Origin of the sequence: Sporosarcina sp. P25 (assembly GCF_002743235.1) — a bacterium.
Taxonomy (GTDB): Bacteria; Bacillota; Bacilli; order Bacillales_A; family Planococcaceae; genus Sporosarcina; species Sporosarcina ureae_B.
This window is the reverse complement of the sequence record NZ_PDYV01000010.1, coordinates 1-114922: the sequence shown is the minus strand read 5'-3', so window position 1 is coordinate 114922 and position 114922 is coordinate 1. Positions and strand designations below refer to the sequence as shown.

The following is a 114922-nucleotide window of genomic DNA, read 5'->3' as shown; positions in this document are numbered from 1 at the left end:
GTATCCTTTTTTTCTTCCTAAAACATAAAAATCCAATACAAAAAAAGAACGGACCCGACAAGTTTCATAGGGTTCGTTCTTTTTCAATTAGAGGAGGGTTTTGTCCCAGCCTCTATTTTTTTATGAAACGAGGAATGATTATGGTCGGCTTGCTACTAGATGTCATCATTCTACTTGCATTTATTGTGTACGGTATCGCACTTTGGCAAGGTAAAGGCGCATCTATGCTTTCGGGATACAATACGATGTCCATGAAGAAAAAGATGCAGATTAATGAACGTGCGTTATGCAAATTTATGGCGAAAATTATGTTCGCTTTAAGTTTTTGTGTCGGACTGTTCGCAGTAAGTGAACTGCTGGAGGAAGATATATATTTCATAGTGGGACTATCACTTTTCGTGGCCGTACTCGGTTTTGCATTGATCTATGCGAATACAGGAAATCGATTTAAAAAATGAGGTAGGTGTTGAATACTGGTAGAAGACGTGGCATTTACGAGATTGAAGTTATAGGCATACCGCTTCTTTGTATGCTCTGCGGTGGTACCGCGTCATCTAAGCGATAATAGTTTAGTTTATATTTGGGCTTTTAAACAAACAATAGTATCACAGTATTTGAAAACGCTCCGTAACAGGATGCGTTTTTTCTTTCATTACGAAACTTCTCCAATTTGCTCCATCATGTCCAGTACACTATTTAGGAATGCACCGATTTCTCCCATATGATCTTCAGTTAATTTCGGTTTGAAATGAATGTGGATCCGATTCATGAACCCTTGCTCTGTTTGCTCATGACGGAAGCTGAGTGTTTGCGTGTAACTAATATCGTTTTCCCATACAGCACGAAGGATACTCGCGATTTCTTCACATTCGCTATCTACATCTTGAATGAAAGTGCGAACGAGTAATGTGAGCGTACAGCCCGGCTCTGCATTTTCAACTTCCAGTATTTCATTCGCCAACTCCTTAAGTGATGAATTCAGCGTAAGATCCACGATGACTGACGGATAGCCAACTTTTGCAAAACGAATTGTAAATTCCCTTGCCATCACCGCTAAATCCAATTGATCTTTACGATTTAAGATATGTACTGCTTGTTCCAAGTTATCCAAATCATACACATGGTTCTCAAATGCAACTTTTAAGTTTTCGAATACAGTTGGATCGTACATGGCCTGGCCTCCTTATATCTCGTATGTATATTTTAAAACAATCTAGCCACCATATGTGCAAACTGGGAGAGGAAGTTATGTATATGACAAACAAAGATGCGTCGATTGCAGAATTAAGCACCGAGGATTTACATGCACTGAATCACTTGGAGGAAAAATTAGGTGTGACACTTGTTGCGTATGAGAATAGTACATCACCCAAAAGGAAATAGTGGTAAAGTGGTACTTTCACGGAAAGTACCACTTCCTTATTTAAGATGTAAATTAAACACAAACCGTTGCTAATATTTTTTGAATATCATAAATAGCTTTATCTTTTCTAAACTGTTTTTCAATCTGCGGAGTCTGTGAACTTGATATCCAGATTTTTAATTCTGCATCCATATCAAATGTACCTGCAGTTTCTACACTATAATGAGAGATGCTTTTAAAAGGCACTGAATGGTAATCCACTTTCTTTCCTGTCATGCCTTGCTTATCAACTAGAATTAATCGCGTTTTCGTAAATACGATTAAATCGCGTACGAGCTTAAAAGCCGCTTCCACTTCTTCGCCATCTGCTAAAATCAAGTGCAGTTCTTTCTTCACGTCTTCATTGTTTACGACGGAAGCATTTCCTAAAAGCGCATCAAATAGTCCCATGCATGTATTCCCCTTTTCGATATAGTTTTGCCCTCAACATTACCACACACTTAGAAATCCCTTCATACTTTGTGATAGTAATTACTTCTACATCATGCGAATGTATGCAGTCTGAATAGTTTACCATGTCACAGTGGAATTGGATAGAATAAGTAAAAAGCTATTTCATTGAAAATCAAACAGGCTTTTTCTATGAAAAGTTTTGAAGAATTAGGTAGAACTTTTTTCACTGTCTTCCGCTGATGAAGTCATGCAATTTATCAAGAGATTGGATCGCTAATTATATGTAATGGACCACTCTTTGGATCTAGATGATTCAATGAGTGGTTTTAAATTTTCCAACTTCGTTTCGCTAATTAAATATCATGCGAACTCGCTCCTCGTTTGGTACACTTAGATATGTAGTAATTTTAAAAAGGGAAGTGTTTTAATGGTTGGACGTAATGACCCATGCCCATGTGGCAGTGGTAAGAAATATAAAAAGTGCTGTGAACGAAAAGATGCGGTGACTGTTGAAGATTTGTTGACAGATGAAATGGAGCACTTATTGCAAACATTTTATGATATTCATCCTCAGCGACCAGATATACCGGCGTTCGTGGAATTTGCTAATACATGGAAGTCTTCCTTGAATAGTTATTTACCACAAGAAATGATTGAAACGATTGCGCTTGATGAATTTTTCTTCCATCAGCGGAGAGATATTTGGGATGACTATGTTGCAAAACAGAAGAAAAAACACGTTCGCCCATCTATTCTTGAGTTACTTGATAGATGGTCAGAGCCACGTGTATTTATCGGTGAAGTAACAGCTGTCGGGGATACATATTTAACAGCTACAAGTATCCTAGGTGATGAGACGATTGAATTGTGGAAAGAAAGTGATAAACCTGTTCCAGTAGGTGTGCACTTCTATTGCTTCATACTTTCCGATGGTACGTCTGAAGGGAATTATCTAGCAGTATCCAGTTTGATCTTCTTCCCGACTGATCATACGGAAGCAATCAAACAGTTTGCTAAAACACTTGCGGATACAGAAAACCCTTCACTAAAAGAATCCATCATGAAATTCTGGATCGCGCTTGGTGAGAGTGGCTATACCGGAGATGAGTTTACCGAATTTGAAGCAGGCGTTATAGAGTCAGCTAATGCATTTTTACAGCAACATGACCGAGAATCGAAGGCTTTGCTTGAAGTGCTTGAAGATTTCTTAGTAGATGAACAGCCAAAGGCACGTAAGAAACTAGCGATTGCGGCAGGCGCAATCCGTTATGGTCAAGACCATAATTATTTCACGCCGCTTGAAATGACACTAAAAGAGATCGCAGAAGCATTCGATGTTTCTACTTCTTCGATGAGTAAATACGCGAAGGATTTAGCAGAATATGCTAGCGACAAAAATTAATTGAAATAAGGAGTTACGACCATGGTAATATCACATTCCCGTCTATCAGATGCATGGGAAGCGTATCAAGATGTAGATCTACACGGTAAACAGGTCCTATCAAGCATAGAATTCACGACGACATATTTATGCAATATGCGTTGTGAACATTGCGCGGTTGGATATATGCTACAACCGAAAGATCCACAAGCACTACCAATCGAACTGTTGCTGCAAAGATTGGATGAAATTCCGCAGTTGCGAACGATTAGTTTAACAGGTGGCGAGCCGATGTTCTCGAAGAAATCCGTCGAGCAGTATGTCGTACCGCTACTGCAGTATGCGCATGCGCGCGGCATTCAGACGCAGATGAATTCAAACCTTACTATGCCTTTTGAAAGATATGAATTAATTGCACCGTATCTGAATGTCCTGCATATTTCACATAATTGGGGTACAGTCGATGATTTCATCGATGGTGGATTCGCCCGGATGGAACGCAAGCCACCACGTGAACGTCGTGCAGCACAATTCGTACGTATGATTGAAAACAGCCGAGCATTGTCTGAAATGGGTGTTATGGTATCAGCGGAGACTATGCTGAATCGCCGAACATTGCCTCATTTACAGACGATTCACGAACAAATCGTCCATGAAATGAAATGTGGACGCCATGAAATACATCCTATGTACCCTAGCGATTTCGCTTCTTCATTGGATGTGCTCACATTGGACGAAACACGTAACGCGATGTTCGATTTGCTAACCTACCGTGATCCGCAAACTTGGATGCTATTTGGAACATTGCCATTTTATAATTGCAGTAGCGATGCAAGAGACCAAGAATTATTTACGAAACTTGCGGCAAGTGAAAATGTCACTGTACGAAATGATCCAGATGGGCGTTCCCGGTTGAATGTCAATATGTTTACTGGAGATGTAATCGTGACCGATTTCGGAGATGTTCCGCCACTTGGAAATATTCAAACCGATCATTTGGTCGATTTATACGATAAATGGCAACAGCATCCATTAGCGAAAAGTGTCAACTGTCACTGTCCTGCTGTGCGTTGTCTTGGACCGAATTTACTTGTGAAAGATGCCTATTACCCAGATGTAGACTTTTTGAAGCGACAGCAACAATAATATAGATGAGAAAAACCACGTATGGCTCATAGTTGAGTCCATACGTGGTTTTTATTTTCCGAAGCCTTGGAAATGTTCATCAATAGCTTCTTGGAATTTTTCTGATGCTACTGCTTCTTTAATTGCTAGTGCAAAATCCTTCTCACGGTCTTCGTCTCTGACCGCAACGATATATTGCAACTCTTCACCTAGCTGTTCGTGCGCAAGAGCATCGTCCAATTCCATTTCATTGACCATAATATAATTGTCCGGAATAATTGCCAAATCACCGCTTGCCATTGATGGGATCAGCTGAGCAATCAAGATGGGCTGGATGTTCAGGTTTTTCGGATTACTGTCAATTTGTTTTTCTGTAACCGCATAAGTTGGTGCTTTTGGATCTAATGAAATTAACCCCTGCTGTTCAAGGAAACGAAGGGCTCTTGCCGTGCCTAGTTCATCATTTGGAATAGTAACCCATGAACCATTTGGAATATCATCCATCGACGTCAACGAGTTGGAGTATAAGCCAAGACCCACACTCGGAACTTCCGTCAATGCTACTATCGGCAAATCATATTCTTCGTTAAACTGTTGAAGATTAATTTGTTGTTGGTTGATGTTGGCATCTATTTCGCCATCAGCCAACGCTTTATTCGGTTCAATTAAATCTACGTACGATTCGACTTCAACTTTGTAACCTTGCTCTTCAAGTGCCGGTTTTAGTGCCTGGTCGATGACTTTTGCATAAATTCCTGCTGTCGTGCCAATCTTTATTGTTTCATTGCCGCTGGTTGGACTGCACGCTGTCAATAGCAACCCAAAGATCGTCATCAGACCGAGTACTTTCATTTTCATCTTCAAATCGTTCCTTTCAAAAAACTGCTATCTTCATCATATTCGCTGTGATTTTTACTGTCAAATCAAATCTTGCAATTAAAAAGATGTGCAACAGTGTACACATCTTTTTGCTCGCTATGTAATTTTACCAGACTGCCGGTTTTTGTACCATAAGCCAAAGCATCACCATCAGCAATCCAATATAGATCCAGGCAGTGCGTTGCAATTTATTGACTACTGCTTCTCTGTCATTGCTTGGTTCATGGAATCTTTTCAATACAGAGGAGAAACCAGTTGCCAAGAAGAATCCAGACAGCAACATGACGCCTATTGTGAGAATAACCCACGATGTGTGCCATGGCCATGGACCAAATAGAATTAATAAGATCCCGGACACAACAAGCACATGACCTGCATGCATAACGAGTCGGATAATGACTCGGATAAACGCCAGATAGATGTCTTCTGCTTCTGCTTTAGCAGTGCGCAGCCGGCGTATTAATGGCAGCAGGAGAAATAATGGTCCTACTGAAATTATAGCGGATACTACGTGTGCAAAGACAATCGCTCCGTAATAAAAGTTCATTTAAAAGATTATTTCTGAATTGGGCTATATTCGTGCACCCAAACTTTCATTTTAGGAAGCCAAGGCATTTTGTCGTGGATCGACAACATCGCCTGTTTATATTCTTCAACTGTTTCATGACCTTCAGATTTGGCATCTTCTTCTGTTAGTTCTCCGAGTGTTTGTTCATACAACTTCTCAATCTTGTACTCTTTGCCTTCTAACGTCATAATTTCGCCGGGGTATGCATAGACACCATTACGTCTAGTAGCCCACTTTTCACCGTTAAGTACTTTTTGTACGTCTTCTGGAATGGTTACAAGTCTTTCAATCGAACAAGTTTTTTTTGGATAATTTGTCATGCTAACACTCCTCTTGGTTGGTTAATCTTTCACTTACCCTAGTGTAACCTTTTTCAACAATGAATTACAGCTTTTACTTCCCATTAAAATACCCTCCTCACCGAAGTGACGAGGGAGGGCAGTTATTTTACTTCTACAGTATGTTCTTCATGCTCGTGTATTTCTTCATTTTCGATATGGATAATTACTTGATAGTTGCCTGCTTTAGGGAATTGATAGTTCGCTGTATATTCACCCGGCTTGGATTCATCCGTATCTACCCATGTGGTTTCTTTCTCTGCAGAAATGATTTCATAGCGGACTTGTGCCTTTATTGCTTCGCCATCAAGCTGCGCATGTGTCATCAACTCTGTATCTGTCGCTGCTTTTGCTGACTCAGGTTGCATGAAGTGAAGAGAAAGTCCTTCTACTTCAGCGCCATGTTCATGGGATGGATCTTCTTGCGCACTTTCGTGTCCATCTGATTGATCACTAGCATCTCCGATTTGAATTTGCTTTTCAGGCATGACATGCATTCCGCGCGCAGTCACGTGAACCTGTACGTGATATATACCATCTGACTCAAATGTATTTTCCGCTGAATAAATACCTTCTTTATCATTAGTTGTTTCTACGTGAATGCTGTCTTCTTTCTTACCTTCTTCCCAGATTTCATACTCCACTTCTGATGCGTCATCTACGTTTTCTTCACCTTGTGTTACGTGTGTAGTAATGGTCACCGGTTCATTGACATTTCCCTTTTCAGGTACTGTAAGTTCTACTTCAATTGGGTCAGGTAAAACAGCTTCCGTCGGTACCTTATCATCTTGACCACATCCAGCGAGTATACCAATCAAAGCCGTGCTCATTGCAAACATTCCAAAACGTTTCATCTTTTCATTCTCCTATCTATTCGTTTAGCTGTTATGATTATAAAATATGATTACGAAATTTCAATGAAGTTTCGACAACTTATTGAAACTTCATGTGGATTTCACATCTTTTCTGGAAAATTAGATTGTAGAGATTTTATGAAATGAGGCGTATTGAATTGGGTTACCAATTATTAGTCATTGATGATGAACCGCAAATGCGTGAGTTAATTCGTGTGATTCTGGAAGATGCAGGATATACCGTAATAGAAGCCAGTGACGGTTTACAAGCTTTGTCGATCGTTAAGCAACATTCTATAGATTTATGCATAGTCGATGTGATGATGCCCTATATGGATGGGTTTACATTTGCAGAAGAGATGAAACGTACTTCCACAATTCCTCTGATTTTCCTATCTGCACGGGGCGAGGAATGGGATAAAGTACAAGGTTTGAAGCTTGGTGGTGACGACTATATCGTCAAGCCTTTCTTACCAAGAGAACTTGTGGCGCGAATCGAAGCCGTCTTACGCAGAACATACCGCCATAATCCCGATCCTTTAGTATTACAAGCAGGTCCACTTACCATTAATGAAGACTCGTATACCGCACAGCTCAACGGAGAAACTTTAAGTCTAACTTTGAAGGAATTTGGCTTGCTTTTGTTGCTAGTCAAACATAAAGGACGTGCATATTCCCGTGAACAATTACTTGAATTGGTCTGGGGTGACGATCACCAGAGTAGCGAGCGTACAATCGATACACATATCAAAACACTTCGTCTAAAACTAGGAGACGCAGGTAAAATGATTGAAACGGTATGGGGGATCGGCTACAAGTTAGAGGACACTGAATGAATAATTTGAATCTAAGCAAAAAAATGATGATTGTTTTTCTAGGCAGCATCACCTGTACCATATTGTTTTCATTCTTCTTCATTCATTACTTGTATACCGACTTATATAAAGAACAGATTAAAGAGTCGATCATGTATCAAGGGAATCGAACAGCTTCTCATTATCATTATGGTGAGCTAAGTGATTCGATCATCGAAAAAATTCAATGGTATAACATCGTGTCGGAGTATGAAATCATCGTCGTAGATCGTCTTGATGATTTAACGTCCTATTTCCCTTATCAAATCGATTATCAATCACTCGTCAATGAAAGCGACGAGAAAATACTAGAAACGGGTAAGCCTGTTATGAAAGAAGGCTACGTGGATGAACTGAAACGTGAAATCTTCGGTGGGATTTTCCCTATTAAAGGAGAAAACGGACTGATCGGCTTCATTTATATATATGTTCCGCTCGCTGCAATCCAAGATGTGTTCCATGACAGTCTTCCGATTATGTTACTTGTAGGCAGTATTTTCTTCATTGTTCTATTTTTGTTTTTGCAACGTGTATGGCGTTCGTTATTCGAACCGTTACAAACATTGCAGACCTATTCGGAAGAAGTATCTAAAGGTGATTATTCGAATCGACTCAATACAGGACGGACAGATGAAATAGGAAAACTAGCGACTGCATTCGATTCAATGAGCCGTTCTCTTGAAGAACAAGATCAGCGTAAGAAAGATTTCACATCAAATATTGTACATGAGCTTAGGACACCTTTGACGTATATTAGTGGCTACGCGCAGCTTTCTCGCGATAAAATCGACTCGTCTCCTGATGATGTAAAACAATACTTATCAACCATCGAGAAAGAAACTGAACGCCTGAAGAAGCTCATACATGATTTAGTCGAGCTGAATCATTTAGAGCAGGATGTGTACACATTGGAAACTGAACCGATTGCGATCGCGCAATTACTGTTGGATACATTGGAATTATTTGTGATCCGGTTACAGGATAAAGATATTCAGTTGCGCACATCAATTGATGAGGAATTGATTTTGGAAGGCGATCCTAAACGATTACAACAAGTTTTTTATAATACGATCGATAATGCTGTAAAATACGCTGAACAATCTATATCTATTCATCTTATGGCTAGTAAACACGGTGTACAATACCGCATCGCGAATGACGGCGTGACCATCGGAGACGAAGACGTAGATCAGATTGGAGAACGTTTTTTCCGTACCGATAAAGCAAGAACTCGCACAACAGGTGGCACTGGGCTTGGCCTGTCGATTGTCAAAGAAATTGTGCGGTTACATGAAGGGACATTCACGATTTCCAATGAAACAACCGAAACCATTGTGGTGATTGAATTGCCAGAGCAAATGCGAAAGGAGTGAAAGAAGTTGAAACGTTTGATTCCTTTTATGTTGTTGCTCATAGTATTCGTCAGTGGTTGCAGTGAACCACTTGAACGTGGGAAACAAGTCCGGGAATTCACCTTTACGGATCAGCATAATCAACCATTTAGTTCCAAGGAGCTTTCTGGTTCACCCTGGATTGCAGACTTCATCTTCACGAATTGTACAACCGTATGTCCGACATTGACGAGTGAGATGGCAAAACTACAAGCTGAATTGAAAGCTCGGGATATCGAAATGAACTTCATTTCGTTTTCTGTAGATCCTGAAAGCGATACACCTGCAGTATTGAAAGACTATATCTCAAACTTCACTGATGATGAATCCAACTGGCATTTGCTGACGGGCTACACGCAATTAGAGTTCGAAGCATTTGCGCGTGAAGAGTTCCAGACTTTTGTACTGAAGCATGAATCATCTACTCAAGTTGTCCATGGCACGAATTTTTATTTACTGGATTCGGAAGGCTATATTCTTAAAGAATATAATTTCTCAAATGAATCTTATAAAGAAGAATTATTGGCCGATTTAAAACGCATGAAAAAATAGCCGGGGTGCGTGACGGATTTCGTCCATTCCGTTATACTAGGATAGGAAAGCAGGTGTACGTGTTGGATTCTCGTTATTGGAAAGCCGGTTTTTTTACTGCATTGAGTTCATTTGTTCTACTCATTTTAGGCGTACGGACAGTCCTTGGACATGACTTAGTTGTCAATAACTATTTGACGTTTGCAGTGTTCGGCCTAATGGTCGGCATTGTCAGCTCCCTTTTATTATTCTATGAGCTATCCATTGCATTCAAAATGTTCATGGTCGTTCTTGTTCTAGCATTTGCCGAGATGTTCCGCAGCTTCCTGATGATGGATAATGAATTCTCGGAGGCAATCGGGATTTTATCTTTGTTCATTATTTCATCTTTCGGACTAGCCATCTCCATTATTGTACAGTTTATTGTAAAGTTAGCTCGCAAAAACTAAAAACCGGTTGGAGAATTATTCTCCGACCGGTTGTTTTTTTGTTTTTTTGATTTGTTTGCTTCGTAGTTGACCGCATGCAGCATCGATATCGGTACCATTCTCAAGACGTACTCCACCGTTTATACCTTTGCGTCTAAGCGCTTCGTAGAACGACTTAATCGCTTCCGGTTCACTCCGCTGATACTGGCCATGTTCATCTACTGGATTGTACGGAATCAGGTTGACGTATGAAAGGTGACGCTTATCCGCAAGCAATCGACCCAACTCTTCCGCTTCTTTTACGTGGTCATTCACGTCACGCAATAAAATATATTCAAATGTGATGCGACGATTCGTTTTTTCCAAATAATAGTTGATTGAATCCATCAATTTTTCAATAGGAAAAGCTTTGTTGATCTTCATGATAGATGAACGTAACTCATTATTCGGCGCATGTAATGAAACCGCCAAGTTCACTTGTAGTTTTTCATCTGCGAAGTCTTTGATTTTCTCCGTCAAACCACTTGTTGAAACCGTAATATGACGCGCGCCAATTGATAAACCTTTTTGATCGTTTACGACATGAAGGAAATTCATCAGATTCGTATAGTTGTCGAATGGTTCGCCTATTCCCATGACTACAATATGACTTACTCGCTCATCTTCGCCCTTACCATCAAGATGCTCTTGCACTTTCATGATTTGACCCACGATTTCTCCTGCATCGAGATCGCGATTTTTGCGCAAAAGTCCGCTTGCACAGAAACTGCAACCGATATTACATCCGACTTGTGTTGTGACACAAACAGAATGGCCATAAGGGAATTTCATCAAAACCGTTTCAATCAAGTTGCCGTCATGCATTTTAAACAGGAATTTCACTGTGCCATCTTGTGAAACTTGCTTAACGTTTTGCTCAAGTGTCTGAATCGAGAAGTTTTCATTCAATAAATCAATTGTCTCTTGATTAATATTATTCATTTCATCAAATGATAAGACACGTTTTTTATAGAGCCAATCCCAAACTTGTGCTGCACGATACTTTTTTTGTCCGTTTTCTATAAGAAAGTCTGTCAATTGTTCGATTGTCAAACCATATATCGATTTTTTCATGTGATTTCTAGCCTCATTTCAAAAATTACAATCTTTTTATTATACTACAAGATTGTAGTAAAAGGAACAACTGATTAGATTTATAATTGTTTTTGCTGGACATCTTTGTCCGTTCTGAGCTTCATGAAAAACGCCAAAAGATTCAATGCTGCGAGTACGGCAAAAAAGATCCCCATACCGGTATGCCCTGTAGCGATTCGGTCATATGCAAAGTATGCCATCACTACACCTATGATAAGATCGATAATTTTTGAATTAAACAAGTTACTACCCCCTTACTTTCCTATACATAGTATATCAGAAAAAAGCACCTGCAACCGAATTTCCATCCGGGGCAAGTGCTCGATAAGTTATCTATTCTTACACATTTGTTGTAGTCAGTTTATGCTTTTTGATGAAATCTGCTAGCACTGTTTCAAGATTTGGCGTGCCGATTTCATCCAAATCATAATAGACACGCGTGCATGGCTTATTGATATTAATCACACGTGAAAGATCCATAGGTGTACCAATAATGACTGCATCTACATCAGCTGCATTGATCGTTGCTTCCAAATCTTTTAACTGCTCTTCGCCGTAGCCCATTGCCGGTAAGATATTTTCGATGTGCTGATACTTATCGAATGTAGTGATCAAGCTACCTACTGCAAATGGACGCGGGTCAACAATTTCAGCTGCGCCAAGACGTTGTGCTGCAATCACACCAGCACCCAGTTTCATTTCACCGTGAGTCAGTGTCGGACCATCTTCAACAATTAGCACGCGTTTGCCTTTGATGATTTCAGGATTATCTACAGAGATTTTTGATTCTGCTTTAATAATTGTACTGTTCGGTGCCGCAAATTTAATATTATTTTCGACCGTTTGAATTGCTTCTTCTGACGCACTATCAATTTTGTTAATAATGGATACATCTGTTGTACGCAAGCACACTTCACCTGGATAATATTTCAACTCATGTCCTGGGCGGTGTGGATCAAGAACTGTGATCGCCAAGTCCGGCTCATAGAATGAAAAGTCGTTGTTTCCACCATCCCAGAGGATTACGTCACAGCCGTCTGGATCATTTTCAGCAGCGTCTAGAATATCCTGGTAATCTACACCTGCATAGATGATATTTCCACGATCAACGTGTGGCTCGTATTCTTCCATTTCTTCAATTGTACATTTATGTTTTTTGAAATCTTCTACAGTTGCGTAACGCTGTACACGTTGTTCAGCTAAGTCGCCATAAGGCATTGGATGACGAATAGCTACTACTTTCAAATCATGCTCGAGCAATGTTTCGATAATTTTACGTGATGTCTGACTCTTCCCTGTTCCCGTTCTAACTGCACAAACAGAAATAACTGGTTTATTACTTTTGATCATCGTAGCTTTTGATCCAAGTAAAGTAAAGTTAGCACCTGCTGAGTTTACAATCGCACCAATTCCCATGACTTTTTCGTAACTAAGGTCACTATAAGAGAATACACATTCATCTACTTCTAGTTCTTTGATCAACTCAGGTAACTGATCTTGAGAATAGATAGGGATTCCTTCGGGATACAATTCACCCGCTAATTCAGTCGGATATTTACGTCCATCGATATCTGGGATTTGCGTTGCTGTAAATGCCACGACATTGTATTCCTCTTTACCACGGTAGTATGTATTGAAATTGTGGAAGTCTCTTCCTGCTGCACCAATAATAATTATATTTTTAGTTTTCATAAATTTATCTCTCCAATCAAGCTTCTTTTTATTATTATAAGTCAACGTGTATAAAAATACAATAGAAAAACTTAAAAATACATGAATTTGTATACATATACATCTTTCATGCGCCATATATTGTCTAAAAAGCTACTATAGCAACGATCTATACTTCTTTCTATACATTTATGAAACAAAAAAGCCATTCAGTATCGAATGGCTTTTGAGTAATTTATTCATTTAGTAAGTTGCTTCAGCACTTCAAATAGTATGTTCATCTGTTCTTCAGTACCGATCGATATACGTAAATAATCACGAATATCCGCTTGATCAAAGTGACGGACTAAAATTCCGCGGTCTTTTAATTGTTGATATAAGACTTTTGCATCCTTGTGTAAAGGCTTTACAAAGACGAAGTTTGCATCGGAAGGCAGAACTTCAAATCCTAATTCTATTAATGTATGGACTGTAGATTCACGTGTGCGAATGATTTTATTCGTACTTTCCGAAAAGTATGCATGATCGACAAATGCGGCAGTAGCTCCCGCCATAGCTAAACGATCAATCGTGTATGAGTTGAAGGAGTCTTTAATGCGCGTCAATCCTGCAATCAATTCTGGTTGTCCAAGGGCGAATCCGACACGTAATCCAGCGAGCGCACGAGATTTAGACGTGGTTTGAATCACAAGTAAATTTGGATAGCGATCAATCAGTTTCATCGCAGATGGACCTGCAAAATCGATATATGCTTCATCGATAATAACTACTTGATCTTGGTTGTTACGCAAAATATCTTCAATGACATCCAACTCAGCATAAATACTTGTCGGCGCATTCGGATTTGGTAGAATGACGCCGCCTGGTGAGTTATAGAACTGCTTTTTGGGTAATGTGAAATCAGCATTTAATGGGACTTTTTCGAATGCAATATTAAATAGCTTGGAATAGACCGGATAAAAGCTATAGCTGATTTCAGGAAATTTAATGGTCTTTCCCGGCTCGAAAAATGCCATGAATGAAAATGCTAGCACTTCGTCAGAGCCATTACCGACAAAGACATGGTCTTTCGTCAGTCCATATGTCTCCGCTATTGCGTGACGCAACGGATCTACAGTTGGTGAAGGATAGCGTTGCAATGTGTTGCCGTTCAATTCCTCTGAAATGGCTTCTAACACTTTAGGACTTGGTGGATACGGATTTTCATTCGTATTTAACTTAATGATATCTGGCTGATTCAACTGCTCACCTGGTACATATGGTTCTGTACGGCGTGCAACTGTGCTCAGAAACCTACTCATTGCGCGGCACTTCCTTTTTTGGTCGTCTTTCACGTAACACTTGCTGAATATCCGTTAGATCAACATCAAGAATATTCATTAATACAAGCGTATGGTAGACCAGATCTGCAATTTCATTGGACACTTCTTCTTTATCTGCATTTTTTGCGCCGATTACGACTTCCGTAGATTCCTCCCCGACTTTTTTCAATACTTTGTCGATACCTTCTTTGAATAAATACGTTGTGTACGAGCCATCTATCGGATTGGCTTTGCGATCTGCGATTTCATCGATTACTTCATAGACAACTTCACGTAATGATTCTTCTTTTTCGGTTACCGTTGTAAAGAAGCATGTTTTTTCGCCAGTGTGACATGCAGGACCTTGTGGCATAACTTGGACTAACAATGTGTCTTGATCGCAGTCTACTGAAATACGTTGCACTTGCTGTGTATTTCCGGAGGTTGCGCCTTTATTCCAAAGTTCTTGTCTTGAACGGCTATAAAACCACGTTTCATTTGTTTCCAACGTCTTTTCAATTGATTCTTTGTTCATATAGGCAAGCATGAGGACTTCCCCTGTGCGATCGTCTTGTACAACCGCTGGAATTAGACCTTTGTCATCAAATTTTAATGCATGGATATCTAGTGTCATTTTAGTCATTCCTAACTGCAATATTTTCTTCTGCTAAATATTTTTTTAAGTCTCGAATATTGATTTCATTGAAGTGGAATACGGATGCGGCTAGAGCTGCATCTGCTTTTCCTTCTGTTAGTACATCTTTAAAGTGTTCAGGTTTTCCTGCACCACCACTTGCGATGATTGGAATATTGACAGCTTCAGCCATGGCGCGGTTGAGTGCAAGATTATACCCATCTTTCACTCCATCTTCGTCCACACTATTGACGACCAGCTCACCAGCGCCAAGTGCTGCCATTTTCTTCGCCCATTCGATCGCATCAATCCCTGTTTCTTCCATACCACCTTTTGCATAAACCGACCACTTGTTTTCGCCTTCTTGACGAACATCCATCGATAACATTACACGCTCTGATCCGTATTTATCCGCTACTTCTTTGATTAGTTCCGGATTCGTCAAAGCTGCACTATTAATAGATATTTTATTACCACCCAGTTCAAATACTTTGTCCACATCTTCGAGCGTACGAATTCCTCCGCCTACGATGAATGGAATCGGCACTTCTTTTGCAATTTCCTCAATTAAATCGAGGAACATACCACGGTTTTTCGTCGATGCAGAAATATCATAGAATACGAGTTCATCTGCGCCATCAGCAACATACTTTTTTGCTAATGTAAGGGGATCTGCTACTTCCTGAACGTCTAGAAATTTCTTTCCTTTTACAACTCTACGATTATCTACGTCTAAACATGGAATGATCTTTTTAGTTGTTGACATGACTGTCGTCCCCCAATAGTTTTTTTAAGGATAGATTGCCTTCGTATAATGCTTTCCCAATAATAGCACCGTACATATCTTCAGCAGCGAGTTTCTGAATATCCTCTTCTGTCGATACACCACCTGAAGCAATGATATCTATTGAAGATGCGTCATCCATTATTTTCAGTTCTTCAAAGTTTGGTCCCTGGAGCATGCCGTCTTTCATGATGTCCGTATAGACAACTGTTCTAACACCAATTTCCGCTAAGTCCTGCAATAAATCAACTGCCTTGACGTCACTTGTTTCTGTCCAACCGTCAGTTGCAACTAAGCCATTACGCGCGTCGATTGAGACCGCAATTTTGTCACCGTATTTTTCAACGGCCTTTTTTAAGAATTCAGGATCTTGAATAGCTGCAGTACCGATAATGACACGTGCGACACCATTTTCGATATGCGAGTCAACGATATCCATGTTGCGGATTCCGCCACCTACTTGAACGGGTATGCTAACTGCCTTAGCAATAGCTTCGATAGCTTTTTTGTTAGCAGAGTTCCCTGTTTTTGCGCCATCTAAGTCTACGACATGGATGTACTCGGCTCCTTGGTTTTGCCATTCTTGTGCCATGTTTGTTGGTGAGTCGTTATAGATTATTTCTTGTGCGTAGTCACCTTGGATAAGGCGAACACATTTGCCGTCTCTAATGTCGATTGCTGGGAATAAAATCATCAACTAGTCCTCCTAATAAATGAAGTTTGGGTAGTGCATTGGCGCCGTTGATCTGCACTACGGGCAGACGCTTTCCTGCGGGGTCTCAAGACTCATGCTTATCCCGCGGGAGTCGCCGCCCTCCGTTCCGATCAACTAGTATATTCTTATACATAGTATAATTTTCAAGATTCAAAACCGTAAAACTTTATTACAAAGAACCTTTAGTAGAAGGTATGCCTTTTACGTCTGGGTTGATGGTGCTGGCAACACGTAGAGCGCGGCCGAAGCTTTTGAATACGGATTCTATAATGTGATGTGTATTTTTCCCGTAGTTCAAGTTGATATGTAATGTGATTTTGGCGTTGTTTGTGAACGCTAGGAAGAATTCTTCGACTAGTTCTGTGTCGAACTCTCCTACTTTGTCTTTCATTCCGTCCACATTAAAGACCAGGAATGAGCGACCACTGATGTCAATGGATGCTGTGGATAGCGCTTCGTCCATTGGTGTGGAAACTAAAGCGAAACGTTCAATACCTTCTTTTGTGCCAATGCATTGGTGAAATAATTGTCCAAGTACGATACCGATATCTTCCACAGAATGGTGTTGATCTACTTCAATGTCGCCATCGCATGTTACAGATAGATCAAAGCGTCCGTGTTTTGCGAATGCCGTCAGCATATGATCGAAAAATCCAACACCTGTGTTGATATTCGTCTTTCCTGTACCGTCTAACGAAAAGTCCATTTCTATAGATGTTTCGCCTGTCTTACGTGTTAATTGTTGTTTACGCATTAGTATCCTGCCTTTCGTACTTTAATAGACTTGGCATGTCCTGTTAATTGTTCAGCATCTGCTAATGTAATGATGTCATCTGCCACTTCTGCCAAAGCGTTCTCGGAATAGTAGATAATACTCGACTTTTTCATGAAATCATATACACCTAACGGAGAAGAAAATGCTGCCGTTCCACTCGTCGGTAATGTGTGATTCGGTCCAGCCATATAATCACCCAATGCTTCAGGCGAGTGCTGACCTAAGAAAATCGCTCCTGCGTTTCGTATAGCAGCCAAATGCTCCATAGAATTATCAATCATTAGCTCCAAATGTTCGGGTGCTAAACGGTTCACGATATCAAATGCTTCTTGCAGAGAATCGACTACAATGATCCGTCCAAAGTTTTCTATAGATTGTGTTGCAATTTCTTTACGATCGAGTTCCGCTAGCTGACGTTCAACTTCTTTAGAAAGCTTGGTCGCAAATACCTCGCTCGTCGTGATACAAACTGCCGCGGCACGCTCATCGTGCTCTGCTTGGGACAGCAAATCTGCTGCTGCATAAACTGGATTAGTATTGGCATCTGCTACGACACAAATTTCACTTGGTCCAGCAATCATATCGATGGCCACATCACCGAACACCCACTTTTTCGCTCTTGCAACGTAGGCATTCCCAGGACCAGTGATTTTGACGACTTTTTCAATTGTCTTTGTTCCGTATGCTAGAGCAGCTATCGCTTGTGCTCCACCTATTTTATAGATTCGGTCGACTCCCGCTTCTTTCGCTGCCACTAGAACGTGAGGATTAATCTTGCCGTCACGTTGTGGTGGTGTCACCATAGAAATTCGTCCGACACCTGCAATTTTCGCTGGCAATGTATTCATTAAGACCGTCGACGGATAGGCAGCTTTTCCACCCGGGACGTAAATTCCAACACTATCAATGGGTGTTACTTTCTGACCAAGCATGATGCCGTCATTTGGATTCAAGAACCATGATTGTTCTTTTTGCGCTTCATGATAAGTCGTGATACGCTCTTTTGCTGAGCGCAATGCACGGAAGAAATCATTCGTAACTGCTCGTTGTGCTTCATTGATTTCCTCTTCTGTGACAATCAAGCTGTCCAGCTTTACTCCGTCAAAACGTTCAGTGAAATCCAGAACCGCTTTGTCGCCTTCAGAACGAACTTGATCGATAATGGACAGAACGTTGCGATCAAATTCTAAATCCGTTTGATTAGAATCTTCGCGTCTTAGTAGTTCTTCTGTAAATTCAGCTCCACGAATGATCTTCATGAACGCACCTCCAAGCCTTCCTTCATATCTTTGATGAACTGCTGGATATCTTCAGTTTTCGTAGCATAACTTGCTTTGTTTACTATCAAACGGGCACTGACATCCGCCACTTCCTGCAAGACAACGAGTCCATTCTCTTTTAATGTTGTACCCGTTTCGACGATATCGACAATGACATCTGACATGCCGATTAATGGCGCGAGTTCAATCGATCCATTCAATTTGATCATTTCAGTACGGATACCTTTTTTGTCGAAAAACTCTTTCGCAACTAATGGATATTTTGAAGCTACCGTTAGAAATGGAATATTTTCAACTGGTGTAAAGGGGTATCCTGCTACCGCCAATTTACAACGTCCGATTCCTAAGTCCAGTAATTCATAAACATCACGAGGATCTTCCATCATGACATCTTTTCCAACAATCCCTACGTCCGCTGCCCCTTTTTCAACGTAAACTGGAACGTCTACGGCTTTAACAAATATTAGTTTGATCTTTTGTTTGTCATCATAAATGACGAGCTTTCGGCTTTCATCAGTGAATTCCGAAAAATATACATCAGATCTTTCAAGGAATTTCATCGCGCGCTCTGCGGTTCGCCCTTTCGCCATTGCTACTGTTAAATAATCCATTCAGGTACCCCTTTCTTGCTTGCGATTAAATCAAGCAGTTGTTTGAAGTCAGTGAACTCTTTTGTTTCTTCATGGTCTAGTAGTTTATTTTGCTGTTCTGTTAATTGAACTGTATAAAGACTGTCATTCTGTTGTTCCGCATCGATCAAAGGTTTAGATATGACACGATAGTCACGCTCTCTCAACTCATTCGTAATATCAATTGCGTATTTAATACGGCTTTCCTCATACAATACAGTCACATCGATGCTATATCTTTCTTTTTGGCCCTTATTAGATGAAGCTTTAACTAATGATTCGATTTCACATGCAAAACCAATCGCTGGCAATTTCACACCAAATTCTTCACTTAGTGCATCATAACGGCCACCCATCAGTACCGGCTTGCCGAAATTCTCTACATAGCCTTGAAAAATAATTCCCGAGTAATATCCCATGTGGTTAATCAAACCGAGATCAATGACGATATGCTTCTTTAAGCCATACAGTTCGACGATATCGCATGTTCGTTGTAAATAGTTGATTGCATCCTGTGCCAATTCACTAACCTGTAAGTTTTGTAGTCTTTCAAATACCACTTCAGGTGCACCATATAATAGAGGTAACTGTTCGAGTACTTCTTTAATAGAAGGATCAATTGATAATTGTTGTAAGAATGGACCTATTTCCACGACATTTTTTGCTTGAATCAACATCTTGAGTTCAGCCGTTTGCTCTGCAGTAATATCGGAGTCTGCAATTAATTCATTGAAGAATCCCGCATAGCCAATTTCAATTTTCACATCCAAGAAACCAACATCCCGTAATGCGTGACATGCAAGCATAATCGTTTCAGCATCTGATACTGGTGAACTCTCACAATAGAACTCGACTCCAGCCTGTGTTTTGCCGATATTCTCGCTTTCCTGGAACGTCTGTCTAAAGACTTCCTGAACATAATAATAACGCATTTCTTCAGGTAAGTTATCACGTAACAGGACGAGTTGCTGTGTCAATGGGATTGTAACATCCGGTCGCAATACGAGTACTTCACCCGTATAGTCAATCACTTTGATCATTTCGTTTTGATTGATTGAAGTACGTACATTGGAATATAAATCATATTGTTCAAATGCGGATGTTTTAATGCGCTTATAGCCATATGTAGTGAATCGTTTACCTAATATGCCAATGATCTTTTCATGCTGTTCATGTTCATTTTCAAGAATTTCAGAATACAAGATATCTTCTACCGCCTTTCATATAAAAAAACTTCATCGCTTTACTACGCTAAAGTAAATTATTACTATAATGGTTATATAGAGCATTGTCAACTGTTAGTAGCATGGATCATCTGCTACAATATGTACTATAGAAAAGGAGAATGTATACTATGTTTGATTATCATATGCACAGCGCATTTTCAGCGGATTGTGAAATCCCAATGGAAGAAATGGCTAAAGCTTCTATCGCTAAAGGCCTAACCGAAATTTGCTTCACCGATCACGTCGATTATGAATATCCAGATGAAACGATTCATTTCGATTTCGACAAAATTGAATATGCACAAAAGATTCTCCAATTGAATGAACAATTCGATGGCCAACTGACTATTAAAAAAGGTGTCGAAATCGGCTTGCAACCTGACCTATTACATCTCTATGAAGAATTGATGGACGAGCATAAATTTGATTTCGTCATTTGTTCGCTTCACACAGTCGAAAATAAATCCCTTCACTATCGTGAGCTATTTGAAGATCGTTCAACAGAGGCAGCTTTTGAGACATATTACAAGGAATTATTGTATTGTGTGCAGCATTATAAACGTTACAGCGTGCTTGGCCACGCCGATTTGATTAAACGCTATACTGATCAACCACCAACTAATCTATTTCATGATTATTTAGAAAAGATCTTCAATACTATTATACCAGAAGGTAAAGGGATTGAACTGAATACTTCGGGAACTCGCTACGGATTGCCGCATAATATGCCAAGTGAAGATATTTTACGTTTGTATAAACAATGTGGAGGCGAAATTATTACACTTGGTTCAGATGCGCATAGAACGACAGAAATCGCACATGAGTTCAAGGAATCTTTGGAGTTATACCAGTCAATCGGCTTTAATTATTTAGCTACTTTCACAGATGGTCATCCAGAATTCCATAAAATTTCATCTTTATAAACTGGAAAGAAAAGTGACGAAAACTTCTTTGGAATTTCGTCACTTTTTTTTTGAAATACGCTTATTTCCTGAATACCCATGTTTTCAACAAAGCCAAACGCTCCCGAATTGCTACTTTTGCCTTTACAGATTCAGGCGTCTTCGCCACAACGACGTCAGACTCCCATCCAATCTGTCTTGCAAGAAATCTTGCTCTTGCCAAGTGGTAATCACTGCTGATGATAGTCACTCCCACCACTTCTGGAATGATATTCTGACTAAATTGCAAATTTTCATATGTAGAAGTGGATTGATCTTCAATAATTAACCGGTCTTTTTCAATACCATGTTCATGAAGATAGCGATACATCGCTTCAGCTTCGCTAATGTCTTCATCTTTTCCTTGTCCGCCTGAAAGTACAAACTGGACATGCGGATATTGTGTTGCATACTCCACAGCACTTTCCAAACGGTACTGTAATGATAGCGAAGGTTCTTCTCCGTTCACTTTGGCACCTAGGATGATTGCATAGTCATAGTTTCCATTCGCTTTCATCTGTTGTGCTTGTTTTATTCGATCCTCCGGTAACATCCAAAACATCCCCAGTCCCGCAATGGTTAAAACTACTATTATGGCTATACCCCACAACTTCTTCATTCAGTTACCTCCTACTTTGTCCATAAGACGGCTACGAATGAAAAGTAGTTCCAAAAAAGAGCAGCGAAGCTTTTGGCCGCGTTGCTCTTGATATCCATCTTTAAAGCTACTTCACGATTTGCTTTTTATTGACCATACTATGCACTTCAGTAGGTAGTCCCCATAACTTAATGAAACCAACCGCTGCCGCTTGATCAAACTCATCATCAGATGTATAAGTAGCTAGTTTCTCATCATATAGCGAATTGGAAGATTTACGACCTTCTACTATTGCATGACCTTTGAATAATTTTACACGAACTGTACCATTGACATATTGCTGTGTCTCTTTAATGAATGCCTCAAGTGCATTTCGCAAAGGAGAGAACCAAAGTCCGTTATAAATCAATTCTCCAAGTTTTTGTGAAATGATCGGTTTGAAGTGCGCTAATTCTTTTACAAGCGTTAAATCTTCAAGTTCCTTATGCGCTTTCAACAACGTAATAGCTCCTGGTGCTTCATATACTTCACGAGATTTAATACCGACTAAACGATTTTCTACATGATCAATACGACCAATGCCATGTTTTCCAGCCATTTCATTCAATTTTGTAATCAGTTCACTTAATATATACTTTTCCCCATCAATCGTAATCGGAACGCCTTGTTCAAAGCCAATCTCGATTATATCAGCGGTGTCTGGGGCATTTTCAATGGAAACCGTCAAACCAAATGCGTCCTCCGGAGGTGTTGCCCATGGGTCCTCTAAAATCCCGCATTCATTTGCACGCCCCCACAAATTTTGGTCCACCGAGTATGGATTATCCAAGTCAATGGGTATTGGAATATTATGTTCTTGCGCATAATGAATTTCCTCTTCACGTGACCAGCTCCATGAACGCACTGGCGCTACGACTTCAAGCGTTGGATCTAGTGACTTGATTGCCACTTCAAAACGTACCTGGTCATTTCCTTTTCCTGTGCATCCATGAGCCACCGCAGCGGCTTTTTCCTGATGTGCTATTTCCACCAACTTCTTGGAAATAAGCGGACGTGATAACGCAGAGACAAGCGGATATTTATTCTCATAATATGTTTGAGCTTGCAATGAAAGAAGTACAAAGTCCTGTGCGAATTCTTCACGTGCATCAATAACATAGCTGCTAACTGCTCCAACAGTAAGAGCCTTTTCTTTAATGAAATCGAGATCTTTCCCTTCGCCAACATCTAAGCAGACTGCTATTACGCTATATCCTTGATCCGTTAACCATTGAATTGCGACTGATGTGTCTAAACCGCCTGAGTAGGCTAAAACGACTTTCTTCTTTTCCATGGGTGAATCCCCTTTCATGCAAGCGAATGTATGTTTATTCAACTTAACGTATTTTTATAATAACATATTTCATTCGTAACGCAATAAGAATGGATAAAAAAAACAGACACATTATGTAAAAAATGTGTCTGTTTTATATTACTTATCGAATTCCGTGTGCAACCATTGCATCGGCTACCCTTAGGAAGCCTGCTACGTTAGCGCCCATTACTAGATTGCCTGGTTTACCATAGTCTACTGCTGCAGTACTACAGTCTTTATAGATGTTCTGCATAACTTCTTTCAAATGCATATCTACTTGTTCTTCTGACCATGATAGACGCTGACTGTTCTGAGACATTTCCATAGCGGAAACAGCTACACCGCCAGCATTAGCAGCTTTTGCTGGTGCGAATAATACATTATGCTCCTGAAAAATCACAATCGCTTCAATTGTACAAGGCATATTAGCGCCTTCACCCACTGCTTTTACACCATTTGCAATCAGCATATGTGCTGCAATTTCATCGATTTCATTCTGTGTAGCACACGGTAGTGCAATATCACATGGAATAGACCAAATTTCTGTGCAATCAGCATGATACTCTGCATCAGGACGTTCTTTCGTATATTCCCAAATACGTTTATTGCCGTACTCTTTTAATTCCTTCACTAAGTCAAGATCAATTCCGTTCTTGTCATAGATATAGCCATCAGAATCACTACATGCTACAACTTTCGCGCCAAGTTGCATAGCTTTTTCCATTGCATATGTCGAAACATTACCTGAGCCGGAAACTACAACAGTCTGACCTTCCAATGAAAGATTGTTTTCTTTCAGCATTTCATCAACGAAGTATACGGTACCGTAACCAGTTGCTTCTTTCCGACCGAGGCTTCCACCGTGGTCGGGGTTTTTCCCTGTTAAAATACCTGCTTCGTAGCCACCTTTAATGCGATTATATTGACCAAATAGATAGCCGATTTCACGTTTACCTACACCAATATCACCTGCCGGCACGTCAATGTCAGGTCCAATATGTCTGCTAAGCTCTGTCATGAAACTTTGTGTAAAGCGCATGACTTCACGATCAGACTTCCCCTTTGGATCGAAATCAGATCCACCTTTACCTGCCCCGATTGGCTGCCCTGTTAACGCATTTTTAAATATTTGTTCGAATGCGAGGAATTTCATAATGCTATTATTTACAGAAGGGTGGAAACGAAGTCCCCCCTTATAAGGCCCAAGATCACTATTGAACTGAACACGGAACCCTCTATTTACTTGTACTTTACCTTTATCATCTTCCCACGCTACGCGGAAAGAAATAATTCGTTCTGGCTCTGTAATTCGCTCTAGAATTCCGTTCTCCATAAATTCGGGATGCTTAGCAAAGACTGGACGAAGAGAATCAAAAATCTCTCTTGTCGCTTGTAGAAATTCCTTCTCATCTGGATTCCTTTTCTTCACCAGTTCATATACATTATGAACGTAATCATTTGCTTTTTTGCGATTATTATATTCTACCTCACCAATCTTTGTCATTTGCGATCATTCCTTTCCTTAGTTAATAATTAAAAATTGTCGACTGACTAGTCGCTCATTTACTCAGAGGCTATGACTTTATAATACTTATATGATTAAAGAGTAAATTCTACTAGATAAATTGAATTTTAATTGTTCTAAATATTTCTTTGTATTTCAATATTATCACTGAAAAGATAGCAAGTTACAAGATTTTTTTATAATATCTGGGTTTTGACTTAACTTTTGTGTCGATTTTATGTACTATCTTCAACTTTATTATTTACATTCGACTGAATTGAGAGTATTATTAAACTATTCAAACGAGCTATGTGAGGTTATATATGTAAGCGCATACACATACTAGTGAGAACAATACGAAAAGAAAGAGGCGAAGCGCTATGACAAAGAAAACAAGTACAATTCGATCAATCTTAGGAGCGAACTTACTCCTGATCATGACTTTTGCTCTCCTACCTGCTTTACTCGTAAATCCGGATATGGATATGTTCCAAAGCGCTATGAAATTGTTAAATAACGAGTGAGAACTCATATGACAGAGCCTTTCCTTTTACTTAAGGAAAGGCTCTTATACTTATCGCTTCCGGATAGTAAATCGATCTTCTAATAACAGCCAGTTTTGTGGGAATGAAAGGCCGAGTTTCCAGTACATGATTCCCCGCAACTTGAATTTCTTCAGCAAGTTAAACTTCTCGTTAATGCTTCGTGCGTCCTCAAACCACACTTCATGTTCCGTTCCTTGTTCATCGTAATACGTATAATGCGGCGCCTGGGCTAGTGCATCGTATTCAATTGCAACATTCTGCTCGATTGCTAGATTAGTAGCAGTTCGTGGACTTAATGCTCTGGCGGCTTTACTATCCGGTTGACCAAATGGGGCTGTCCAATCATAGCCGTATAGATTCTGACCTAAAAAAATTTTTTCATTTGGCATTTGACTAACGGCATATTCTACTACTCTGGTGACTGGACCTATTGGACTTACAGCTTGTGGTGCACTATACGTATATCCCCATTCATATGTCATCAATACAACGAAGTCTACAATTTCTCCATGCACTTTATAATCATGGGCCCCATAAATACCTGTCGTTACTTCCCCCGCTTTTGGTGCAAGTGCTGTAGAAATCGTAAGGCCAGCTTTATGAATTTGATCGCGTGCATTGCGTAATAGTTGATTATATAATTCCCGATCTTCAGGGAATAATAACTCAAAGTCGAAGTGAATATCATCATATCCGATTTTTTTTGCTACATCAATTGCACTTTGAATCATTTTGTTTTGCGCTGCTTGATCAGTAAAAAGAACATGCGCTAAATCTGCACTGAATGTATAGTCTTCTAAATTCGTCAGAACTAGCATATTTACAACACCTGCGTTTTTTGCGATAGTCGGAATATCTGCTAGAGCAGGTGCTTTGAGTGAGCCGTCACGTTGTACTTCATAACTGAACATGGCGAGATACGTAAGGTCATCGACACGTTCACGAACTTCCGCCAGCATATCTTGACTGACTGGATTACGCGGTTCTACATATAATAATGAATCAATCCTCGTTTTCACTTCTTGTGGTATATACAGACGCTGACCAATCATTAATGGTCTGGTGGGACTGATTGCATTAATTTCTGCCAAGCGCGCAACTGTTAGACCATATCTTTGTGCGATTGTATAGAGACTATCTCCAGGTCGCACCCAATAATAAGAACCTATTATTGGTATGACAAGTGCTTGTCCTACAGCTAATCGGATATCACTTTCTAGTTCATTAACTTCTGCTATTTGTTCGTATGGCACACCGTATATTTTACCGATTTCATACAAACTCTCACCTTGCGAAACTACATGAATCTGCATGTATCTTCACTACCCTTCCTGAGTTCTATCCTTATGATATGATGGCGCGTTAAGAACTATGCTTGAGTCGCCAATACAATTTCATATGAATAAGCTTTCGATTACTTCACATACTATTTTCGATGTACATGACTATTGAAGGAGGAAAAATATTTGACAAATCAATTCGAAACATCTCAAAACATGCAAGGCGGACAAGTTCCCCATCGATGAATCACGGTGGACATGAGTTATTTGATGTCAAAGAAGTACTTAGCGCGACAGTCGGAGCATTGAACCAAGCGATGATTTTACGCCCACACGTCCAAGATCCAGAACTTTTAGATATTCTTGATCGACAGTACCGATTCGCGTTGGATGAGTACAATATTCTCGTCGAAAGTTTCAAAACAGGCAAAGATCCTTCACACCCTACGCAGCGCTATCAAATGAAAGCAAGTAGCGACTTCATTTACGGTATGAAAGAAAAAGCACCCTCTAAGCCCATTCAATCCACAGGTGAAATCAGTGATGAAATCATCTCCGGCTTTTTACTTGGCGCTAAGAAAGAAGGCGCTACAGGCAAAACAGCTGCTTCATTAGAAGTATGTAATCCAGTCGTTCGCCGTGTACTGGCAGATTCCGTGCCTAACTGTATAGAAATGGCGTACGAGTTGTCAATTTACCAAAACAAACATCACTATTATCAAGTACCTCAATTAAATGATCAGGATATGAATATGTTGCTTAATTCATTTGCACCTTCACAAGGTCAACCCGGTATGCCGAACAACCTTCAATAAGTTAATGTTTCAAGCAGATGGAGTTCTTCTTCATCTGCTTTTTTGCTTTTACACTCCCTATATTTGTATACTATGTAGAAGAATACAAATGAAGGAGTGTCTATATGAAAGTTGCGATCTTTGATTTTGATGGTACGTTGTACACTAAAGAAACCTTTAAATTACTCATGGAGCAATTAAAGAATCATCCTACGCACAAGAAGTATTACCGAAACTTTTTTCGATCGATATTACCGCTTTATGTTCGCTATAAACTAAAAATACTACCTGAGTCTATTATGAAAGAACGCTCTATGTTCCTTTATCTACAAGCATTGGATTCATTGACGATGGCAGAACTACATGAGTATTTTAAAGGTATGCATAACGTGATGTTGCCTGACTTCAATGAACAAGTCATTAACCGACTAGTAGAACATCAAAAAGAGGGATACCATATCTTACTAGTTTCTGGAGCTTATACTCCTTTTTTAAAAGCAGTCACAAGTCACTTGACATTTGATCGAATTATCGGCACAGACATCCCTTCAAATGGAGAACAATTAGCGATGGATCAGCCTTTCCTACATATTCAAGGTACACGTAAAAACGAACAAATTTATCAAGCACTACTTGGAGAAATTGTCGATTGGGATAATAGCTTTGCTTATGGTGACAGCATTTCCGACCTTCCAGTCTTAGAGCAAGTTGGGTACCCTGTAGCAGTTCGTCCAGATAAAAAACTTACTGCAGTGGCCAAACAAAGAAATTGGGAAATATTATAAAAAACGCGAAGAGCTCTGATTATGTCAGGGCTCTTCACGTCAAGTCGATTTTAATGTATTGATATACAAACTGCCATCTGACTGAATTTCTGCGTAGAGAACATGCTCTGGTTTGGAAATCCCTTGTTTTTTTAGTTGCTCAGTTAACCAAGTATCAGTCAATTGAAGTTCTCTCATATTTTTCTCTTCTACTTTCCCGTTAGTAATAATTTCGGTCGGAATATATTTTGGCTGTGGTGCTGGGGCTTTGATATCTTTCTTTGTCGCATATTTCTCACTTGCATTCAACATGACACTTAAATTACCATTCGTTTCGAATATCGCGTAATTGACGTCTTTCATAGAAAATACCGACTGCTCTCGTAGCATCATATTTATATCATTGAAACTCAAACGTAATTTACGCATGGAACCTTCTAGGATTTTTCCGTTCTGAATGACAATCATCGGTTTATCATCGAGTAATACACGAAGTTTAATGGATTTGAATGATAAAAAGTTAGCAAGAATTGTTAATACTGCCCATAAGACCATTCCATATAAACCATTCAAGAATGGCGTTTCAGACTCTCCCGCCAAATTGGCCGCAATCGAACCGATTGTTATACCTGTCACATAATGAAAGAAAGTCAATTGTGACACTTGTTTCTTCCCCATAAAACGCGCCAAAATCAACAGCACAACAAATGAGATCACCGTTCGTAAAGTCATTTCCCAAAAAGCCAATTGCCAAAATTCATCTATGTTCACTGCATACACCTCCGGTAATCGGAGTATGTGCAAACTATAGAAATTTATACACTAATTCTTTTAATTCCAGTTATAAGGAGTTTTCTGGTAGACATAGTAATTGAGCCAATTCGAGAACAATAAATGCGTATGGGATCGCCAAGTATTCATAGGTTCTTTGGACGGATCGTCGTTCGGATAATAATTTACAGGAACATCAATGTCAGCACCTTTTTCTATATCGCGAGCGTATTCATCCCCTAATGTGTGTGCATCGTACTCTAAGTGTCCAGTTACCATAATATGTTTTGCATCATTTGAGATCACAATGAATGCGCCGGCATCTTCAGAAGCAGAAAGCAGGGTCAAATCAGGATGATTCTTTATTTCTTCTAATGAAACTCCCGTATGGCGTGAGTGTGGGGCAACATATACATCATTAAACCCTCTTGCCAAGTTCACTGTTGGATCGGTAATATCATGTGAAAATACTCCAAAACACTTTTTCGGCAACTCGAATTTGTCAATTCCGTAGTGATGATATAGAGCCGCTTGTGCCCCCCAACAAATATGAAGAACAGATGTGACGTTCGTTTTTGTCCATTCCATAATTTCTTCTAGCTCCTTCCAATAGACTACATCTTCAAATTGTAGAAGTTCGATTGGAGCACCTGTGATAATCATACCGTCAAAACGACGATTTTTGACATATTCAAAAGTAGTATAGAACGTTTCTAAATGATTCTGACTGACGTTTTTCGAAACATAGGTAGCTGTATTGAGAAATGTGACATTCACTTGTAAAGGTGTATTACCAAGCAATCGCAGCAATTGAAGCTCTGTCTTTTCTTTTTCAGGCATCAAGTTCAAAATTAAAATATTGATCGGGCGGATATCCTGTGTTGTCGCACGTTCTTCATCCATAATAAAGATTTTTTCTTCTTTCAGTAATTCACCTGCTGGTAGATGTTTTGGTATATTAATCGGCATTCTATTTCCCCCTTGACGTTCAGTTATTCTATTTCTATACAAAAAAGCCCTCATTTCTCTTAGATAAGAAAATGAGGGTTGACCATTCACCGTTCTTATCTCTCAAGACAACAATCTTGTTGGAGGTAGCACCTTCCTGTATATACAGAGGTTGCTGAAGCTTCATCAGGCCAAATCCCTCAGCTTCTCTTGATAAGAAATATTTAATTACTGCCTATTATAGCATTAATAAATTAATTGTATAGCGGAATTGTCAAATTGTTCTGCGCATTTAAGTTTTGTAAATTGTAGATAGTATATTTTTGTGTATAATAGAAACTACCAACTACATTTCTTCGAGGAGGAGCTCATGAAGTCTTTAGGTATTGTTCGTAAAGTTGATCATCTCGGCAGAATTGTCATTCCAAAAGAACTTCGAAATTCTTTGTCGATCGATAAGGGCGATCCGATCGAAATTTTCGTAGAAGATGATAGAATCATTTTGAGAAAATTTCAGGCCAACAGAGCGTGTTTTATCACGGGTGATGTGATGGATGAAAACAAACTATTGTCAAACGGTCTATACATCAGTCCACAAGGCGCTAAAATTCTTATAGAGCAACTGAAAGAGTTCACGTAATACAAGAAATAAGATCTTATTGTGGCATCTTTTCTAATATAAAAAGGACCGAAAACAACTTTTATAGTTGCCTTCAGTCCTTTTGTTTAATTGTCTCAATATCTCTTCATGTAGTCCGATTACATTACGTTAAGCTATTAATAAACTCTTCGATTTCTTCTTTCGTTTTACGATTTTTACTGACGAAACGACCTGTTTCTGTTCCTTCACTGAATGCCACGAAGCTAGGAATACCGAATATATCCAACTGACTGCAAAGATCTATAAAATCATCACGATCAATCGAGACAAATTCATACTCCGCAAATTCTGTTTCTAATGTTGGCAAGAATGGTTCAATCACTCTGCAATCTGGACACCAGTCTGCAGTGAATAAGAAAATCACTCTTTCTTCTTGTTTAAGTTGCTCGAATTGCTCTAGTGATTCTAGTTTTTTCAATTCCCAACACTCCTCTAAATGAATAGTATAAGCCCATTATAACACTCTTACCTGCACTTCTTCCCTTCAAACGACTTACGTTATTTACTTCCACTTAGTTAAATTAAAGATGTTTTTTTACAAATAACCTCTCAGACACGAACGTTCACAAATAATTCAATAACTACGTTCGCATTTAACAGTTTTTCATTTTTTCCGGAAAAGCAATTGACAATAGTTTTTGACGTGTTATGATTAGTTCTAAATTAATAGTTGTTAAACAATTTTGACGAAGAGATACCTTCCTAAAAAGAATTTTCTAGAGAGCTGATGCAGTGGTGTAAGTCAGCAAATTCCGAGGTTGGAGGCACTTCCGAATTGATTGGCTGAACATCTTAGTAGGCTAATCCGTCACATGCACGTTACGCATGCTGAATGAAGGCTGCATCTGCAGCAAAACAAGGGTGGTACCGCGTTAGTTTATCGAGCTTTTCGCCCCTTACTTATACGTAAGGGATGGAAGGCTTTTTTATTTTACCTATAAGGGGGGTAGCGTACAACTTACATATACGATCAATCACACATAGTTTTCCAACAAAAATTCTACTACAAACAATCAAAGGAGAGAATGAATATCATGGCTTTTAAAATACTTATTAGTGACCCACTTAGCGAGGACGGAATTTTCCCACTACGACAAGCAGAAGGTTTTGAAATTGTAATGGAGACTGACCTAACACCAGATCAGCTGAAAGAACGTATCAAAGATTTCGATGCATTACTAGTTCGTAGTCAGACAACTGTTACAAAAGAATTGTTGGAAGCAGCTGATCAATTAAAAATCATCGGTCGTGCAGGTGTAGGTGTCGATAATATTGATTTGGACGCGGCTACAGAAAAAGGAATTATCGTTGTGAATGCTCCGGATGGCAACACAAACTCTGCAGCTGAGCACACAGTCGCCATGATGATGTCTATGGCGCGCAAAATCCCTCAAGCCTTCAACTCGTTAAAAAACAATAAATGGGATAGAAAATCATTCCTTGGTGTGGAATTGAAAGACAAAACTTTGGGGATCATCGGGCTTGGTCGCATCGGTGCTGAAGTGGCAAGACGTGCAAGAGGACAACGTATGAATGTAGTCGCATATGATCCGTTTTTAACAGAAGATGTTGCCAAAAAATTAGGCATAGAAATTGGGACAGTAGATGAAGTGCTAGACGTAGCTGACTTCATTACAGTTCATACACCTTTACTAAAAGAAACTCGTAGAATGATCAACAAAGAAGCATTCGAGAAAATGAAAGACGGCGTACAAATTATCAACTGTGCACGCGGTGGAATCATTGACGAAGATGCTTTATACGATGCAATCGTTGCTGGTAAAGTGGCGGGTGCGGCATTGGACGTATTCGAAGAAGAGCCATTCCTAGACCATAAATTGTTGACATTACCTGAAGTAATAGCAACTCCTCACTTGGGCGCAAGTACATTCGAAGCACAAGAATCAGTAGCAGTTGACGTAAGCCGTGACGTAGTGAACTTCTTGACAATTGGATCTGTTCGTAACCCAGTGAACTTGCCATCTGTTTCTCGTGATGTATTGGCGAAAATCGAGCCATTCTTCGATCTTACAGAAAAACTAGGTATGTTCTTATCCCAAATTCAAAACTCGGTTATCCATGAAATCAACATTCAATATGCTGGCGAATTGGCAAACTACGATGTGCGTGCGTTAACGCGTAACACCGTCAAAGGCCTTTTGAAGCGGAATCTTGGGGAAACTGTCAATGATGTGAACGCGAAGTTATTGGCTGATCGTTACGGCATCAAAGTGAACGAGCAAAAAACAACTACTGGTAAAGGCTTCTTGAACTTGATCACAGTAGAAATCGTGACTGAAAAAGGTATTCGCAAAGTAGCGGGTACACTTCTAAATGGCCTTGGAGCGCGCATTGTAAAAGTGGACGATTATGTAGTAGATGTAATTCCAAGCGGTCACTTACTATTTATCCGACACATGGATCAGCCAGGGGCAATCGGTCGTGTAGGTACACTTCTAGCAGAAGAGAATATCAATATTGCAGCGATGCAGGTTGGACGTTCCACTGAAGGCGGCTATGCTATCATGATGTTAGCTGTTGACAACCACGTCGAATCGACTTCTATCAAGCATATTAAAGAAGTCCAAAATATTAATGATGCAAAAGCAATTGATTTATAAGAATATAAAAAATCCAGCTCATAGTAGCTGGATTTTTTATGTGTGATTGACAAAGAAATCAAATCCCATAGCTGTAAGAATTCCGAACACTAAACACCATAGCGCAATACTGACCGCCGACCAAATTGCCGTATTCATTTTCTTCGCCCCTAATACGAGACCAATAAAAGCCGCGATATGTGTTCCGATCAATATAGGACCCGCAAGTGCTAAAACCGGTAATCCATATTTGTTCATAATTTGTTCTGCACGTTGTTGACGTTTTGACTCACTTTTACCTTTACCCTTCTTCTGTTTTCTACGTGCCATCCATTCTTTAATATGTTGGAAACCAACAATTAATAGAAGAACTGTTGCCATATTACCCGCAAATGAAAGAACTATTACCCATATAGGTGATAGACCTCGAATAATACCTAACGGAACGACAATCATAATTTCAATCCACGGTATAGCCGCCCCTAAAAACACCAATATGTATTCCAGCATTAAATCCCTCCTTGCTTTACAATCAATGAAAAATAAGTAGAAAAGAATCACAACCGATGAGAGAATCTCATCGGTTGTCTAATGCGGCAAGTATAGGAAAAAGACCATGTAAGTTATCGATTTCATACGTAGGTTTCACTTCATCATTCGGTAGTTTATTTTCTCGATTAATCCATACATTACGCATACCGACACGACTTGAACCTAAAATGTCTGTCATCAAGTTATCACCAATCATCAACGCTTCTTCTGCTTGGATACCACTTAATGCCAGAACATGCTTGAATATAGATGCATCAGGTTTCCCTTTACCAAATGCACCAGAAACGATAATATGATCAAAGTAACCAGGTATTTCAGGCGAGATCGTTAGCTTAATCTGTTGTAAACTTGGTGAACCGTTTGTTAGAAGAATTAACTGGTAATTACCTTTCAATTTATCCAATACTTCAAACGTCTCTTCATATATATATGGGTTATTCTTGCGCTCTTTTGGAAATACATCAGCTAATTCCCTACCAAATGGTTCATCATCAATCCCCAGTTTCTTCAACCCTTTAACCCATGCTTCCTTTTGATAACTCGGAATAATCTCTTTCATTTTCTGAAATTCTTCTCCCTCATCGTCAAAAACACCCCATAACCCTTCAAAAGGATTAATTCCGATATTTTGAGTATGTGGAAATATTTCATATGTAGCATACAAATCTCTTGCTTCTTGGCGCACCGCATGCTCAAGTTCTACTGGATTGACCCCTGTTTTCTTTGTCGCGTACTCACATGTTTTTTGAAAAGCCATGGAAATACTCTTGGCATCCCATATCAATGTATCATCCAGATCAAAAATCAATGTTTTAATCATCGTGACATCCCCTTTGCAATTGTAATAATTCTGTTATATCCCACTCTTATTATACACATTACTTACGTGATTTGTTAGTACGTTCCCTAAACCGCAGCCCATACACAGATTTTTTACGCTAATATGCATATATTTTAGAGAGTAAGGGAACCTATTGAATAGGAGGTGAGCTGGAATTGGTACAACATTATTTTATCGGCATCTCTATTGCTCATCCTGTCGATGACATAGCCCAGCAATTTCGCACAGAATATCAATTGAATGAGAAATACAAAGTAATTCCACACAATAAGGATTTGCATTTGACCATGCGCTATATAGGAGAGCTTGATGACGCCAAACTTCCCTGGCTGAAATCTTCTCTTCAGAAAATCGCTAAATCGCATACAGAATTCACGGTGTACGTAAAAGGCTTATCATTTTTCGGATCTTCAAGCGGACCGCGTGTTGTTTTTCTAGCAGTTCAAGGTTCCGAAGCTTTATATGAACTACAAAAGCAAATCGCTAGACGTACAGAAAAGATTCTTGAATTGGAAAAAGACACTCGCTTTGTTCCGCACATCACGATAGCTAAAAAACGCAAGACTACAGATAAAATGCAATTAGAAAAAAAGTCTATTGAACCTGTTCCTATTATAATAGAAGGTTTCACCTTATTTAAGATTAATCCTAGGGAAACTCCTTCCTATGAGGCCCTCGCTTATTTCCCATTAAAAAAGAGTTGATTGCAAACAACGCAATCAACTCTTTACTGATTTACTACACTTTAAATCGTGACATATCATTTTGAAGTTGTTCTGCAAGTTCAGCTAATGTTTGTGAACTGGATGTGATTTCCTCATTAGCCGCTAACTGTTCTTCTGTTGCAGCACTAGTAGATTGAGCTTCTGCTGCTGCTTGGATCGCCAATTCTTCTACTCGTTTAGCTCCATCAGTTACTTCATCTGTCATCGCGCGAATCTCTTCAATTGCCGCTGATACTGTAGATACTTTTTCACTAACGTCTGATGTTGCGTGCTCGATGTCCAAGAAGATGGCATTTGTTTTCTCTGTTGACAATAAGCCTTCAGCCACACATTTTCTACCTTCGTCCGTGCTCGTCACCACTGTTTCTACGTCATGAATAATTGTATCAATCATTCGACCAATCTCTTGTGTAGATTGCTTGGATTGTTCCGCCAAATTTCGTACTTCTTCAGCTACGACAGCAAAGCCTTTACCATGTTCTCCAGCACGCGCCGCTTCAATCGCAGCATTAAGTGCAAGTAAATTAGTTTGCTCGGCAATTGCCGCAATCATCGATGTGACGCCACGGATACTTTCAGTGTGTTTGGACATTTTATTGATCGTCACCATGGAATTGCTAATTGTTTCACTGATGTTCGTCATCTGATTGGTCGTTTCTCCCATTAAAGTCGAGCCTTCCTTCACCAATCGCGCTACATCTTCTGATGAATTCAACATTTCTTCATTGTCTTGTGTAATGACATCAATGGCCGTTATCATTTCCTCCATTGAGACAGTGGATTGATTGACGATATTGGTTTGCATTTCACTCGTCTGTAAGTTCTTTTCCGTGATTTCTGCTACCATTTCGGATGCAGCTAAACTCTCTTCCGCGCTTGCAGACAATTCTTCTGATTGTGCTGCTAAATGTAAAGCGGAATTTTTCGCTCGATCGATAATGCCGCGTAAATCAGCAACCATTTTATTTAGCGTTTTAGACATATCGCCAATTTCGTCATGATTTTTTATGTTCACTTCTTCTATAGCAAAGTTTCCGGCTGATACTTCAGCTAGCGCATTTGTCATTCTTCCAACAGGACGGCTAATCAAACGAGTGATGATCGTCGTGATTACTACACTGCCAATAATCCCAAGTGCAATTAAGATGATCATCAACGAAGTAGCACTTTTTGTATATTTCGCCACATCCTTTTCCAGCTTTTCTTGTTGTTGTCTTTGATAATCTGTCATTTTATTGATCGTGTCGGAAATCGTTGTTTGATAACTAGCACCATTCGTTCCAATAGCAAGCGCTTGATCATCATTCCCTGCACGTTTCTCTTCTATAATAGATAGTAGTACTTGATCGTATTCATCACTCGCTTCACGAATAGTTAACAATGCAGACTGCATAGTATTATTTTTTAGGATTTCCTGTAATTCATTTAAGCGGTCTTCTATACGAGATTGAGTTTCTTCTAGTTCCTTTATGTAAGATTCTGAGCCATACAACATATATCCTCTAACACTTTTAGCTAAGTTATTTTGATCGCTTTGCTGTTGCTCTAACAAAATGACTTTGTGCATCCTGTCGTTAATTAAAAATGAATACTTTTCATTAACATTCTTTAGTGCTAGGAACCCTATTAAGCCGATAATAATGATAATAATGACAAGACTCATAAATCCAACCCATAACTTTTTTCCTACTGTAAACTTCATATTCCACATTCTCCCTTATTCAATCATCAATCTATATATACATTTGGTATACACTGCCAATTATACTCCACATTATTCATATTCGTATAGGGATATTTGGTGTTTGCGCTAAAATAAAGCAATTATTGTATATGTGAATTTTTCACCAGTTCATATTTTTAGTTATTAGGATACACGTTGTTACTAATATGTATAATTCGGCTAGCCTTGTGCTGTAAATAGTAAATATAAACTGGTTCCAAAGTCTTGTTTTAACGAATTGTAAATTCGCTAAATAGTTTACTCGTAGAAATTTCGACTAAAACTAAACTTCGTCTTGCAACAGCGAGCAGCTTTATACTTCTCAATTATTCAGTAAATTATTGCATAGTACGACATGAATTTTTTTCTTTCGTCAGAATGGTATTTATTTTGTTTTTCTAGTATACTAGAATTTCATGACCCTTGAGAGGAGTACTCAAGGTAATTTTGCGTTTGTATATAAATTTACAATAAGCTAGCAGTGAATAGTAGTACAAGAATGAAGTGGTTAGGATGTGTTACTCGTGTCAACAGAACTTTTTATCACAACGGACTTTCAACGCCGATGGGTCGATCAATTGACTGAGGCAGGTCCGTTTTTCAGTAGCTTTTCAGAACAATCTGATGAGCTATCAAAATTTCCAAAAGAGAATATAGAAAAACTCGTGAAAATGGGCTATACGACGCTAACCTTACCTAAAGAGTTCGGAGGTGCGGGTATCACAGTGACGGATATGGTGCTCTTCCAGGAGACCATCGCTCGTTTTGATAGTGCTACCGCTCTAGCAATTGGCTGGCATCAAGGAGTTGTTGGTGAACTATATGAGAGTCGTAAGTGGACCGAAGAACAATTAGCTCAATTTAGTGAAGCCATTCAACAAGGTGCTCTAGTCAATCGTTCCGTTACTGAAGCACAAACTGGTAGCCCTACACGTGGTGGTCAACCACAAACAACTGCTTCACGCACCAAGAATGGCTGGGTGATTTCAGGTGAAAAAACATTTACGACTATGGCGCCTGCCCTTACCCATATCCTCGTATCTGTTTGGATTGAAGAAAAACAGAAAACAGGTTTTTTCTTGTTGCCAAGTGACACAGCTGGCCTTTCTATCAGAGATACTTGGCATACGATTTCAATGCGCGGTACGGAAAGCCAGACACTTGTGCTAGATCAAGTGGAAGCAACGGCTGATCAGTTAGTAGAAGTGAATGAAGCATCACGTGGCAACAAACAAAACGGCTGGCTTCTTCATATTCCCGCATGTTACATGGGAATTGCCCAAGCGGCACGTGATTACGCGGTGCACTTTGCAGCAACTTATCAGCCAAACAGCCTTAATGAACCCATTGCTTCCCTTTTCAGTATCCAAACACAAATCGGAAAAATGGACTTAGAGCTGATTAAGGCACGCCATTTACTTTATGATATCGCGAGAATTTACGATGATCCCGCTCGACGAGTTTATCTACAAAATGAACTTGGAGTAGCGAAATCGATTGTAACGAATAGCGCGATAGAAATTGTTAACTTAGCGATGCGCATTGTAGGCGCGAAAAGTTTGGAATTGTCTAATCCCCTTCAGCGTCATTATCGCGATGTGCGGGCCGGTCTTCACAATCCACCTATGGATGATATGACGATTACAAAGCTTGCACAAGCAGCAATTAGTGGACAACAATGATTAAACGTTTACTCGTGAGCGGTTATAAAGCCCATGAATTAGGAATCTTCAATGAAGACCATAAAGGCATACCTATCATCAAAAAAGCGTTGACAGATCGATTGCTAGCTCTCCTAGACCAAGGACTCGAATGGGTTATTGTCAGTGGACAGCTGGGAGTTGAAACGTGGATTATTGAATGTGTGTGGGATCTGCAAGAAGATTACCCAAATTTACAATACGCGGTCATTACACCATTTCTCGATCAACAGTCGAACTGGAATGAATTAAAACAAGAGACATATGAACAAATCATATCACTTGCAGATTACTCAGTGAGTTTGACGAACAAACCTTATGAAGCACCATGGCAATTTGTAGAGAAGAATAAGTTTCTACTTCGAAATTCGGATGCTTTGTTACTTCTATATGATGAAGAAAATGAAGGTTCACCGAAGTTTCTTAAGAAAATGGCAGTACAACTAGCGGAAACTACCTCCTATGAATTATTATCGATTACCGCTGATGATTTACAACTCATTGCCGAAGATTTACAACGAGAACAATGGGAGTAATAAAAAGCGAAATGCCAGAAATCAGGCATTTCGCTTTTTTCTATTTGATGTTTGATCTACTTGATTACTTTTAAAACCCGTTTAAATTCATCCGTCCCCGCCTCACCTAACAACTCATACAAAGCAGTTTCTACACAAGTGCCGGAGACTCCAAGATGTTTCATCTTTTGTAAGCCGATCATTTTATTAGCTTCTGTTCTGGAAGTGACTGCATCTACTACCACTTCTACTTCATAGCCTTGCATCACAAGATCAGCCGCTGTCATATAGACGCAAATATGCGTTTCAATTCCTGCAATTAACACTTGCTTCCTACCTAGCTCATTCAGTTGTTTCACAAATTCTTCGTTGCCCATTGCGCTGAACGTCATTTTTGCTATGGGTTGTTGTTCTCTGAGCAAGTTCGATAACGATTCAGTAGTTGCTCCTAGACCATCAGGGTATTGTTCGAGCCATAGAATTGGGATATCCAATACTTGTAATCCTTTAATCAGTTTTTCTAGGTTATCATGTAGTTCCTTACTTTCATTGACGATTTGTGCCAGCTTTCCTTGTACATCTACTAATACGAAAACCGTTTGATTGGTTTGCAACATAATGTATTTATCCCCTTTCCAACATTCCTGTTAGTATAGCATGTTTACAGATTCATTAGAAAATACCCATCTCAAAGTGATTAAGCAAAAAGCTGTCTCTCTTTCGTCAGTGAAAGAGAGACAGCTTGAACTAATTATTAATTTTGGACTGTTGCTTTTTGTTTCGCTTTTGCTTTCGCTTTAATACGACGAGCGTGCAAGATTGGCTCTGTATATCCACTTGGCTGTTCCGCCCCTTTAAAGATTAGATCGGAGGCTGCCTGGAATGCGATAGAATCTTCATAGTTCGGTGCCATCGGCTGATACAACTCGTCATCGGCGTTCTGCTGATCCACTATTATCGCCATACGCTCCAAAGTTTCTTGTACTTGCTCTTTCGTACAAACACCATGACGTAACCAGTTGGCAATGTGCTGGCTGGAAATACGCAATGTTGCACGATCTTCCATTAATCCGACATCATTGATATCGGGAACAGTTGAACACCCTACTCCTTGGTCGATCCAGCGAACTACATAACCTAAGATACCTTGTGCGTTGTTATCCAGTTCCGATTGTACTTCTTCTGCAGACCAATTTGCGTTAGGTGCCAATGGAATATCAAGGATACCATCGCGATAATCGATTGAACTGTCAATTCCAGCTTGCACTTCTTTAACATTTACTTCATGGTAGTGCAATGCATGTAAAATTGCAGCTGTTGGTGATGGAACCCACGCTGTGCTCGCACCAGCTTTTGGATGAGCAATTTTCTGTTCGAGCATAGCAGCCATTAAGTCAGGCATAGCCCACATTCCTTTACCAATTTGTGCATGTCCAGGGAGACCCGCACCAATTCCTACTGCTACGTTTGCGGCTTCATAAGAAGAAAGCCATTTAGATGCCTTCATATCCGCTTTTCGAATAACCGGACCTGCTTGCATAGACGTATGAATTTCGTCACCTGTGCGGTCAAGGAATCCAGTGTTGATAAATGCAATACGCTCTTTCACTTCATTGATTGCGGATTTCAAATTCAGTGACATTCTGCGTTCTTCATCCATAACTCCGATCTTAATTGTATTGCGCTCAACACCTAGTAAATCTTCAATACGATCAAATAATTTGTTCGCAAATGCCGCCTCAGCTGGACTATGCATTTTCGGTTTTACAATATAAATAGAGTTGTGAAGCGAGTTTTTAAACTCTACGTTTTCTTTAAAGTTATGTGTAGCAATTAAAGATGTAAGAACGCCATCCAAGATTCCTTCAGGTACTTCATTGCCGTTTTCATCAAGAATCGCATTGTTAGTCATTAAATGACCTACGTTACGTACGAACATCAATGAACGACCACGCAATGTCAACTCTTTGTCGTCTCGACCTATATACGTACGATCAGCATTCAATTTCCTTGTAACTGTTTTACTACCTCGCTTGAATGTAGATTCCAAGTCGCCCTTCATTAAACCAAGCCAGTTACGGTATACGCCCACTTTATCTTCAGCATCTACCGCTGCAATAGAGTCTTCACAATCCATCAACGTAGAGAGTGCTGCTTCAATTACAAGATCTTTCACACCCGCTTTATCACTTTTACCGATTGGGTTATTGTGATCAATAGCTATTTCGATATGCAATCCATTATTCACCAACAATACCTCCGTCGGTGCATCTTCAGAACCATTATATCCAACGAACTTGGATTCATCTTGCAAGTGAGTCGTGTTACCGCTTTCAAGCGTCGCTTGAAGTTTTCCTTTTGCAATTTTATAAGCAGTTACATCTGCATGGGAACCTTCAGCTAAAGGCGCTGATTGATCTAACAATTTTTTCGCGAAATCAATTACTTTCTGTCCACGAACTGGATTGTATTGAACACCAGCTTCAGCACCCGCCTCATTACTGATTATATCAGATCCATAAAGCGCATCGTACAGACTTCCCCATCGTGCATTTGCTGCATTTAATGCATAACGAGCATTATCGATCGGCACTACCAATTGAGAACCTGCTTGGTTTGCGACTTCCTGATCAACATTAGCTGTTGTCACTTTAAAATCTTCAGGAACCGGCTCTAAATAGCCAATTTCTTGTAAAAACTCTTTATATTTAGCGAAATCAATTTCGCCTTTATTATTTTGATGCCATTCGCTTATGGTCTTTTGTAATTCATCACGTTTTTCTAATAGCGCTTTGTTTTCAGGAGCAAGTTCATGAATTAGCGAATCAAAGTTTGTCCAAAATTGTTCATTTTGGATCTCTAAGCCTGGAAGAACTTCTTCTTTTACGAAGTTATATAGTTCTGTTGCGACTTGCAATTTACCTACTTTTTCATAGTTTGTCATGGATAAAAGCCACCCCTTAATATTTTTTCGCTACTCTGTTGTATAACATGTAGCGTTGAACACCATCATCGTCTATTATTCGGCAACACCCCATAGCCTATCGATCAAAAATCGATACATAAAAGACGTATGACTTCTTCACTTGAAGACGTGTTAGTACATATCATACCTAAAGTCTAGTTTACTTTCAACTGAATTGTGAAAATTTTCACATCATGGCTATTTGTGTTCGATACGACTATTAACAACAGTTATATAACAGTCGTGGAAATATCGTATTTTATTTTTTCTTATTATATTTCCACTTCGTTGTTTGTTATTTAGGTACTCATCACTAAATTCTGATAGCAAGTTGACACACTATTTTGCATGTGATAGCTTTAGAGTCAATCATCTAAATTGAATAGTTTGAAAAGTAGGTGGAATGAAAATACTTTCATTTCTTAAATGGGAATCCTTTTCTTGGAGCGGTCCCGCCACTGTGAAGACGCGAATGCGTCCAGCCAGATACCTGCCTATTTTTCATGACGCTAATCCTACGGTGAATAGGGGAGTGTTAGACAGACGCAGTAAATAATCGCATGCTTATAAGTAGCATGTTATTTTATATGTACTCGCAATTCTAACATTTCCCCTAGAGATGTTTTTTTTATTGTAAAAATTTAAGGGGGAAATTATCCATGGTAAAAAGCAGTATAACGGGCTATCCCGTAATAGGTGAAAATCGTGAGTGGAAACGTGCACTTGAGGCATTTTGGTCAAAGAAGATCTCAGAAGATGAGCTTCTTCAAACAACGAAAGAGATTCGCTTGGCAAACTTGAAGAAACAACAAAACGCCGGAGTTGATTTGATTGCTGTAGGCGACTTCACATTGTATGACCGCGTACTGGATACGTCAGCCATGTTCGGAATCATTCCGTCACGCTATAACTGGAAAGGCGGACAAGTTTCCACTTCCACATACTTTTCGATGGCACGCGGTAATGATGAGGCAGTTGCCTCTGAAATGACAAAGTGGTTCAATACAAACTATCACTATATCGTGCCCGAGTACGAAGGTCAGCGTTTTCAATTAACGGAAAACAAGCCTCTAACTGCTTATCGTGAAGCCAAGAGCGAACTAGGTATTAAAGGTAAACCTGTACTACTCGGTCCCTATACATTACTGAAGTTATCTAAAGGCTACGAAGATATAGACGTACCATCTATAATTTTACAACTGATTCCGCTTTATCAAAGAGTACTACAAGAGTTACAGGATGAAGGTGTACAATGGGTTCAAATTGATGAGCCGATTCTATGTACATCCATAAGCTCAGATGAAATGAAGACCGTTACAGAAATTTATTCCCAGCTAACTAAAAATGTGAGCGGGCTGAATATTCTACTACAGACATACTTCGATTCAGTAGAACATTATACGGAAACGATCGCGTTACCTGTCGCAGGTATCGGACTCGATTTCGTGCACGGACGCGAAAGAAATTTAGAAAATCTAAAGCAATATGGTTTCCCAGAAGGTAAAGTGCTTGCAGCAGGAATTGTAGATGGACGCAACGTATGGCGATCTAATTTACAGAAAAAACTTGCATTGACTGAAACAATCCAACAGCAAGTTTCAGCTGATAAATTGTGGATTCAGCCTTCTTGTAGCTTGCTACACTCACCTGTTACGACTCGCTCGGAACAGAAACTAGATAAAACGATCTTGAACGCATTAGCATTTGCCGACGAGAAGATTGAAGAAATTAAAGCAATTCAAATAGCTATATTACAAGGTAAAGAAATAACAGCTAAGGAATTTGAAGAATGTGAAGTAGCATTGACTGTATTTAACGCCCTTCCTACTCGCAATAATAAAGAAGTTCGCGAAGCGACTTCGGGAAGTCTACTTTCTGATAGTAAACGAAATCTTCCATTTGCAGAACGTAAAGCGAAGCAACAGGAAAAATTCCAATTGCCACTACTTCCTACTACGACTATAGGTAGCTTCCCACAAACACCGGAAGTACGGGCTACACGTAATAAATGGAGAAAAGGCGAAATTACGAAACAGCAATATAAAGATTTCATTCGTGCTGAAATTAAAGAATGGATCGATATTCAAGAGGATTTAGGCCTTGATGTATTGGTACATGGCGAATTCGAACGTACAGACATGGTGGAATATTTCGGAGAAAAGCTTGATGGATTTGTCTTTACTGAAAAAGCTTGGGTACAATCCTACGGTTCACGTTGCGTTAAGCCCCCTATTATCTTTGGAGACGTGGCGTTCACTAAACCAATGACTGTGGAAGAATCGGTTTATGCGAAATCACTTACAGATCACGAAGTAAAAGGAATGCTCACGGGCCCTGTAACCATTTTAAACTGGTCATTCGTCCGTGATGACTTGTCCAGAGAAGAAGTGACAAACCAAATCGCACTCGCTTTGCGTAAGGAAATTGAAGCGCTTGAAGCAGCGGGTATCCATATGATTCAAGTGGATGAGCCAGCACTTCGTGAAGGTCTTCCATTGAAAAAGACTGAATGGAAACACTATCTGGACTGGGCTGTTAATGCATTCCGCGTATCTACTGCTTCAGTGGAAGATACGACGCAAGTGCATACGCATATGTGCTATTGTGATTTTAACGACTTTATTGAATCGATCAGTGCACTGGATGCAGACGTAATATCCATTGAAACGTCACGCAGTCACGGCGACTTAGTCGAAGCTTTCAATGAGTATCATTATGACAAAGGAATCGGTCTAGGTGTCTATGATATTCATAGTCCACGCGTTCCAGCAGTAGAAGAGATGACAGAGATTATCAACAAAGGTCTTGAAGTACTCGAACCTTCTCAGTTCTGGATTAATCCGGATTGTGGATTGAAGACGAGAAAGCGTGAAGAAACAATTGCAGCATTGAAAAATATGGTCATTGCTACTGTACAGGCACGAGAAAAATTAGGCGTAGTCACGGTACCATAATGAATTTAGGACTGTCTTAGAAATCAGTATGGTTTCTAAGACAGTTTTTTCATAGAGAGTTCGAAATAGAGCAGACCGCAAAAGTGTTCAGAGAGGGGTTGGATGATACATACATTTGCATATTTGAACTTAAACACAATTTAAGCACAGCATACTCCGATGTTAAGATTTGAATAATACATTATAAAAGAGGATATCCTATGAAGTAAAGTAACTTCGAGGACATCCTCTTTTACGTCTATTACGAATCAGTCAAACTGCTTCGTCAAGTTCGCCATCTCAATAGCGGACACCGCTGCGTCCCAGCCTTTGTTCCCGGCTTTAGTCCCTGCACGCTCGATCGATTGCTCAATCGTATCCGTTGTCAGCACACCAAAGATCACTGGAATGCCCGATTGCATGCTTGCTTGAGAAACACCTTTTGCAGTCTCGTTACAAACAAAATCGAAATGAGGTGTCGCGCCACGGATTACCGTTCCTAGCGTAATGACTGCATCATATTTTTTTGAGTCCGCCATTTTCTTTGCGATTAACGGAATTTCAAACGCTCCCGGCACCCATGCTATATCTACATCTGCTTCATCCACACCATGACGTTTGAACGCGTCTTGTGCTCCTGATAGTAACTTCCCTGTGATGAACTCGTTGAACCGCCCAACGACGATACCTACTTTTAACCCCGTACCTACTAAATGTCCTTCGAATAAATTACCCATTTTTCATCTCTCCTCATAAAGTTAGTAAATGACCAAGCTTTTCTGCCTTTGTGTGTAGATACTTTTCGTTCGCTTCATTAAATGGTAGCTGAATTGCAACGCGTTCAACTACTTCCAATTCATATCCTTTTAAACCAGCAATTTTCTTTGGATTATTCGTCAACAAACGCATTTGCGTAATGCCGAGTTCCCGAAGTATTTGTGCGCCAATACCGTAATCACGCAAATCAGCCGCAAACCCAAGTTTTTCATTTGCTTCTACCGTGTCATAGCCTTGTTCTTGCAGTTCATAGGCTTTCAGTTTATTGATTAAACCTATTCCTCTGCCCTCTTGACGCATATACAACAATACACCGCGCCCTTCTTCTTCAATTTGAGAGAGAGCAGCTTGCAGTTGCGGACCACAGTCACAACGGCACGATCCAAAAACGTCGCCTGTTAAGCATTCCGAATGAACCCTTACTAAGACCGGCGCTTCCGTTGTAACGTCCCCTTTTACCAGTGCAACATGTTCTTTTCCTGTCATAGTTTCGGTATAGCCAACCATGCGGAACTCGCCATAACCTGTCGGCAGCTCGATCTCTGCTTCACGAATGACTAATTGCTCTCGTTGCAGACGATAATGAATAAGGTCTTGAATGGTGATTAGTTTTAAATCTAGTTCTTCAGCCATCTGACGTAATTCCGGCACACGCGCCATCGTTCCGTCTTCACTCATGATTTCACAAATGACGCCTGCTGAAGCGCTGCCTGCCAGCCGTGCTAAATCTATCGCAGCTTCAGTATGTCCTGTACGCTCTAGTACACCACCCGACTTCGCTACAAGTGGAAATATATGCCCTGGACGTTTGAATTCGCTTGCTGTTGCATTCGGTTCCATCATTTTAATAATTGTATCCGCACGTTCAAATGCACTGATCCCAGTATGTGTAGAGCGGTGATCGATACTAATCGTAAACGCCGTGCCATGTGAATCGGTATTATCATCGGTCATCATCTGTAACCCTAGTTGCGCTGCTTTTTGCTCTGTTATCGGTACACAAATCAAGCCTCGACCTTTTGTCGCCATGAAGTTGATAATTTCAGGTGTAATCTGGTCGGCTAATGCCACGAAATCCCCTTCATTCTCTCGATCCTCATCATCCACTACGATGACCACTTTACCTTGTCGTAAATCTTCTAATGCTTCTTCGATTGTATGAAACATCCTCATTCACTCCTTCACATAAACCCATGTTGTTGTAAAAAGTCTTTCGACATCGTTTGATCCGTATTTTGTCTTTTCTGCAACATGTTCTCAACATATTTGGCGAGCATATCACATTCGAAATTAACTACATCCCCTATTTGTTTTTTCGCAATGACCGTCATTTCCTGTGAATGTGGAATCAATGAAATCGTAATATCTGTATCTTTTACCTCAAAGATCGTCAATGACGTCCCATCCAATGCGATAGAGCCTTTATGTAACAAATAAGGATGATATCCTTGCGGTAAGGACAAGCGTATATATAATGCATTATCAACCGTTCGCTTCTCACGGATCGTAGCTATTCCGTCTACATGTCCTGTGACAAAATGTCCGCCTAACCTACCATTCGCTGCAAGTGCTCGCTCCAGATTCACAGAACTTCCCACTTCTAATTGTCGTAGTGAAGTAGAAGTGACAGTTTCAGGCATGACGTCCGCAACAAATTGGTCCTTGGTAAAACTCTTTACCGTCAAACAGACACCGTTGACCGCGATGCTATCCCCTACTCTCACATCTGTCAAAACAAGGGATGCAGCTATCGTAACTGTCATAGATTGAGCGCCAGGTTGTATTTGCTTAACTGAACCAATCTCTTCAATTATTCCCGTAAACATGATTCAATCACCCACTTTCGGTACAGCTATGATTTTAATGTCTGGTCCAATCATCTCCACACTGTCAAATCTTAATGGAAGCGCCTCATCCATCAGTTGAGGATCCAGTCCACCTATTGGCGTCAGCGATCCAATTCCGCCAAGTAGTTTGGGTGCAACATAGCAAATGACCTTCTGCACGGCGCGCGCTTTCACAAACGAAGCATTAATGGCCGCTCCACCCTCTACAAGCAATGTCATAACACCACGTCTTCCTAGCTCTAATAGAATATCTTCTACAATCAGCTGGGGTTTTTGCATTCGGATGATCTGGACATGGGGCTTGTTGAGTAACTTTTCACGTGATAACTCTGCATATTTTCCGCAAAAAATCCAAGTAGGCGCTTCTGAGTTTTGAATGATCTGGCTAGATTCTGGTGTTCGTAAAGATGTATCTAAAATAACTCGAATAGGATGTTGTCCACCTAGGGGCAGTCTGGTGGTGAGAAGAGGATTATCATGAAGAAGCGTTTGCACACCTACTAAAATCGCATCTTGCGTATGGCGAAGCTGATGGACATCGAGTCGCGCTTGCTCACTCGTCACCCATTTGCTATCTCCTTTAGAAGTGGCAATCTTACCGTCTATCGTCATAGCTGTTTTCATTGTCACATGAGGTGTTTTGGTTTTAATAAAATGAAAAAATGGTTCATATAGTTTTTTAGCGCGTTCAGAAGAGACAGATTCGGTTACTTCCACTCCTGCACCACGAAGTTTCGCAATGCCTTTACCTGCTACAAGAGGATTAGGATCCGTTGTCGCAACAAAGACTCGTTTGATACCGGCTTGAATAACGGCATCAGCACAAGGGGAAGTTTTACCAGTATGTGAACAAGGTTCAAGCGTTACATACAAATCAGCATCTGTTGCTTCCGCTCCTGCCATATCAAGTGCGATTCGTTCTGCATGGCGTTCTCCTGCTTGTAAATGCGCACCCATTCCAATGATCCGGTTTGTCTTAACTACGATTGCACCTACTGGTGGATTGGGAGAAGTTTGACCTGCCACATTTTCTGCGAGCTGCAAAGCCATTTCCATATAATTCTGATTCATTGAGCAACACTCCAGCTTACAGTATTCCTCTAGTGACAATTCTACATACAAAAAGCCCCGCAAAAGATTATGCGGGGCTTGTATCCATGACTAAATAAACGTTATATACCGTAATGAAAAATCATCACTTATAGTATACACGCGTTGTTCCTTCTCTCATCCAGACTTTAACTGTCGGCTTTGGAGTTTCACCAAATCCACCTTCTGCTTCTATAAAGCATCCGGGTCACGGACTAAGAGCTTGTTAGCTCATCACCGTCGGTAGGGAATTACACCCTGCCCCGAAGGAAACATATTCGATTAACTAAGAGTCTAGCACATATGACAACTAAATAACAATAGCTGAATAATTATTCAGCTATAAAAACCCATTTATCTACTGTAAATCTGTCCAATGCTTCCATGTTGGGAATGTACCCGATTCCATCTTCTGACGGAACTGTAATATAACCTTTTTCAGCAACTACTTCTGGTGTAATAATATCTTGTTCCCAGTAACGTGAAGAACCTGCTGTATCGCCAGGGAGCGTGAAATTAGGTAAAGTTGTCAATGCTACGTTGTGCGCTCGTCCAATACCCGATTCTAACATGCCGCCACACCATACATCGATGCCATTCGCTGCACAATAATCATGAATTTTCTTCGCTTCTGACAGACCGCCAACTCTCCCAATTTTCACGTTGATAATTTTACAACTACCAAGTTCGATAGCTTTTCGTGTATCTTCCAATGAGTGAATACTTTCATCTAGACAAATGGGTGTCTTAATTTGTCTTTGCAATGTTGCGTGATCGATAATATCATCGGAAGCAAGCGGTTGCTCAATCATCATCAAGTTAAACTGGTCGAGTTCTTTCAACACTTCTACATCATCTAACGTATAAGCTGAATTCGCATCCGCCATTAAGGGTACATCAGGATGGGTTTCTCGAATGGCACGTATCACTTCCACGTCATACCCAGGCTTGATTTTCACTTTAATGCGCTTATACCCTTCATTTATAAAGCCTTTAATATTGGCCAATAAATCTTCAACATTTTCTTCAATTCCAATGCTGATCCCCACTTCAATACGGCTACGTTGCCCTCCAAGTGCTTTGGCAAGTGTCATGTGGTGATGCTTTGCATATACATCCCATATCGCACCTTCAATTGTCGCTTTCGCCATATTGTTTTTGCGGATATGTCTAAATAAGTCACTTACTTCATCGGGATGTGTAATAGACTTGCCAAGTACTGCGGGAATCAAGAAATCACGAAGCATGTGAATCGTCGTTTCTGTCGTCTCTTCACTATACCAAGGCGCAGTAAACGCAACAGATTCCCCCCATCCCTCATGACCGTCCGCGTCTGTGACAGTTGCCAACAGAAAGTCTTTCTGCTGAATCGTTCCAAAACTTGTAGTAAACGGATGTTTCATCGTCATATTCATTCTGCGAAGTGTAATCGTGTTAATTTTCATTGGGTCAGCTCCTTTAATCATGCAACGGAATGATGGACCGCTTACAGAAACGATAGTACTGCACAGATTCTTCTGTTCGGCGTACATCGATCATAGCAAATCCTTCCTTACTCAGTTGCTGAAATATCGTTCTCGTCTTCATTCTCCATTCGTAGGCCAATTGCGAGTTTTCTTGCTTGATTAATTGAATTTGTTTGGGCACAGGCACTTCTATCGCTTCCGCCTTCAGCCATTCAGTTGTTTCCGGTAAAAGCAGGATAGGGTGTGAATTATCGCTCAATTGGATTTGAAACGGACGACTATATATAAGATTAGGTTGCCATTTCTCCACTACACGCGGACTGTCAATCCACCAAGCAACTTGAAAACGGTCGGTCGGTAAACCTTTGTTTAATCCATCGTCCATCTCTCCATAACAATCAACTATATAGTCATAGCACACACCGTATAACTTTGAAGTATTCAAATAGCCGTTGCGACTTTCGAGTGGATCGAATGTCCAGACGATTAATCGATAGCCCATTTCCCGTGCAAAACGTAGTTGTTCTTCTTTCAACTGTTTGCCAATGCCCTTCATCTGAAACTCTTCATCTACCGCAAGCATATGAGAGCATAAATATATTTGACCTTCTGAATAGCCGGCAAAGCTATAAGAATATCCGACCATACGCTCTCCTAGAAACGCACCTACAATCAATCCACCGTTTTTGACTGCTGTGATGGTTTGATGGATAGGGATTGGTTCCATTCCCCAAATTTTCTTCTCAAGATTTTGCATAGAACGAATGTCTTCGATAGCCGTCACTTTTCTGACCACTATATCTTTCCTCATACTGTCACCTTCTAGTTTTTAGAGTGGAATGTTAATTCGATGGCAGTAGTTAAAATTTCAACTCCTGTTGCCAGTGCGTCTTGATTAAATGTCATGTGCGGATGGTGAAGTCCTGGGATTAAGCCGCATCCCAAACCTAGCATTGTACTTTTGACAGTGGGTCGTTTTACAGAATAGAAGTGAAAATCTTCTCCTCCCGGCGTGACAACGGTGCGTGTAGTCTTGTCTTCACCCACTACTTTAGCAATCGCCTGATACATTAGATCTTCAGCTTCAGCATTTACTTCCGCTGCGACCATTTCTGCCATTACTTCATAGTTGATTTCTACATCGTATTGTCTAGCTATCGCCTGAATCACACGTTCTACTTCCTCATATAATTCATCCATTATACCATTTTCTTGCGCACGTAAATCCAAACTAAATTTTGCATTTCCCGGAATTATATTGGCAGATTCGCCACCTGCTTGGAACATCGTCATTTTCGCTGTATGAGAAACCATCGGATTACAATGAATGGACTGCAAACCTCCTACTAACGAAGCGCCCACCTCGATCGCATTTTTTCCTTGATGCGGTCTGGCACCATGTGCTTCTGTTCCTTTGATCGTTCCACTGATCATTTTCGCGGCACCGTGACGTAGTGAGGCAGCGGAATAACCGTCAGCCATTTCATCCGCAGCTCTTACATGAACGCCGAATAAGTAATCGATATCATCGATCAATCCCTGATCAAGAACAGCTAGCGCGCCTTTTCCCTTCTCTTCTGCCGGCTGGAAGAATACTTTTAATGTTCCTTTTTGAGGAATTCCGCGTTCTTTAGCCATAAGCAAAGCACCAATTCCCATGGTCATATGTCCATCATGTCCACATGAATGATTTGCTCGATAGACACCGTCCACTTCTTGCCACAACGCATCAATATCTACACGCAACCCGACTACCGGCTTACCTTCACCGATCGTAACGCATAAACCTGTAATTCCATCGAATAATTTCACATTAAATCCTTCTCGTTCAAGAAATCCTTTCAAGTAAGTTGTTGTTTCCGTTTCCTTCCAACTAACTTCCGGATGACTGTGCAAATGCACAAACACTTCATCTAGTTTCGGCTTCAGTAATTGTACTTGCTCCTTCATGCGTGTGCCTCCTAAAAAAACCATTTTCCATTGTACTATTCGAACTGTTTATTCCTAAAATTTCAAACTCCTCAACAATTTTAACATAAAAAAGACTTCTCTATCACGTCGTGTGAAAGGAAGTCTTCTTCGTATTGATTAAAAAGTCCAAAGAATCATCATGCCGAATAATAGCGTCATGTAATTGACCGAGTACAAGAACATGAAGTTAGCCCATTTATAATCATTTTTTGCATAGAACCCATATATACTAGCTGCAATATATCCTAGGTTCATCAATGTCGCGATTGTAATGAATGTAGTGCCAAACATCGTTAATAAAAACGGTAAAGGCAATAGACATAATACATACACAAGCATTTGGCGTTTTGTGAAGTTAAATCCATAAACGACAGGCAACATCGCTACGTTTGCTGCACTATAGTCTTTATATTTCTTCATAGCAATCGCAAATGTATGAGGCATTTGCCAAATGAATAGTATAGCGACCAAAACAATCGGTACAATATGATCCGCTGACATAATAGCTGCCCACCCTATAAGAGGGGTAACCGCTCCCGACACACTGCCAATCACTGTATTCAATGTATATTTACGTTTAGACCACATGGTATAGGGTATTACATACGTAAACCATCCGATAAATGCATAAATTGCCGCTTCTAATGTAGTGAAAAATAATAATACCATACCAATTCCCGATAATATCAAACCTATTTTTAATACGGTTTTCAAAGCAAAGTTACCTGTCACAGTCGGACGGTTTTTTGTTCTTTCCATAACCGTATCAATATCAGAATCAAACCAGTTATTCATTACAAGTGCACCTGCAACAAGCAAGGTACTACCTATCATGGTTAGCAGGAACACACCCCAGTTACCTGTGAGTGTCATGCCCGAAAAATATAGTGCCAACCAAAACCCCGTAAAAACTGGAAATATATTCGCGATGAGTACAGGTCCTTTAACTAATGATTTAATATCCGAGAAGAAGGTAGACGCCGATCGGCTTTGAGTAGTACTCGAAACAATATGGGCTTCTTTCGTCATATGGGTCCGTTCTCCTTTTACGTTACATTTAAATATTTTTTCCATTCGTATATAACTATATCATTTTCTTAAAAGTAAAATCAAAAAATCACGATAATTCCTTAGAAACTGTTACAAAGGTTTGTCAGAAGTTCATAAATAAACATATCGCATGATAAAATACTCTTTTTTTCATATGTACTTATCATACCATATTGTATCATTTTCCCCTATTATTCGATAAAGCATGAGCCTATACCCCTTATAGGCTAGCAACTAAGTTTACCCGCCATGATCAATCAAACCACATTTACTTTTTTCATTATAGAAAACCGTTAAACTTCAATTTAAAAGAGCATAATATCAATAGTTGTCTAAATAATTAAATTGATATTAATTTAATTATCCTGTAAACTCGTGTAATAGTATCGCGAAAAAGTGTTGATTTCCCCTTGATCTTCTCAACTACCTGCATCTTTTTTCTTGCGGGTAATTTTAAGAGATTAAGGCAAAAAACAGCATTCCGTGATGAAAAAATTATAAAGGGAAAGGATTTGATTTTTTGAGAAAGTTTATGTTGTTTTTATCTATCGTAACATTATTACTTTTAACAGCATGCAGTAACAGTGATAGTAAAGATTCAATAAGCAAGATTAAGCTGGCAGATGCAGGATGGGATAGTATTCGGATACACAACAGCATTGCACAAATTATTTTAGAAGAAGGCTATGGCTATGATACGGAAATAGTGAACGGAACTTCTTCCGCAACATTACAAGCGTTGCAACAAGGCGATCTTCAAGTTTATACAGAAGTTTGGTCTGATAACTTAGGTGATGCGTATACAAACGCAATCGACAGCGGAGACATCGAAACCGTCTCGACAAATTTCGACGATAACTCACAAGGTCTGTATGTCCCTACATATGTTATCAAAGGGGATCCAGAGCGTAATATCGAAGCGGTAGCGCCTGATTTGAAAACAGTAAAAGACTTAGAGAAGTATCCTGAACTATTTCAAGATCCTGAGAACAAGGATAAGGGACGTATCATCGGCGCACCATCTAGCTGGTTAGTCAGTAAACATTTAGATGAAAAATTAACTACTTATGGCTTAAATGAAAAGTTTACGTATTTAGCTCCCGGTTCAGATTCATCCATCGTAGCTGACTTAGCTAGTGCATATAAAAAAGGTGAACCATGGGTTGGTTATTACTGGTCCCCTACTTGGGTCACTGCAACGTATGACTTAACGCTTTTAGAAGACGAGCCGTTTGATCAAGAGGCTTGGGATAAAGATAAATCTGGTGAATTCCCTCCTAATGATGTCTACGTCAGTGTCCATAAAGATTTGAAAACACAAGCTCCTGAGGTAGTTGAGTTCCTCAGCCATTACAAAACTAGCAGTGCATTGACAGAAGAAGCATTAGAGTATATGGGTGAAAATGAAGCTAGTCCAGAAGATACTGCAAAATGGTTTATGAAAGAACATGAAGATCTTTGGACTTCATGGGTACCTGAAGATGTTGCTGAGAAAGTAAAAGCAGCTCTGTAATACATTTTAGAATTTCAGGGGTGGACGCTTTCCGCTCCACTCCTTTTCAATTGTACTAACACTAAAAGTAGAGAAAGAGAGGGACAAGCTAGTACGTCCTAGCTTACTGCCTATGAATGAATTTCCTAACGTCAGAATACCTATAGGAGATTATGTGGAAAAGTTTATTGATTTTCTTGCAATGAACTTTGGCTGGCTATTTGATTTCATCTTCACTATTGCATCCACTACAATCCGAACTATTGAAACAGCTTTACTCGCTACACCTTGGTGGGCTATCATGATTGTGGTTTTCCTCCTTGGTTGGTATTTAAATTCCATTTTTAACGGCCTACTGTTTGCCGTCTTTATCTTTTTAATTGGTTCCTTCAATTTATGGGAAGATACGATGACAACAGTGGCGATCATCGTAATATCTGTCGTACTATCCCTTGCAATTGGTATTCCAGTCGGCATATTGATGGCGTTTAGCAAAACATTTTCCATCATCATGCGTCCTCTATTAGATGCCATGCAGACGATGCCTACATTCGTTTACTTGATACCTGTAATATTCTTCTTCCCCCTTGGGAATGTTCCCGCAATTATTGCAACAATCATTTACGCGTTACCACCAGTTATCCGTCTAACAGAACTTGGTATACGAAACGTTGATTCTGAAGTGATTGAGTCAGCGGAATCATTTGGATCTTCTCGAAACCAAATGTTAGTGAAAGTACAATTACCACAAGCATTACCTACTATGATGGCAGGTATTAATCAAACCACGATGATGGCTTTATCAATGGCTGTCGTTGGTTCCATGGTTGGTGCTCACGGATTAGGTGAACGCGTACTATTCTCAATCAACCAAATCAATATATCATTAGGGTTTGAAGCAGGTATCAGTATTGTATTCTTAGCGATTATTATTGACCGTTTAACAAATGGAGTGGCAGACCGCCTACAAAATACAGGGAGGAGATCAGCATGACCGTTAAACTTAAAGTAGAAAATGTCACCAAGATCTTTGGTCCTCGCCCTAAGAAAGTCATTCCTATGATTGAAAAAGGAGCTTCTAAGAGGGAAATCCTCGAAAAAACTGGACATACAGTAGGTGTCTATAACGCCAATATGGAAATCATGGAAGGTGAAACCTTCGTAATTATGGGACTATCCGGAAGTGGTAAATCGACACTTATCCGCTGCTTCAATTTATTGAACAAGCCTACGTCAGGTGCAATTTATGTAGATGGTGAGAATATTGTCAAATATAATAAAGAGCAGTTAAAATTTTTCCGTCAGAAGAAAATCGCAATGGTCTTCCAGCACTTTGGTTTATTTAGTCATAGAACGGTTATTGAGAACATTGAATACGGTCTGGAAATTCGTGGTTTATCGAAAAGTGAACGTCGTAATATCGCACAAAAACATATCGAGACGGTTGGTCTAAAAGGGTATGAAAACCAATATCCCGATGAATTATCAGGAGGGATGCGTCAACGTGTAGGGATTGCCCGTGCGTTGACGAATGATCCAGATATTTTGTTGATGGATGAGCCGTTCAGTGCGCTTGACCCACTCATACGGAGAGAAATGCAAATGGAACTTCTAGATATCCAGACACGCCTTCAAAAAACCATCATCTTCATCACACACGATGTCAACGAGGCATTCCGTATCGGTGATCGTGTGGCAGTTATGAAAGATGGTCACGTAGAGCAAATCGGTACTCCGGAAGAGTTATTAGAAACACCAGCAAACGACTATATTATTGACTTCACTCGTGAAATTGATCGTTCGAAAGTGTTACAAGCAATGAATATCATGTCAAAACCATTAAGTGTCATGAATGGAAAAGATGGTTTGCATGTCGCGATTAAGAATATGGAGGAGCACGGGATTTCCAGTGTCTTCATCACGAATCGAGAACGACAGTTGCTTGGATTGGTAACAATAGATGGTGCGATCGAAGGCGTAAAAAAGAAGAAAACGTTGGAAGAAGTGATGACAACCGATGTATTGACTGCTACTCCGGAGGAATATGTTCAGGATATTATTCCGCGTGTCTTGGATTCTAAATATCCACTTGTTGTCATAGATGAAACGAACCGAATTGAAGGGATTATTTTACGAGTTCATGTACTTTCAAGCATTATTAGCAACTCCGCTAATGATGAAGAGGAAGGCGAAGAAATACTCGATCAATCCATTGAAACAGTTGAAGTAACTGAATAACAAAAAAAGGGAAGAATGAGCACCGCTGCTCACTCTTCCCTTTTTGATTAACTTTTTCCCGAAACACCGGCACTTTCAAAGGTAGCCATTTCATTGACCATCAGAACAGCCGATTGGATGATACTGAATGCAACTGCTGCGCCTGTTCCTTCTCCTAGTCGCATGGACAAAGATAAAATAGGTTCCTTTTCTAAGTATTGAAATGCCTTTTGATGCCCTGGTTCCATCGATTGATGGCCAAGCAACATATATCCAGCCGCACCTTTGCTCATAGTCTCCGCCACGCAAGCTGCCGCAGTCGAGATAAATCCATCTAAGATGATCGGGATACGTTTAGAAGCTGCCGCCAGCATTGCACCTACCATTGCAGCTAATTCTAGACCGCCAACCTTACGTAGCACGTCAAAGCCGTCAGAAGGATTAGGCTCATGAAGAGCTAGCGCCTCTCGAACTACTTTAATTTTATGAAGATGTTGATCAGCCGATATTCCTGTTCCATAACCAACCAACTCTGCCGGATCTAATTCTGTAATGGCCGCCACTACAGCACTGCTTGTCGTAGTATTACCGATTCCTACTTCCCCTACTACTAAGAAGTCAACACCTTTTTCAAATAACGCAAGTGCTTCTTCAAAGCCAATCTCCAACGCTTTTTCCACTTCTAGCTGAGTCATCGCCTCGGTACGTAGAAAATTTTCCGAACCTTGACGAATCTTCCGGTCCTTCACTGGTTCAGAAAAGGATTCTCCGATCACACCTACATCAACCAAAGAAAATTCCGCTTGTTGCTGTCTGCTGAATACATTGATTGCCGCACCGCCTACCGCCATATTCTGTACCATTTGACGTGTGACTAGTTGAGGAAATGCAGAAATCCCTTCTTCCACAATTCCATGATCTGCTGCGAATACCAGTACACCTAATTGATTGATGCTAGGATGTTTCCGACCTTGTATCTCAGCTAATGTAATCACGATATCTTCAAGTTTCCCTAAACTTCCGATAGGTTTCGTCAACGTGTCTACGAATGACTTCGCTTCCACTCCTGCGGATACATCCAAAGCAGGGATAGTATAATCTTTCAAAAGATGACCTTCTTTCTCTTTATAAACAAATATTCATCAAGTTTCTCTTATAAGTATATCAGTAGTCGATAATGAGTATCCAATTAAATATCCAGCATGCAAATAATGTCGTTTAAAGGTATACTATAACTAGCGGACATGTCATACATTACGCTAGTTACATTACTATCAGAAAAGGGGCGATCCACATGATTAGTGAAAAATTAGCACAAGCTTTAAACGTACAAATGAATAATGAATTTGCCGCAGCACAAACCTACTTATCCATGGCTTCTTACTGTGAATATCGCAATTACAGCGGATTCGCGCACTTCTTTCTACAGCAAGTAGAAGAAGAGCGGTATCACGCAATGAAAATCTATTCTTATTTAAATGATCGTGGGATCCGAGCGATTATTACAGAAACACCTGCTCCAGCTACTTCTTTTGATAACTTGGTACACACATTTGAAGTGGCATTATTACAAGAAAAAGAAGTAACAAAATCATTCTATCAAATCATGGATATGGCATGGGAAGAAAAAGAGCACGCAACGATTTCTTTCCTGAATTGGTTCCTTGACGAGCAAGTCGAAGAAGAAGCAACGTTCGATAGACATATCGAGTATTTGAAACGTATCCGTGAAGATAAGAACGCATTGTTCATTTACGAGAAAGAACTTTCCACACGTTCATTCGAAGCCGAATAAAAAAACAGGCAAGCTAGCGGTCCGCAGACCTCTTGCTTGCCTGTTCTATTTCAGTGATACGCTTCAAACACGTTTCACATACACATCGTTTATGCAGTTGGTCTGCTGGTATTTGTCGAAACACTTCTTCAATAAAAATCTTCTTGGTACACCAGCAATGTTCGTCACTCTCCATTGCATTACCGCACAGATTATCCCCTTGGCAAATCGGACATGTGTATTTCATATATTCCCCTCTCTACAATCGATGCTTGTCTAGCTCGGCTGTATTTTTCTTCTCTAATTGCTCTACCCGATCTTCCAATTCTTTATTTCGTTTCATACTTTCCATCGAATACAAACCAGCTAGTAAAGCGACCACAAATGTTGCGTAGTTAAACCACTCCATACATCCCGCCCCTTTTTTACTTTTGTTTTTTTAAAAATATCTCATATACTTTTTTCAATGTGTCTGGTGTGAGTTCCATATTATTTTCATACATGTATTTCACTGCATATCCTAGCGCAACTGTCATAGAACCTGCGACACTTGCAGCGACGACCATTCCTGCACCTGGAATTACTTTAATGATTTGACGGAAAGCTGTTTTTCCGACATTTCCTACGATCGTTGCAATAATCAATTCTTTGGCATGGTCTTTCGTAATCGGCTTGCCATATAATGTCGACAACTTCAACATGAGTCCCACTTGCAATGTTGTCAATGGTATAAAATCAGCTCCCGGAATGGGAACCGCTCCAATAGTAGCGGCTGACGCACCAGCCGCGAGAATCCATCGTTTGGCAATAGACGACTTATCCGCCATATTTGCTGCGAGTAATAGATCTTTATTTGCATCTTTTAATTGCTGTAGGATCTCTCTTTGTAAGAATTCCATTTGCTCTCCTGTCTTCGAAGAGATCGGAATAACCGGGTAAGCAAACCCAGTATGCTCCAAAACATAGTTCACTAAACTCAGAACATCATCCGCTGCATCTATTTTATTGAGCACAAGAATGATTTTCTTGTTGAGCGTGGCAATCTTATTTAATGACTTTAGTTCCGTATCTGACAACACCGTACCCGCTGCATTTAGGAAGAATAGAATCACATCTGCTTGATTATAAAATTTCAGTGTTTCATTTGAATGTTCTTGATAGATATCATCAAGACCCGGTGTATCAACAAAAAGTATATTATCTGTGTAATAAAATTTCTTAACTTCCTTCGTTTCTCCCGGTTGCGCTCCCACTTCCGCTACATCTTTTTGCATTAGACGGTTCAGTGTTGATGACTTTCCTGCATTAACGTCCCCGATCATTGCAATAAGAATTTCTTTTTTTAATTGCTCATTGATGAGATCTGATTCTTCTTTAAAAACTTTATCGAATGATTCATCTGACATAAAATTTGGAGTTTTCATTATAGCACTTCCCTCTGTTAAATTTGATTATTCAGATTACCCTATTGTAAAAAAGAGCATCAGTCATTCATCCTCTTTTGACTGATGCCCTACACTATTTATCTGATTATTTAATAATAAGGTGAAATCAAGATATACACAAGTACCCCGGTGAAACTAACATATAACCAAATAGGCATCGTCCATCGTGCAATTTTGCGGTGACGCGGGATCTCCATATTCCATGCTCTTGCTACACTTGTTAGCGCTAACGGAACGATTGCAGCAGCTAATACGATGTGTGAAAACAGGATGAAGTAATAGAATCCAGCCAAGAAACCACTACCGCCAAATGGTGTAGACTCTGATAAAAAGTGATAGGCGACATACGTCACTAAAAATAAAGCGGTTGTGCCAAATGCTGCATAGATAAAGCGTTCATGTAGTTTGATATTCTTCTTCAAGATTGCGACTAATGCACATACAAGAAAAACAAACGTGAAACTGTTAAAAATGGCATTTAATAAAGGTAAAATCGTAATATCGAATGCTGTGAAATTCTCTACGCCTGGCATACCTGCCAAGATGCCAATCGCACCGATGAGAATGACCGAGATAATGATAATCGCCGGACGGTAATTCCGTTTTTTGAAATTTGCGGGCGGTGTTGTTTGATTTGTATAATTCATCTAGTTACACTCCTAATTCTATATTGATAACTACCCTATATCGTACCATACGTAACACGTTATGCAGGTCAAATTTGTGTCGACTTTTGAAATTGCTCATCTGATTTTTCTCTGAATTCATCAATAACTTTTATAAACTTAGCAATAGTCGGTGTCAAATAGGAATCCGCACGTCGTACAAAAACCGTTTTAATTTGACTGTATTTTGGTGGTAGATGATAGCAATAGACTGATCCTCGATCTAGAAGATGAGTAACAGTTGATCTCGGAACGAATGTAACACCTAATCCTGCTGCCACACTGCCAAGAATCGTCTCCAATGTTCCGAACTCCATCATTTTCGTCGGCTTAAACCGCTCATCTTCGAGCCACAACTCTAAACGTGCCCGATAGCCACACCCCTTTCTGAAACAAAGAATTGGCTCATCTTTAATATCTTCTATAGATTGAAACGGTTTACTTGAAAGTAACACGAGTTCTTCTTCGAGCACATCATGTACAGCTAGGTCGGGATGCGCCGTTCCTTCCGATATAAAAGCTCCGTCGAGTTGATGGTTTAGAACCTTAAACTGCAATCCTTCAGTTACACCTGTCAATAGTGAAATATCGACTTGCTTATATTTATTATTATATCTCGATAGAATAATCGGTAATTTGATGACGGTTTCTACCGACCCTAGCTCAAGCTTTCCTGAAGGCTCTTTGTCATTCTGCACGACTTTTCTCATTTCATTGGTTAGTGATAATATCTTCTCGCTGTAAATCAGAAGTCGTTTCCCCTCTGGTGTCAAGATCATTCCTCGATTATGTCGGTTAAATAATGGTGTCTTTAACTCCGCTTCGAGCTTTTGTATTCGGGACGTAATATTTGACTGTACATAGCGTAATTCTTTAGCAGCCGCTGTGATAGTTCCTTTCTCTGCGACCATCTGAAATATCTCTAAGTCTTTAAATTCCATAGTTACCCTCCTAGTCAAATTCTCTTACTTACATGATATCAATAAAATTGATAGTAGTCATCACTATTATTCGTTTTACGTGATGTCTAATCTAGTGTTTACTAGAGATAGTACTTCTAGGAGGTTAGGTCCGTTGAAAAACAAAATTATCTGGGGAGCGTTTCTGTGCTTTATAGCTAGTGTTTCATGGGGGGCGATGTTCCCAGTTGCCAATAGTGCATTCAAAAATATCGACCCGTTTTATTTCACATTAATTCGTTATGTCTCAGTTACACTTCTGCTTGTCGCAATATTATGGTTTAAAGAAGGCTTGCAAGCTTTTCACTTTGAAAAAAAGGGTTTATCTCTTTGGTTCTTCGGTACGATGGCATTTGTTGTTTATAACCTCTTTATTTTCTGGGGACAAGATCTAATGGGACAACCCGGGACTATGGTAGCGTCTATTTCAGAAGCCATGATGCCAATGATTTCTATTGTCATTGTATGGATGATTAGTAGACATAAACCACATGGTTTCACGCTCACTTGTGTGTTTACTGCATTTGTCGGTGTCATGCTTGTGATCACAAAAGGTGATTTACGTACGTTCTTGACAGCAACAGATGACATTGTCCCTTCATTACTAATCTTCATTGCAGTAATCGGCTGGGTGATTTATACGATGGGTGGAAATCGATTTAGTGAATGGTCAGCATTACGTTATTCTACGTTGAGCTGTTTACTTGGCACATTAACTGCTTGTATAGTGGTATTTTTCGTAACATGGACAGGTTATATTTCTGTCCCCACTATGGAAACATTGCAAGTGGTAACACCACATATGTTGTTTATGATTATTTTTCCAGGTGTGATTGCATTAGTAGGTTGGAATGTTGGCGTACGAATTTTGTCTCCATTGAACGGTTTATTGTTTATTAATTTTGTGCCGGTGACCACATTAGTGATTTCATATATACAAGGATATCAATTAACGATTTTCGATTACATTGGTACGGTATTTATTATTGCAGCGCTGTTAGGAAATAATATATTTCTCCGTATACAACAGAAGCGCAAAGATGAAGCGCGTCAATATAAAAAACATACTATACAGCCTAGTGTTTAATTCAAAGTTAGAGATCCACTATAATTAAATGAACAAAAAAACAAAGACATATTCCAAATTCTTGGATTGTGTCTTTGTTTTTAAATGGCTGATTTTCCATTTGCACTATAGATGAAAGATTAGAATGTGAAGCGGTGGACGATACGACTTAACGCTGTTGCTTCGTCTGTTAGTTTGCTGGCATCACTTGCCAACTGCTGGATTCCCTCTACTTGTTCATCCATACCAGCTACTGTTTGGATGACACTATCTGTAAATTGTTCAGATATCATAGTAATTTGCTCGATAATTTTTTCGATTTGCTCACCGTCTTTAATTAATTCTTCCGCGTGAAGGCTATTGCTTGTGACAGCTGATTTTGTATCAATCACAGCGTCATTCATATAGAGAATGGATTGTCCGGCTATTTTGACGATTTCCACGCCTTCTTCAATAGTATCCGCATTCGATTCTACATGTTGTACGGCAATTTTCACTTCGTTATTTGTTTGTTCTAGTGTTCGCACAACATCATTTGCGAATGCATTCGTTTCTTCTGCCAGTTTACGAACTTCGTTTGCTACGACTGAGAATCCGTTCCCCGCTTCTCCTGCCCGCGCCGCTTCAATAGAGGCATTGAGTGCTAATAAGTTCGTTTGTTCAGCGATTTTTGTAATGAGAGAAACTTTTTGTATGACTTGGTTGATATCCTCTGCGACCTGCATAATTTTTTGTGAAGACATGTGAACTGCTTCATTGATCTGCCGCATCTTTTCTTCTGTTTCTTCAATTGCCTGACTACCTTGTGTTGCAGCAGTCAACGCATGTTCAGATTTGGAAAGTGTTTGTTGTATGCGTAATTCCATTTCTCGAATTCCCGCCATCATCGTCTGGACCATAGCGTTGGCAGATTGTAATGAAGATAATTGTTGCTCTGTTCCACTTTGGAAGTTTTGCATAGTTTCGCCATATGAAGTGAAGACATGTGATAATCGACCCGCTTCGGAAGCCTGCACTTCACTAATTCGATCCACGATTTCAGAGGAGCGATCGAGTTCTGTGACGATATTCTTTGTACCGATAACGATTTTATTAATTTCGAAACCAATTTGATTAAACTCAGATCTGGATCTTTCGGTTACTTCGGCTGTTAGATCACCAGATGAAATTTTCCTCGTGACTTTACGCCAAGACCGTACACCTTTCATGACTATGTTATAGAGACCAGTTGTGAAAATGCCTGAAAGAAGTAAAGACATACTAACGAATGCTACGCTCTGTTGGATAGGTAAATCAAATATATATGCAAGTACTCCCATCGCCAAAGCTGGCAATACAACAGATAAAGTCGCTCCATAAAGAATGTATTTCTGATGATTTATTCGACCTAATCGCAACGTGAATTGCTTGCTTCCAACTTGAATGATTGGCATGGATGCATCAATAAGTCGCTCACCGGATTTTCTTTCATACACTTGCAGTAACGGCTTGGTTGTATTAGCAGCACACAAGCCAATGGCATCGGAAAATACTGTGCCTTCCCATAACCGATTAGTATGGATATAGCTCCGACCCATTTCATCCACAATGACAAAGTATTCATCCTCTTCAAGCTGTTCGTCTAATATTTGATGAAGAACTTGATAATTCAAAGTAAATGATTGTTCATTTTCTATTAATGGCTGAATGCGCTTTGTAACCCGTTCTACTTTTCTAAGAGCATTCCGTGCAGAAGATGTTCTCAAAAGCTTTTCCAATAATTTCACCTCTTTAGGTTCTTTTATACTATATAATTAATATACCATGAAATGTGAGAAAGGTCACAATATTTTCCGCTGAACATTCATCAATCAGAACACTCAGGAATTCAAACTATCAGACATTTAGCTAACGGTAAAACTTACTTACTGATACTGCCAATTGCTACCGCTTTACCGTTTCCTACTGCCAACGCTATATATCGAACTTCTTTATCATTTAATTCTGCGATAATTTCCATGGAAGGCTTGCCGATACGCACTTTCGCAAAGTATTTCACAGCTTTACCTTACAACATATTTTTACTTTTTTTAATCGCTCGTAGACCCACTTCCTGTAGTGTTTGTTGAACATTCAATAATACTATTTCCTCATCGTATAACTTCGCTCATTTAACGAATGATCTATTACTTTGCATCCCGTATTTGATCCATCTACAGGCACGATATTCTTCATAATTGTTCCTCCTGTATTGTTCATAAAGTGCTTAAAAATTCTATGTGGACATCCTACTTTACTCATTCAATTTTTACAGTAGAATCCCTCTTTATCCTGATTATTAAAGTCGAGTCAATTGATTTATCTTTAATTAGCTTTTACACTTTCAACACATTAAATAAAAATATACAGGGAGGAATCTGTATGAAAAAATCGTGGCTTTTACCTGCACTCGCTGTATTTTTGGTTGCATGTAGTACTGATGAGGAAACAAAACCTGTAGCAAACGAGGACAACCCGGTTGATTTAATAGAGCCTGAGGAGGAACTAGCAGATCCTGAAGTTAATGAATCTGCTGGCACTGAAACACCCCCAGAAGATGTGCCTAGTGAAGAACCGAATGCTTCGTACAAACCTTCTAATTCCAACTTGTTAGGACATGAAGAAGCCGAGGTATTGGCAGAGCATATTCCGATGGACGAGTTAACAGCTCAAGTGAAAGTGGATAATCAAAATAAACGCATCATTCTTTTTGAAAATGAAAGCGGACAAAAAGTATACAAGAGTATTTTCATCAAAGACAATCTCCATTTAAAAGTTATTGATTTAAATAGTGATAATGTATTGTATGAAGGAAATTTGTAAAACAGATGAAAAAGCGCACAGACATCATTGTCTGTGCGCTTTTTTCATTTTACATATCTTCTAGCTGAAACATATTCTGATTTATACGGTTCCGCAGTCATCGGGATGATCTCTACAGTACGTTTAGGATTAGGTGCGTGAATCATTTGACCGTTCCCTGCGTACATCGCTACATGATGTATAGTTCCTTTACCTTTATTATAGGCAAAGAACAGTAAGTCACCCGGTTGTAAATCTTTCTTCTGTATCAATGTTCCATTTAGTGCTTGCACGGATGCATCACGTGGTATATCAATACCATGCTGACGATAGACAGAGTAAGTGAATCCAGAACAATCCAAGCCAAATCCCGAAGTTCCTGCCCATAGATACGTTAATCCATCAAAGAGCTTGGCTGTGTCCATGATTTGCTGTGTGGTAGGCTTTGGCATGACTCCGTCCGCCCCTACTATCTTCACTGCACTTCTATCAACGTACTTCACCCCGTCAGCAGGTGTCTGGACAGCAAGTTTATTATCCATGATATCAATAATAGGCAATATCGTGTTGAAACTGATGGAACGAAAAGGTTGCTTGCCATTTTCATCAATTGTAAGTGCGGCTGATTTCGTCGTTACCATGGCTGTGTCGCATGTTGCATAGTTAGGATATACTGTCGTTAAATGATTTTTCAGCATCCATCCCGGGTAACCTGCTGCGTTTTTAGGAGAGCTTTGATCTATTACTGCCACTTGAACCCAGTCACCTTTTGTCTGCAGGACTTTTACTGTTTGACCATATAGTGCTTGAGTTTCTAATTTACCTACTAACCATTGTTTTTCACGCAAACTCATCGCAGCAACCCACTTCGTAATATCAGGCAATTTGTTTGTGGCATAAGCATCCACTGTTCGCGATTTTCCTGGCTCTTTCCAAAGTGTTGTAACAGGAACATTGACAGTTTGCACTGGTGTGTTATTCGGCTTATAACAAGCAGGTTGCTCTCTAAAGTCAGGCTCAAGAATTCGTGCAAGAAATACTGCAAAGTGTCCACGTGTTAATGTTTGATTGGGCTTAAATGTGTTATCTAAATAGCCTGTTGTAATGGCATTTACAGATAACTTTTGTATGTCAGATAAACCCCAGTACGTTGCAGGCACGTCACGGAATCGATACGTGGATTTGCCTGTCAGATCGAATGCGCGAACGAATACCGCTGCCATTTGCCCACGTTTCAAATTGCCATACGGTTGAAATTCATTTTTCTCGTTCCCCATAAAAATACCTTCATCGACCATGGTGGCGATGAGTGCGTAATGCGGATGGGACAGCTTTACGTCTGACAGATTTGCATCAGGTCTATTATCTACAGAGATTTTCAGTGCGCGTTGGATCATTCCTGAAGCTTCGAGGCGTGTGATCGGTTCGTTTACACGGTATTTGGCAGTTGGTTTTTCTATGATAATATCTTTTTCAACTAGATATCGTATTTCATCAGCGGCTGAGTGCTGAGGAAGTACGTCTTGGAAGACGGCGGCAAGTGAGTTAGTCGGTATTGCAAATAGGACTAGCATCGTCGTTAGCACTAATGCACATATCTGTTTCAAGTTTAGGACACTTCCATTCTCTTAGGTTGTTTTGCCTTAACTATACCTGAGCAATAATTCTTTGTATAGAAAGAATTCAAAAAAAGGCGATAGCTTTCTTTTAAAAAACTGTAAGAATAAGTGTAATGGAGAAGTGTAGCCGGTAAGGGGCTGTGAGTTACCATTCCAAGATGACGCTTTCCCAAGAGTGTGGCTTGATCCTTCTCGTCCGCTCTGTTCTACACTCCCTACGAAGCGTGTGGTTATTACGGTTTGTCGTTCATTGAATGTTGGATGGTAATTAATTTAGTACTTGAGTTTACACCCGACCTAAACTCGAACTTAAACCTATGTAAAAAAGAGATCTCCCTTGAAGTTTTTAGACTTCAGGGAGATCTTTTGTTAATTGAATAGCAGTTCGCAGACTACTTTAATTCATATTGTTATTACGTTAATATTTTCTTTAAAATCGCTACCGCTTGGTCGATTTCTTCTTTTGAAACTGTCAGTGGTGGTAACAGACGGATGACATTCGTTCCAGCAGGTACTAGGAGCAAGCCTTGTTTTTCGGCCTCTTGGATGTATGAACCAACCTCATTATTTGAATGAATTCCAACTAGTAATCCATTACCGCGAATTGAATATTTATCTTTAGGTAATTCTGATTGGAGTTGTTGCTTCAGATACGTAGACTTTTCTTGTACATCCTTTAAGAAAGCAGGATCAAACACATGATCAACTACTGTTTGGGCAACTGAGACCGCTAATGGATTTCCGCCAAATGTTGTACCGTGTGTGCCGGGTCCGAATGTATTGAACAACTCTTCGCTAGCTAGCAATGCTCCAATCGGGAACCCGCCACCAAGACCTTTAGCAAGTGATACGATATTTGGTTTTAGTGCAGTCTGCTCGTAGGCATAGCGAGTTCCTGTACGTCCAATGCCTGTCTGTACTTCGTCGATAATGAGGAGAATATTGTATTCATTACATGCAGCCATAACTGCTTCAGCGAAAGCGGGTTCAATGGAGTTGACTCCACCTTCCGCCTGGATGACTTCTAACATGATGGCAGCGACATGATCGTTCGTCGCTTGTTTCAAAGCCTCAACATCATTAAATGGCAAGGCTTCAAAACTTTCTAGCATCGGACCGAACCCTTTTTGGATTTTATCCTGACCGGTAGCGGCCATTGCGCCAAAGGTCCGCCCGTGAAATGACTGTTTGAACGATAAGATATGATGTTTTCCTGTATGTTTACGTGCTAGTTTAATTGCAGCTTCATTCGCTTCGGCTCCACTGTTACAAAATAACGCATACGACAAATCCGTATTTCTTGTCAATGATTCAGCAAGTTTTTCTTGTTCTGGGCTTTCGAATAAATTTGAAATATGCCATAGCTTTTCGCTTTGTTCTTGCAATGCTTTAACGATCGCGGGATGAGCATGTCCTAAACTGACGACTGCGATACCGCTAGTAAAGTCTAAGTAGTCCTTCCCTTTATCGTCTGTCACTACGGTACCTTGGCCTTTAACGAGATGCACCGCACGTCTTGCATAGTTATTGAATAAATACGTCACACAATTGCCTCCTCATTGGTAATGACCGTTCCTTTTAGTTTTTGACAGACAATCTGTACAGAGGGAATCCCCGCTTCTAGACAATCGATGGCCGCCATTACTTTCGGAATCATTCCTCCGTAGATATCATCTGTTTTAATCCAGCTATAAATAGCTTGGGGTCCCGCTTCCGCTTGGGGCTGATCTTGAATCCTGATTCCAGATGTATCTGTCACTAATAATAAACTTTCTGCCTTCACAGCTAATGCAATTCGACTCGCGACTGTATCCGCATTAACGTTCAATGGTTCTCCAGATGCGGTTGCACCAATACAAGAAATAACAGGAATAATTCCGGCATCTAGTAGCGCATCCAGGACTTCTGTTTTAACTGTTTTTATTTCTCCCACATAACCATACGTTTCAAAGTCAAGTACATCACATGTAAATAAGTTCGCATCGAATCCACTTAATCCAATCGCCTTGATTCCTTCATGATTAAAGCGATGTACGAGCGTTGGATTTACTTGACCAATCATGATCGACTGGATGATACCAATTGCTTCAGCAGACGTAACACGGAATCCTTTAACTACAGTCGAAGTGACGTCTTGATTTTCAAGCTCTTGATTAATATTCGGTCCTCCGCCATGAACAATAATTACTTGAACACCATCTTGCTGTAACTTTTTCACACCTTGAAAAAAATTATCACCTAACTCGTCTAGCATACTGCCACCTAGTTTAATAACCTGTCGTTTACGTGCGGTATGTTGCGTTGATTTGGACGTAGTCATAAGTAAGATCGCACCCCCATGCCATTCCTTGACCAGCTCCCTGGTTTAATTCTATTGCGAATTTCACTTCATGTTGTTTTAGGTAGATCAACAGTTTTTCTTCTGAAAACGGAATGGGTTCCCCGCCTTCTACTACTACTGTGTCGCCGATATAGATTTTGATATCTTCAGGATCTATTGTGGCGCCGCTATATCCGACTGCCGCAATAATTCTCCCCCAATTGGCGTCACAGCCAAATACTGCCGTCTTGACAAGTGGTGAGCCGACAACAGATTTCGCAATTTGACGCGCTTGTTCATCCGAAACTGCACCTGTAACTTTCGCTTCGATTAATTTAGTAGCACCTTCTCCGTCTTTAGCAATCATTTTTGCCAAATCACGTGACACAGCATGCAATGCATCGACGAAAGATTGCCATTCGGGATGATCTGGAGTTAATGAATGGTTACCCGCAAGTCCGTTTGCCATAACGAGTACCATATCATTCGTTGATGTATCTCCATCTACCGTAATGGAGTTGAATGTTACATCCGTAATTTCTTTTAGTGCGGTTTGTAAATGTGCAGACTCGATATTGGCATCGGTTGTAATGAAGCCCAGCATCGTCGCCATATTCGGTTCAATCATTCCGGAACCTTTTGCAACACCCGCTACTACTATTTCACGATCATCAATCACCGTTGCATATGCAGTATTTTTCGTTACGGTATCTGTTGTTAAAATTGCTTGGGAAAATTGAATGGATCCTTCCAATGTGTCTATCGGTTGTAACTTTTCAATACCTGATAGTAAAGGTCCCATATTCATTTGTTCGCCGATCACACCTGTTGAGGCAATTCCAACAAGATTGGAATCGATTCCTAAGTGCTCTGCAGTTTTTTGCTGCATAGTCATTGCATCTTGCATGCCTTGTTTTCCTGTACATGCATTTGCGTTACCAGAGTTAATGACGATTGCCTGCATTTTTTGCGTTTCATAAACTACTTTTTTTGTGACTTGAAGTGGAGCTGCTTGGATTACATTCGTTGTGAAGACACCCGCAACACTCGCTGGCACTTCGCTAACTAATAGAGCCAAATCATTTTTCTTATGTTTTAGCCCACAGTGAATGCCGACTGCCTTGAACCCTTTTGGTGAGATAATATTTTTACGCGAGATGCGCTTCATACTTTCGATAGTTTCCATAGTAGTGCTCCCCTCAATTCTTGTGTTCCAATTAATAGTTTAAATCCATAATGGAATGATATCGATTCCCGTTTTTTCATTTAGACCATATTGGATATTCATATTTTGTATAGCTTGTCCTGCGGCACCTTTCACCACATTATCAATGACTGCTATAATCGTTGCTTGATTTGTTCGTGGATCTACTTTGACATGTATATCGCAATAATTAGAGCCATATACCTGTTTTGTACTGATTCTTTGCACATCTGTCAAAATCCGAACAAACGGACTGTCTTTATATGTTTCTTGCAAGCAATTTATCAGCTGTTCTTGCGTTACTTGTCCATTTACTTTCGCATAGCTCGTCGTCATGATACCTCTTGTCATGGGAACCAGATGCGTAGTGAACGTAATGGGTTCAGGCTGATCAGCAAATGCATTCATTGCTTGTTCAATTTCTGGTATATGCTGATGCTGATGAATCTTATATATAGAGAAATTTTCATTCGTTTCACTGAAATGAGTCGCTTGGCTCGGCTTATTGCCTGCACCAGATACACCACTTTTTGCATCGATAATTAATCGGCTACCGTCAATCAGTTTATTTTTCAATAACGGAAGTAAAGATAGTAGAACTGCTGTCGGGTAACACCCTGGATTCGCAATGATTTCCGCATCAGCAATATGCTGCTTATTCCATTCAGGGAGTCCATATACACTTTTCTCCAAGTGTTCAAGTGGCGGTGCATCTTTTTGATACCACTGTTCAAAAGTTGCTTGATCTTTCAGTCTAAAATCTCCCGAGAGGTCAATTAATTTAGCACCTGCGCCTACTAATGAAGGTAGTAATTTAGTGGTAACGCCAGCCGGTGTACTGAAAAACACTGTATCCAACTTGCTAATATGTTCAGGTTCTATAGCCTTCATCGGCTGATCGTGAATATTCACGAGATGTGGATACTTTTGGGAAAAGATCGCCCCCACTTCTGAGGAAGTGTATAAATCAATCTGTTCAATTTCCGGATGGTTTTGTAGTAACCGTATCAATTCTAGGCCACCATATCCAGACGCTCCTACGATTCCAACCTTCAACGCCATCACCTCTTTATTCATTAAACACAAGTATACGTATGTATAATTATAAAGTCAACTGTATTTTTATTTATTAACAGTCAATTTATAAATTCTCTTTCTGTTCTTATTAAAAAGGGCTTATAGAAATGCTATAACTTCCCCTTCACTATATGTTATTATTATGGAGGGTATAATATGATCAAATGAAGAATAAACTTTCAGGAGGCTATTATGGTAGATTTATTAAAACTATCCGGTAAAAACATTGTGATTATGGGTGTTGCAAATGAACGTAGTATTGGTTGGGGAGTAGCAAAAGCATTATTCTCAGTCGGTGCGAATGTCATTTTCACATACCGTAAAGATCGCTCTCGTGATAAATTAGAAAAAGCATTAGCTAAAAGTGAATTTACAGCCACACAAATTGTACAATGTGATGTAAATAGTGATGAAAGTATCGAGCAGGCTTTCAAAGCGATTGGCGAGCATGTTGGTGTTATTCATGGAGTAGTCCACTCCATCGCATTTGCACATCAACAAGATTTGCATAATCCTTTCGTGGAAACGACTCGTGAAGGATATGCATTCGCACAAGATTCCAGTGCATATTCATTGGTGGCAGCAGCACGTGAAGCCCGTCATTACATGACAGAAGGTGGAGCAATTATTACGATGAGTTATTTAGGAGCAGAACGAGTTCTTGAAGGCTATAATGTAATGGGTGTTGCAAAAGCAGCTCTTGAAGCTTCTGTACGCTACTTGGCATCAGAGCTAGGTGAAAAAAATATTCGCGTCAATGCGATTTCTGCCGGTGCGGTTCGTACATTGTCCGCAAAAGGTGTTCCTTCCTTTAATACAATCCTCAGTCAAATTGAGGAACGTGCGCCATTAAAACGTAACGTCATGCCTGAAGAAGTCTCGGATATGACGGTGGCGATGCTAAGTAATTTATCGAGTGGTGTGACAGGTGAAGTCATCTATGTAGATGCCGGCTACCACATTATGGGATAATCTTATGAAGGATTCTCTTAGGAGAATCCTTTTTCATGGGCACTTTCCATTAACATGCAATTAATTATCGAAATACATACACTTTTCAAAGTACCTCAGGAGGAATTCCAAATGAATAGATTTACAAAACTCGATACGTTCAAACTAGGGCTGACGATGTTTGCCCTCTTTTTCGGTGCAGGAAATATGATTTTCCCACCACTACTTGGTCAACTAGCAGGAACGCAAACATGGATTACGCTGGCCGGTTTTTTAATAACAGGAGTGGGTCTTCCCTATCTTGGCATAATTGCAGTAACTATGAGTGGTAATCAATTAAGCGATTTAGCCGGAAGAGCATCACCTTTATTCGCTATGATATTTCCATTCGTTATATATTTAGCACTTGGACCGTTTTTCGGTGTTCCGCGTACAGCGACTGTTTCATTTGAAATTGCCGTTTCTCCATTTGTGCCGGATTCGTATGCTAGGTTAGCATTGGCGCTGTTTTCCATTCTATTTTTTGCAGTGACGATTTGGCTGTCATTTAAGCCGAATAAAATAGTCGATCGTTTCGGTAGTATTTTAACTCCCATATTGCTAGCTATCGTAACGCTTATTGTGGTGACGGGTATTATCAACCCAGTGGGTGAAGCGGGCGCACCGCAAGGATCTTATGCAGAAGATTACTTTTATAAAGGATTTATTGAAGGTTACGGAACAATGGATGCAATGGCAGCGCTCGTCTTCGCTATTATCGTAATAAATGCCGTGAAAGCGAAAGGTATTACAGATAGAAAAGCCATTACTTCCATTACAATGAAAGCGGGATCCATTGCAGTACTCGGGCTGAGTTTTGTCTATGCTGGATTAGCCTATTTAGGGATGACGAGCCGCTCCGTAGCAGAAGGCGCAGCAAACGGTGGAGATATTTTAGCTAAACTTGCATATGCTTTGATGGGGAATAACGGATTATACTTACTTGGACTTGCAGTAACACTAGCTTGCTTAACAACTTCTGTTGGATTGACTACCGCTAGCGCTACATACCTTTCCAAAGTCGTACCTAAGATCTCGTATAAAGCATTTGTATTTATTATTTGTTCTTTTTCCATGATAGTTGCGAATGTTGGCCTCACGCAGTTGCTTGCCGTGACTATTCCCGTACTAGTCGGAGTGTATCCGCTAGCCATTGTCTTAATAACTTTCAGATTGTTACACCCGTTATTTAAAGGCTATCATGAAGTATATAATTACGGTTTACTAGCAGCAGGTCTTATTGGATTCTTTGACGTACTACGTGCATTCAATATCGATCTGGTACCGGTTACATATATATTGGAATTCTTACCATTATATGAACAAGGGGTCGGCTGGATTTTACCTGCTATAGTGTTTGGCGCAATAGGTTATATTGTGGCATCTGTTCAAGGTAAGCCTCGTGTCGAATAGTAAAAAGCCTGCGGACATTCCGCAGGCTTTTTACGTGTTTGTTATGGATCAGTTTTACTGAGAACGTACAAACTAATCTCATTTCCAGAATTACTGTTCTTTCATCAATCCTTTATTGCCTTTTAAAATAATAGATTCATAATCGATGTATTCATAGATGTCGTCTTCGATATGGTCGCTAAATTTTTGGAGTTCACCCACAGTCAAATCTTCAATCGCTTTGTTTCCCTGCTCACAATAAATGATGATTTTTCCAACGATTTCATGGGCATCACGGAACGGAGTGCCTTTTGCGACTAAATAATCCGCTACTTCTGTTGCATTCAGAAATCCACTTTTAATCGCCGCTTTCATGTGATCTTCATGTACCTGTAGAGTGTCGATCATTTTAGACATGATTTCCAAGCAATCAAGTACTGTATCAAGCGCGTCAAAGAATTGTTCTTTGTCTTCCTGCATGTCTTTATTATATGTTAATGGCAATCCTTTCAACGTCGTGAGTAAAGCGAATAGAGAGCCATATACACGTCCTGTTTTTCCACGGATTAGTTCTGCTGCATCCGGATTTTTCTTCTGTGGCATGATGCTGCTTCCTGTTGAATAGGCATCTGAGATGGTGATAAAGCGGAACTCTTGACTGCTCCAAAGAATCAGTTCCTCACTTAAACGGCTCATATGCATCATAATGAGGGAGAAGTCGGACATCAATTCTACTAAGTAGTCACGATCACTAACTCCGTCAAGGAAGTTATCTACTGGCTTATCAAACCCTAGTAATGCAGTCGTCACTTGACGATCGATATTATGTGTCGTGCCAGCTAGTGCACCACAGCCAAGTGGATTTTCATTCAAAATCTCCGCTGCGTTTTGCACACGTTTTTTATCGCGTTTGAACATTTGTGCATACGCGCCCAAATGATGGCCGAATGTGACGACTTGCGCGCGCTGCAAATGCGTGTAGCCTGGCATAATCACGTTATTGGCTTTTCCTTTTGCTTCAAGTGAATCAATTAAAACTTGCAGTGCATCTATAACTACAGAGGTTTGGTTTCTCGCATACTGTCTCATATCGACAGCTACTTGATCGTTTCGACTGCGGGCTGTATGCAATTTCTTGCCTGTCTCCCCTACTCGCTCAGTTAGGTTCATTTCAATGAATGAATGAATATCTTCATAATTACCTGCAATTTGTAATTCTCCCGATTCGATATCTGTCAAAATCGACTGTAAGCCATTCACGAGTAATTCGCCTTCTTCAGGTGACAATAAATCAGAATGAACTTGCATCGTTACGTGTGCAATACTACCTGCGATATCCTCTCTGTAAAGACGATAGTCAACAGGCAAAGAGCTGTTGAACTTTTCCATAATCTCATCTGCTTTACTACTAAAACGACCGCCCCAAAGTTTCATTCATCATCAATCCTCTTATATTGTATTTTTATTCATAACGGTGTATGCCAACTATCTCTATTGCCATCTTGCAACGTATCTATTCTATTATTCTGACACAGTTGACGATTTTTTTCTACTTTGAGTAATATTGCGTCTGCTTGCATAAACCGTATAAATATGGGATAATAATTGAACTACAAATGAATGAGTGATGACATTGACAAACTTTGTCCCAATCCAACAAGTACAATTATGTATGACCTCGCCTAAACTACGCGAGGTTTTTTTGTTGCTTAAAGGAAACACTCTTAGAGGAGGGAAACTTTTATGACAATTCATGTACGTGAACATTCTACTTCTGCCATCTTTGCTATCTGGATCAGTTTATTTAGTAATATTATTTTGACTGTATTAAAATTGATCGTCGGATTTGTTTTCAAAAGTCCCGTTTTACTTGCAGACGGTTTCCATAACGCAGGGGACGTAGTTGCCTCTGCCGCTGCATTGACTTCCATGCAAATTTCGAAACGACCTGCAGATGAAGATCATCCGTATGGACACGGCAAAGCGGAAGTAATTGGTTCAAGTATAGTCGCTATTATTTTAGGGTTAGCCGCGATCTATATTGCTTTTGAAGCTATAATGGCTTTATTTGAAGATCCTACTACAGCGAGTAAGATTGCCTTACTTACTGCGATCGTATCACTCATTTGGAAATATATACTCTATGTCTACACCATTCGTATCGGTACAGCGGAGAACAGTAAAGGTCTGATCGCAACGGCGTATGATCACTTAGCCGATGTCTATGCCTCGCTTGCTGCAGTGATAGGAATTGGGCTTGCTTTAATTGGAGATGCTTACGCATGGCCGCTACTCACATATGGAGATCCCATCGCCGGTATTATCGTCTCCATTCTTGTCTTTAAAATCGCTATAGAAATCGGTAAGGAAAGCATTGATATATTAATGGAAAAAAGCGTATGCGACGAGCGATTAATCGCATTTGAAGAATTGATTCATTCCATTCCAGAAGTGAAGCGAATTGACCGCTTACGTGCAAGAGAACATGGTCACTACGTATTGGTAGATATCCGTATCGGTATCAGTGGTAATTTAACGATACAAGAAGGCCATATTATTTCGAGTAGATTGCGTAATTTGATCATGGCAAAAAATGAAGATGTCGATGAAGTGTTAATTCATTTAAATCCGTGGTATCCCGAAAAACAATCCGGTATACTTACTAACGAGGAGTGAATAAAATGAGTACATTTACAATTAAAACAATAGAAGTATGCGAAAAAGAAACAGAGGAAACCGTACGCTTTGCGGATGAGGGCTTTTCACAGGAACCCATCTCGTATTTGAAATCTAATATAGCTGAGTTTCTCTTTGTCGAGTCACCGGAATTCGATGAAATCAAAGTCGATTCACTGGCACTTGAAGTGGATGATATTTTCAAAACGTATATGGCGTTATTCGGTTTACAAGGCAAGAAAAAAGAAGGCGAAATAATTCGCACATTTATTGAAGAAAAACTTCAGCACAACTTACATGGCTTTAGTATTTCATTTTCAGACAATGAAGGTTTCTGGGAATTGAATATTCCGTTTGATTCGCTTAAAGGTTTTGATGAGACGATGTCTATAAAAGATGCATTACAACTTCTATACGAAGTACTTGGTGATTTGCATAAAATGAGAGCAAGTAACTGATGGCATCGCAGTTTATCTACACGTATATTCGACACCGTGATGAAAAGGAATTATGCCGGATGGAAATGCGGGCTTTTTTTGGCCATGACGTAGAAGATAACGTGGTCGTCAGTGATATAGCAGTTGATCCTTCACGAAGTCCGTTCATACAAACACGACTTGAAGTGTTAGTGGCTGCTGACAGTTTAAAGTTGCTGGCTGACAAAGTTTCTGAGCTGGAAATTGATCAATTATTTAAGACAGTCTGCTTAAATGATATGGTGCTTGGAAGAACAGCTAAAATTGATCATGATACTCGTCGAAAAATAGAGCGGTCCATAGGATTACAGGTAAAAGGTGAGCCAGAACTGGATCATCCTGAAGTATTCATCGGCATCATGCACTTGGACGATCGCTGGTATGCAGGGAATTTACTTTACAGTTCTTCAGATTGGCATGTTCACCAACAGAAGCCGCATATGTATTCTACCGCACTCGGTACCCGATTAGCCAGAGCTGCCGTCAATATAGCGGTGCCCCATCCTGAAGGGAAACGCGTCATCGATCCTTGCTGCGGAATTGGCACTGTACTGGTTGAAGCACTATCTATGGGGATACCTATTGAAGGACGTGATATTAATCCGCTTGTCGTCTATGGTTCACGGAAAAATATCGACTACTTTGATTTGGAAGGCAATGTCACTATAGGTCCAATTGCTGAAGTCGATGAAGAATACGATATTGCAATCATTGATATGCCGTATAATTTATTTACCCACATTACAGCAGAAGGCCAACTCGAGATTTTGAAAGAAGCTCGTCGCTTTGCAAAAAATTGTTTAATCATTACAATTGAGAATATGGACGAAATGCTCGAAATTGCTGGATTTGAGATAGCAGATCGTTGTCTTGCACGTAAAGGTACTTTTTCGCGTGAAGTAGTTCTATGTAAATAATGAAAGACGCATGAGGATTTTTTCTCACGCGTCTTTTTTATTGTTCATTTTGACGTAGTAACGATGCTATTCGCAAGTAAATACTTCCATACGTTTATAAAACGAATGAATCATAAAAAACAGTATATATCTCATTACAAAAAGTGTGAATAGTATAAATTAGGGGAAACAAAAGTAAAAGAGCATATTGTCTTGTGTAGTAATCATTTTTTCTAATGAGCTCTTATTCTTAAGTTAGGAGTGAAGTCTATGTTTATTAGCATCATGAAGCTTTTAAGTATTCTCTATCTATGGACTTGGTTCGTATGGCCATTCATTTTTGTTATCTCCATAATTTACGCGATCAAGGAGTTGGTGAAAGAAGAGCCAGCATTTATGAAGCCTGCGATTATCGCATCAGTGTCTTTGTTAATCATTCTGGCAGGAATCGCCTCCCCTTCGTTGTATTTATGAGAGTTTACAATCAAATGATCGAAGTCATAACGCGCTGACCTCGATCATTTCTTTTTGTTCTAGATAATGTGTAGGTGGGATTATACGTAGATAGACAACGTAATGAGGATAAGGCTTATGGACACGCTGTAAGCTCTCTCCTATGCGTCCCCCTTATTAACTGTTGTTACCCAATGTTAATACGAACATCAAAAATAGAAAAAAGAATGCCCCTTGAAGTATCGTAACTTCTGAGACATTCTTTTGATATTATTTAGTCAACGACACTGCATAATCCGCAAGCAAGCGTGCTCCGTAGCCAGTTGCAGACTTTGTGTAATATCCCTTTGACTTCTGCTTATCCATGACACCTGCCATGTCTACATGCAACCAGTTACTCTTCGGAGCGAACTTACGCAAGAAGAGACCAGCTGTGATCGAACCTGCGACAGTTAAAGAACTCATATTATTGCAATCAGCATAAGCGCTGTCAAGCGTTTCCTCATATGCATCTACTAGCGGAAGAGGCCAAACGAAGTCGCCGTTTTGGTCGCCAATTTTCTTCAGTTTATTAGACAACTCTTCATCACCAAAGACGCCACCGACTTCTGTACCTAAAGCAGCGACAACCGCGCCAGTTAATGTAGCGATATCGACTGTATAATCTGCATGTAATTCTCCTGCCCGAATTAATCCGTCAGCCAAAATCAAACGTCCTTCTGCATCTGTATTACCGACTTGTACACTAATGCCATTCTTATATTGAATAACTTCACCAGGCATTACTGCATCAGGTCCAGGTGTATTTTCGACCATTGGAATCAGCACGACTACATTCACTTTTGCATCTGAATGAGCTAGTAGTGATAATGCACCGCTGACAGCTGCTGAACCACCCATATCCATACGCATGTCACTATCATCGCGTCCGCCTTTTAAGCTAATCCCCCCTGAATCGTATGTTACGCCTTTTCCAACAAGAGCTACGAGTGGTTTTGATGCATCTGTCTGCAATGTCATCTCAACGAATGAGGGCTCATACTTACTGCCACGGCAAACTGTTAATACGCCGTTCATTTCGCGGTCTTCGATTTCTTTTTTGCCTAGTACATCTATTTTTACTTTTGTTCCTTTGAAATGGTCTTTTAATACTTCTGGATACGTCTCTGGGTTTAGCACATCAGAAAGTTCATTCATCAAGTCCCTGGAAAATGCCATCGCGGCAGCACGTACTTCTCCTGATTTGACTGCGCCTTTATCTGCACCTATTACATTTAATGTAGTGACAGGGTCCGCCTTTTTAGATTGGTAGCGGTCAAAGTTATAGGCGCCAAGGTGCCATCCTTCGACAAAAGCCGTGACTGCTTCATCTACAGATGACCATTTTTGTGCTAACTGATCCGCTTGAATCGAAGCATAATCTACCTTTTGTGTCGCTAGCTTGCGAGATATTTCACCTGCAATACTACGAATTTCATCCAATGTTTTCCATTCTTTGTTTTTTATAACGACTAACTGTTTTCCGTCATGTACAAACGTGGAAAATTCTTCAGCTTGATTGTCAACGAATTGCTTTACCAATAAATTTTTCGTTATTTGTCCATCTGTTGAGAATAAAATCTCTGCGTTAATTTTCATAGTAATAATAGCTCCCTTCACTATTTCGGTTTCCTAAATAGTTTATCACTTTTTACCTGATAGTGCTAAGAAGAGAGTGGCCAGCGGTCCTAAAAACAAAGATAGTAAAAACCAGTTCAATCCGCTTCTGTTTTTTCCCTGAGCCAATACTGCATTGATTAAAGCTAATGTACCCCACCCTACGAAATATCCTTCATTCATTTTTCATCACTCCATTATCTAGTTATATAGTATGTATACGATTTGCCTAACAGGTTAGTTTCATTAATAGCTTTTAACGCAAAAAAGGAACATCCATGATGTCCCTAGTGTTTCACATGACTGGATTAGCTACCTATTGATGTCGGTGCGTTATCATCGGTCGCATTTTGGTAGTTTTGATTACCGACTTTAGCTCTTACTTCTTCTTCTGTTAGAGGTGGTGGAATTTCGTGATCTGCCAATACTCTGTTTTCAAGTGGTACTTCTATGTTCTCCATGGCAGCATTCTTTGCATCCATTTCACGTTCACGTTGTTCTACAGTAGTTCGTTGTTCTTTTGATAAATCAGCCATTTCATCACCTCAACTTCGCGTTTTTACTTATCTTTCCCGATATTTGCTATACTAAACCTACTAGAAGGAGTAGGAGGAGAGGGACAACGTGACAACGATTTTAGTGGACGCAGATGGCTGTCCGGTAATTAACGAAACAATCGGGATTGCAAAACAGTACGGTCTTTCCTGCGTATTAATATGTGATACTGCACATGAAATGCATCGAGAAGGCGCTGAGACGATTACTGTTTCCAAAGGTGCCGACGCAGTCGACTTTGTATTGGTGAACCGTATAAAGAAAGGGGATATTGTCGTCACTCAAGACTATGGTTTGGCTGCTATGGCACTGGCGAAACAAGGTTTGCCACTTGATCAGAATGGTAGATGGTATACGAATGACAATATCGATCAATTACTGGCAGCACGTCATAAAGCACAGAAAATTCGTCGAGCTGGAGGTCGTTTGCGCGGTCCGAAAAAACGAACTGCTGAACAGACTGAAGGATTCGTTTCTAGTTTGCGTGAATTATGTAAAACGATTCAACCTTAAATGAAGCCAAATGATAAACAGAGACTACAAGTCATACTTGAAGTCTCTGTTTATATTACTTTCACGGCTTAACTTGAATAACGAATACATCCGAGTCCTCCACCGCGTGCAAACTATGTCTTTCCAGCGGCACCATATGCAAGACATTGTCAGGCGTTACATCAATCGGCTCGCCTTCCACTATGAACCGCACTTTTCCTTTACGCACGATGATGAATACTTCTTTATTCGCATCATGCTCGGCCACTTCTTCACCTGCACGCAATTGAATATTCATGAAGATTGCATTGTCGACATTCGCTACTTTTTCCACATGTTTTTTCTTTTCAGTTAGCTGATTCTTGGTATCAATTACTTTCATTAGTTTTAGCCCCTTTCAAAAGTTCTTGCATAATCAGTTCGTATGACTTCAGTTTATCATGAAAGTGAGAAGCTGTAGAAACGAATATGATTTCTTAGGCTACATAACCTTCCGCTACTTGTTGTGACTACGATCGATGCCTGCACCAATTTCCCCAGAAAACCATACTTCTAACACTTTGAAGTTTTCTACCTCTTTATTAGGGGAATAGTGAGATAGCATGACACCGCCTGATCCGACTCGGATAGCCGAAGGAAGCGAGGTCAAATGTGCCATCAGTATTTTATGTGAAAAACCTACTACCGAGGGAGCATCATGATATTCAGACGCTCCAAAGCGGTGATAACTCTTTTTCTACTCTCATAGTCTAGGCGATTTTTTGCTGAAGAGCCACTTGAGCATTTTTGACTGATGTACTAGGGGATGAATCTACTATACTTAATTGTATCTTAAAGGCAAGTCCACTCCTTCTATTGCATATAGTCTACAAAAAGCTACGACATCATTTACTGCTCGCGTTTGCCATTAATTTTATCGGAGGTAACCCTATGCCAATTATTCAATCTGTCAGTACCGTTAGACCACCTGTTGATTTGCCACAGGAAGAGGCTATGACATTTGCCCGCTCTTTATTTTCGGATTCATTTAAAGATATTGACCGCTTATTGAAAGTGTTCCAAAACGGTGAAATTGATTCACGACAAGTATGTATGCCGTTAGATTGGTATGCGGAGCCACATGATTTTGAAACAAAAAACAACTTATATATTCAGCATGCTTTGGCACTTGGCAAACGGGCAGTGGAGGAATGTCTCTCCAACACAACTACGCTTGAGCGTCCGGTGAATGCTGCTGAAATAGACGCGATCTTCTTTGTTTCAAGTAGTGGAATCGCCACACCAAGTATCGATGCCCGTCTTATTAATCAATTACCATTTCGACATGATATTAAACGTATCCCCATTTGGGGCCTTGGTTGCGCAGGTGGTGCTTCGGGCATGAGTCGTGCTTTTGATTACTGTAAAGCCTATCCTGAATCGAATGTTCTCGTTCTCGCTATAGAGCTTTGCAGCTTAACGTTTCAACGAGATGATGTGTCTAAAAGTAACTTGGTCGGTGTATCGTTATTTTCAGATGGTGTTGCCTGCGCACTTGTTTCTGGAGAACGGTCTTCCATTAAAAGTACACGTCCGATGCCGCATATCCGTGCAACGTCTTCACGTTTTATGCCAGATTCAGAGGACGTGATGGGCTGGGACATTAAAAACGATGGCTTGCATGTCGTATTTTCAAAGAGTATTCCAACCGTCATCAAAAGTTGGTTAGGACCTTTCGTACATCAATTTGTGGAAGATCATAATCTATCAATGGAAGATGTACAACATTTCGTTGCCCATCCAGGCGGTAAAAAAGTATTAGACGCCTACCAAAAAGCATTGGATATGGATCAAGAGCAAACTGCAACGTCGAAAAAAGTGTTGCAAGATCATGGAAACATGTCGTCTCCTACTGTGCTCTATGTACTTAAGGATTTCATTGAGCAACAGCCTGCTGAAGGAGAATACGGTTTAATGGCGGCACTTGGCCCAGGCTTCTGTGGAGAACTATTATTGCTGGAGTGGCAGTAAGATGGGTAGGCTCTTCCTGTTTGTTTTTATCATCGTCGTCATGCAACGGTTAGTAGAATTGTTCGTCGCTAATCGTAACGAGAAGTGGATCCGCAGTAAAGGCGCAATAGAAATCGGCGCATCCCATTATAAATGGATGGTATTGATGCATACGGCATTTTTCGTTTCCTTGTTAATCGAAGTTCTTGTATTCGATCGTCCTCTATCACCACTATGGGGCTTGTTACTTGCAGTCTTCCTATTGATGCAAGTACTACGTGTCTGGTGTCTGTCGTCGTTAGGGAAGTTCTGGAACACTAAAATTCTTATACTACCTGGGGCGGACGTACAGAAAAAAGGACCTTATCGCTGGATTCGCCATCCGAACTATGTCATTGTAACAACTGAACTGATTGTATTACCTTTACTATTTAGTGCGTACTTTACAGCCGGGCTGTTTCTATTATTAAACATTTGGATGCTGTCCGTCCGGATCCCCGCTGAAGAACGCGCACTACGAGAACTTACAAATTATAATGAAGTGTTTTGATAAAAAAGAAGAGACTGGGACAGAACTATAAAATAGTCCGCTCCCCTGCGCTCTTGTATCTCAAAAGTTACTTTTATAAATACGTAGTCAAAAAGAAAAATGCATGAAGGAGAAGAATGACCCTTCATGCATTTTCCGAGTTTTGTCCCAGCCTCTTCTTACTTTTTTACTGATTGATTAGCATTTATATACAGGAATACCGCGCTAGTTACTCGTAAATGGAAAGCGTCCACTAACGATCAACAGTACTATGTCACTTACTTCGTATTTCTATTATTAACAAGCTTGACCATCACTATTGCCGTCTAGATGTTCTTTATACGCAGGGTGTCCTTTCTTAACGCCCTCCGGATATACTTTACGTAGCTCTGTACAATTCTTGAAATCCTGTGTTTCACCATATACAGGTATCTTCACAGAATCAGCGGGATATTTCTCACTATCAAAACCTCGGTCTGTTGTATAGTCTTCCAACGTCCAGATGCCTATGCCCGATTTCTTGGCTTGTTGCTCAGCTTTTTCAAATGCATCCAAATGCCGTGTGTTAGGCGGATACACATAAGCGACTCTCGCTAATCCCTCTTTCAATAACTGCTCTTGCACACTTTTGCCGTCTATGTATATATACGCTAATAATCTGCCGTATTTATCATATTTTCCGCCTACATCAAATTCGATTTCAAGCTGACCTTTTTGCAGTAGCTCCTGGTTACGTACCTTAGCTTGCTGTCCGTAAGGCTGTTTACCAAGCCGGGGGTGATTCGTTTCTGGTGTATCAATTAATAAATACCGTACATTTTCTTCTTTACCTTCATACATAATCTTGATCGTATCGCCGTCAATTGTTTTGACCAATTCAACAGGAATAAGACCTTGACGACTCGGTTCTTTTTCCTCGTCCTCAAGTAGTTCTGGGAAATATATTGCAACAATCGCAATTCCTAGAGCAATGAAGAGTGAAGTAATCATTTTCTTACGTTTGTTTTGTTTCACTTTTGGTGTCGTTTTCTTACTCATCAGAACCTCTTTTCTATAAGCTAAAACCTAAAAAGGCCAAGCCTATACCTACTATGAACGTTGCAAGTGTATAACTAATAGCATGAAATTTTCGACCTTCAGTCCAGAACGTCCAAATCTCTTTCATTAACGTAGAATACGTCGTTAAAGCACCCGCCACACCTGTTGCAAAAAACAGTGTCCAACTAAGGGAAAGATTTGAACCTATGATCCAGCCGATGAAGAAGCTCCCAACCGAATTAACAAGCAACGTTCCATATGGCAAACGTTTTCTATTGAGCTTGGCAGACACTTCAAAACGCAATAGCGCCCCTATAAATCCGCCACAACCAACTGCTATGAAATGCCAGATCATGCCGATAGCCTCCTAGCTAATGAAAAACCAAACGCCGCCATAGCCAGTCCACCTATTAAACTACTACCCACGTATACAACAGCAAGTACAAAAAGTCCATTACTTAGCAATTCAACCGTTTCTATACTGACTGCTGAAAACGTCGTAAATGCACCAAGGAATCCCGTAGTAATAACTGTCACTGCTAAAGGGTTAAGCCTTCCTCCAAGACGAGCTCGTTCCACTATATAGCATAGTAGCAACGTACCGATCATATTCACTAAGAATGTCGCGACAGGAAAAGAACCGCTGACGATCAACAGATGACCGACCAGCAGCCTTGTGCTCGCTCCTAAAGCTCCAGCTACACCTATGTACAGACGTTCTCTCATATGTTCACGACCTTATTTCATTCGATAATATATCCGAGTGAATGAAGTACATTATTGATAAATGATTGTGTATATAAATAGACCCCTTCTTGCTCAGGCGCTTGGATGACATCGTGGTCAACGTCTTTCCATCGTTTCCATTGCAATTCAGATAAATTTTGTGCGAATGCCCACTTGCGTGTGTAATCGGTATTGGTGATTTGATCCGCTTCTCCCGTGTGCAGTAATAACGGTACATCTTGGATAATTAAATCTGGTTGCATGACAGATCTCATGAGTGTCTGTAATTCACGGTACCAGCCACCTGTCACAATAGATACATACATTGGATCTTCAGCGTATTGCTCTAAGAATTCAGGATTACGCGATAGAAGTTCAGGTGTAATTTCATGATCCAACGTCATCGATTGAGACCATTTTGTAAACATTTTCGCCCGGATCGGCGGATGATGTTCCAGATGTAGCCAAGGTGATGTGCAAATGACTCCTGCACATTCGATTCGTTCCATCTGTAATAAACGAAGTAAGAACGTAGCACCCAATCCATGCCCAAATAAAAATACAGGCAAATTATCATCTAAACCGCTTCGGATCATTTTCTTGATAAATCTTCGGTAATCCTTAAATGCCTCCGCATGCACTTCGACACTTTCTTTGCCGTGACCAGGTAAATCCCCAGCTACAACATGAAAGCCATCGCTTCGAAATTTCTGTATGAGCCATACATATCTTCTATGATGCTCATAAGCGTTATGTACAAGAACGATAACACCTTTTGCCTTACCTTCTGCTTCCCATTTCCACAAAGTTACCACTCCTTATTTGACTATCTTATTCTATTCATTTCATTCTTATGTTTCACAAATACTAAATGTTTGTTACGATAAATTATACATGATTATTTAGAAATGAGGAGATTTGATTGATTTATCCATACGAAGGTAAATTACCAGAGATTGACCCATCCGTCTATATTGCGGATTACGTAACGATTTCAGGAGATGTAACTATAGGTCCTGAATCGTCTATATGGTTCAATACCGTTATACGTGGGGATGTATCTCCTACTGTTATAGGACGAAAAGTAAATATACAGGATTTCTGCTGTCTACACCAAAGCCCCAAATATCCATTAATTCTTGAAAATAATGTGACGATCGGTCACAAAGTGATGCTTCATAGTTGCACGATTAAAACCGGTGCACTTGTTGGAATGGGTGCGACCGTGCTCGATGGGGCAGAGGTTGGAGAAGGTGCATTCATAGGCGCTGGCAGCTTAGTAACTCCAGGCACGAAGATTCCGCCTAACACATTAGCACTCGGTTCTCCTGCCCGTGTCGTTCGTGATTTAACTGACGAAGATCGTGCAGACATGACAAGAATCGTTAATGAATATGCACGCAAAGGTCAATTATATAAAGCCTTGCAAGAAGAGAAATAATTGAAGCGCCCGTTACTAGCGGGTGCTTATTTTAATACTCGCTGAATTTTACAGACATTTCGAGTGTTATCGCTAATATATTTTCCTCTTCAATGTATACATGAATTTTACACCCTCCTGCAAACATATGAATATCATGCGTCAGCCATTCACCATTAGCAAATATATACTCCACTAACATCCCATATATAGGATGTTATTTCGTTTGGACTGTTTTTTAAAAATAAAAGTTTTACCTTATCTATTATAACCAGTTAAAATTTTTCACTCTATCTATGACTTATGATAGAGCAGAAATGTTTCATCTACTTATAAAATCAGTAGATGAAGTTTATTTATATAAACAAAAAAGTAGCCCGAGGGCTACTTTTGTTGAACTTATTTCCAGCCTACTTCATTCATCAATTCTACAGCTTTCGGATTATACTTACCGTAATCTGCAAAATCCACTTTTTGTGGTGTGAATGTACCCCATTCAGCCATCACTTCTGGTAATTTCGCTTCTTTATTAACCGGGAACTCAAAGTTTTCTTCCGCAACTAGTTCTTGTGCTTCCACAGTCGTTAAGTACTCAATCAACTTCACTGCATTCTCTTTGTTTTTACTGTGCTTAATCAAGCCAGCACCGCTAATATTAATATGTGTTCCTGTAGTTTCCTGGTTCGGGAAGAATACGCCGATCTGGTCGAACACTTTCACATCTTCCGCTTCGTCTGAAACAGACATGTGACCTACGTAGTAACTATTCATAATCGCAACATCACCAACACCTGCAACGATTGCACGCGCTTGGTCGCGGTCTCCGCCTTCGGGTTCGCGCGCTAAGTTATCTACAATACCTTGCGCCCATTCCTTAGCTTTCTCTTCACCGTCAATTGCGATCAATGATGCCATTAAAGATTGGTTATACAAGCTATCGGATGAACGAACAAGTAATTTATTTTTCCATTTGTCTGTTGCAAGGTCCTCATAAGTTGATAATTCTTCAGGCTTCACGCGATCTTTTGAATAGACAATCACACGTGCACGAGTAGATAATCCAATCCATTGGTTGTCTGTGTCGCGAAGCTCTGCTGGCACTGTTGTATCGATTTCTTTAGATTCAACAGGTTGCAAAAGACCTTCTTCTTTTGCCGTGTTCAAGATCCCACCATCGACTGTAACGAATAAATCAGCAGGTGTATTTTGTCCTTCACGCTTTAGACGCTCCATTAATTCTGGCGCTTTCGCTTCAATCACGTTTACTTTAATGCCAGTCTTCTCTGTAAAATCTTCATAAAGAACTGAATCTACGTCATAGTGTCTAGCTGTATAGACGTTTACTTCTCCACCCGTTTTCTCACCTTCAGTTGCATCAGTTGTATCTTCAGCAGCCTCTTCTTTTACTGGTTCGTCTTTTTGTCCCTCTTTATCGGAACTGGAATTACATGCGCCTAAAACTGCCGCAAGCATTAATAGGGCGAATGCCCATAAAAACTTCTTCACATTCATTCTCTCCTTATTTCTCATATACGTTGAATACCTTCATGCGATAATGAGAATCATTTTCAGTGCTAAAGAAATTGTAATACAGATCAGAGTATAAGTCTAGTATTCATTTTGCTTTATTTTTGCAAAAAAAAGGAGAGTAGCGGAAACATATCCGATACTCTCCTTTACAACGTTATACAGGTATTGATTCTTTTTCCGATCCCATATACGTAGCACAATCAATATAAATAGTTCGATCACAAATCGCGTCCACATCAGCTTGATCATGTGACACAAACAAACATGTAATATTGGCTTTTTGCAAGATATCTCGAACTTCCATTCGAATCAATGACTTCAAATTCGTATCCAGATTACTGAACGGCTCATCCATCAACAGAATCGAAGGTGAAGGAGCCAAAGCTCTTGCCAATGCTACACGTTGCTGTTGTCCCCCGCTAAGTTCATGGGGATAGCGTTTGGCGAACTCTTGCAATTGAACAAGTTCCAACATTTCATCCAAACGTTTCTTTTTCTCAGGGCGCTTCATTTTATGTAAGCCAAAGCAAATATTTTCGCTTACTGTTAGATGCGGAAATAATGCATAGTTCTGAAACACCATACCTACACCACGCTTCTCTGCCTCAATATACGTATTATCTCCTACAATCAATCTGCCATCCAGTTCGATACTGCCTACTGTAGGATCTTCCAAACCTGCAAGCAACCGTAACAAAGTGCTTTTTCCGCTACCACTCGCACCTACAATCCCTACGATTTCCCCTCTTTCAATCGTAAATGAAAAGCGATCAATGATAGGCTGCTGTTTTTTTGAATACCGAAATGATAAGTTTTGAATGTCTACAAACATCGTTCTCACTTCTCCTCAAATTTCAAAATAATAATCACCGACAAGATGCTTAGACAAATTAATAACAGTGAGGATGGTGCTGCTTCATAGATTCTTTCATCAATTGCATATTGATAGGTCCGTGTCGCGAGTGTATCAAAGTTAAATGGCCGTAGCAATAAAGTCAGCGGTAGTTCCTTCATAATTTCGAGGAATGCCAACGCAAATCCAATTAAGATCGAACCGCGTAATAGTGGAAACTCTACTCTCCAAAACGTATATGTCATACTACGTCCTAGTAAGAATGAAGCTTCACGATAAGACGGCGGTACTTTTGTATAACCTGATTCAATCGAGTTGAATCCTTGCGCCATAAACCGAATAACGTATCCTGTGATCAGCATAGCGATCGACATACTTAATACGAGTGAGCCAGATTCTACACCTAACAGTTTCGGATAAATGAATGCCAGTTTTTCATCTAACGTAATAAATAGGGCAAGTACGCCAATTGCGACGACTGCTCCTGGAACCGCATAACCGGACGTCATGATACGCGCAAGTAAATTAGACGAAGCGGATGGGTACAAGTTAATCGTACGGGCAGCCAAAATCGCAAAGAAGCTTATGATTAATGCACCGACGAGAGCAACTACTAAACTATTGGTGATCAAGCTGATGAAGTCTGAACGCCATACTTTTTCATATGTTTTTAGTGACCAATAGATCAGTTGCACAAAAGGAATTATAAAGGCACTCAAGAATACTATAGAACAAGAAAGGAATGCTAGACAAGCAGTCCATCCACGTAGCTTTTTACGCGCGAGTGGTCTGCTTTGCGTCACGTTCGTATCATACTTTCGCCCTTTGCGTAAAAAACGCTCTAGCATGAAAATCCCTAATATAACGATTAGCAACCAAGCAGCCAAACGCATCGCTGCATTGATATCATACATCCCGAACCACGTCTGGAAAATCGCCGTGGATATCGTTCGTACACCAAAGAAACTGGCTACGCCATAATCACTCAACACTTCAAAGATGACAAGCATCGAACCTGCGATGATGGCAGGTCGTGCAATGGGTAATCCCAAACGGAAGAACATTTGGAAGCCATTCAATCCAAGAGTTTTAGCACTTTCAATATAGGAAGCGCTTTGTTTTTCAAAATAATTGAGCGCAATCATATACACATAAGGATAAAGAAATAATGTGAGGACAAAAATCGCCCCACGCAATGACATGATCTCGATCGTGCCTGGTGTGAATTGATAATCAAAATAATTACGGAAGAACGATTGAATAACGCCCGTATAGCTTGTCATTGTACTATATGTATAAGCCGCTATATAAGGCGGTATAGCCAAAGGTATAATCAACAGCCATTTAAACTGTTTCCGTAATGGAAATTCATAGGCTGCCACAATCCACGCTAATACCACTCCGATGGTCGTCGAGAGGAACCCGACAGATCCAACTAAAATGACTGACCCTTTTATATAGTCAGCAAGCAAAAATTCTTTAATATGTTCCCAATTTTCGCCTGTCGGCTGGAAGAAACTTAGTACAACATAGGCCACCGGCATAATAATGACGAGTGCACCAAGCATTGTAATGATGAACCAGCTATTTGCCCGACGACGAATCTCTCTTAGCCATATAGATGTTTTCATATACTATAATACCAACTTTACTACGCACAATGGCGGTTATGGTGTACATTCATTATGACTTAAATAATATAAGTCACTCTCAAGTATATACAAATTCTCTGTACATTCCAATGTTTTCACAGGAATTCAACAAATCTATGCTGTTGACGTTCTACAGAATAAAAAAATGATAATCGAGTGGGGTTACATGGTTAATCTGTTTACGGAAAAATCCTTTATACAAAAATGAAGACAAACACTTTTTATGGTGTTTGTCTTCATGCAAAATAATATTGTGTAAATCACGATAATTTTTCTGATCTAAGCTAGTTTCTCATTTTCTTTTCTAAAGAAACCGAAGATACCTACTGTTTGTACAATATTGGTAAAGGCTTGCGGATCCGTCTCATTAATAATCCGTTCCAAATCGTATAGTTCATATCTTGTGATTACGACATAAAGCATGCTCTTATCTTCTTTTGAGTAAGCACCTTTCGCAGGTAGTATAGTAATCCCACGTACCATTTGACGATGGATTGCTTGTTGAAGATCGTCTGCTTTCCTAGTAATGATCATCGCGGTGACTTTTTCATGTCGCGTATGAATCATGTCAATCACTGAAGTCGTAACGTATAGGGCGACCATTGTGTAAAGTGCGTTTTCCGGTTCATATAGAATACCTGCGAAAACGATAAGAATACCGTTGAGCAGTAAAAAGTATACACCGATTGGTTTATCCTGCATACGAGATAGAATCATCGCGACGATATCCATTCCACCCGTAGATGCACCTAGCTTCAAGGATATCCCTACACCAACACCTGCAAGTACCCCGCCAAATACCGCATTCAGCATAATGTCTTCTGACATGGAACGCAGTGGCAATAATTCAAGGAATAGTGTAGCGAACGCAACGGATAACATGCTGTAAATTGTGAAACCTTTCCCTACTTTAAACCAACCTAGAATAAAGACGGGGATGTTAAATAGTAACAACAGAATACCTGTACTGATTGTCATGCCCAATTGATCTTTTAGAACGCTTGATACTAACTGGGCTGCACCCGCAAACCCACTCGCATAGACATTTGCATTAATGAGAAAGAAATTTAACGATAGAGCCATAAGTAGCGATCCTAAAATAACAACCGTCACCCGTTTTGCTTCAATGAAAAACATAGCGACCTCCTATGGTAAATAACAATTTATTGCACGAACTAGATTATATCTATTCTTCCCCCATAATGGTACCCCTAAGCTTCATTTGACATAAAAAAATCCGCTTTACCTTACTGCCGTTCACAAATGGTGCTACCCGAAAGCAAGTAAAAGATACCCCTGTTGCAATTTATTCAGATTTCACGCTTTTTAAAAGCATTCCGCAATTAGAGAAAATGCGCTTCCCACCGATTGATTTTGTCATTCCATGTCGTATAGGACAGTACGCAGACCGAACTATCAGACTATTACGAATTTAACATAAAGCACAAGTCCCTATTACACTGTCAAAACAATATAAATAAATTAGTAGAACGGTTCGAAAGTTTCAACTATGAATTATACGGTTTAATTCGGGTGAATATCGGCTATATTTAGAGGGGGAATCAAGGAGGAAATGCACGATGAAAACAAACAAAAAGGTAAGTGAATCGAAACGAGACAAAATGATTGAAGAGCTCGTTTCAAATGGGGTATTCAAAATTGATGGGAAACAACTGTACGAATTACCGCTTCAATTATTAACGCAAGAATATGAAGCATTCGGCCAAACTGACATTCAAATGTAAGAAATGTGGCTGGGACAAAACCCAAAAAAATGCATGAAGGATCATCTCCTTCATGCATTTTTCTTTTTGACTTCGTATTTATAAACGTGACTTTTGAGAAACAGGAGCGCAAGGGGAGCGGACTATTTTCTAGTTATGTCCCAGTCTCATTTTTTACGCTTCTATAGTTGATTCATTATTTTTTCTAAACATCTTAATCAAAATGATGAGTAAAACCGTAATGCCCAGGGCAATACCTATCATAGAGTATTGGAAACGAATTGCGGGAAACCCTGCTATGTTTGCGATGCCATCCAATATTAAAGGCGAGCTGAACTGTCCTATAAAAATCGAACTGGATACTATAGCAATCACTCGGTCGCTTTGAAGAGGATTGACCAAGCCTAGCGCTTTAACATTAATCATTGGGAACAAAATTCCTTGTCCAAAACCAATCATACATGTGCAAGCTAAAATAATTGGAACAGAATGACTTAAAGCCAAACCAGTGAATGCTACACCCATTAAAAATATACTAATCGGCATGATATACGATTTCAGGAAATCCTGGAGCTGAATCAATGTCAAACTGGTTATCATTCCACCTACTGTGGTAAAGGAAATCACAGTACCCGCCAATTCCGGTCCACCTATATTGCTCTGCTCAAGGTAGAGTGCCATATTCGTGGCAACCGAATAGTAGACTAGCATAATACCAGCAGAAGCTGCTGCATATCCAAAAACAAGCAATGGCATTTTGCTTTTTTGTACGTTCTGATCTTGTTTAAGTGGAGTGTCTTTCGGCAAGAATATAAAGACCATAATGAAAATCACAACACCCATTAAATACACATTAAACGGAGCTCTCCAACTAATAGCTGCTAAATATCCTGCTAGCATCATAGTTACGATACCTCCAAAGTTACTGAATGCTGAATTATAGCCCATCATCTTCACTTGCTCACGACCTCTAAAATGATCACTGATTAACGTGATTCCGAGCGGCATCACTAAACCAACGCCAGCACCTAGCACAAATCTAAAGGCCAGTAACATTTCAATTGTATTGGTGAACTGTGCTCCTACCCCCGCAATTACATAAATGAATAAACCGATTAAAGCAACCGTGCGTTTAGGTATCCTCGATGTTAACCAACTAGAGACGAATGTAAAGGGAATGATGAATAAGGAAGGTGCTGTTAAAATCAGCTTGATGATCACTGGATCTGCCTCTGGGAAGTTAGCCGCAATCAAACCAAGAGCTGGAGAAATAGCAGCTCCTGCCATAACTGTTGCCATCGAGATGGAGATGATTGTTGGTTTCAACATGCGTTTCATTGGCCAACCCCCTGTCCTGGATAACGTTTTAATTGCCGCAACACTTTATCAGCTGATACTTTTATGGGTGACACTTTCCGTGCATTTGATAATAACAACCCATGGACTAACGATAAATGATACACTGCTAATTCTTCCGCATCACCTTCAATAAACTCTCCAGCAATTTGTCCTCTCACAATAATATGTTCAATACGTTCGACCATGAATCGGTATTTTTCTACAATTTCTTCTTTCACTTCTTGCGTTAGATAATCAGAATATAAAGCTTGCATGATCAAGATATGCCTGTGTACTCCATCTCTTAGTGAGCCTGAGTGAGTCATTTCAGTCAACCATTCCAATTGTTTTAAAGGACTGTGATGTTTTTCCTCTGCTTTATCGACTGTATTGACGAATTCAGTTAATAACTCGAGAATTACTGTGACGTACAGGTCTTCTTTTGATTTGAAATAGTGGTAAAACAAACCATGACTTTGTTCGGCCTTGTTTGTAATCTCACTAATTTTGGTTGCGGCGTATCCTTTCGTACCAAATAATTCGATGGCGGCTTCTTTTAGTTGTTGCTGTCGATTATCGCGGATCTTTTTAAATTTTTCACTTGTTCGAGGTGACATAAAGATTTTCAACTCACTTCTTTTTTATTGATTGACTGACAAGTCAACGTTGAACAGCTTACTGTTCTTATGGGGCTGTTGTCAACCAATAATAATCAAAGTGACGACGCGGTATCATGGATAAACACGTTAGCTATGCACGTATAATTGGTTTTCATTATGTACTTTGCGAAAATAAAACATACTAACATAACTGGAAAATAGTCCACTCCCCTGCGCTCCTGTTTCTCAAAAGTTACGTTTATAAATACGTAGTCAAAAAGAAAAATGCATGAAGGAGAAAAATGATCCTTCATGCATTTTTTTATTTTGTCCTAGTCTCGTACTAGGTAGAACTTAATTCAATTATTAACGATGTAATCTTTTTTCGACATCTTCTACGATATCTTGTACGGAGTTGCCTTCAATGCTGATCACGGGGAATTCGAATTGGTCGATGTTGACATCGCTTAAAGCACGTACTACGCCTATATCATAGCCGCTTAGATGTTCATCACTTGCAAACATCTTCACTTCATGTCCTTTTTCCTCTAATGCTTGTTTAATGTCATCAAATGGTACTTCTACCGCTATTTTCGCCATATCCTATTCCTCCTCCAAATACTACATGTATTCGATTAATACTTTATAATTTCCCGCTCTTACGTAAATTAAACATGACTTCTTAAAGTATGTTTATAACACTGTAATACCAAAACGATTGATTTCGGGGAAAATGGGTATTTTACTGTTAGAGCTATTGAATCATTATAGGAAGAACTTATAGAAGGAGTCGACAGATATGTTCGGTTTAGCGGATCTCCTTAGCTTAGTCATTTCAAGTTTTATCATTTTACCTGTCGTTACGTTTATAAGGGAAGCTGGCTATTTTATAATTAGTGGTCTCTTCGGCGTGAAAAATGCCAGACTAACTATTGGTTCTGGACCTAGACTTTTTAAATTCGGTGTTTTAGATATACGAAAATATTATCATGTAAACAGCTGGTTTACTTTTGATTCAGTAAAAAGAAAAAGTAATTTCGCATATATATGTATATATGCTGGGCCGATTTTGATTAACGTGGTCGTGGCAGTCACAATTAATGCGCTGATAGCGAATGGATTTTTTGAAGACTCCAAAACATTTTGGAGCCGTTTTATATTCTACGCCTTCTATTTCGTTTTATTTGACTCCATTCCAATGAAAACCGTAAATGGCAAACCGAATAACGGTATGATTATTTATGAACTTCTTCGGTATGGCAAACGCATTGATTTCAATGAAGAACCCCTGATTCTCGGTACAACAGAAGCAGAAGAAATGTATCAGGAAGAAATGAAGAAAATTGAAAAGGTAAAAGAAGAAATTAAAGAAGAAATCATAAAAAATGATAGCGTTCCCCCTGAAAAGAAAGGATGAGCAAGATGATTGTACGTGAACACGAGAAAACATTCAGCTTTGTGCAGCAACATCATCATGGACACCTCGCCGGTGAATTAATGAAACACTGGAAGAAGGATATGTTTCCTGATGATCAATGGCGTCATTCCGTATTGACTGCCATTAGTAACCACGACATCGGCTGGGCTCCTTTTGATAAACAGCCTTTTTGGAATGATGCGAAGTCGGCACCTTTTCAATTCACTGACTTCCCCCTGCTCCCTAAAACAGTACTTTATCGCCAAGGAATTGATGATGTAGAACAGATGGACCAATATGCAGCAATGCTTTGTAGTCTTCATTATGAACAGTTTATACAGAGTAACAACGAAAAAGAGGCTAAGCTATTTATCAAGGGTGAACAGAATCGTCGTGAACGATTGTGTAAAGAAATCGAGGGTTTTGATAAGGATTTATTTGAAAAGCATTTTGCTTTGCTTCAGCTTGGAGATAACTTTTCCTTATATTGTTGTGTGAATGATCCAGGTATCGACAAAGCGAATGAACATGTATTCTTTCGCGACGGCATTCCTTCTACAAGCATTTTCCATACATTACCGGTAGGACGAATTGGGATATACTTTGCAGATCAGCACACTGTTAAAGTGGAAAATTATCCTTTTAGTTATTCATTTGACGTTGAAGTAAAGCAAAAGACTGTCTTGAAAAAAGATATTGAGGATCACGGATTGCAAGTAGCTTATGAAAAGGCTGACTATGAAGTAATTCCTTTTCATTTTACGCCGTCAAATAAATAAAAAATGCAGAAAGAAGAAATAATTTCCTCTTTCTGCACTCCATTATTGCTTCACACGTACTTTACTTGCAAGTTCTTTCAACGCTTCCACTTTATCCGTCTGCTCCCATGGCAATTCGATGTCAGTGCGGCCAAAGTGACCGTACGCTGCTGTTTGTTTGTAGATAGGACGACGTAGGTCGAGCATTTTAATAATGCCTGCCGGTCGAAGGTCAAATAATTCACGTACGAACTCTACTAATTGAGTTTCGGATAGTGTACCGGTATCAAATGTATTGATCGAGATAGAAACCGGGCTCGCTACTCCAATAGCGTACGCCAACTGAACTTCACAGTGCTCAGCCAGTCCAGCTGCAACGATATTCTTTGCAACATAACGTGCTGCGTAAGAAGCAGAACGGTCCACTTTCGTAGCATCCTTCCCTGAGAATGCACCGCCACCATGACGGGCATATCCACCATACGTATCGACGATGATTTTACGTCCAGTCAGACCGGAGTCTCCTTGAGGTCCACCCACAACAAAGCTGCCAGTAGGATTAATGAAGTATTTAGTATGCTCGTCCAATAAGTTTTTTGGAACGACTGCATCAATCACAACGTTCTTTATATCCTTCTCAATTTGCTCGAGTGTCGCTTCAGGATGATGTTGTGTAGAAATAACGATTGTGTCGATTCGCACAGGATTATTATCTTGATCGTATTCTACCGTCACTTGTGTTTTTCCGTCAGGACGTAAATAAGATATAAGTTCTTCTTTACGCGCTTGTGCCAAGCGATGTGCCAATTTATGAGAAAGGCTGATGGGTAGAGGCATTAACTCAGGCGTTTCATTACATGCATATCCAAACATTAGACCTTGGTCTCCTGCACCGATTGCATCCAATTCTTCATCTGACATAGAGCCTTCGCGTGCTTCGAGTGCCACGTTGACACTTGCAGCGATTTCAGGTGACTGCTCATCAATGGAAGTAAGTACAGCGGACGTTTCGTAATCGAAACCGTATTTCGCACGAACATACCCGATTTCCTTAACAGTATCACGAACAACTTTTGGAATATCCACATACGTTGTCGTAGTAATTTCTCCCATTACTAATACGAGTCCTGTTGTGATACTCGTTTCACATGCCACACGCGCATTTGGATCTTCCGTTAGGATTGCATCTAAAATTGCGTCTGAAATTTGGTCGCACATCTTGTCAGGATGGCCTTCTGTAACTGATTCTGATGTAAACAGTCGACGGTTTGTCATGTTGTTTCCCCCTATATTAAGCATCATGATACGGTACTCTCATAAGTCCCTGGTAAAGTTCCACGCCTAGACGTCAAGCATATACCATAAGGATTCAGGGCTAGACAATATAAAAAGCCCTCCACTCATATTCAATCCATGAGTAAAAGGCAAAATTTCACGCGCAGCACCTTTCACTCTTATCGTCCAAGGAATTAAACCTTGCTTCAGGTTTGGCACCTTCGCGTTAGACTTGCGTCTATTGCAGGTTGCCGGGTTTCACAGGGCCTGTACCCTCCACCAACTCGGGATAAGAGTATCCGTTCATGTCACATCGTATTAAAAAGTTTGGATTTTGTCAAATTATTTCTCCTAAATCACTTGAGTTTTCCATTAGTATAGATTAATATTCTTAATGTGTTATACTATTTACGAATTAGGATATTCTCATCAAGATAAAAATAAATCGACTACGCAAAGGACGGTATGTAAACATGATATCTGCAAAAATTGATGATAGTTTAAAAAGTCTTCTTAGTGGAAGCAACGTGACGATCCAAGCGTCTGTGGCGGAATTAACGGAAAAAGCAGTAGCAAGAGGCGAAGCTAAACTTTCTGCCGACGGTGCGATCACTGCACGTACAGGTAAATATACAGGACGCTCACCTAAGGACAAATTCATCGTTGAAGATGCAGTGTCTAAGGATAAAGTAGATTGGGGTAGCACGAACAGTCCGATTTCAGAGGAGATCTTTGATTCATTATACACGAAAGTCATCGATCATTTGAAGAAAAAAGATGAACTCTTTGTATTTAAAGGGTTTGCAGGGGCAGATAAAGACTCTCAATTGTCTATCCAAGTAATTAACGAATTAGCTTGGCAAAATCTGTTCGTTCACCAACTATTCATCCGTCCAACCAAAGAAGAATTGAAAGCACATGAATCGCAATTCACCATTTTGGCTGCCCCTTCATTTAAAGCGGATCCAAAAGTGGATGGCACGAACTCTGAAACGTTCATCATTGTATCGCTGGAAAAGCGAATTGTCTTAATCGGTGGAACAGAGTACGCTGGAGAAATGAAAAAGTCTATTTTCTCTGTTATGAACTTCTTACTTCCTGAGCAAGATATCCTATCCATGCACTGTTCGGCAAACGTTGGAGAAGAAGGCGATGTTGCTTTATTCTTCGGTCTTTCTGGAACAGGTAAAACGACACTTTCAGCAGATGCTAACCGTAAACTTATTGGTGATGATGAACACGGATGGTCTGATAATGGCGTATTTAATATTGAAGGCGGATGTTACGCAAAATGTATCAATCTTTCTGCTGAAAAAGAACCTGAAATCTTCGGAGCAATCCGTTTTGGCGCTGTTTTAGAAAACGTAGTACTGGATGAAGAGACACGCATTGCTGATTATGATGATAAATCATTAACAGAAAACACACGTGCTGCATATCCAATCGAAAACATTGATAATATCGTGACACCGTCAGTTGCTGGTCATCCGAAGAACATTATCTTCCTTACAGCTGATGCTTCTGGTGTATTGCCTCCAATCTCGATTCTTTCAAAAGAACAGGCAATGTACCACTTCTTGAGCGGTTTCACTTCCAAACTTGCTGGAACTGAGCGTGGAATTACTGCTCCTGAACCAACATTCTCTACTTGCTTCGGTTCACCATTCCTACCACTTCCTGCAGCTACATATGCAGAGATGCTTGGAAAGAAAATCGATGAGCACGGTTCAAAAGTATTCCTTGTGAATACAGGATGGACTGGTGGGATCTACGGTGTAGGTTCACGTATGAACTTAGGCTATACACGTACAATGGTGCGCGCTGCAATCGCCGGGAAGTTGGACAATGTAGAAACAAAGAAGAACGAAATCTTCGGATTGGAAATGCCTCTTGAAATCGAAGGTGTACCAAGTAATGTTCTACACCCTCGTTACGCTTGGGAAGATCCAAACGAATACGATAAAGAAGCAAACCGTTTGGCTGATGCTTTCCGTGAGAACTTCAAGAAGTTTTCTCACGTTTCAGAAGACATCGCAATCAAAGGCGGACCACCCGTCAGTAAATAATGGCATACGAAAAGGCTGACCCCTCTGGTCAGCCTTTTTACGTCTACATTGTAATCACTTAAGCGGTGGCGGATGCACATCATTGTCGCTTCATCCAATCCACTGCTTTTTTCACAAGTTGTCGATTCATTTCAGGAGGAATATAATGCGTAAAGCCTTCTAAATACCAAGTTTCAAACTCTTTATTCGCATCACGCAATGCATTCTCCAGCAATAAAGCCTGATCAAACGATACATTCGTATCAAGAGTTCCGTGGATAATCAATGCCGGAATATCAATATTCTCTATCTGGAATAGCGCTGTTCTTTCACGATACGCATCTGGTTGACTATTCGGCGTGCCACCGATGACACGCTTCATCATACGTCGCATATCCTGTCGCTCTTTGTATGTGAAGATCACATCTGAAACTCCTGCCCATGTTACCATAGAAGTTAAATCTTCGCGCATAATGGCTGTCCATAAGGCCATGATCCCGCCTCTTGAAAAAGAGAATAAATGAATGCGATCTGAATTGACTGCACTTTGCTGTTTCAGCACTTCCACGCCTGTCACGGCATCATTGCGATCCTCCCCCGCAAATTCATCCTTTCCTTCACCACCACGATTGCCGCGATAATAAGGAGCGAATACCACAAGACCATGCGACGCAAATTGTGCAATACGCGCTGGCCTCACCATCCCTACATGTTGGATACCGCCACGTAAATAAAGCAATCCATCATACCGTCCTTTTGCTTTCGGTGTTGCCAGAAGTCCTTTTACAAGCAAGCTATCAGAACTATAGGTGATTTCTTCCAATCTGACATGGGGGTTTGGGGAGGGATAATCTTTTCTCCGTATGATTTTACCATCAGTTAGTTCTATCATTCGCTTCCACCCACTTCCTAAGCTCACCCATTCCGCGATCTTTCATATGAAAGCTGAGTTCAGTACAAGCATCTAGTTCAGCGTCGGTCATCCAAACTACGCCTTCTGTTTCCATTAACGTAAAGTCTTTTTCCACATGTGTTATATCTCCTGTGAAAACGGCTTTGCAAAAAGGCGGATCAGTAAAGACTACGTACTCAGCAAATGAATGTATATTTTCTACAGTGACGCCTGTTTCTTCCATCGTTTCCCGAATAGCAGCTTGTTCAATTGTCTCTCCTAATTCCGCTTTTCCACCAGGAAATTCAATGCCGCGTATTCTATGTTTGGTCAATAACCAGCGATTGTCGTGCTTAATAATAACGAGCACATGGCGAGATTCAATTTGATGTAAATTGGGTCCAAAAGTCAATTCCACATGGGCCCCTTGTAAATCTTCAAATTTCAGCAATACGGATCACGTCCTTTCCTCTAGTGTAGCGGAAAGATGAGCGAGGAATCAACGAAATAGCGGTAGTTGCTCGATAAAACGTTTGGATTCATCATCGGTAAATTCATGAATCAGTGCAAAGACCTTCTTCAATCGTAAATCCAATTTGTCATTGTCTGGGTCATAATGATATTGAGCATAAGGTAAATGCGATCGAAGGAAATTTTGCCATTCTAGTTGTTCCATCTGAGCAAATAGTTTTTCGAAAACAGGATAAACTTCTTTTGTAACCTCTACTTTATATTCCCATGTCGAAGAGTGAGGATCTGCAAGTACTAATTTGTGATTAAGTGATATATACATTGGATATTTTTCTTCTATCATAATCATCCTACTTTCTCTTTTTACGTAGGATGCTTCATAAAGAAAAAATTATTCTACAGCAAAAAACCTATTAACGATATATTGTTAATAGGTCATCGCTTTAAATTTCTTGATCCTGTTCTTCATACACTACTTTTTCAACTGCCAACGCTACATTAATGTGAACGTTAGGATCTAATGGATGCGGTACTAAATCGTCACGCTTTGTGCTATCTACAATGGCCAAGGCTGCAGCGATAAGCATTGGATACGTGATAGCTTTCGCATTTGCATTAAGTGCACCACGGAAGATGCCTGGGAATCCAAGAACATTATTGACTAGACGACCATCAGCCGCATAAGCTGCGCCTGCTTCCAATGCAATTTCTGGAGTGATTTCTGCGTTCGGATTAGATAAAGCCAAGATGATTTGACCTGTACGAATCATTTCTGGCTTAATGAGATTTGCAACACCAGTTGTCGCAATGACTACATCGCATGTCTCCATGATTTCTTCCATTGTTTCAACGACGGTACCACCGTACTTCGCTAACATCTCTTTGGCACGGGGATTAGGATCTGTTCCTTTCATTTCTGCTACACCATATGCCATAAACATGCGGCTGATTGCTAGACCTGCTGCGCCTAAACCAATTTGTCCGACTGAAGCATCGGCCAGGTCCACTCCAACATGTTTGCATGCTGTGAGCGCTGCTGCTAATGCTACGACTGCTGTGCCATGCTGATCATCATGCATAACAGGAATCGGCAATTCTTTTTTTAAACGCTCTTCAATTTCAAAGCAATGCGGGGATCCAATATCCTCCAGTAAAATCGCACCAAAGCCTTGATGGATATGTTTGATCGTTTCTACGACTTCATCGGGATTGCTTGTATCAAGTAAAATAGGGATACCACTAATACCAACGAATTGATCAAATAAGACAGCTTTTCCTTCCATAACGGGCATCCCCGCTACAGGACCAATATCTCCAAGGCCTAAAATAGCTGTACCATCTGTCACGATTGCCACTGTATTTGAAATACCTGTGAAATAATTTGCCTGTTCCGGATCTTCTTGGATTGTTTTGCATACACTTGCCACACCCGGTGTATAGACTCTCCGTAAATCTGCCAGAGAACGAATTTCATGAGTGGCTTTCATATGAATTTTTCCGCCTTCATGCATTTGCAATACATCATCTGTAATAGCTTGAACTTTGATACCTTGTTTTAAGTTTTCAATCGCTACCACGATTTCAGCCAAATGCTCTTGATCATTACATTGTAATGCAATTTCTCTAATCGTAGAAAGCGTTCCTACTTTAATCGTTTGGATGTCACCAATATCCCCATTTAACTGACCAATTGCCATAGTAACTTTACCAAGATTGCCCGGTTTAGAAGGAGTTTCGATAATTAAATTACGCAAATATTGTCCTTGAGCCATTTTCAATATACCTCCTACTATGTCTCGTTTTATTTATATTCTAACAGTATTTCTGTCTACTTCCATAAAAAAACACACATCTCTAATTATTCAAGATGTGTGTTCTCCATTCAAGCCTTGATATCGATAGAAGCGCCTTTCGTTGGATGCGCTACAGATTGGTTTTCAAGACCATTTAGCATATCATTCATAGCAGAAGTCTCCATTGAAAGAGCCTTATTCATGACGCTCATTTGAACGGTTGATTGCAAGCTTCTCAACTGGCTGGACATGATTGAATTGATATCCATATCGTTCAACTCCTTCCTGGTATTCACTTCTTACTATCGGCTAATTTTTTGATGAATGAAGAGTTTTACTCGTTTGTTTCGCCGAGAAATGCGTTTAACATCCATTGATGCTTTTCCACACTCTGATAAACGGCATTTAACATATCTTCCGTCATATGATCTGAATCCTTCGCTGCAAGTTCCATACCTTTTTTCAATGATTTCATGGTCTTATCAAAATCATCTACTAACGTCTGCACCATATCATTCGCTTTTTCTGTGCCTTTTGCTTCGTCGACAACAGATTCAGATAAATGCTGGGATAATGTTGCAGTCGGTTCGCCACCTAAAGTCAGTACACGTTCTGCAATTTCGTCCATATGCAATGTTGCTTCATTGTACAACTCTTCAAATTTAGCGTGTAATGTGAAGAATTGACTTCCTTTTACATACCAGTGATAGTTATGAAGCTTCGCATACAATACAGACCAGGTAGATACTTGTTTGTTTAGTTCCTGAATTAATTCCTTAGACATAAAAAAACACTCCTATAATCGTTTTATGCTTCTCTCTTTTAATTTACCACTTATATAGGTAAACTAAACCTTATTACGTCAAAAGGTGATGGATATAGTGAAGAAAGTATTTATACAACTGATCCGGTTCTACCAGAAATTTATTTCCCCCCTATCACCGCCCTCATGCCGATTTCATCCCACTTGTTCACATTATGGTGTGGAAGCAATTGAGACGCACGGAGCGCTCAAAGGTAGTTGGCTTGCGGTAATGCGAATTTTAAAATGTCATCCATTTCATAAAGGTGGATTTGATCCAGTACCTCCCAAAAAATCAGATACGAAATAATCCGTACTAGGTTGCAAACATACAACATATCTTGTATGATGAAAAAACAATCTAAATAGTAATCATTCCGATTACGTCACGGAGGCATTTTGAATGAAAAATCGTTTACTACTGCTGGCAGCCGCTTTGTTGCTAGTATTAAGTGGTTGTACCAATAGTGCAACTACCGAACCGGATGATACGTCATCCAAACCATTACTCGTTTACACTACTGTCTATCCATTGCAATATTTCACTGAACGCATAGGTGGAGAGTACGTCGACGTGAAATCCATCTACCCGCCTGGGACAGATGAGCACGTGTTTGAGCCTACACAGAAAGATATGATGTCCTTGGCAAAAGGAGATTTATTCTTCTATATAGGACTTGGACTTGAAGGTTTTGTACAAAAGACGGAGAAAACGTTGCAGAATGAAGAGATTCAGTTTGTTCCAATCGCTGATTACATCGATTTCGAGGAATTGGAAGAGGGGCATTCTCACGAACATGGAGAAGAAGAGCATGATGATCACGGACATGAAGGGGCAGTCGATCCACATGTTTGGATATCCCCTTATCTCAGCACGAAACTCGCGGAGAAAATCACACAAGAGTTGTCGGATGAACTACCTGAACATGCAGAGTCTTTCAAGAAAAACTTTGATGTTTTATATGATGAATTAGAAGAATTAGATCGCGGATTTAAAACCATGGCAGATGCCGCACCAAACAAAACATTCTTCGTGTCCCATGCAGCATTCGGCTACTTGGCAGACGCTTACGGGTTACAGCAACTTGCAGTATCTGGTCTTGACTCGCAGAATGAACCTTCACAAAAAGAATTAGCTTCTCTTGTGAAAAATGCAAAAGAACAAGACATCCAGTATATTTTATTTGAACAAAACGTCAGCTCAAAATTGGCTGAAGTCATTAAAAAAGAACTGGATGCCGAAGCACTTACTTTGCATAATTTGAGTGTGTTAACTGAAGAAGATATTCAAAAGGAAGAAACGTACTTTACTCTTATGGAACAGAATTTGGCAGTATTGAAAAAAGCATTAGGTAGCTAACAGTGGATGTATACTCCACTGTTTTTTTATAGCCATTTTTTCAATTCGAATCGCATGAGTTTATTCGATGCATTGCGAGGCAGTTGCTCTACGAATCGAAATTCCTTTGGTAGTTTATAACGCGCTAGACGTTCGGAACAGAATTCCAACAGTTCTTGCGTGTTAGCTGAACCCACGAGGAATGCAACAGGTACTTGTCCCCACTCCGGATCCTCTCTCCCACAAACGCCAGCTTCCCTTATAGTAGGATGTGCTAGTAACACATTTTCAATCTCGGCAGGATAAATATTCTCCCCACCTGAAATAATCAAATCAGCACGTCGATCCACGATGAACAAATAACCTTCCCCGTCAAGATAGCCAGCATCTCCTGTAGCAAGCCAACCATCTTCGGTCAGCGCATTGTGTGTACTTTGACTTCCGATGTAACCTGGTGTCACGTGAGGACCTTTTATGAGTACTTCCCCTATTTCACCTGGTTGAACAGTATCTTTAATTGCCACTTGATTGAAAAATAACGGTTTACCTGCTGAACCTAGCTTACGCGTCGCATCTGCTTTTCCAAGAGTCGTCGTTTGCGAACATGTTTCGGTCATACCGTATGTCTGAAGTATCGGGAGTCCACGTGCAGTCGCGCGCTCCAAATAATCCAGTGGTACGGGACCTCCACCTACGAGCATAGTACGAAATTGTGGATGTGCTTTGCTATCAGTTGCTTCCATCACACGAACTATTTGATCGAGCGTCAAGGCAACAACCGACATGGCGGTTACACGCCCTGCTATGATTTGTGCAGCAGCTTCTTTTGCATCAAATTTTTCGTACAAGCGCATTTCCATTCCGTAGATCACGGAGCGAATGACGATCGATAGTCCACTTATATGGAATAACGGCATCATGCAAAGCCATGAATCTTCATCGGTCAATCCGAGATTCAACGCTGAAGCGAGTGCGCTCGACGTATGATTTCCAGCTGTCTGTCGGACTCCTTTAGGAACACCTGTAGTGCCTGAAGTGTACATAATCGATAGCGTCTGATTTTCAGTCCACTGTTCCAGCATGATGAACTCTTTTCGCTCAGACTGTCGAACTGCGGAATAGTATAAGCTCTTGATATGACCTAATTTTGGATAGGTATGTATTTGATCGTCTACAAGCATAATTTGGGCTTCGGAATCACGTACTTGCCAATCTAATTCTTGTTCTGTCATCCGATTGTTCAGACAGACTACCTCCACACTTAATAACCAGCACGCATGGATGAAAAGTACCGTTTGTTCATTGGAGTGGCTGAGTAGCGCCACCCTACTTTCGGATTCAACTCCAAGATGATGAAGTTGTTGTGCGATTTCAAGGGATTGTTCATATAGTTCAAGATATGACCACTGTCCTTGCCCGGTAACTAAAGCGGATGCGTCAGGCGTCAATTTGGCCCGTTGTGCAAGCCAATTTGGAATCATCATAGGTAACTCCTCCAATTAAAAATAACGTAATGAAAAAGCTGCCTAAGTTAGGCAGCTTTCATTTATTTAAGGGAAACGTGGGAATTGATCGAAGTCCGGTTTACGCTTTTCTTTAAACGCGTCGCGTCCTTCTTTCGCTTCATCCGTTGTGTAATAAAGCAATGTAGCGTCTCCAGCCAGTTGCTGAAGTCCAGCCAAGCCGTCTGTATCTGCATTCATTGCCGCTTTCAGGAAGCGAAGTGCAGTTGGACTTTTACCTAGCATTTCTTCACACCATTGAACGGTTTCGTCTTCTAGCTGCTCATAAGGAACCACAGTGTTGACTAAGCCCATATCGAGTGCTTCTTGCGCGTCGTATTGACGGCATAAGTACCAGATCTCACGTGCTTTTTTATGGCCAACAATGCGTGCAAGGTATCCTGAACCATATCCTGCATCAAATGAGCCTACAGTAGGCCCTGTTTGTCCGAAACGTGCATTGTCTGCAGCAATCGTCAAGTCACATACTACATGTAACACGTGACCGCCCCCAATTGCGTATCCTGCTACCATTGCAACAACTGGTTTTGGAATAACGCGAATCAAACGTTGAAGATCTAAAACATTCAAACGTGGAATTTCGTCGTCTCCAACATACCCACCGTGACCACGAACAGATTGATCGCCACCAGAGCAGAACGCTTTCTCTCCTTCACCAGTTAACACGATCACTCCAATTCTCTGATCATCTCTTGCACGTGAAAATGCATCGATTAGTTCCATTACTGTTTTAGGACGGAATGCATTGCGCACTTCCGGACGATTAATCGTGATTTTTGCGATACCATTGTACATTTCGTACTTGATATCATCATATGTACGAAGCGTTTCCCATTGACGGGTCATAATAAATTCCTCCTCTAGTTTTACACTGTTTTCAGAAAGCTCTTTATCATTGTAGCAAATTGTTGAGGTTTTTCCACGTGAATTGCATGCCCTGCATTTTTTATCGTTTCGTGCCGGGCATTTGGCAGGTTTTTCATCATTTCCTGTGCAATAGTTTCAAATTTCTCGTCTTCACTTCCGGTAACTAATAATATAGGTAATGAAAGTTGCTCAAGCGTCTGCCAGTATGATGGCTGACTGCCCGTCCCAATCCCACGTAAACTGTTTGCCAGACCGGTTGGTCGTTGACAGAGGCGTTCATTGCGCACTGCTTGTCGTTGTGATTCAGACAGTTTCTTTTGTGTATGAAATAACGGAATCTCCTGCCAAAAGTCGACGAATTCTGTCATTCCTTGTTGTTCTATCTTATCTGCAAGCTTATTATCTGCGGTACGCCGTGCGAGTCGTTGTTCTGATGTACGCAAGCCTGGTGAACTGCTCTCAAGTACAAGACTCGTTACTTTTTCAGGATATGTTGCAGTATAGCCTAGCGCAACACGCCCACCCATCGAGTAGCCCAGCAAATTCGGCTTCTCAATTTCAAGCTTCTGTAAGACTTCATACAAATCCTTTATTTGTTCTTCCATCTTGTAGCGAGTAATCGTTTCGGGTGCCTCTGTCTTGCCATGTCCGATTAAATCAATCGCGACAACATGATAATCCGTCACAAGCTGTTCAATCGTTTCCTGCCAAGTAGCTGTCGAGCCTGTAAAACCATGCAACATGACAATTGGCGGCAAGAGTTCATCTCCGTATCGTGCAATGTGCGTATCAATGCCTCTGATCGTCAATAGTTCAGTCGTCAATGCGTTCCACCTTCTTCGCGATTTCCCGCCACACAGAGCGATGAGCTTCCACATTGTCTGCACGCACTGTTGCCACTTCAATAATTCGTAGATTAGTCCTCTTATCGGTTTGCATTGCCTGTTCGAATGCTTGTATCGTATCTACCGCATCATACTGCGCTTCATACATTGCTGCGATATGATGGAATGTTAAATTTGTGGGGGTTCCGAATAATTGCTCATAATGGTGTTCAATAGACGCTTGCGGTAAATAGGAAAATATCCCGCCACCGTTGTTATTAATCAGAACGATTGTCAAATCGGTTTGCTGTAAACGGGAAATAATCAATCCGTTGATGTCATGCAAAAAAGCTAAATCTCCAATCAATAAATAGGTCTTGCGTTTACGCCCTTCTTGAATACCTAGAGCAGTCGAGACTACCCCGTCAATCCCATTTGTTCCTCTATTGCAGAACAATGAAATATCGCGGTTTGTCTTTTGGAAATGCGTATCTACATCTCGAATCGGCATACTGCTGCTACAGACTACATCCGATCCATCCGGTAAGTTGGCAATGAATTGACGAACGAAGTGACCTTCGTCTTGATTGAAATGTTCATCGTCATTCATGACATCTGTGGAAATTTGATTGGCTTCAGTCCACTGTTTCGTATACTTTGTTCGCTCACGTGGTAGATATATTTGCTGCCACATACTCTCTGCACTCACTTGTAAATGATGGGTAGTCAGACCAATCGGATCACGATAGTTTGGTGAGTCATCGATCACGATATACGTTTCTGGACAACTCTTCTTCAAAAACAACAATAATGGTTTAGAGATGGGTTGCGGGCCGAATCGTATGACGCAATCAGGTCGCACTTTTTCGACAAACACTTCACTTTTCAGTAACGCATCATACTGATCAATACAAAGATCGTTACAATCTGAAGGCACTTGTGAGCGCAGATTGGACAGTGGATCGCATAGTACGGGCCATTGAAGCGCTTTAGCAAAGTCCCAGAAACAGTCCTTATCTAAAGTTGTCGCTAGCTCGCCCATAACGAGTATGCCTTTTTTCGATTGTGTAATGGCCGTTTCGAGTACTCTTGCCATTTCTTCTGTTACAGCCAAGTTCCCTACCAACTGTTGCTGGAATCGACTGACTTGCGCAGTTGCTTGTAAATCAATAAGTAACGGCTCCCGAAACGGGACATTTAAATGCACAGGTCCTTGTGGTGCAGTTTTTGCAACGGAAAGTAGTCTAACGGCACGTTGTTCCATATATCGTAAAATGTCTTCTCGATTTTCGGGCACAGGGAAATCGACACTATCTTTAACGTGCTCTCCGAACATGCGAATTTGATCGATTGCTTGTGGAGCACCAACTTCACGTAATTCATGCGGACGGTCCGCTGTGATGACGATCAACGGCAATCTTGCATAAAAAGCTTCTGTCACTGCAGGATGATAGTTCGATGCAGCTGTTCCTGATGTACATAGTAAAATAACCGGTTGTCCAGTCGCCTTCACTAATCCAAGTGCGTAAAAAGCTGCGGAGCGCTCATCGGTATGCATATAGGTCTGCATACCTTCAGAGTTCGTTAGCGCATACGCGAGTGGTGTTGATCTGGACCCGGGACTAATAACCGCTCTATTGGCTCCTTGCCGTATAAGAGCATCTGTTAAACGAAGCACATAACTCGTTAATCCTGTTTCATGATCATTCATGTAAACGGCCTCCGAGCGCGCGTAACACGGGACGGAATTTCACCCATGTTTCCGCATATTCTTCCGTTGGTGTAGAATCGGCTACAATACCTCCGCCAGCATATAAATATGCCTCATTGCCAGTTAGCAGTCCAGACCGAATGGCCACTGCAAACTCTCCATTACCCGCAGAATCCGCCCAACCAATCGGCCCGGCATAAAAGCCACGGTCCATTTGCTCTTCTTCGCGAATGATTTCGAGCGCTTTCTGACGTGGAACTCCACCTAGAGCAGGCGTTGGATGAAGTGCTTCTACTAGACGGAATATATCCTGATTCTTCGCAAGCTCGCCTTCAACCGGTGTGAATAAATGCTGTATATCTCGTACTTTCAAAAGCTTTGGTGTTTTATTGACTTGTAGTGATGTGCAAAAATCCGAGAAGACTTGCGTAATCATATCGACTACATATTGATGTTCTTCACGGTTTTTCTTATCTCGTAACAACAATTCTCCAAGTCGCTGATCTTCTTGAGCCGTTTTTCCGCGTTCAATAGAACCCGCTACACAAGCTGAATACGCATGTCCCTTATAAATTTCAACCAATCTCTCTGGCGTTGCACCGAAGAACATTTCCTTCCCAATTTGCAGACCAAAGTGATAGCTAGCAGACTGTTCATTCGTAATTGTATGCAACGCAGCAGCCTTTTGGAATTCTTCTTCGAACGTCAATTTAATTTTACGTGCAATGACTACTTTCTCTGCCTCTTGCGCTTTAATATGCGATGTCACGTGCTCCACGGCGTCCATATAGCGGTCCGTAGCCAATTCTGTCTGCTTGATTACGCTCGGCTTTCCTTGGAACGTGAATTCGTCAACCTGTGCAATATGAATTAAGCGGTCACGTTCTTGACGCAATGCTTCAAAGTCTGCTGCGGTTTGCGGTTCATCCGTAATATAATTAATCGATACATACGTTTTACCTTTTTCGATTTTCAGTTGGAATAAAGGCACAGTAAAATAAGCAGCTGGAAAAGCGTTCCACTCATCGTCTTGGCGGGTGTGAGGATCAAAAGAAAACCCTCCAAACAACACCGGATCGACATCTTTTTCTTCCTTAATCAAACCTTCACATAACGTTGCCCATTGTGAAGAAATCGACTGAAAACGATCCTTCTCCGCTGTTAGAACTGTAGCCTGACCCAAACCGACAAGTTTTACTGTCTTGTCTGCATTTTGCCAGAAGAAACGATGCTCACCATAATGTGAAAAGCCTGCTTCAAAAAAAGCAAGCGGACTAAGCGTTTCCACTTCCAATGTTTCCGTAAAAAAACGAGATTCAGCGCCTGTTGCCGGAACCGTCTTCTCTCGATCGGTCAATTTCCGAATCATCCCACTCTCTCCTTCTCATCGTGCAATATGTTTTTCGACAATTTACGCTCAGACTTCATTTCTCTGAACAATAAGTACCTCTATTCTAGCACATTGGACGCTGTACTTAATATATAATGTCTCGCTGTATAGGAGCGCATTCGACAATTATCTTTTGCAGTCATCTCTTCTTACCTAACTGCTTGTTTTTGTTGTATACTATCAGATGATGATTACATATATAAGGAGAGATTACCCGTGCAACACACAATAGAAACCGATACCGGCTGGCGAGTTTGGTGGCAGCTAACGCGCCCACACACATTGACTGCTGCTTTTGCACCTGTCTTTTTAGGGACCATGATTGCGTTACAATACGGACCACTTCATTTCCCGTTATTTTTAGCGATGCTTGTAGCAAGTTTATTTTTACAGATGGCTACGAATATGTTCAATGAATACTATGATTTCAAACGAGGACTCGACGATGAACACTCGATCGGTATTGGCGGTACAATCGTCCGGAACGGCGTACAACCAAAAACCGTATTAAATTTAGCGCTCATTCTGTATGGCTTATCTGTTCTCCTAGGCATTTACATTTGCATGGAATCTTCTTGGTGGCTTGCCGTCGTAGGTTCTGTTGCCATGCTGATTGGCTATTTGTATACTGGCGGACCCTATCCGATTGCTTATACCCCATTCGGCGAGCTGGTTTCTGGATTTATTATGGGCATGCTATTAATTTTAATTGCATTCTATATTCAAACAGGAACTGTCACTGGCAATGCCATATTGCTTTCTGTACCGAGCATGCTTTTAGTAGGTGCGATTATGTTAGCAAACAATATTCGGGATATTGTACAAGATACTAAGGGTGGCAGAAAAACCATGGCAATTCTTATAGGTCGAAATAATGCTGTAACGATATTGGCAATGTTTTTCATCGTGTCGTATGGATGGATCATTGCACTTGTCGTGACAGGTGATGTGTCTGCATGGGCATTACTCGTACTACTGAGTATTCCCAAACCGCTACATGCTACGAAAACCTTCCGAAAGTATGAACAACCCATTCAAGTCATGCCTGCGATGAAGGATACTGGCGTTACCAACACGCTGTTTGGCCTGCTTCTCGGTATCGGCATTCTCATCGCTCACTTCATCTGAATAAACTATCTCCACAACGTCCACACTGAAAAAGGTGGACGTTTTTTTGTTGTAGAGGTTTACTATTGCTTGTAAACAGGGAAAGACTGAAATAAGAAAGCTTTATCGGTCAACTAAGAAAGCCACATAGAAAGGGTCGTGACTATATTGTTAACAACTAAACAAATTCAACAACTCGAAAAAGAATTACGAGCTATGGAAGAACGTTTGACTGAAACAGAAAACGAGACGGAGATTGTAAAGACTGCACAAGAAGATGTAGGCGAATTATCCATGTATGATAATCACCCCGCTGATATGGGAACAGAATTATATGAGCGTGAAAAGGACATGGCACTCAATACACACGCAGAAGGTGAGCTAGAAAAAGTTCAGAACGCGCTACAAGCCATGCAGGACGGCACTTATGGCAAATGTGAAGTCTGTGGTAAGGAAATACAATTTGAGCGCTTAGAAGCAATCCCTTACACGACTGTGTGTATTGATGACGCGAAAAAAGATGTTCCAACTGATCGACCGGTTGAAGAGGATTTATTAATCATGGCAGATCCTAATTCATTTGCAGCACGAAGGGAAGGAGACGCAATAGATTACGAAGATAGCTTCCAGGAAATCGCACAATCAGGAACATCTGAAACACCTTCAGACTTCTCAGGCAATAAAAATCGAGACTACGGCGATCTGTACGATGAAGAAAATGAAGATAGTGTAGAAGAATATGAAGAGTTTGCAGTGTCTGACATTACCGGTGAACCAGCTGGGTTTGTACGCACTGCAGACGCGATAGAATATGAAGAGGAGTTGGATGTGGAAGGGATTGAATCACCATTAGGTGACATCCCTTATAAAGAAAGTGACAGCTATATTGATGCAGAGAAAGATAAGTAATTAAAAAAAGAGTAAGTCCCACATGCGTTCATTGTAGGGCTTACTCTTTTGCATGTACTTTCGTTCCTTAACTTCACTAGCCGTTGCATACTATCAAGTACCAGTTTGAGGACAGATAGCAGTAGCGTGACAACTTTTTCAAATAGCAGTGCATAAATTGTCAACACGACTCTACACTATTGCAAAGCCTTGTACTCCCCTCAGCTGCTTCCTACATAACTTATATCGGATAATAGAAAAAGGTATTGCACAGTTGTGCAATACCTTTTTATGTATGACCCCTACGGGATTCGAACCCGTGATACCGCCGTGAAAGGGCGGTGTCTTAACCGCTTGACCAAGGGGCCAAAATTATGGCGGAGAAGGAGGGATTCGAACCCTCGCACCGCTTTCGCGATCTACACCCTTAGCAGGGGCGCCTCTTGAGCCACTTGAGTACTTCCCCATAAAAATGGCTCCGCAGGTAAGACTCGAACTTACGACCGATCGGTTAACAGCCGATTGCTCTACCACTGAGCTACTGCGGAATGGTGGGCCTAAGTGGACTCGAACCACCGACCTCACGCTTATCAGGCGTGCGCTCTAACCAGCTGAGCTATAGGCCCCTATTGGAGCGGGTGGGGAGAATCGAACTCCCATCATCAGCTTGGAAGGCTGAGGTTTTACCACTAAACTACACCCGCAATTATGGTGGCTCAGGACGGAATCGAACCGCCGACACAAGGATTTTCAGTCCTTTGCTCTACCAACTGAGCTACTGAGCCACATTTGTTACTTCCATAAAGACGCTTTTCTAAGCGTATGTATAAAATGGCGGTCCCGACGGGAATCGAACCCGCGATCTCCTGCGTGACAGGCAGGCATGTTAACCGCTACACCACGGGACCTTGGTTGCGGGGACAGGATTTGAACCTGTGACCTTTGGGTTA

General features: G+C 40.4%; 119 protein-coding genes, 7 tRNA genes, 1 pseudogene, 3 riboswitches and 1 other annotated feature. Of the genes and pseudogenes, 42 read left to right on the top strand and 85 right to left on the bottom strand.

Annotated features, from left to right (window positions below; translation table 11 throughout):
* The first annotated feature begins 140 nt into the window (after positions 1 to 140).
* Positions 141 to 458: a DUF3784 domain-containing protein gene (locus CSV70_RS10565; protein ID WP_233191804.1), complete on the top strand. Its 318-nt coding sequence runs from the start codon at positions 141 to 143 to the stop codon at positions 456 to 458.
* A 194-nt stretch (positions 459 to 652) separates the two neighbouring features.
* On the opposite strand, the gene CSV70_RS10560 is transcribed toward CSV70_RS10565, so the two are convergent.
* On the bottom strand, positions 653 to 1171 hold the full coding sequence (locus tag CSV70_RS10560) for a hypothetical protein (RefSeq protein WP_085131311.1): 519 nt from the start codon (positions 1169 to 1171) through the stop codon (positions 653 to 655).
* Positions 1172 to 1254: 83 nt separating this feature from the next.
* Between CSV70_RS10560 and CSV70_RS16765 the strand changes: the two genes are divergently transcribed.
* A complete protein-coding gene (locus tag CSV70_RS16765; protein WP_255397430.1) occupies positions 1255 to 1383 on the top strand; it encodes a hypothetical protein in 129 nt (42 codons plus the stop codon).
* A gap of 52 nt (positions 1384 to 1435) precedes the next feature.
* Here CSV70_RS16765 and CSV70_RS10555 read toward each other — a convergent pair whose 3' ends face one another.
* Positions 1436 to 1813, bottom strand: coding sequence for a PH domain-containing protein (locus tag CSV70_RS10555; RefSeq protein ID WP_085131312.1), 378 nt, complete (start codon positions 1811 to 1813; stop codon positions 1436 to 1438).
* A 430-nt stretch (positions 1814 to 2243) separates the two neighbouring features.
* Here CSV70_RS10555 and CSV70_RS10550 point away from each other — a divergent pair, with 430 nt between their 5' ends.
* Positions 2244 to 3218 (top strand): SEC-C metal-binding domain-containing protein, encoded by a 975-nt coding sequence (locus tag CSV70_RS10550; protein WP_099628732.1) that lies wholly within the window; start codon positions 2244 to 2246, stop codon positions 3216 to 3218.
* A 21-nt stretch (positions 3219 to 3239) separates the two neighbouring features.
* Positions 3240 to 4343 carry a radical SAM/CxCxxxxC motif protein YfkAB gene (gene yfkAB, locus CSV70_RS10545; protein WP_099628731.1) on the top strand — a complete coding sequence of 368 codons (1104 nt, stop codon included), beginning with the start codon at positions 3240 to 3242 and terminating at the stop codon, positions 4341 to 4343.
* A 51-nt stretch (positions 4344 to 4394) separates the two neighbouring features.
* Here yfkAB and CSV70_RS10540 read toward each other — a convergent pair whose 3' ends face one another.
* The 4 genes from CSV70_RS10540 to CSV70_RS10525 all read right to left on the bottom strand — a co-directional run bounded on the left by CSV70_RS10540 (position 4395) and on the right by CSV70_RS10525 (position 6961).
* A complete protein-coding gene (locus tag CSV70_RS10540; RefSeq protein WP_099628730.1) occupies positions 4395 to 5180 on the bottom strand; it encodes a MetQ/NlpA family ABC transporter substrate-binding protein in 786 nt (261 codons plus the stop codon).
* A gap of 127 nt (positions 5181 to 5307) precedes the next feature.
* The gene (locus CSV70_RS10535) at positions 5308 to 5748 is read right to left on the bottom strand and encodes a hypothetical protein (RefSeq protein ID WP_085131316.1); all 441 of its coding nucleotides are present in this window, start codon (positions 5746 to 5748) and stop codon (positions 5308 to 5310) included.
* Between the two features lie 8 nt (positions 5749 to 5756).
* Positions 5757 to 6089 carry an ASCH domain-containing protein gene (locus CSV70_RS10530; RefSeq protein ID WP_085131317.1) on the bottom strand — a complete coding sequence of 111 codons (333 nt, stop codon included), beginning with the start codon at positions 6087 to 6089 and terminating at the stop codon, positions 5757 to 5759.
* A 122-nt stretch (positions 6090 to 6211) separates the two neighbouring features.
* Complete coding sequence (locus tag CSV70_RS10525; RefSeq protein WP_085131318.1) at positions 6212 to 6961, bottom strand: FixH family protein; 750 nt, start codon at positions 6959 to 6961, stop codon at positions 6212 to 6214.
* Positions 6962 to 7119: 158 nt separating this feature from the next.
* On the opposite strand from CSV70_RS10525, the gene CSV70_RS10520 reads away from it, so the two are divergent.
* The 4 genes from CSV70_RS10520 to CSV70_RS10505 all read left to right on the top strand — a co-directional run bounded on the left by CSV70_RS10520 (position 7120) and on the right by CSV70_RS10505 (position 10186).
* A complete protein-coding gene (locus CSV70_RS10520; protein ID WP_369822355.1) occupies positions 7120 to 7797 on the top strand; it encodes a response regulator transcription factor in 678 nt (225 codons plus the stop codon).
* Positions 7794 to 9188 carry a sensor histidine kinase gene (locus CSV70_RS10515; protein WP_099628728.1) on the top strand — a complete coding sequence of 465 codons (1395 nt, stop codon included), beginning with the start codon at positions 7794 to 7796 and terminating at the stop codon, positions 9186 to 9188. Before CSV70_RS10520 ends, CSV70_RS10515 begins: the two co-directional genes overlap by 4 nt.
* 6 nt (positions 9189 to 9194) lie before the next feature.
* Positions 9195 to 9758: an SCO family protein gene (locus tag CSV70_RS10510; RefSeq protein ID WP_085131321.1), complete on the top strand. Its 564-nt coding sequence runs from the start codon at positions 9195 to 9197 to the stop codon at positions 9756 to 9758.
* A gap of 62 nt (positions 9759 to 9820) precedes the next feature.
* Positions 9821 to 10186: a hypothetical protein gene (locus tag CSV70_RS10505; protein WP_143560413.1), complete on the top strand. Its 366-nt coding sequence runs from the start codon at positions 9821 to 9823 to the stop codon at positions 10184 to 10186.
* Positions 10187 to 10201: 15 nt separating this feature from the next.
* On the opposite strand, the gene rlmN is transcribed toward CSV70_RS10505, so the two are convergent.
* From rlmN to hisZ, 11 genes are all read right to left on the bottom strand, one after another.
* Positions 10202 to 11278 carry a dual-specificity RNA methyltransferase RlmN gene (gene rlmN / locus CSV70_RS10500; RefSeq protein WP_085131323.1) on the bottom strand — a complete coding sequence of 359 codons (1077 nt, stop codon included), beginning with the start codon at positions 11276 to 11278 and terminating at the stop codon, positions 10202 to 10204.
* An 80-nt stretch (positions 11279 to 11358) separates the two neighbouring features.
* On the bottom strand, positions 11359 to 11541 hold the full coding sequence (locus tag CSV70_RS10495; RefSeq protein WP_085131324.1) for a hypothetical protein: 183 nt from the start codon (positions 11539 to 11541) through the stop codon (positions 11359 to 11361).
* Positions 11542 to 11638: 97 nt separating this feature from the next.
* Complete coding sequence (locus CSV70_RS10490; RefSeq protein ID WP_085131325.1) at positions 11639 to 12991, bottom strand: cyclic 2,3-diphosphoglycerate synthase; 1353 nt, start codon at positions 12989 to 12991, stop codon at positions 11639 to 11641.
* 218 nt (positions 12992 to 13209) lie between these two features.
* On the bottom strand, positions 13210 to 14271 hold the full coding sequence (gene hisC, locus CSV70_RS10485; RefSeq protein WP_085131326.1) for a histidinol-phosphate transaminase: 1062 nt from the start codon (positions 14269 to 14271) through the stop codon (positions 13210 to 13212).
* The gene (gene hisIE / locus CSV70_RS10480) at positions 14264 to 14914 is read right to left on the bottom strand and encodes a bifunctional phosphoribosyl-AMP cyclohydrolase/phosphoribosyl-ATP diphosphatase HisIE (RefSeq protein WP_099628783.1); all 651 of its coding nucleotides are present in this window, start codon (positions 14912 to 14914) and stop codon (positions 14264 to 14266) included. Before hisIE ends, hisC begins: the two co-directional genes overlap by 8 nt.
* Positions 14907 to 15671, bottom strand: a complete 765-nt coding sequence (gene hisF / locus CSV70_RS10475; protein WP_099628727.1) for an imidazole glycerol phosphate synthase subunit HisF — start codon at positions 15669 to 15671, stop codon at positions 14907 to 14909. Before hisF ends, hisIE begins: the two co-directional genes overlap by 8 nt.
* A complete protein-coding gene (hisA, locus tag CSV70_RS10470; protein ID WP_099627088.1) occupies positions 15658 to 16383 on the bottom strand; it encodes a 1-(5-phosphoribosyl)-5-[(5-phosphoribosylamino)methylideneamino]imidazole-4-carboxamide isomerase in 726 nt (241 codons plus the stop codon). The genes hisF and hisA overlap by 14 nt, the downstream gene beginning before the upstream one ends.
* 190 nt (positions 16384 to 16573) lie before the next feature.
* Complete coding sequence (gene hisB / locus CSV70_RS10465) at positions 16574 to 17158, bottom strand: imidazoleglycerol-phosphate dehydratase HisB (protein WP_099628726.1); 585 nt, start codon at positions 17156 to 17158, stop codon at positions 16574 to 16576.
* Positions 17158 to 18438 (bottom strand): histidinol dehydrogenase, encoded by a 1281-nt coding sequence (gene hisD, locus CSV70_RS10460; protein ID WP_099627086.1) that lies wholly within the window; start codon positions 18436 to 18438, stop codon positions 17158 to 17160. The genes hisB and hisD overlap by 1 nt, the downstream gene beginning before the upstream one ends.
* Complete coding sequence (hisG, locus tag CSV70_RS10455; RefSeq protein WP_085131331.1) at positions 18435 to 19070, bottom strand: ATP phosphoribosyltransferase; 636 nt, start codon at positions 19068 to 19070, stop codon at positions 18435 to 18437. Before hisG ends, hisD begins: the two co-directional genes overlap by 4 nt.
* Positions 19058 to 20290, bottom strand: coding sequence for an ATP phosphoribosyltransferase regulatory subunit (gene hisZ, locus CSV70_RS10450; protein WP_158232409.1), 1233 nt, complete (start codon positions 20288 to 20290; stop codon positions 19058 to 19060). Before hisZ ends, hisG begins: the two co-directional genes overlap by 13 nt.
* A gap of 152 nt (positions 20291 to 20442) precedes the next feature.
* Here hisZ and CSV70_RS10445 point away from each other — a divergent pair, with 152 nt between their 5' ends.
* Positions 20443 to 21237 carry a histidinol-phosphatase HisJ family protein gene (locus tag CSV70_RS10445; RefSeq protein ID WP_085131333.1) on the top strand — a complete coding sequence of 265 codons (795 nt, stop codon included), beginning with the start codon at positions 20443 to 20445 and terminating at the stop codon, positions 21235 to 21237.
* A 61-nt stretch (positions 21238 to 21298) separates the two neighbouring features.
* Here the strand turns inward: CSV70_RS10445 and CSV70_RS10440 are convergent, their stop codons facing one another.
* The 3 genes from CSV70_RS10440 to gdhA form a co-directional block, all read right to left on the bottom strand.
* Positions 21299 to 21874, bottom strand: coding sequence for a YdcF family protein (locus CSV70_RS10440; RefSeq protein WP_199171618.1), 576 nt, complete (start codon positions 21872 to 21874; stop codon positions 21299 to 21301).
* 106 nt (positions 21875 to 21980) lie between these two features.
* Positions 21981 to 23186: an argininosuccinate synthase gene (locus tag CSV70_RS10435; protein WP_099628725.1), complete on the bottom strand. Its 1206-nt coding sequence runs from the start codon at positions 23184 to 23186 to the stop codon at positions 21981 to 21983.
* A 142-nt stretch (positions 23187 to 23328) separates the two neighbouring features.
* The gene (gdhA, locus tag CSV70_RS10430; RefSeq protein WP_085131335.1) at positions 23329 to 24711 is read right to left on the bottom strand and encodes an NADP-specific glutamate dehydrogenase; all 1383 of its coding nucleotides are present in this window, start codon (positions 24709 to 24711) and stop codon (positions 23329 to 23331) included.
* Positions 24712 to 25091: 380 nt separating this feature from the next.
* Between gdhA and CSV70_RS16595 the strand changes: the two genes are divergently transcribed.
* Positions 25092 to 25235, top strand: coding sequence for a hypothetical protein (locus CSV70_RS16595; protein ID WP_198166064.1), 144 nt, complete (start codon positions 25092 to 25094; stop codon positions 25233 to 25235).
* Between the two features lie 50 nt (positions 25236 to 25285).
* Here CSV70_RS16595 and CSV70_RS10425 read toward each other — a convergent pair whose 3' ends face one another.
* Positions 25286 to 26569, bottom strand: coding sequence for a LysM peptidoglycan-binding domain-containing protein (locus tag CSV70_RS10425; protein ID WP_099628724.1), 1284 nt, complete (start codon positions 26567 to 26569; stop codon positions 25286 to 25288).
* Positions 26570 to 26778: 209 nt separating this feature from the next.
* Between CSV70_RS10425 and CSV70_RS10420 the strand changes: the two genes are divergently transcribed.
* Positions 26779 to 27351, top strand: coding sequence for a spore coat protein (locus tag CSV70_RS10420; protein ID WP_099679260.1), 573 nt, complete (start codon positions 26779 to 26781; stop codon positions 27349 to 27351).
* Between the two features lie 104 nt (positions 27352 to 27455).
* Entirely contained in the window at positions 27456 to 28115 is a 660-nt protein-coding gene (locus CSV70_RS10415) for an HAD family hydrolase (RefSeq protein ID WP_085131337.1), read from the top strand.
* 39 nt (positions 28116 to 28154) lie between these two features.
* Here the strand turns inward: CSV70_RS10415 and CSV70_RS10410 are convergent, their stop codons facing one another.
* Both CSV70_RS10410 and metA read right to left on the bottom strand, forming a co-directional pair.
* A complete protein-coding gene (locus tag CSV70_RS10410; RefSeq protein ID WP_369802578.1) occupies positions 28155 to 28859 on the bottom strand; it encodes a YetF domain-containing protein in 705 nt (234 codons plus the stop codon).
* Between the two features lie 66 nt (positions 28860 to 28925).
* Complete coding sequence (gene metA / locus CSV70_RS10405) at positions 28926 to 29834, bottom strand: homoserine O-acetyltransferase MetA (RefSeq protein ID WP_099628723.1); 909 nt, start codon at positions 29832 to 29834, stop codon at positions 28926 to 28928.
* A gap of 92 nt (positions 29835 to 29926) precedes the next feature.
* Positions 29927 to 30033, bottom strand: a riboswitch (SAM riboswitch).
* 150 nt (positions 30034 to 30183) lie between these two features.
* Between metA and CSV70_RS10400 the strand changes: the two genes are divergently transcribed.
* Positions 30184 to 30453: an AbrB/MazE/SpoVT family DNA-binding domain-containing protein gene (locus CSV70_RS10400; protein WP_085131339.1), complete on the top strand. Its 270-nt coding sequence runs from the start codon at positions 30184 to 30186 to the stop codon at positions 30451 to 30453.
* Positions 30454 to 30577: 124 nt separating this feature from the next.
* Here CSV70_RS10400 and CSV70_RS10395 read toward each other — a convergent pair whose 3' ends face one another.
* Positions 30578 to 30892 carry a thioredoxin family protein gene (locus tag CSV70_RS10395; RefSeq protein WP_085131340.1) on the bottom strand — a complete coding sequence of 105 codons (315 nt, stop codon included), beginning with the start codon at positions 30890 to 30892 and terminating at the stop codon, positions 30578 to 30580.
* Positions 30893 to 31148: 256 nt separating this feature from the next.
* Positions 31149 to 31374, top strand: a binding site (T-box leader).
* A 134-nt stretch (positions 31375 to 31508) separates the two neighbouring features.
* Between CSV70_RS10395 and serA the strand changes: the two genes are divergently transcribed.
* Complete coding sequence (serA, locus tag CSV70_RS10390) at positions 31509 to 33095, top strand: phosphoglycerate dehydrogenase (protein WP_085131341.1); 1587 nt, start codon at positions 31509 to 31511, stop codon at positions 33093 to 33095.
* A 36-nt stretch (positions 33096 to 33131) separates the two neighbouring features.
* Here serA and CSV70_RS10385 read toward each other — a convergent pair whose 3' ends face one another.
* Both CSV70_RS10385 and CSV70_RS10380 read right to left on the bottom strand, forming a co-directional pair.
* Positions 33132 to 33584: a small multi-drug export protein gene (locus CSV70_RS10385; RefSeq protein ID WP_085131342.1), complete on the bottom strand. Its 453-nt coding sequence runs from the start codon at positions 33582 to 33584 to the stop codon at positions 33132 to 33134.
* Between the two features lie 67 nt (positions 33585 to 33651).
* Positions 33652 to 34446 carry an HAD family hydrolase gene (locus tag CSV70_RS10380; RefSeq protein ID WP_099628722.1) on the bottom strand — a complete coding sequence of 265 codons (795 nt, stop codon included), beginning with the start codon at positions 34444 to 34446 and terminating at the stop codon, positions 33652 to 33654.
* 176 nt (positions 34447 to 34622) lie between these two features.
* On the opposite strand from CSV70_RS10380, the gene thpR reads away from it, so the two are divergent.
* Positions 34623 to 35171 carry an RNA 2',3'-cyclic phosphodiesterase gene (gene thpR / locus CSV70_RS10375; RefSeq protein ID WP_158232408.1) on the top strand — a complete coding sequence of 183 codons (549 nt, stop codon included), beginning with the start codon at positions 34623 to 34625 and terminating at the stop codon, positions 35169 to 35171.
* 34 nt (positions 35172 to 35205) lie between these two features.
* On the opposite strand, the gene CSV70_RS10370 is transcribed toward thpR, so the two are convergent.
* Entirely contained in the window at positions 35206 to 36894 is a 1689-nt protein-coding gene (locus tag CSV70_RS10370; RefSeq protein ID WP_158232407.1) for a methyl-accepting chemotaxis protein, read from the bottom strand.
* 545 nt (positions 36895 to 37439) lie between these two features.
* Between CSV70_RS10370 and CSV70_RS10365 the strand changes: the two genes are divergently transcribed.
* Positions 37440 to 38597, top strand: coding sequence for an acyl-CoA dehydrogenase family protein (locus CSV70_RS10365; RefSeq protein ID WP_099628719.1), 1158 nt, complete (start codon positions 37440 to 37442; stop codon positions 38595 to 38597).
* The gene (locus CSV70_RS10360) at positions 38594 to 39151 is read left to right on the top strand and encodes an SLOG family protein (protein ID WP_085131347.1); all 558 of its coding nucleotides are present in this window, start codon (positions 38594 to 38596) and stop codon (positions 39149 to 39151) included. The genes CSV70_RS10365 and CSV70_RS10360 overlap by 4 nt, the downstream gene beginning before the upstream one ends.
* 56 nt (positions 39152 to 39207) lie before the next feature.
* Here the strand turns inward: CSV70_RS10360 and CSV70_RS10355 are convergent, their stop codons facing one another.
* A complete protein-coding gene (locus CSV70_RS10355; protein ID WP_085131348.1) occupies positions 39208 to 39747 on the bottom strand; it encodes a hydrolase in 540 nt (179 codons plus the stop codon).
* Positions 39748 to 39884: 137 nt separating this feature from the next.
* A complete protein-coding gene (locus CSV70_RS10350; protein ID WP_099628718.1) occupies positions 39885 to 42074 on the bottom strand; it encodes a malate synthase G in 2190 nt (729 codons plus the stop codon).
* 680 nt (positions 42075 to 42754) lie between these two features.
* Between CSV70_RS10350 and metE the strand changes: the two genes are divergently transcribed.
* A complete protein-coding gene (metE, locus tag CSV70_RS10345; RefSeq protein WP_099628717.1) occupies positions 42755 to 45049 on the top strand; it encodes a 5-methyltetrahydropteroyltriglutamate--homocysteine S-methyltransferase in 2295 nt (764 codons plus the stop codon).
* A gap of 248 nt (positions 45050 to 45297) precedes the next feature.
* Here metE and ribH read toward each other — a convergent pair whose 3' ends face one another.
* The 8 genes from ribH to cyoE form a co-directional block, all read right to left on the bottom strand.
* Positions 45298 to 45765: a 6,7-dimethyl-8-ribityllumazine synthase gene (gene ribH, locus CSV70_RS10340; protein ID WP_085131351.1), complete on the bottom strand. Its 468-nt coding sequence runs from the start codon at positions 45763 to 45765 to the stop codon at positions 45298 to 45300.
* Between the two features lie 13 nt (positions 45766 to 45778).
* A complete protein-coding gene (locus CSV70_RS10335) occupies positions 45779 to 46972 on the bottom strand; it encodes a bifunctional 3,4-dihydroxy-2-butanone-4-phosphate synthase/GTP cyclohydrolase II (RefSeq protein ID WP_085131352.1) in 1194 nt (397 codons plus the stop codon).
* A gap of 14 nt (positions 46973 to 46986) precedes the next feature.
* Positions 46987 to 47631, bottom strand: coding sequence for a riboflavin synthase (gene ribE / locus CSV70_RS10330; RefSeq protein WP_099627075.1), 645 nt, complete (start codon positions 47629 to 47631; stop codon positions 46987 to 46989).
* Positions 47632 to 47634: 3 nt separating this feature from the next.
* Positions 47635 to 48723 (bottom strand): bifunctional diaminohydroxyphosphoribosylaminopyrimidine deaminase/5-amino-6-(5-phosphoribosylamino)uracil reductase RibD, encoded by a 1089-nt coding sequence (gene ribD / locus CSV70_RS10325; protein WP_099628716.1) that lies wholly within the window; start codon positions 48721 to 48723, stop codon positions 47635 to 47637.
* 144 nt (positions 48724 to 48867) lie between these two features.
* A riboswitch (FMN riboswitch) is annotated at positions 48868 to 49016 on the bottom strand.
* A gap of 57 nt (positions 49017 to 49073) precedes the next feature.
* Positions 49074 to 50186 (bottom strand): o-succinylbenzoate synthase, encoded by a 1113-nt coding sequence (gene menC / locus CSV70_RS10320; RefSeq protein ID WP_099628715.1) that lies wholly within the window; start codon positions 50184 to 50186, stop codon positions 49074 to 49076.
* Between the two features lie 13 nt (positions 50187 to 50199).
* Positions 50200 to 51018 (bottom strand): GNAT family N-acetyltransferase, encoded by an 819-nt coding sequence (locus CSV70_RS10315; RefSeq protein ID WP_099628714.1) that lies wholly within the window; start codon positions 51016 to 51018, stop codon positions 50200 to 50202.
* A gap of 11 nt (positions 51019 to 51029) precedes the next feature.
* The gene (locus CSV70_RS10310; protein ID WP_099627071.1) at positions 51030 to 52157 is read right to left on the bottom strand and encodes a M20 peptidase aminoacylase family protein; all 1128 of its coding nucleotides are present in this window, start codon (positions 52155 to 52157) and stop codon (positions 51030 to 51032) included.
* Positions 52158 to 52295: 138 nt separating this feature from the next.
* The gene (cyoE, locus tag CSV70_RS10305; RefSeq protein ID WP_099627070.1) at positions 52296 to 53207 is read right to left on the bottom strand and encodes a heme o synthase; all 912 of its coding nucleotides are present in this window, start codon (positions 53205 to 53207) and stop codon (positions 52296 to 52298) included.
* Between the two features lie 541 nt (positions 53208 to 53748).
* Between cyoE and CSV70_RS10300 the strand changes: the two genes are divergently transcribed.
* The 3 genes from CSV70_RS10300 (at position 53749) to CSV70_RS10290 (ending at position 56958) form a co-directional block, all read left to right on the top strand.
* Positions 53749 to 54741, top strand: coding sequence for an ABC transporter substrate-binding protein (locus CSV70_RS10300; RefSeq protein ID WP_099627069.1), 993 nt, complete (start codon positions 53749 to 53751; stop codon positions 54739 to 54741).
* A 154-nt stretch (positions 54742 to 54895) separates the two neighbouring features.
* Positions 54896 to 55714 (top strand): ABC transporter permease, encoded by an 819-nt coding sequence (locus CSV70_RS10295; protein ID WP_332308453.1) that lies wholly within the window; start codon positions 54896 to 54898, stop codon positions 55712 to 55714.
* Positions 55711 to 56958 (top strand): quaternary amine ABC transporter ATP-binding protein, encoded by a 1248-nt coding sequence (locus CSV70_RS10290; protein WP_099628713.1) that lies wholly within the window; start codon positions 55711 to 55713, stop codon positions 56956 to 56958. The genes CSV70_RS10295 and CSV70_RS10290 overlap by 4 nt, the downstream gene beginning before the upstream one ends.
* Before the next feature lie 47 nt (positions 56959 to 57005).
* Here CSV70_RS10290 and cobT read toward each other — a convergent pair whose 3' ends face one another.
* Positions 57006 to 58043: a nicotinate-nucleotide--dimethylbenzimidazole phosphoribosyltransferase gene (cobT, locus tag CSV70_RS10285; protein WP_099628712.1), complete on the bottom strand. Its 1038-nt coding sequence runs from the start codon at positions 58041 to 58043 to the stop codon at positions 57006 to 57008.
* Positions 58044 to 58231: 188 nt separating this feature from the next.
* On the opposite strand from cobT, the gene CSV70_RS10280 reads away from it, so the two are divergent.
* Positions 58232 to 58732, top strand: a complete 501-nt coding sequence (locus tag CSV70_RS10280; protein ID WP_099627066.1) for a ferritin — start codon at positions 58232 to 58234, stop codon at positions 58730 to 58732.
* Between the two features lie 13 nt (positions 58733 to 58745).
* Here the strand turns inward: CSV70_RS10280 and CSV70_RS10275 are convergent, their stop codons facing one another.
* From CSV70_RS10275 to CSV70_RS10260, 5 genes are all read right to left on the bottom strand, one after another.
* Positions 58746 to 58958, bottom strand: coding sequence for a cysteine-rich CWC family protein (locus CSV70_RS10275; protein ID WP_099627065.1), 213 nt, complete (start codon positions 58956 to 58958; stop codon positions 58746 to 58748).
* A 12-nt stretch (positions 58959 to 58970) separates the two neighbouring features.
* On the bottom strand, positions 58971 to 59120 hold the full coding sequence (locus tag CSV70_RS16505) for a hypothetical protein (protein WP_158232306.1): 150 nt from the start codon (positions 59118 to 59120) through the stop codon (positions 58971 to 58973).
* A 16-nt stretch (positions 59121 to 59136) separates the two neighbouring features.
* A complete protein-coding gene (locus CSV70_RS10270) occupies positions 59137 to 60135 on the bottom strand; it encodes a YcjF family protein (RefSeq protein ID WP_099627064.1) in 999 nt (332 codons plus the stop codon).
* 110 nt (positions 60136 to 60245) lie between these two features.
* Positions 60246 to 60803: a DUF420 domain-containing protein gene (locus CSV70_RS10265; RefSeq protein ID WP_099627063.1), complete on the bottom strand. Its 558-nt coding sequence runs from the start codon at positions 60801 to 60803 to the stop codon at positions 60246 to 60248.
* Between the two features lie 68 nt (positions 60804 to 60871).
* A complete protein-coding gene (locus tag CSV70_RS10260; RefSeq protein ID WP_099628711.1) occupies positions 60872 to 61762 on the bottom strand; it encodes a LysR family transcriptional regulator in 891 nt (296 codons plus the stop codon).
* 82 nt (positions 61763 to 61844) lie between these two features.
* Between CSV70_RS10260 and CSV70_RS10255 the strand changes: the two genes are divergently transcribed.
* Complete coding sequence (locus CSV70_RS10255) at positions 61845 to 62867, top strand: DMT family transporter (RefSeq protein ID WP_199171617.1); 1023 nt, start codon at positions 61845 to 61847, stop codon at positions 62865 to 62867.
* Between the two features lie 119 nt (positions 62868 to 62986).
* On the opposite strand, the gene CSV70_RS10250 is transcribed toward CSV70_RS10255, so the two are convergent.
* Positions 62987 to 64603 (bottom strand): methyl-accepting chemotaxis protein, encoded by a 1617-nt coding sequence (locus CSV70_RS10250; protein ID WP_085131364.1) that lies wholly within the window; start codon positions 64601 to 64603, stop codon positions 62987 to 62989.
* A 143-nt stretch (positions 64604 to 64746) separates the two neighbouring features.
* Positions 64747 to 64884, bottom strand: coding sequence for a hypothetical protein (locus tag CSV70_RS16500; RefSeq protein ID WP_158232406.1), 138 nt, complete (start codon positions 64882 to 64884; stop codon positions 64747 to 64749).
* A 362-nt stretch (positions 64885 to 65246) separates the two neighbouring features.
* Between CSV70_RS16500 and CSV70_RS10245 the strand changes: the two genes are divergently transcribed.
* Positions 65247 to 65687 (top strand): hypothetical protein, encoded by a 441-nt coding sequence (locus CSV70_RS10245; RefSeq protein ID WP_099628707.1) that lies wholly within the window; start codon positions 65247 to 65249, stop codon positions 65685 to 65687.
* A 44-nt stretch (positions 65688 to 65731) separates the two neighbouring features.
* Here CSV70_RS10245 and CSV70_RS10240 read toward each other — a convergent pair whose 3' ends face one another.
* The 5 genes from CSV70_RS10240 to argC all read right to left on the bottom strand — a co-directional run bounded on the left by CSV70_RS10240 (position 65732) and on the right by argC (position 71871).
* Positions 65732 to 67273 (bottom strand): NlpC/P60 family protein, encoded by a 1542-nt coding sequence (locus CSV70_RS10240; RefSeq protein ID WP_099661032.1) that lies wholly within the window; start codon positions 67271 to 67273, stop codon positions 65732 to 65734.
* A 425-nt stretch (positions 67274 to 67698) separates the two neighbouring features.
* Positions 67699 to 68829 (bottom strand): acetylornithine transaminase, encoded by a 1131-nt coding sequence (locus CSV70_RS10235; RefSeq protein ID WP_099629343.1) that lies wholly within the window; start codon positions 68827 to 68829, stop codon positions 67699 to 67701.
* Positions 68826 to 69605: an acetylglutamate kinase gene (gene argB / locus CSV70_RS10230; protein ID WP_085131369.1), complete on the bottom strand. Its 780-nt coding sequence runs from the start codon at positions 69603 to 69605 to the stop codon at positions 68826 to 68828. The genes CSV70_RS10235 and argB overlap by 4 nt, the downstream gene beginning before the upstream one ends.
* Complete coding sequence (argJ, locus tag CSV70_RS10225) at positions 69568 to 70791, bottom strand: bifunctional glutamate N-acetyltransferase/amino-acid acetyltransferase ArgJ (protein WP_099627057.1); 1224 nt, start codon at positions 70789 to 70791, stop codon at positions 69568 to 69570. The genes argB and argJ overlap by 38 nt, the downstream gene beginning before the upstream one ends.
* 39 nt (positions 70792 to 70830) lie before the next feature.
* Complete coding sequence (gene argC, locus CSV70_RS10220) at positions 70831 to 71871, bottom strand: N-acetyl-gamma-glutamyl-phosphate reductase (RefSeq protein ID WP_233191803.1); 1041 nt, start codon at positions 71869 to 71871, stop codon at positions 70831 to 70833.
* A 207-nt stretch (positions 71872 to 72078) separates the two neighbouring features.
* Here argC and CSV70_RS10215 point away from each other — a divergent pair, with 207 nt between their 5' ends.
* A complete protein-coding gene (locus tag CSV70_RS10215; protein ID WP_085131372.1) occupies positions 72079 to 72858 on the top strand; it encodes an enoyl-ACP reductase FabI in 780 nt (259 codons plus the stop codon).
* 111 nt (positions 72859 to 72969) lie between these two features.
* The gene (gene brnQ / locus CSV70_RS10210) at positions 72970 to 74289 is read left to right on the top strand and encodes a branched-chain amino acid transport system II carrier protein (RefSeq protein WP_085131373.1); all 1320 of its coding nucleotides are present in this window, start codon (positions 72970 to 72972) and stop codon (positions 74287 to 74289) included.
* 90 nt (positions 74290 to 74379) lie between these two features.
* Here the strand turns inward: brnQ and argH are convergent, their stop codons facing one another.
* Positions 74380 to 75702 (bottom strand): argininosuccinate lyase, encoded by a 1323-nt coding sequence (gene argH, locus CSV70_RS10205; protein ID WP_099661030.1) that lies wholly within the window; start codon positions 75700 to 75702, stop codon positions 74380 to 74382.
* A 309-nt stretch (positions 75703 to 76011) separates the two neighbouring features.
* Here argH and CSV70_RS10200 point away from each other — a divergent pair, with 309 nt between their 5' ends.
* The 4 genes from CSV70_RS10200 to CSV70_RS10185 all read left to right on the top strand — a co-directional run bounded on the left by CSV70_RS10200 (position 76012) and on the right by CSV70_RS10185 (position 78790).
* Positions 76012 to 76944, top strand: a complete 933-nt coding sequence (locus tag CSV70_RS10200; protein WP_085131375.1) for a cation diffusion facilitator family transporter — start codon at positions 76012 to 76014, stop codon at positions 76942 to 76944.
* A gap of 5 nt (positions 76945 to 76949) precedes the next feature.
* Positions 76950 to 77402, top strand: coding sequence for a protoporphyrinogen oxidase (locus CSV70_RS10195; protein WP_099661029.1), 453 nt, complete (start codon positions 76950 to 76952; stop codon positions 77400 to 77402).
* A complete protein-coding gene (locus CSV70_RS10190) occupies positions 77402 to 78337 on the top strand; it encodes a TRM11 family SAM-dependent methyltransferase (RefSeq protein WP_199171615.1) in 936 nt (311 codons plus the stop codon). The genes CSV70_RS10195 and CSV70_RS10190 overlap by 1 nt, the downstream gene beginning before the upstream one ends.
* 249 nt (positions 78338 to 78586) lie before the next feature.
* Positions 78587 to 78790, top strand: coding sequence for a hypothetical protein (locus CSV70_RS10185; RefSeq protein WP_085131378.1), 204 nt, complete (start codon positions 78587 to 78589; stop codon positions 78788 to 78790).
* 249 nt (positions 78791 to 79039) lie between these two features.
* Here the strand turns inward: CSV70_RS10185 and CSV70_RS10180 are convergent, their stop codons facing one another.
* The 3 genes from CSV70_RS10180 to CSV70_RS10175 form a co-directional block, all read right to left on the bottom strand.
* The gene (locus tag CSV70_RS10180; RefSeq protein ID WP_099661027.1) at positions 79040 to 80407 is read right to left on the bottom strand and encodes a leucyl aminopeptidase family protein; all 1368 of its coding nucleotides are present in this window, start codon (positions 80405 to 80407) and stop codon (positions 79040 to 79042) included.
* Between the two features lie 45 nt (positions 80408 to 80452).
* Positions 80453 to 80608 carry a hypothetical protein gene (locus tag CSV70_RS16590; RefSeq protein WP_198166067.1) on the bottom strand — a complete coding sequence of 52 codons (156 nt, stop codon included), beginning with the start codon at positions 80606 to 80608 and terminating at the stop codon, positions 80453 to 80455.
* Between the two features lie 125 nt (positions 80609 to 80733).
* On the bottom strand, positions 80734 to 80961 hold the full coding sequence (locus CSV70_RS10175) for a hypothetical protein (RefSeq protein WP_099661026.1): 228 nt from the start codon (positions 80959 to 80961) through the stop codon (positions 80734 to 80736).
* A gap of 88 nt (positions 80962 to 81049) precedes the next feature.
* Between CSV70_RS10175 and CSV70_RS10170 the strand changes: the two genes are divergently transcribed.
* Entirely contained in the window at positions 81050 to 81493 is a 444-nt protein-coding gene (locus CSV70_RS10170; protein ID WP_099661025.1) for a YaiI/YqxD family protein, read from the top strand.
* A 61-nt stretch (positions 81494 to 81554) separates the two neighbouring features.
* On the opposite strand, the gene CSV70_RS10165 is transcribed toward CSV70_RS10170, so the two are convergent.
* Positions 81555 to 81854, bottom strand: coding sequence for a cupin domain-containing protein (locus CSV70_RS10165; protein ID WP_085131381.1), 300 nt, complete (start codon positions 81852 to 81854; stop codon positions 81555 to 81557).
* 548 nt (positions 81855 to 82402) lie between these two features.
* On the opposite strand from CSV70_RS10165, the gene CSV70_RS10160 reads away from it, so the two are divergent.
* Both CSV70_RS10160 and CSV70_RS10155 read left to right on the top strand, forming a co-directional pair.
* Positions 82403 to 83482 (top strand): type III polyketide synthase, encoded by a 1080-nt coding sequence (locus CSV70_RS10160; protein ID WP_099661024.1) that lies wholly within the window; start codon positions 82403 to 82405, stop codon positions 83480 to 83482.
* Between the two features lies 1 nt (position 83483).
* Positions 83484 to 84011 (top strand): isoprenylcysteine carboxyl methyltransferase family protein, encoded by a 528-nt coding sequence (locus CSV70_RS10155; protein ID WP_085131383.1) that lies wholly within the window; start codon positions 83484 to 83486, stop codon positions 84009 to 84011.
* 276 nt (positions 84012 to 84287) lie between these two features.
* Here the strand turns inward: CSV70_RS10155 and CSV70_RS10150 are convergent, their stop codons facing one another.
* The 4 genes from CSV70_RS10150 to CSV70_RS10135 are packed head-to-tail and all read right to left on the bottom strand — an operon-like array spanning position 84288 to position 86569.
* On the bottom strand, positions 84288 to 85028 hold the full coding sequence (locus tag CSV70_RS10150; RefSeq protein WP_199171614.1) for a thermonuclease family protein: 741 nt from the start codon (positions 85026 to 85028) through the stop codon (positions 84288 to 84290).
* 13 nt (positions 85029 to 85041) lie between these two features.
* Positions 85042 to 85383, bottom strand: coding sequence for a fluoride efflux transporter FluC (locus CSV70_RS10145; protein WP_099629335.1), 342 nt, complete (start codon positions 85381 to 85383; stop codon positions 85042 to 85044).
* Positions 85380 to 85754, bottom strand: coding sequence for a fluoride efflux transporter FluC (locus CSV70_RS10140; protein ID WP_099627050.1), 375 nt, complete (start codon positions 85752 to 85754; stop codon positions 85380 to 85382). Before CSV70_RS10140 ends, CSV70_RS10145 begins: the two co-directional genes overlap by 4 nt.
* A gap of 17 nt (positions 85755 to 85771) precedes the next feature.
* Positions 85772 to 86569 carry an alpha/beta hydrolase gene (locus CSV70_RS10135; protein WP_232319202.1) on the bottom strand — a complete coding sequence of 266 codons (798 nt, stop codon included), beginning with the start codon at positions 86567 to 86569 and terminating at the stop codon, positions 85772 to 85774.
* 107 nt (positions 86570 to 86676) lie between these two features.
* Between CSV70_RS10135 and CSV70_RS10130 the strand changes: the two genes are divergently transcribed.
* Complete coding sequence (locus CSV70_RS10130; protein ID WP_099661023.1) at positions 86677 to 87195, top strand: gamma carbonic anhydrase; 519 nt, start codon at positions 86677 to 86679, stop codon at positions 87193 to 87195.
* Positions 87196 to 87573: 378 nt separating this feature from the next.
* Here the strand turns inward: CSV70_RS10130 and CSV70_RS10125 are convergent, their stop codons facing one another.
* The 4 genes from CSV70_RS10125 to CSV70_RS10110 form a co-directional block, all read right to left on the bottom strand.
* Positions 87574 to 88686, bottom strand: a complete 1113-nt coding sequence (locus CSV70_RS10125) for a Fe(3+) ABC transporter substrate-binding protein (RefSeq protein WP_099627048.1) — start codon at positions 88684 to 88686, stop codon at positions 87574 to 87576.
* Positions 88687 to 88858: 172 nt separating this feature from the next.
* Positions 88859 to 89536: an ABC transporter ATP-binding protein gene (locus CSV70_RS10120; protein ID WP_085131390.1), complete on the bottom strand. Its 678-nt coding sequence runs from the start codon at positions 89534 to 89536 to the stop codon at positions 88859 to 88861.
* Positions 89537 to 89541: 5 nt separating this feature from the next.
* The gene (locus CSV70_RS10115; RefSeq protein ID WP_099627047.1) at positions 89542 to 91188 is read right to left on the bottom strand and encodes an ABC transporter permease; all 1647 of its coding nucleotides are present in this window, start codon (positions 91186 to 91188) and stop codon (positions 89542 to 89544) included.
* 300 nt (positions 91189 to 91488) lie between these two features.
* Positions 91489 to 92346: a YitT family protein gene (locus CSV70_RS10110; protein ID WP_085131392.1), complete on the bottom strand. Its 858-nt coding sequence runs from the start codon at positions 92344 to 92346 to the stop codon at positions 91489 to 91491.
* Between the two features lie 443 nt (positions 92347 to 92789).
* Here CSV70_RS10110 and CSV70_RS10105 point away from each other — a divergent pair, with 443 nt between their 5' ends.
* Positions 92790 to 92954, top strand: coding sequence for a Fur-regulated basic protein FbpA (locus tag CSV70_RS10105; protein ID WP_085131393.1), 165 nt, complete (start codon positions 92790 to 92792; stop codon positions 92952 to 92954).
* Between the two features lie 153 nt (positions 92955 to 93107).
* On the opposite strand, the gene CSV70_RS10100 is transcribed toward CSV70_RS10105, so the two are convergent.
* The 3 genes from CSV70_RS10100 to CSV70_RS10090 form a co-directional block, all read right to left on the bottom strand.
* Positions 93108 to 94271: an MFS transporter gene (locus tag CSV70_RS10100; protein WP_232319203.1), complete on the bottom strand. Its 1164-nt coding sequence runs from the start codon at positions 94269 to 94271 to the stop codon at positions 93108 to 93110.
* Positions 94268 to 94888 (bottom strand): TetR/AcrR family transcriptional regulator, encoded by a 621-nt coding sequence (locus tag CSV70_RS10095; RefSeq protein WP_085131394.1) that lies wholly within the window; start codon positions 94886 to 94888, stop codon positions 94268 to 94270. Before CSV70_RS10095 ends, CSV70_RS10100 begins: the two co-directional genes overlap by 4 nt.
* 348 nt (positions 94889 to 95236) lie before the next feature.
* Positions 95237 to 95470: a YkuS family protein gene (locus CSV70_RS10090; RefSeq protein ID WP_085131395.1), complete on the bottom strand. Its 234-nt coding sequence runs from the start codon at positions 95468 to 95470 to the stop codon at positions 95237 to 95239.
* A 199-nt stretch (positions 95471 to 95669) separates the two neighbouring features.
* On the opposite strand from CSV70_RS10090, the gene CSV70_RS10085 reads away from it, so the two are divergent.
* Together CSV70_RS10085 and CSV70_RS10080 are read left to right on the top strand one after the other, a co-directional pair.
* Positions 95670 to 96287, top strand: coding sequence for a hypothetical protein (locus tag CSV70_RS10085; RefSeq protein WP_085131396.1), 618 nt, complete (start codon positions 95670 to 95672; stop codon positions 96285 to 96287).
* A 5-nt stretch (positions 96288 to 96292) separates the two neighbouring features.
* Positions 96293 to 97066, top strand: coding sequence for a DUF3891 family protein (locus CSV70_RS10080; RefSeq protein ID WP_158232405.1), 774 nt, complete (start codon positions 96293 to 96295; stop codon positions 97064 to 97066).
* A 42-nt stretch (positions 97067 to 97108) separates the two neighbouring features.
* Here CSV70_RS10080 and metK read toward each other — a convergent pair whose 3' ends face one another.
* A complete protein-coding gene (metK, locus tag CSV70_RS10075) occupies positions 97109 to 98320 on the bottom strand; it encodes a methionine adenosyltransferase (RefSeq protein ID WP_099627045.1) in 1212 nt (403 codons plus the stop codon).
* A gap of 176 nt (positions 98321 to 98496) precedes the next feature.
* Positions 98497 to 98616, bottom strand: a riboswitch (SAM riboswitch).
* A gap of 177 nt (positions 98617 to 98793) precedes the next feature.
* Here metK and pckA point away from each other — a divergent pair.
* Positions 98794 to 100386, top strand: a complete 1593-nt coding sequence (gene pckA, locus CSV70_RS10070; RefSeq protein ID WP_099627044.1) for a phosphoenolpyruvate carboxykinase (ATP) — start codon at positions 98794 to 98796, stop codon at positions 100384 to 100386.
* 79 nt (positions 100387 to 100465) lie between these two features.
* Here pckA and CSV70_RS10065 read toward each other — a convergent pair whose 3' ends face one another.
* The 6 genes from CSV70_RS10065 to CSV70_RS10040 form a co-directional block, all read right to left on the bottom strand.
* Complete coding sequence (locus CSV70_RS10065; protein ID WP_099627043.1) at positions 100466 to 101257, bottom strand: alpha/beta hydrolase family protein; 792 nt, start codon at positions 101255 to 101257, stop codon at positions 100466 to 100468.
* Positions 101241 to 101708, bottom strand: coding sequence for an NUDIX hydrolase (locus CSV70_RS10060; RefSeq protein WP_099627042.1), 468 nt, complete (start codon positions 101706 to 101708; stop codon positions 101241 to 101243). The genes CSV70_RS10065 and CSV70_RS10060 overlap by 17 nt, the downstream gene beginning before the upstream one ends.
* Positions 101709 to 101756: 48 nt before the next feature.
* Complete coding sequence (locus CSV70_RS10055) at positions 101757 to 102071, bottom strand: transposase (RefSeq protein WP_232319204.1); 315 nt, start codon at positions 102069 to 102071, stop codon at positions 101757 to 101759.
* Positions 102072 to 102171: 100 nt separating this feature from the next.
* A complete protein-coding gene (locus CSV70_RS10050; protein ID WP_099661021.1) occupies positions 102172 to 103500 on the bottom strand; it encodes an NAD-dependent malic enzyme in 1329 nt (442 codons plus the stop codon).
* A 110-nt stretch (positions 103501 to 103610) separates the two neighbouring features.
* A complete protein-coding gene (locus CSV70_RS10045; RefSeq protein WP_085131404.1) occupies positions 103611 to 103790 on the bottom strand; it encodes a putative motility protein in 180 nt (59 codons plus the stop codon).
* A 65-nt stretch (positions 103791 to 103855) separates the two neighbouring features.
* Positions 103856 to 104305, bottom strand: a complete 450-nt coding sequence (locus CSV70_RS10040) for a Dps family protein (RefSeq protein ID WP_085131405.1) — start codon at positions 104303 to 104305, stop codon at positions 103856 to 103858.
* Positions 104306 to 104402: 97 nt separating this feature from the next.
* Here CSV70_RS10040 and yidD point away from each other — a divergent pair, with 97 nt between their 5' ends.
* Together yidD and CSV70_RS10030 are read left to right on the top strand one after the other, a co-directional pair.
* On the top strand, positions 104403 to 104633 hold the full coding sequence (gene yidD, locus CSV70_RS10035) for a membrane protein insertion efficiency factor YidD (protein ID WP_085131406.1): 231 nt from the start codon (positions 104403 to 104405) through the stop codon (positions 104631 to 104633).
* A gap of 93 nt (positions 104634 to 104726) precedes the next feature.
* On the top strand, positions 104727 to 105683 hold the full coding sequence (locus CSV70_RS10030; RefSeq protein ID WP_099629331.1) for a metal ABC transporter solute-binding protein, Zn/Mn family: 957 nt from the start codon (positions 104727 to 104729) through the stop codon (positions 105681 to 105683).
* Between the two features lie 26 nt (positions 105684 to 105709).
* Here the strand turns inward: CSV70_RS10030 and CSV70_RS10025 are convergent, their stop codons facing one another.
* The 5 genes and pseudogenes from CSV70_RS10025 to CSV70_RS10005 all read right to left on the bottom strand — a co-directional run bounded on the left by CSV70_RS10025 (position 105710) and on the right by CSV70_RS10005 (position 111956).
* Positions 105710 to 107146: an o-succinylbenzoate--CoA ligase gene (locus CSV70_RS10025; protein WP_199171613.1), complete on the bottom strand. Its 1437-nt coding sequence runs from the start codon at positions 107144 to 107146 to the stop codon at positions 105710 to 105712.
* A gap of 66 nt (positions 107147 to 107212) precedes the next feature.
* Positions 107213 to 108031: a 1,4-dihydroxy-2-naphthoyl-CoA synthase gene (gene menB, locus CSV70_RS10020; RefSeq protein ID WP_029055123.1), complete on the bottom strand. Its 819-nt coding sequence runs from the start codon at positions 108029 to 108031 to the stop codon at positions 107213 to 107215.
* Positions 108032 to 108051: 20 nt separating this feature from the next.
* A complete protein-coding gene (menH, locus tag CSV70_RS10015) occupies positions 108052 to 108876 on the bottom strand; it encodes a 2-succinyl-6-hydroxy-2,4-cyclohexadiene-1-carboxylate synthase (protein ID WP_233191802.1) in 825 nt (274 codons plus the stop codon).
* A 166-nt stretch (positions 108877 to 109042) separates the two neighbouring features.
* A pseudogene (menD, locus tag CSV70_RS10010) lies at positions 109043 to 110587 on the bottom strand (2-succinyl-5-enolpyruvyl-6-hydroxy-3-cyclohexene-1-carboxylic-acid synthase); the annotation flags it as partial.
* Entirely contained in the window at positions 110580 to 111956 is a 1377-nt protein-coding gene (locus CSV70_RS10005; protein WP_099661019.1) for an isochorismate synthase, read from the bottom strand. The gene CSV70_RS10005 and the pseudogene menD, both read right to left, overlap by 8 nt.
* Before the next feature lie 237 nt (positions 111957 to 112193).
* Here CSV70_RS10005 and CSV70_RS10000 point away from each other — a divergent pair, with 237 nt between their 5' ends.
* Together CSV70_RS10000 and CSV70_RS09995 are read left to right on the top strand one after the other, a co-directional pair.
* Positions 112194 to 113105, top strand: a complete 912-nt coding sequence (locus CSV70_RS10000; protein WP_099661018.1) for a 1,4-dihydroxy-2-naphthoate polyprenyltransferase — start codon at positions 112194 to 112196, stop codon at positions 113103 to 113105.
* Between the two features lie 138 nt (positions 113106 to 113243).
* On the top strand, positions 113244 to 113993 hold the full coding sequence (locus tag CSV70_RS09995) for a TraR/DksA C4-type zinc finger protein (protein ID WP_233191801.1): 750 nt from the start codon (positions 113244 to 113246) through the stop codon (positions 113991 to 113993).
* Positions 113994 to 114268: 275 nt separating this feature from the next.
* On the opposite strand, the gene CSV70_RS09990 is transcribed toward CSV70_RS09995, so the two are convergent.
* From CSV70_RS09990 to CSV70_RS09960, 7 genes are all read right to left on the bottom strand, one after another.
* A tRNA-Glu gene (locus tag CSV70_RS09990) sits at positions 114269 to 114340 on the bottom strand.
* Between the two features lie 7 nt (positions 114341 to 114347).
* Positions 114348 to 114438 (bottom strand) — tRNA-Ser (locus CSV70_RS09985).
* Positions 114439 to 114445: 7 nt separating this feature from the next.
* Positions 114446 to 114520: transfer RNA gene (locus CSV70_RS09980), tRNA-Asn, on the bottom strand.
* A 1-nt stretch (position 114521) separates the two neighbouring features.
* Positions 114522 to 114598: transfer RNA gene (locus CSV70_RS09975), tRNA-Ile, on the bottom strand.
* A gap of 4 nt (positions 114599 to 114602) precedes the next feature.
* Positions 114603 to 114676, bottom strand: a tRNA-Gly gene (locus CSV70_RS09970).
* 5 nt (positions 114677 to 114681) lie between these two features.
* Positions 114682 to 114757 (bottom strand) — tRNA-Phe (locus CSV70_RS09965).
* Positions 114758 to 114804: 47 nt separating this feature from the next.
* A tRNA-Asp gene (locus CSV70_RS09960) sits at positions 114805 to 114880 on the bottom strand.
* Positions 114881 to 114922 lie beyond the last annotated feature (42 nt).

What these genes read in the sequence shown, in the direction of transcription:
- CSV70_RS10065 (WP_099627043.1), bottom strand. Translation starts at nt 101,257, where the DNA reads ATGATAGAACTAACTGATGGTAAAATCATACGGAGAAAAGATTATCCC.
- CSV70_RS16765 (WP_255397430.1), top strand. Translation starts at nt 1,255, where the DNA reads ATGACAAACAAAGATGCGTCGATTGCAGAATTAAGCACCGAGGATTTA.
- CSV70_RS10085 (WP_085131396.1), top strand. Translation starts at nt 95,670, where the DNA reads ATGTTCGGTTTAGCGGATCTCCTTAGCTTAGTCATTTCAAGTTTTATC.
- metK (WP_099627045.1), bottom strand. Translation starts at nt 98,320, where the DNA reads ATGACAAACCGTCGACTGTTTACATCAGAATCAGTTACAGAAGGCCAT.
- CSV70_RS10040 (WP_085131405.1), bottom strand. Translation starts at nt 104,305, where the DNA reads ATGTCTAAGGAATTAATTCAGGAACTAAACAAACAAGTATCTACCTGG.
- CSV70_RS10310 (WP_099627071.1), bottom strand. Translation starts at nt 52,157, where the DNA reads ATGAAGGAGCAAGTACAATTACTGAAGCCGAAACTAGATGAAGTGTTT.
- CSV70_RS10420 (WP_099679260.1), top strand. Translation starts at nt 26,779, where the DNA reads ATGAATCACGGTGGACATGAGTTATTTGATGTCAAAGAAGTACTTAGC.
- CSV70_RS10540 (WP_099628730.1), bottom strand. Translation starts at nt 5,180, where the DNA reads ATGAAAATGAAAGTACTCGGTCTGATGACGATCTTTGGGTTGCTATTG.
- hisIE (WP_099628783.1), bottom strand. Translation starts at nt 14,914, where the DNA reads ATGACTAAAATGACACTAGATATCCATGCATTAAAATTTGATGACAAA.
- CSV70_RS10525 (WP_085131318.1), bottom strand. Translation starts at nt 6,961, where the DNA reads ATGAAACGTTTTGGAATGTTTGCAATGAGCACGGCTTTGATTGGTATA.
- CSV70_RS10280 (WP_099627066.1), top strand. Translation starts at nt 58,232, where the DNA reads ATGATTAGTGAAAAATTAGCACAAGCTTTAAACGTACAAATGAATAAT.
- CSV70_RS10490 (WP_085131325.1), bottom strand. Translation starts at nt 12,991, where the DNA reads ATGAAAACTAAAAATATAATTATTATTGGTGCAGCAGGAAGAGACTTC.
- CSV70_RS10190 (WP_199171615.1), top strand. Translation starts at nt 77,402, where the DNA reads ATGGCATCGCAGTTTATCTACACGTATATTCGACACCGTGATGAAAAG.
- CSV70_RS10120 (WP_085131390.1), bottom strand. Translation starts at nt 89,536, where the DNA reads ATGTTTGTAGACATTCAAAACTTATCATTTCGGTATTCAAAAAAACAG.
- CSV70_RS10155 (WP_085131383.1), top strand. Translation starts at nt 83,484, where the DNA reads ATGGGTAGGCTCTTCCTGTTTGTTTTTATCATCGTCGTCATGCAACGG.
- argJ (WP_099627057.1), bottom strand. Translation starts at nt 70,791, where the DNA reads ATGGAAACTATCGAAAGTATGAAGCGCATCTCGCGTAAAAATATTATC.
- hisC (WP_085131326.1), bottom strand. Translation starts at nt 14,271, where the DNA reads ATGAGTAGGTTTCTGAGCACAGTTGCACGCCGTACAGAACCATATGTA.
- argC (WP_233191803.1), bottom strand. Translation starts at nt 71,871, where the DNA reads ATGGCGTTGAAGGTTGGAATCGTAGGAGCGTCTGGATATGGTGGCCTA.
- CSV70_RS10200 (WP_085131375.1), top strand. Translation starts at nt 76,012, where the DNA reads ATGACAATTCATGTACGTGAACATTCTACTTCTGCCATCTTTGCTATC.
- ribH (WP_085131351.1), bottom strand. Translation starts at nt 45,765, where the DNA reads ATGGGTAATTTATTCGAAGGACATTTAGTAGGTACGGGGTTAAAAGTA.
- CSV70_RS10005 (WP_099661019.1), bottom strand. Translation starts at nt 111,956, where the DNA reads ATGATTCGGAAATTGACCGATCGAGAGAAGACGGTTCCGGCAACAGGC.
- CSV70_RS10400 (WP_085131339.1), top strand. Translation starts at nt 30,184, where the DNA reads ATGAAGTCTTTAGGTATTGTTCGTAAAGTTGATCATCTCGGCAGAATT.
- CSV70_RS10215 (WP_085131372.1), top strand. Translation starts at nt 72,079, where the DNA reads ATGGTAGATTTATTAAAACTATCCGGTAAAAACATTGTGATTATGGGT.
- CSV70_RS10125 (WP_099627048.1), bottom strand. Translation starts at nt 88,686, where the DNA reads ATGAATGTGAAGAAGTTTTTATGGGCATTCGCCCTATTAATGCTTGCG.
- CSV70_RS10050 (WP_099661021.1), bottom strand. Translation starts at nt 103,500, where the DNA reads ATGGCTCAAGGACAATATTTGCGTAATTTAATTATCGAAACTCCTTCT.
- CSV70_RS10385 (WP_085131342.1), bottom strand. Translation starts at nt 33,584, where the DNA reads ATGCTGGAATACATATTGGTGTTTTTAGGGGCGGCTATACCGTGGATT.
- CSV70_RS10025 (WP_199171613.1), bottom strand. Translation starts at nt 107,146, where the DNA reads ATGATGATTCCAAATTGGCTTGCACAACGGGCCAAATTGACGCCTGAC.
- serA (WP_085131341.1), top strand. Translation starts at nt 31,509, where the DNA reads ATGGCTTTTAAAATACTTATTAGTGACCCACTTAGCGAGGACGGAATT.
- CSV70_RS16505 (WP_158232306.1), bottom strand. Translation starts at nt 59,120, where the DNA reads ATGGAGTGGTTTAACTACGCAACATTTGTGGTCGCTTTACTAGCTGGT.
- metA (WP_099628723.1), bottom strand. Translation starts at nt 29,834, where the DNA reads ATGCCGATTAATATACCAAAACATCTACCAGCAGGTGAATTACTGAAA.
- CSV70_RS10290 (WP_099628713.1), top strand. Translation starts at nt 55,711, where the DNA reads ATGACCGTTAAACTTAAAGTAGAAAATGTCACCAAGATCTTTGGTCCT.
- hisD (WP_099627086.1), bottom strand. Translation starts at nt 18,438, where the DNA reads ATGAAGATCATTCGTGGAGCTGAATTTACAGAAGAACTACTAAGACGC.
- CSV70_RS10515 (WP_099628728.1), top strand. Translation starts at nt 7,794, where the DNA reads ATGAATAATTTGAATCTAAGCAAAAAAATGATGATTGTTTTTCTAGGC.
- CSV70_RS10370 (WP_158232407.1), bottom strand. Translation starts at nt 36,894, where the DNA reads ATGAAGTTTACAGTAGGAAAAAAGTTATGGGTTGGATTTATGAGTCTT.
- argH (WP_099661030.1), bottom strand. Translation starts at nt 75,702, where the DNA reads ATGAAACTTTGGGGCGGTCGTTTTAGTAGTAAAGCAGATGAGATTATG.
- cyoE (WP_099627070.1), bottom strand. Translation starts at nt 53,207, where the DNA reads ATGACGAAAGAAGCCCATATTGTTTCGAGTACTACTCAAAGCCGATCG.
- CSV70_RS10110 (WP_085131392.1), bottom strand. Translation starts at nt 92,346, where the DNA reads ATGTTTTTCATTGAAGCAAAACGGGTGACGGTTGTTATTTTAGGATCG.
- CSV70_RS10440 (WP_199171618.1), bottom strand. Translation starts at nt 21,874, where the DNA reads ATGAAGAAGTTGTGGGGTATAGCCATAATAGTAGTTTTAACCATTGCG.
- CSV70_RS10435 (WP_099628725.1), bottom strand. Translation starts at nt 23,186, where the DNA reads ATGGAAAAGAAGAAAGTCGTTTTAGCCTACTCAGGCGGTTTAGACACA.
- CSV70_RS10560 (WP_085131311.1), bottom strand. Translation starts at nt 1,171, where the DNA reads ATGTACGATCCAACTGTATTCGAAAACTTAAAAGTTGCATTTGAGAAC.
- CSV70_RS10055 (WP_232319204.1), bottom strand. Translation starts at nt 102,071, where the DNA reads ATGATAGAAGAAAAATATCCAATGTATATATCACTTAATCACAAATTA.
- menC (WP_099628715.1), bottom strand. Translation starts at nt 50,186, where the DNA reads ATGAAAATTAACACGATTACACTTCGCAGAATGAATATGACGATGAAA.
- CSV70_RS10045 (WP_085131404.1), bottom strand. Translation starts at nt 103,790, where the DNA reads ATGGATATCAATTCAATCATGTCCAGCCAGTTGAGAAGCTTGCAATCA.
- hisA (WP_099627088.1), bottom strand. Translation starts at nt 16,383, where the DNA reads ATGATTTTATTCCCAGCAATCGACATTAGAGACGGCAAATGTGTTCGC.
- CSV70_RS10415 (WP_085131337.1), top strand. Translation starts at nt 27,456, where the DNA reads ATGAAAGTTGCGATCTTTGATTTTGATGGTACGTTGTACACTAAAGAA.
- CSV70_RS10425 (WP_099628724.1), bottom strand. Translation starts at nt 26,569, where the DNA reads ATGCAGATTCATGTAGTTTCGCAAGGTGAGAGTTTGTATGAAATCGGT.
- CSV70_RS10030 (WP_099629331.1), top strand. Translation starts at nt 104,727, where the DNA reads ATGAAAAATCGTTTACTACTGCTGGCAGCCGCTTTGTTGCTAGTATTA.
- argB (WP_085131369.1), bottom strand. Translation starts at nt 69,605, where the DNA reads ATGACTACGTCCAAATCAACGCAACATACCGCACGTAAACGACAGGTT.
- CSV70_RS10180 (WP_099661027.1), bottom strand. Translation starts at nt 80,407, where the DNA reads ATGAAAATTAACGCAGAGATTTTATTCTCAACAGATGGACAAATAACG.
- CSV70_RS10105 (WP_085131393.1), top strand. Translation starts at nt 92,790, where the DNA reads ATGAAAACAAACAAAAAGGTAAGTGAATCGAAACGAGACAAAATGATT.
- CSV70_RS10445 (WP_085131333.1), top strand. Translation starts at nt 20,443, where the DNA reads ATGTTTGATTATCATATGCACAGCGCATTTTCAGCGGATTGTGAAATC.
- CSV70_RS16595 (WP_198166064.1), top strand. Translation starts at nt 25,092, where the DNA reads ATGACAAAGAAAACAAGTACAATTCGATCAATCTTAGGAGCGAACTTA.
- CSV70_RS10185 (WP_085131378.1), top strand. Translation starts at nt 78,587, where the DNA reads ATGTTTATTAGCATCATGAAGCTTTTAAGTATTCTCTATCTATGGACT.
- CSV70_RS10150 (WP_199171614.1), bottom strand. Translation starts at nt 85,028, where the DNA reads ATGAGTAAGAAAACGACACCAAAAGTGAAACAAAACAAACGTAAGAAA.
- CSV70_RS10565 (WP_233191804.1), top strand. Translation starts at nt 141, where the DNA reads ATGGTCGGCTTGCTACTAGATGTCATCATTCTACTTGCATTTATTGTG.
- CSV70_RS10165 (WP_085131381.1), bottom strand. Translation starts at nt 81,854, where the DNA reads ATGAAAGTAATTGATACCAAGAATCAGCTAACTGAAAAGAAAAAACAT.
- hisG (WP_085131331.1), bottom strand. Translation starts at nt 19,070, where the DNA reads ATGGATTATTTAACAGTAGCAATGGCGAAAGGGCGAACCGCAGAGCGC.
- gdhA (WP_085131335.1), bottom strand. Translation starts at nt 24,711, where the DNA reads ATGACAAAGATTGGTGAGGTAGAATATAATAATCGCAAAAAAGCAAAT.
- CSV70_RS16590 (WP_198166067.1), bottom strand. Translation starts at nt 80,608, where the DNA reads ATGAATGAAGGATATTTCGTAGGGTGGGGTACATTAGCTTTAATCAAT.
- CSV70_RS10270 (WP_099627064.1), bottom strand. Translation starts at nt 60,135, where the DNA reads ATGAAAACTCCAAATTTTATGTCAGATGAATCATTCGATAAAGTTTTT.
- metE (WP_099628717.1), top strand. Translation starts at nt 42,755, where the DNA reads ATGGTAAAAAGCAGTATAACGGGCTATCCCGTAATAGGTGAAAATCGT.
- CSV70_RS10275 (WP_099627065.1), bottom strand. Translation starts at nt 58,958, where the DNA reads ATGAAATACACATGTCCGATTTGCCAAGGGGATAATCTGTGCGGTAAT.
- CSV70_RS10550 (WP_099628732.1), top strand. Translation starts at nt 2,244, where the DNA reads ATGGTTGGACGTAATGACCCATGCCCATGTGGCAGTGGTAAGAAATAT.
- CSV70_RS10255 (WP_199171617.1), top strand. Translation starts at nt 61,845, where the DNA reads ATGTCTAATCTAGTGTTTACTAGAGATAGTACTTCTAGGAGGTTAGGT.
- CSV70_RS10360 (WP_085131347.1), top strand. Translation starts at nt 38,594, where the DNA reads ATGATTAAACGTTTACTCGTGAGCGGTTATAAAGCCCATGAATTAGGA.
- hisF (WP_099628727.1), bottom strand. Translation starts at nt 15,671, where the DNA reads ATGTCAACAACTAAAAAGATCATTCCATGTTTAGACGTAGATAATCGT.
- CSV70_RS10535 (WP_085131316.1), bottom strand. Translation starts at nt 5,748, where the DNA reads ATGAACTTTTATTACGGAGCGATTGTCTTTGCACACGTAGTATCCGCT.
- brnQ (WP_085131373.1), top strand. Translation starts at nt 72,970, where the DNA reads ATGAATAGATTTACAAAACTCGATACGTTCAAACTAGGGCTGACGATG.
- CSV70_RS10315 (WP_099628714.1), bottom strand. Translation starts at nt 51,018, where the DNA reads ATGAGGAAAGATATAGTGGTCAGAAAAGTGACGGCTATCGAAGACATT.
- CSV70_RS10160 (WP_099661024.1), top strand. Translation starts at nt 82,403, where the DNA reads ATGCCAATTATTCAATCTGTCAGTACCGTTAGACCACCTGTTGATTTG.
- CSV70_RS10195 (WP_099661029.1), top strand. Translation starts at nt 76,950, where the DNA reads ATGAGTACATTTACAATTAAAACAATAGAAGTATGCGAAAAAGAAACA.
- CSV70_RS10145 (WP_099629335.1), bottom strand. Translation starts at nt 85,383, where the DNA reads ATGATCTGGCATTTCATAGCAGTTGGTTGTGGCGGATTTATAGGGGCG.
- CSV70_RS10090 (WP_085131395.1), bottom strand. Translation starts at nt 95,470, where the DNA reads ATGGCGAAAATAGCGGTAGAAGTACCATTTGATGACATTAAACAAGCA.
- CSV70_RS10175 (WP_099661026.1), bottom strand. Translation starts at nt 80,961, where the DNA reads ATGGCTGATTTATCAAAAGAACAACGAACTACTGTAGAACAACGTGAA.
- CSV70_RS10100 (WP_232319203.1), bottom strand. Translation starts at nt 94,271, where the DNA reads ATGAAACGCATGTTGAAACCAACAATCATCTCCATCTCGATGGCAACA.
- CSV70_RS10115 (WP_099627047.1), bottom strand. Translation starts at nt 91,188, where the DNA reads ATGAAAACATCTATATGGCTAAGAGAGATTCGTCGTCGGGCAAATAGC.
- rlmN (WP_085131323.1), bottom strand. Translation starts at nt 11,278, where the DNA reads ATGAAAAAATCGATATATGGTTTGACAATCGAACAATTGACAGACTTT.
- ribE (WP_099627075.1), bottom strand. Translation starts at nt 47,631, where the DNA reads ATGTTTACGGGAATAATTGAAGAGATTGGTTCAGTTAAGCAAATACAA.
- ribD (WP_099628716.1), bottom strand. Translation starts at nt 48,723, where the DNA reads ATGAATCAGAATTATATGGAAATGGCTTTGCAGCTCGCAGAAAATGTG.
- CSV70_RS10555 (WP_085131312.1), bottom strand. Translation starts at nt 1,813, where the DNA reads ATGGGACTATTTGATGCGCTTTTAGGAAATGCTTCCGTCGTAAACAAT.
- CSV70_RS10530 (WP_085131317.1), bottom strand. Translation starts at nt 6,089, where the DNA reads ATGACAAATTATCCAAAAAAAACTTGTTCGATTGAAAGACTTGTAACC.
- CSV70_RS10335 (WP_085131352.1), bottom strand. Translation starts at nt 46,972, where the DNA reads ATGTTTCATACAATCGAAGAAGCATTAGAAGATTTACGACAAGGTAAA.
- CSV70_RS10260 (WP_099628711.1), bottom strand. Translation starts at nt 61,762, where the DNA reads ATGGAATTTAAAGACTTAGAGATATTTCAGATGGTCGCAGAGAAAGGA.
- CSV70_RS10380 (WP_099628722.1), bottom strand. Translation starts at nt 34,446, where the DNA reads ATGATTAAAACATTGATTTTTGATCTGGATGATACATTGATATGGGAT.
- CSV70_RS10350 (WP_099628718.1), bottom strand. Translation starts at nt 42,074, where the DNA reads ATGACAAACTATGAAAAAGTAGGTAAATTGCAAGTCGCAACAGAACTA.
- yfkAB (WP_099628731.1), top strand. Translation starts at nt 3,240, where the DNA reads ATGGTAATATCACATTCCCGTCTATCAGATGCATGGGAAGCGTATCAA.
- CSV70_RS10080 (WP_158232405.1), top strand. Translation starts at nt 96,293, where the DNA reads ATGATTGTACGTGAACACGAGAAAACATTCAGCTTTGTGCAGCAACAT.
- CSV70_RS10245 (WP_099628707.1), top strand. Translation starts at nt 65,247, where the DNA reads ATGAAAAAATCGTGGCTTTTACCTGCACTCGCTGTATTTTTGGTTGCA.
- menB (WP_029055123.1), bottom strand. Translation starts at nt 108,031, where the DNA reads ATGACCCGTCAATGGGAAACGCTTCGTACATATGATGATATCAAGTAC.
- CSV70_RS10140 (WP_099627050.1), bottom strand. Translation starts at nt 85,754, where the DNA reads ATGAGAGAACGTCTGTACATAGGTGTAGCTGGAGCTTTAGGAGCGAGC.
- CSV70_RS10355 (WP_085131348.1), bottom strand. Translation starts at nt 39,747, where the DNA reads ATGTTGCAAACCAATCAAACGGTTTTCGTATTAGTAGATGTACAAGGA.
- hisB (WP_099628726.1), bottom strand. Translation starts at nt 17,158, where the DNA reads ATGCGTAAACAACAATTAACACGTAAGACAGGCGAAACATCTATAGAA.
- pckA (WP_099627044.1), top strand. Translation starts at nt 98,794, where the DNA reads ATGATATCTGCAAAAATTGATGATAGTTTAAAAAGTCTTCTTAGTGGA.
- CSV70_RS10265 (WP_099627063.1), bottom strand. Translation starts at nt 60,803, where the DNA reads ATGAATTATACAAATCAAACAACACCGCCCGCAAATTTCAAAAAACGG.
- CSV70_RS10095 (WP_085131394.1), bottom strand. Translation starts at nt 94,888, where the DNA reads ATGTCACCTCGAACAAGTGAAAAATTTAAAAAGATCCGCGATAATCGA.